Annotated in this window: 87 protein-coding genes and 1 tRNA gene (2 of these 88 only partly in view); 28 read left to right on the top strand and 60 right to left on the bottom strand. The window is 35.2% G+C overall.

All coding sequences use genetic code 11. The features are described 5' to 3' along the window. The 4 genes from MY04_RS11870 to MY04_RS11885 all read right to left on the bottom strand — a co-directional run. On the bottom strand, nt 1–2362 hold the 5' portion of the coding sequence (locus MY04_RS11870; protein ID WP_066209955.1) for an XrtN system VIT domain-containing protein. The gene continues 257 nt to the left of window position 1, outside the view; 2362 of the gene's 2619 nt are visible here — the first part of the coding sequence; the start codon lies at nt 2360–2362; its stop codon lies beyond the left edge, outside the window. Nucleotides 2363–2401: 39 nt separating this feature from the next. Next, nucleotides 2402–3463, bottom strand: a complete 1062-nt coding sequence (gene mltG / locus MY04_RS11875) for an endolytic transglycosylase MltG (protein ID WP_066209958.1) — start codon at nt 3461–3463, stop codon at nt 2402–2404. A 43-nt stretch (nt 3464–3506) separates the two neighbouring features. Further along, on the bottom strand, nt 3507–4751 hold the full coding sequence (locus MY04_RS11880) for a M16 family metallopeptidase (protein WP_066209960.1): 1245 nt from the start codon (nt 4749–4751) through the stop codon (nt 3507–3509). 265 nt (nt 4752–5016) lie between these two features. Beyond that, nucleotides 5017–7182 carry an FG-GAP repeat domain-containing protein gene (locus tag MY04_RS11885; protein WP_158297674.1) on the bottom strand — a complete coding sequence of 722 codons (2166 nt, stop codon included), beginning with the start codon at nt 7180–7182 and terminating at the stop codon, nt 5017–5019. 801 nt (nt 7183–7983) lie between these two features. Here MY04_RS11885 and MY04_RS11890 point away from each other — a divergent pair. The 5 genes from MY04_RS11890 (at nt 7984) to eno (ending at nt 14086) form a co-directional block, all read left to right on the top strand. Then, nucleotides 7984–8547 carry a YceI family protein gene (locus tag MY04_RS11890; RefSeq protein ID WP_066209964.1) on the top strand — a complete coding sequence of 188 codons (564 nt, stop codon included), beginning with the start codon at nt 7984–7986 and terminating at the stop codon, nt 8545–8547. Nucleotides 8548–8687: 140 nt separating this feature from the next. Then, nucleotides 8688–9917: a hypothetical protein gene (locus MY04_RS11895; RefSeq protein ID WP_066209965.1), complete on the top strand. Its 1230-nt coding sequence runs from the start codon at nt 8688–8690 to the stop codon at nt 9915–9917. A 406-nt stretch (nt 9918–10323) separates the two neighbouring features. Then, the gene (locus MY04_RS11900; RefSeq protein ID WP_066209967.1) at nt 10324–11796 is read left to right on the top strand and encodes an aldehyde dehydrogenase family protein; all 1473 of its coding nucleotides are present in this window, start codon (nt 10324–10326) and stop codon (nt 11794–11796) included. Between the two features lie 3 nt (nt 11797–11799). Beyond that, the gene (locus MY04_RS11905) at nt 11800–12801 is read left to right on the top strand and encodes a phosphotransferase family protein (protein WP_066209970.1); all 1002 of its coding nucleotides are present in this window, start codon (nt 11800–11802) and stop codon (nt 12799–12801) included. Then, a complete protein-coding gene (gene eno / locus MY04_RS11910; RefSeq protein WP_066209972.1) occupies nt 12791–14086 on the top strand; it encodes a phosphopyruvate hydratase in 1296 nt (431 codons plus the stop codon). The genes MY04_RS11905 and eno overlap by 11 nt, the downstream gene beginning before the upstream one ends. 54 nt (nt 14087–14140) lie before the next feature. On the opposite strand, the gene MY04_RS11915 is transcribed toward eno, so the two are convergent. Next, complete coding sequence (locus tag MY04_RS11915; protein ID WP_236941069.1) at nt 14141–14986, bottom strand: Rpn family recombination-promoting nuclease/putative transposase; 846 nt, start codon at nt 14984–14986, stop codon at nt 14141–14143. Between the two features lie 301 nt (nt 14987–15287). Here MY04_RS11915 and MY04_RS11920 point away from each other — a divergent pair, with 301 nt between their 5' ends. Next, the gene (locus tag MY04_RS11920) at nt 15288–16541 is read left to right on the top strand and encodes a bile acid:sodium symporter family protein (protein WP_236941070.1); all 1254 of its coding nucleotides are present in this window, start codon (nt 15288–15290) and stop codon (nt 16539–16541) included. 128 nt (nt 16542–16669) lie between these two features. On the opposite strand, the gene MY04_RS11925 is transcribed toward MY04_RS11920, so the two are convergent. The 9 genes from MY04_RS11925 to MY04_RS11965 all read right to left on the bottom strand — a co-directional run bounded on the left by MY04_RS11925 (nt 16670) and on the right by MY04_RS11965 (nt 25686). Next, nucleotides 16670–17170 (bottom strand): lysozyme inhibitor LprI family protein, encoded by a 501-nt coding sequence (locus tag MY04_RS11925; RefSeq protein WP_066209976.1) that lies wholly within the window; start codon nt 17168–17170, stop codon nt 16670–16672. A 54-nt stretch (nt 17171–17224) separates the two neighbouring features. After that, nucleotides 17225–18040, bottom strand: a complete 816-nt coding sequence (thiD, locus tag MY04_RS11930; protein ID WP_066209979.1) for a bifunctional hydroxymethylpyrimidine kinase/phosphomethylpyrimidine kinase — start codon at nt 18038–18040, stop codon at nt 17225–17227. After that, on the bottom strand, nt 18028–18681 hold the full coding sequence (tenA, locus tag MY04_RS11935; RefSeq protein WP_066209980.1) for a thiaminase II: 654 nt from the start codon (nt 18679–18681) through the stop codon (nt 18028–18030). Before tenA ends, thiD begins: the two co-directional genes overlap by 13 nt. Before the next feature lie 107 nt (nt 18682–18788). Further along, nucleotides 18789–19622: a hypothetical protein gene (locus tag MY04_RS11940; RefSeq protein WP_066209981.1), complete on the bottom strand. Its 834-nt coding sequence runs from the start codon at nt 19620–19622 to the stop codon at nt 18789–18791. A gap of 221 nt (nt 19623–19843) precedes the next feature. Then, on the bottom strand, nt 19844–20983 hold the full coding sequence (locus MY04_RS11945; RefSeq protein WP_066209983.1) for a CaiB/BaiF CoA transferase family protein: 1140 nt from the start codon (nt 20981–20983) through the stop codon (nt 19844–19846). Nucleotides 20984–20985: 2 nt separating this feature from the next. After that, nucleotides 20986–22128: a CaiB/BaiF CoA transferase family protein gene (locus MY04_RS11950; RefSeq protein WP_066209985.1), complete on the bottom strand. Its 1143-nt coding sequence runs from the start codon at nt 22126–22128 to the stop codon at nt 20986–20988. Nucleotides 22129–22152: 24 nt separating this feature from the next. Further along, the gene (locus MY04_RS11955; RefSeq protein ID WP_066209987.1) at nt 22153–23301 is read right to left on the bottom strand and encodes an extracellular solute-binding protein; all 1149 of its coding nucleotides are present in this window, start codon (nt 23299–23301) and stop codon (nt 22153–22155) included. Between the two features lie 120 nt (nt 23302–23421). Further along, nucleotides 23422–24885, bottom strand: a complete 1464-nt coding sequence (aldA, locus tag MY04_RS11960) for an aldehyde dehydrogenase (protein WP_066209989.1) — start codon at nt 24883–24885, stop codon at nt 23422–23424. 9 nt (nt 24886–24894) lie between these two features. Further along, nucleotides 24895–25686 (bottom strand): enoyl-CoA hydratase/isomerase family protein, encoded by a 792-nt coding sequence (locus MY04_RS11965; protein WP_066209992.1) that lies wholly within the window; start codon nt 25684–25686, stop codon nt 24895–24897. Nucleotides 25687–26332: 646 nt separating this feature from the next. On the opposite strand from MY04_RS11965, the gene MY04_RS11970 reads away from it, so the two are divergent. Next, complete coding sequence (locus MY04_RS11970; protein ID WP_066209993.1) at nt 26333–27520, top strand: DUF6786 family protein; 1188 nt, start codon at nt 26333–26335, stop codon at nt 27518–27520. Here the strand turns inward: MY04_RS11970 and MY04_RS11975 are convergent. The 9 genes from MY04_RS11975 to MY04_RS12015 form a co-directional block, all read right to left on the bottom strand. Next, on the bottom strand, nt 27517–28359 hold the full coding sequence (locus MY04_RS11975) for a hypothetical protein (RefSeq protein ID WP_158297675.1): 843 nt from the start codon (nt 28357–28359) through the stop codon (nt 27517–27519). The two genes, MY04_RS11970 and MY04_RS11975, sit on opposite strands and share 4 nt — an antisense overlap. Nucleotides 28360–28505: 146 nt before the next feature. Continuing rightward, the gene (locus tag MY04_RS11980; protein WP_066209998.1) at nt 28506–28817 is read right to left on the bottom strand and encodes an FtsB family cell division protein; all 312 of its coding nucleotides are present in this window, start codon (nt 28815–28817) and stop codon (nt 28506–28508) included. Nucleotides 28818–28827: 10 nt separating this feature from the next. Further along, nucleotides 28828–30672 (bottom strand): M1 family metallopeptidase, encoded by a 1845-nt coding sequence (locus MY04_RS11985; RefSeq protein ID WP_066210000.1) that lies wholly within the window; start codon nt 30670–30672, stop codon nt 28828–28830. A gap of 140 nt (nt 30673–30812) precedes the next feature. Then, nucleotides 30813–31202 (bottom strand): hypothetical protein, encoded by a 390-nt coding sequence (locus MY04_RS11990; RefSeq protein ID WP_066210001.1) that lies wholly within the window; start codon nt 31200–31202, stop codon nt 30813–30815. 304 nt (nt 31203–31506) lie between these two features. Next, entirely contained in the window at nt 31507–31893 is a 387-nt protein-coding gene (locus MY04_RS11995) for a GtrA family protein (protein WP_066210002.1), read from the bottom strand. Nucleotides 31894–32068: 175 nt separating this feature from the next. Further along, nucleotides 32069–33883 carry a DEAD/DEAH box helicase gene (locus tag MY04_RS12000; RefSeq protein WP_066210003.1) on the bottom strand — a complete coding sequence of 605 codons (1815 nt, stop codon included), beginning with the start codon at nt 33881–33883 and terminating at the stop codon, nt 32069–32071. Between the two features lie 421 nt (nt 33884–34304). After that, nucleotides 34305–34631 carry a hypothetical protein gene (locus MY04_RS12005; protein ID WP_158297676.1) on the bottom strand — a complete coding sequence of 109 codons (327 nt, stop codon included), beginning with the start codon at nt 34629–34631 and terminating at the stop codon, nt 34305–34307. A 182-nt stretch (nt 34632–34813) separates the two neighbouring features. Continuing rightward, nucleotides 34814–35386, bottom strand: a complete 573-nt coding sequence (locus MY04_RS12010) for a hypothetical protein (protein WP_066210005.1) — start codon at nt 35384–35386, stop codon at nt 34814–34816. A 17-nt stretch (nt 35387–35403) separates the two neighbouring features. Continuing rightward, entirely contained in the window at nt 35404–36948 is a 1545-nt protein-coding gene (locus tag MY04_RS12015; RefSeq protein WP_066210006.1) for a S8 family serine peptidase, read from the bottom strand. Between the two features lie 138 nt (nt 36949–37086). Between MY04_RS12015 and MY04_RS12020 the strand changes: the two genes are divergently transcribed. Further along, nucleotides 37087–38379, top strand: coding sequence for an aminopeptidase P family protein (locus MY04_RS12020; protein WP_066210007.1), 1293 nt, complete (start codon nt 37087–37089; stop codon nt 38377–38379). 110 nt (nt 38380–38489) lie between these two features. Here MY04_RS12020 and tnpA read toward each other — a convergent pair whose 3' ends face one another. From tnpA to MY04_RS12050, 6 genes are all read right to left on the bottom strand, one after another. After that, nucleotides 38490–38906, bottom strand: a complete 417-nt coding sequence (tnpA, locus tag MY04_RS12025; RefSeq protein WP_066210008.1) for an IS200/IS605 family transposase — start codon at nt 38904–38906, stop codon at nt 38490–38492. A gap of 159 nt (nt 38907–39065) precedes the next feature. Beyond that, complete coding sequence (locus MY04_RS12030) at nt 39066–39812, bottom strand: class I SAM-dependent methyltransferase (protein ID WP_066210009.1); 747 nt, start codon at nt 39810–39812, stop codon at nt 39066–39068. A 114-nt stretch (nt 39813–39926) separates the two neighbouring features. Next, on the bottom strand, nt 39927–40187 hold the full coding sequence (locus tag MY04_RS12035) for a NifU family protein (RefSeq protein WP_066210010.1): 261 nt from the start codon (nt 40185–40187) through the stop codon (nt 39927–39929). A 31-nt stretch (nt 40188–40218) separates the two neighbouring features. Further along, nucleotides 40219–41322, bottom strand: a complete 1104-nt coding sequence (locus MY04_RS12040; protein ID WP_066210011.1) for an Mrp/NBP35 family ATP-binding protein — start codon at nt 41320–41322, stop codon at nt 40219–40221. 212 nt (nt 41323–41534) lie between these two features. Beyond that, nucleotides 41535–43439: a helix-turn-helix domain-containing protein gene (locus MY04_RS12045; RefSeq protein WP_084005858.1), complete on the bottom strand. Its 1905-nt coding sequence runs from the start codon at nt 43437–43439 to the stop codon at nt 41535–41537. 199 nt (nt 43440–43638) lie between these two features. Then, nucleotides 43639–49653: a starch-binding protein gene (locus MY04_RS12050; protein ID WP_158297677.1), complete on the bottom strand. Its 6015-nt coding sequence runs from the start codon at nt 49651–49653 to the stop codon at nt 43639–43641. Nucleotides 49654–49911: 258 nt separating this feature from the next. On the opposite strand from MY04_RS12050, the gene MY04_RS12055 reads away from it, so the two are divergent. Continuing rightward, a complete protein-coding gene (locus MY04_RS12055) occupies nt 49912–50772 on the top strand; it encodes an NAD(P)H-binding protein (protein ID WP_084005859.1) in 861 nt (286 codons plus the stop codon). Nucleotides 50773–51005: 233 nt separating this feature from the next. Here MY04_RS12055 and MY04_RS12060 read toward each other — a convergent pair whose 3' ends face one another. Further along, nucleotides 51006–51878 carry a fructosamine kinase family protein gene (locus MY04_RS12060; RefSeq protein ID WP_066210015.1) on the bottom strand — a complete coding sequence of 291 codons (873 nt, stop codon included), beginning with the start codon at nt 51876–51878 and terminating at the stop codon, nt 51006–51008. A 99-nt stretch (nt 51879–51977) separates the two neighbouring features. On the opposite strand from MY04_RS12060, the gene MY04_RS12065 reads away from it, so the two are divergent. Then, entirely contained in the window at nt 51978–52733 is a 756-nt protein-coding gene (locus MY04_RS12065) for a porin family protein (RefSeq protein WP_084005860.1), read from the top strand. A gap of 47 nt (nt 52734–52780) precedes the next feature. On the opposite strand, the gene MY04_RS12070 is transcribed toward MY04_RS12065, so the two are convergent. The 4 genes from MY04_RS12070 to yidD all read right to left on the bottom strand — a co-directional run bounded on the left by MY04_RS12070 (nt 52781) and on the right by yidD (nt 56242). Beyond that, on the bottom strand, nt 52781–54100 hold the full coding sequence (locus MY04_RS12070) for a tetratricopeptide repeat protein (protein ID WP_066210017.1): 1320 nt from the start codon (nt 54098–54100) through the stop codon (nt 52781–52783). 208 nt (nt 54101–54308) lie between these two features. Next, entirely contained in the window at nt 54309–54788 is a 480-nt protein-coding gene (locus MY04_RS12075) for a sugar 3,4-ketoisomerase (RefSeq protein WP_158297678.1), read from the bottom strand. 23 nt (nt 54789–54811) lie between these two features. Further along, the gene (locus tag MY04_RS12080) at nt 54812–55918 is read right to left on the bottom strand and encodes a C1 family peptidase (RefSeq protein WP_066210019.1); all 1107 of its coding nucleotides are present in this window, start codon (nt 55916–55918) and stop codon (nt 54812–54814) included. Between the two features lie 102 nt (nt 55919–56020). Continuing rightward, nucleotides 56021–56242: a membrane protein insertion efficiency factor YidD gene (gene yidD / locus MY04_RS12085; RefSeq protein WP_066210020.1), complete on the bottom strand. Its 222-nt coding sequence runs from the start codon at nt 56240–56242 to the stop codon at nt 56021–56023. Between the two features lie 175 nt (nt 56243–56417). On the opposite strand from yidD, the gene sucD reads away from it, so the two are divergent. Beyond that, nucleotides 56418–57296 (top strand): succinate--CoA ligase subunit alpha, encoded by an 879-nt coding sequence (gene sucD / locus MY04_RS12090; protein ID WP_066210021.1) that lies wholly within the window; start codon nt 56418–56420, stop codon nt 57294–57296. 71 nt (nt 57297–57367) lie between these two features. Here sucD and MY04_RS12095 read toward each other — a convergent pair whose 3' ends face one another. After that, entirely contained in the window at nt 57368–58042 is a 675-nt protein-coding gene (locus MY04_RS12095; RefSeq protein ID WP_158297679.1) for an OmpA family protein, read from the bottom strand. Between the two features lie 244 nt (nt 58043–58286). Between MY04_RS12095 and MY04_RS12100 the strand changes: the two genes are divergently transcribed. The 3 genes from MY04_RS12100 (at nt 58287) to ccsA (MY04_RS12110) (ending at nt 63400) form a co-directional block, all read left to right on the top strand. Further along, entirely contained in the window at nt 58287–59276 is a 990-nt protein-coding gene (locus MY04_RS12100; protein ID WP_066210023.1) for an OmpA family protein, read from the top strand. A gap of 43 nt (nt 59277–59319) precedes the next feature. Then, nucleotides 59320–60495 (top strand): LysM peptidoglycan-binding domain-containing protein, encoded by a 1176-nt coding sequence (locus MY04_RS12105; RefSeq protein ID WP_066210024.1) that lies wholly within the window; start codon nt 59320–59322, stop codon nt 60493–60495. Nucleotides 60496–60811: 316 nt separating this feature from the next. Beyond that, nucleotides 60812–63400, top strand: a complete 2589-nt coding sequence (gene ccsA / locus MY04_RS12110; RefSeq protein WP_066210025.1) for a cytochrome c biogenesis protein CcsA — start codon at nt 60812–60814, stop codon at nt 63398–63400. Between the two features lie 70 nt (nt 63401–63470). On the opposite strand, the gene MY04_RS12115 is transcribed toward ccsA (MY04_RS12110), so the two are convergent. Beyond that, nucleotides 63471–64445 carry a hypothetical protein gene (locus MY04_RS12115; protein ID WP_158297680.1) on the bottom strand — a complete coding sequence of 325 codons (975 nt, stop codon included), beginning with the start codon at nt 64443–64445 and terminating at the stop codon, nt 63471–63473. Nucleotides 64446–64762: 317 nt separating this feature from the next. Between MY04_RS12115 and MY04_RS12120 the strand changes: the two genes are divergently transcribed. From MY04_RS12120 to MY04_RS12135, 4 genes are read left to right on the top strand one after another with little or no spacing between them, the layout of a single operon-like run. Continuing rightward, the gene (locus MY04_RS12120; protein WP_066210027.1) at nt 64763–65437 is read left to right on the top strand and encodes a heme exporter protein CcmB; all 675 of its coding nucleotides are present in this window, start codon (nt 64763–64765) and stop codon (nt 65435–65437) included. Nucleotides 65438–65455: 18 nt separating this feature from the next. After that, entirely contained in the window at nt 65456–66121 is a 666-nt protein-coding gene (gene ccsA / locus MY04_RS12125; protein ID WP_066210028.1) for a cytochrome c biogenesis protein CcsA, read from the top strand. 10 nt (nt 66122–66131) lie between these two features. Then, nucleotides 66132–66383 (top strand): CcmD family protein, encoded by a 252-nt coding sequence (locus MY04_RS12130; protein ID WP_044221421.1) that lies wholly within the window; start codon nt 66132–66134, stop codon nt 66381–66383. 6 nt (nt 66384–66389) lie between these two features. Beyond that, entirely contained in the window at nt 66390–66803 is a 414-nt protein-coding gene (locus MY04_RS12135; RefSeq protein ID WP_066210029.1) for a cytochrome c maturation protein CcmE domain-containing protein, read from the top strand. A 223-nt stretch (nt 66804–67026) separates the two neighbouring features. On the opposite strand, the gene MY04_RS12140 is transcribed toward MY04_RS12135, so the two are convergent. The 3 genes from MY04_RS12140 to MY04_RS12150 all read right to left on the bottom strand — a co-directional run bounded on the left by MY04_RS12140 (nt 67027) and on the right by MY04_RS12150 (nt 68837). Continuing rightward, on the bottom strand, nt 67027–67776 hold the full coding sequence (locus MY04_RS12140) for a cytidylate kinase-like family protein (RefSeq protein WP_066210030.1): 750 nt from the start codon (nt 67774–67776) through the stop codon (nt 67027–67029). A gap of 83 nt (nt 67777–67859) precedes the next feature. Further along, the gene (locus MY04_RS12145; RefSeq protein ID WP_066210031.1) at nt 67860–68198 is read right to left on the bottom strand and encodes a hypothetical protein; all 339 of its coding nucleotides are present in this window, start codon (nt 68196–68198) and stop codon (nt 67860–67862) included. 15 nt (nt 68199–68213) lie between these two features. After that, nucleotides 68214–68837, bottom strand: coding sequence for a peroxiredoxin-like family protein (locus MY04_RS12150; RefSeq protein ID WP_066210032.1), 624 nt, complete (start codon nt 68835–68837; stop codon nt 68214–68216). A 144-nt stretch (nt 68838–68981) separates the two neighbouring features. Here MY04_RS12150 and MY04_RS12155 point away from each other — a divergent pair, with 144 nt between their 5' ends. Beyond that, nucleotides 68982–70127 carry a DUF4421 family protein gene (locus MY04_RS12155; RefSeq protein WP_066210033.1) on the top strand — a complete coding sequence of 382 codons (1146 nt, stop codon included), beginning with the start codon at nt 68982–68984 and terminating at the stop codon, nt 70125–70127. A 54-nt stretch (nt 70128–70181) separates the two neighbouring features. On the opposite strand, the gene MY04_RS12160 is transcribed toward MY04_RS12155, so the two are convergent. Beyond that, nucleotides 70182–71453 carry a Glu/Leu/Phe/Val family dehydrogenase gene (locus tag MY04_RS12160; RefSeq protein ID WP_066210034.1) on the bottom strand — a complete coding sequence of 424 codons (1272 nt, stop codon included), beginning with the start codon at nt 71451–71453 and terminating at the stop codon, nt 70182–70184. A gap of 118 nt (nt 71454–71571) precedes the next feature. Then, nucleotides 71572–73212, bottom strand: coding sequence for a hypothetical protein (locus MY04_RS12165; RefSeq protein WP_066210035.1), 1641 nt, complete (start codon nt 73210–73212; stop codon nt 71572–71574). Nucleotides 73213–73478: 266 nt separating this feature from the next. On the opposite strand from MY04_RS12165, the gene pbpC reads away from it, so the two are divergent. From pbpC to MY04_RS12200, 7 genes are all read left to right on the top strand, one after another. After that, entirely contained in the window at nt 73479–75725 is a 2247-nt protein-coding gene (pbpC, locus tag MY04_RS12170; protein ID WP_158297681.1) for a penicillin-binding protein 1C, read from the top strand. Nucleotides 75726–75779: 54 nt separating this feature from the next. Continuing rightward, complete coding sequence (locus MY04_RS12175; protein WP_066210037.1) at nt 75780–77612, top strand: cation:proton antiporter; 1833 nt, start codon at nt 75780–75782, stop codon at nt 77610–77612. Nucleotides 77613–77718: 106 nt separating this feature from the next. Next, nucleotides 77719–78450 carry a type III pantothenate kinase gene (locus MY04_RS12180; RefSeq protein WP_066210038.1) on the top strand — a complete coding sequence of 244 codons (732 nt, stop codon included), beginning with the start codon at nt 77719–77721 and terminating at the stop codon, nt 78448–78450. After that, nucleotides 78434–79729, top strand: coding sequence for a hypothetical protein (locus MY04_RS12185; RefSeq protein WP_066210039.1), 1296 nt, complete (start codon nt 78434–78436; stop codon nt 79727–79729). Before MY04_RS12180 ends, MY04_RS12185 begins: the two co-directional genes overlap by 17 nt. Nucleotides 79730–79746: 17 nt before the next feature. Continuing rightward, nucleotides 79747–81402: a tetratricopeptide repeat protein gene (locus tag MY04_RS12190; RefSeq protein WP_066210040.1), complete on the top strand. Its 1656-nt coding sequence runs from the start codon at nt 79747–79749 to the stop codon at nt 81400–81402. 68 nt (nt 81403–81470) lie between these two features. Then, nucleotides 81471–82613 carry an alpha/beta hydrolase-fold protein gene (locus MY04_RS12195; RefSeq protein WP_066210041.1) on the top strand — a complete coding sequence of 381 codons (1143 nt, stop codon included), beginning with the start codon at nt 81471–81473 and terminating at the stop codon, nt 82611–82613. 135 nt (nt 82614–82748) lie between these two features. Then, on the top strand, nt 82749–83435 hold the full coding sequence (locus MY04_RS12200) for a hypothetical protein (RefSeq protein ID WP_066210042.1): 687 nt from the start codon (nt 82749–82751) through the stop codon (nt 83433–83435). Between the two features lie 289 nt (nt 83436–83724). Here MY04_RS12200 and MY04_RS12205 read toward each other — a convergent pair whose 3' ends face one another. From MY04_RS12205 to MY04_RS12235, 7 genes are all read right to left on the bottom strand, one after another. Continuing rightward, nucleotides 83725–85071, bottom strand: a complete 1347-nt coding sequence (locus MY04_RS12205) for a quinol:cytochrome C oxidoreductase (RefSeq protein WP_066210043.1) — start codon at nt 85069–85071, stop codon at nt 83725–83727. Between the two features lie 36 nt (nt 85072–85107). Continuing rightward, on the bottom strand, nt 85108–85785 hold the full coding sequence (locus MY04_RS12210; protein ID WP_066213244.1) for a c-type cytochrome: 678 nt from the start codon (nt 85783–85785) through the stop codon (nt 85108–85110). 47 nt (nt 85786–85832) lie between these two features. After that, nucleotides 85833–86447: a DUF3341 domain-containing protein gene (locus MY04_RS12215; protein ID WP_066213247.1), complete on the bottom strand. Its 615-nt coding sequence runs from the start codon at nt 86445–86447 to the stop codon at nt 85833–85835. A gap of 13 nt (nt 86448–86460) precedes the next feature. Then, on the bottom strand, nt 86461–87888 hold the full coding sequence (nrfD, locus tag MY04_RS12220; RefSeq protein ID WP_066210044.1) for an NrfD/PsrC family molybdoenzyme membrane anchor subunit: 1428 nt from the start codon (nt 87886–87888) through the stop codon (nt 86461–86463). Nucleotides 87889–87956: 68 nt separating this feature from the next. Next, nucleotides 87957–91175 (bottom strand): TAT-variant-translocated molybdopterin oxidoreductase, encoded by a 3219-nt coding sequence (locus MY04_RS12225; protein ID WP_066210045.1) that lies wholly within the window; start codon nt 91173–91175, stop codon nt 87957–87959. 60 nt (nt 91176–91235) lie between these two features. Then, a complete protein-coding gene (locus tag MY04_RS12230) occupies nt 91236–92489 on the bottom strand; it encodes a c-type cytochrome (protein ID WP_066210046.1) in 1254 nt (417 codons plus the stop codon). Nucleotides 92490–93012: 523 nt separating this feature from the next. Beyond that, a tRNA-Cys gene (locus MY04_RS12235) sits at nt 93013–93083 on the bottom strand. Nucleotides 93084–93285: 202 nt separating this feature from the next. Between MY04_RS12235 and MY04_RS12240 the strand changes: the two genes are divergently transcribed. Continuing rightward, the gene (locus MY04_RS12240; protein WP_066210047.1) at nt 93286–93804 is read left to right on the top strand and encodes an acyl-CoA thioesterase; all 519 of its coding nucleotides are present in this window, start codon (nt 93286–93288) and stop codon (nt 93802–93804) included. A 366-nt stretch (nt 93805–94170) separates the two neighbouring features. Here the strand turns inward: MY04_RS12240 and pheS are convergent, their stop codons facing one another. From pheS to MY04_RS12275, 7 genes are all read right to left on the bottom strand, one after another. Next, nucleotides 94171–95190, bottom strand: a complete 1020-nt coding sequence (gene pheS, locus MY04_RS12245; protein WP_066210048.1) for a phenylalanine--tRNA ligase subunit alpha — start codon at nt 95188–95190, stop codon at nt 94171–94173. Between the two features lie 231 nt (nt 95191–95421). Further along, nucleotides 95422–95883, bottom strand: a complete 462-nt coding sequence (locus MY04_RS12250; protein WP_066210049.1) for an FKBP-type peptidyl-prolyl cis-trans isomerase — start codon at nt 95881–95883, stop codon at nt 95422–95424. Nucleotides 95884–96014: 131 nt separating this feature from the next. Further along, nucleotides 96015–96269 (bottom strand): hypothetical protein, encoded by a 255-nt coding sequence (locus tag MY04_RS12255; RefSeq protein ID WP_066210050.1) that lies wholly within the window; start codon nt 96267–96269, stop codon nt 96015–96017. 20 nt (nt 96270–96289) lie between these two features. Continuing rightward, a complete protein-coding gene (locus MY04_RS12260) occupies nt 96290–97477 on the bottom strand; it encodes a class I SAM-dependent methyltransferase (RefSeq protein ID WP_066210051.1) in 1188 nt (395 codons plus the stop codon). Nucleotides 97478–97487: 10 nt separating this feature from the next. After that, nucleotides 97488–98564, bottom strand: a complete 1077-nt coding sequence (gene buk, locus MY04_RS12265) for a butyrate kinase (RefSeq protein WP_066210052.1) — start codon at nt 98562–98564, stop codon at nt 97488–97490. 3 nt (nt 98565–98567) lie between these two features. Then, nucleotides 98568–99476 carry a bifunctional enoyl-CoA hydratase/phosphate acetyltransferase gene (locus MY04_RS12270; protein ID WP_066210053.1) on the bottom strand — a complete coding sequence of 303 codons (909 nt, stop codon included), beginning with the start codon at nt 99474–99476 and terminating at the stop codon, nt 98568–98570. Nucleotides 99477–99617: 141 nt separating this feature from the next. Continuing rightward, complete coding sequence (locus MY04_RS12275; protein WP_066210054.1) at nt 99618–99977, bottom strand: hypothetical protein; 360 nt, start codon at nt 99975–99977, stop codon at nt 99618–99620. A 163-nt stretch (nt 99978–100140) separates the two neighbouring features. On the opposite strand from MY04_RS12275, the gene MY04_RS12280 reads away from it, so the two are divergent. Continuing rightward, the gene (locus MY04_RS12280) at nt 100141–100989 is read left to right on the top strand and encodes an Rpn family recombination-promoting nuclease/putative transposase (RefSeq protein WP_066210055.1); all 849 of its coding nucleotides are present in this window, start codon (nt 100141–100143) and stop codon (nt 100987–100989) included. 44 nt (nt 100990–101033) lie between these two features. Here the strand turns inward: MY04_RS12280 and MY04_RS12285 are convergent, their stop codons facing one another. From MY04_RS12285 to MY04_RS12305, 5 genes are all read right to left on the bottom strand, one after another. Then, complete coding sequence (locus MY04_RS12285; RefSeq protein WP_158297682.1) at nt 101034–106778, bottom strand: fibronectin type III domain-containing protein; 5745 nt, start codon at nt 106776–106778, stop codon at nt 101034–101036. A 497-nt stretch (nt 106779–107275) separates the two neighbouring features. Continuing rightward, a complete protein-coding gene (locus MY04_RS12290; protein WP_066210057.1) occupies nt 107276–111715 on the bottom strand; it encodes a T9SS type A sorting domain-containing protein in 4440 nt (1479 codons plus the stop codon). Nucleotides 111716–111950: 235 nt separating this feature from the next. Further along, nucleotides 111951–113063 carry a TlpA disulfide reductase family protein gene (locus MY04_RS12295; RefSeq protein WP_066210058.1) on the bottom strand — a complete coding sequence of 371 codons (1113 nt, stop codon included), beginning with the start codon at nt 113061–113063 and terminating at the stop codon, nt 111951–111953. Nucleotides 113064–113112: 49 nt separating this feature from the next. After that, nucleotides 113113–114573 carry an Asp-tRNA(Asn)/Glu-tRNA(Gln) amidotransferase subunit GatB gene (gene gatB, locus MY04_RS12300; RefSeq protein ID WP_066213250.1) on the bottom strand — a complete coding sequence of 487 codons (1461 nt, stop codon included), beginning with the start codon at nt 114571–114573 and terminating at the stop codon, nt 113113–113115. A 175-nt stretch (nt 114574–114748) separates the two neighbouring features. After that, nucleotides 114749–115343 carry the 3' portion of a rhomboid family protein gene (locus tag MY04_RS12305; protein WP_066210059.1) on the bottom strand. The gene runs 317 nt beyond the window's last position, so the window shows 595 of its 912 coding nt (coding positions 318–912); its start codon lies beyond the right edge, outside the window — the gene reads right to left on this strand; the stop codon is at nt 114749–114751.

Raw genomic sequence — 115343 nt, forward strand, 5'->3', positions numbered from 1 at the left:
AACTGACTTTATCATTATTAAACTGACTCCTTCCCAACTTTTGCATAACTTGTCCATAAGTAAATAATCGCATTAGATGATCAGGTGCATCGCTAATGTTTTTCTCACTTTTACTTTTTAGAATGGCTATTTCTGATTTTGGTAAGCTTGTTACTGTTTCATCCATTGGATACTTTAAAAAGTTTTCTTTTCGTACTAATCCATCCAACTGATTTAAGTCCATTTTCTGAAGGTTCACCACTTGATATTCTTGTAAAGTTTTTAGGTAAGGTGATAAAGTAGTATTCAGGTGAACTACATTCAAACTCTTTTTCATCAATTGATAATTCTGTATTGAAAGTCTTCTAAACTCACTTCCCTCTAAATCTGAAAAATTAGGAGAAATAGCTGTTGATTTAGATACAATCAAGGCATTCTTATCAATCAGTTTGAAAAAAGGAAACAGTGAGAAATTACGTTTTGATAGCTCTTTGAATAGCTCGTCTTTATTTTCAGTATCAAGAGAAATAAATTGATGATGATAAACAAAGACCTCTTTATCTCTAAACGTCTTTAATAAATGATCAAATTCTTCTTTCGACCAACTTTTATTAATATCTAAATAAATTTGATCTGGATTAAAGGCAAATTCTTCTTTTTGCACTTCCAACATTTCATAGGCAAATCCATCAAAAGAAAAAGTGTTTGATGATACCTTGGGAGCTAAGCAACCTATCTCAAAATAGGGTTTTATACTTCCTTTATAATGAAATGTCTGACCTTCACTTTCATCAAAGAATGATGGAATATCTAAACTTTTAATTGGTCTATCTGAAATAAATCTAACTGTTGTTTCTTCGTCTGTTTCAACAAAAGCAGGACCATCAAAATAAACACTCTCTAAGTGTAACTTTTCCTTTTCTTTTCTTAAAGGTGTGGTTACACCTATTTTAAAAATTCTGTCTTTAGCAGCAGTACAAGGGAATACGGTGACTGTAAGTACATTTCCTTCTTGCCAATGCATTAATGCAGGATCTCTCATCTCCACACCAACAATTTCTACATAAGCAGAATCAGCTTTCGATTTGGTTGTTAATCTAGACTTTTCTTCTTTTCCATTTATCCAAAGAGATAATGATGTGGCAACACTCCCTTCTGGTAAATAAAATGAATAAGCTGCCTCTTGCTCAATAAAAGAATATTTATTTTGATTTTTTATGGTGATTTCTTTTTCAGTATACGCAAGTCGATATTCTGGGTAAACCTCGATAGTATTTTTTACTTTATGTGTAATTAAATCTTGGTCAGACCATAGTTTTCGTTGAGCAATATGACGTTTATCGTACATTGATTTTAGTATACGCACTCTATCCTGTCCATTTATTTCATCACTTGGGTACAACATCATTGCTATAGCCACTAATGGGTTGTGTTCTCTTTTGAAGTTTAGTCTATTTCTATTGTTGAAGCTAAAAAATTCGAAGATGACATTATCGTATTTATAATTGCCTATCAATACTTTTTTACCCATCTCACTCACTGATAAATATTCGCTCAATACCACCCAATCAGGTAATATTTTTTCTTTTTGTTCTTCTACTTTTTGATAAGTGTCCAAATAGTCATTGTGGGTATCACTCCAACTAAAAAGAAAAATAAATAGGAATATAAGTGGAGTAATAATACCTAAAATAAAGGTCCGAATTTCAGTTTTGTTTTTTTCAGTTTTAGATAAGTTCTTAAATACATCAATCCATATCAGCAGAGGTACAAAAATGTGAAAAGTCAATCCCAAAAACATCAAACCAACTATTCCAATGAATAAATCTGGTAAAAGAAAAAGTGCGAAATAAGAAATGAGAACTACTCCAGATCCTAATAAATAAAATAATAGATATCTTAAATATTTAGATAAATAATCGACATAACAAATACCTACATATGCTATATAAAAAGTGCACAAATAGACGTAAACCCATGATGTAAAAGAAGAAAATAATGGAATAACATTATTCATGGAGAAACATGAAATCGAGAACATTGTCAAGACTAAAATGATGTATTCTCTTTTTATCAACCAAGGCTTAAAGAAGGGTTTATTCTGAAATAGTATTATTAAAAAATAGACTACCGCAATAATATAATTAGTAAAAGAAAAGATGGATTCGTCATCTTGTATACCTCGTTGGTACATCTTTAAACCCGATAAATACAATAAAATGAGCATCAATGGAACTATGAAAAATAGCCCAAGCTTAAATAGTTTGCTTTTAGTTACGTGAGCAGTCATGTTATAAAATTTGATACAATAGTTTAGTTGAAGCAGTAAGTTATTAAATACATTTTTAATGATGAAAATTTTTGTACGAAAAAAAGGGAACATCAAATGCTCCCTTTCTTCTCCTAATATATCAAATAGTGTTTACTTGTACACTCTCGCCTTGTTTAAGGCTCTTTGATATTTAGCCGCATAAATATTATGCTCTCTTAATGTCTTCGAAAAATGATGGTATCCAGAGAAATCATCCGATGCTACCATGTACATGTATCTGTGCTTTTCTGCATTCAATACCGCATTTAAAGCTTGTGTAGATGGGATTCTAATTGGTCCCGGAGGTAAACCTGAATACTTATAAGTATTGTAAGGTGAATCTACTTCTAGGTGCTTATTCAACACTCTTTTTACATCAGTAAACTCTGCCACTATTCCTTCTTCAACGCAACCAAAAACTACAGTCGGATCTGATTGTAATGCCCATCCTTTATTTAGACGGTTTACATACAAACCAGCTACTTTTGGCATCTCGTCTACCTTAATGGTTTCCGATTCTACAATAGAAGCTAAAACAGTTACTTGGTAAGGAGTTAAGCCTAATTTCTCTGCTTTTTGTTTTCTAGAATCGTTCCAGAAGTTATCGTACTCCTTTTTCATTCTTGTCACCAAACCTTTTGCAGATAAGGTCCAATATACTTCGTAGGTATTAGGGATGAAGATGGCTTTTACCGTCATACTATCCAATCCTAAGGAGTTTAATAACTCTTTATCATGAATGGCATCTAAAACTTCGTTTGGAGTAATTTCTAAACGAGGTGTTATTCTTTGTGCTACGTCTTCTAATGTTCTTGCATTATTGAACGTGATTTTTGTAGGTGACTGTGCTCCCGATCTTAAATAGCGAACTGCTTCGATATTGGTCATACCTGGCTGTAAAACATACAAACCTGGCTTCACATTCTCGTTATATTTTAGCGCCTTACTTACAAATCTAAAAGGAACCAACTCAGAAATGATATCATACTTTTGTAAAGTGTCTGATACATTTTGAATTGTTGCTCCATGAGGGATTCTTATAACAGCAGGCTGTGCATTTTTCCCCGGAAGAATATTTTTAGTATAAAAAACTTGGTAGAAGTAAACGATTAAGCTAATCGATAAAACTGATATACCAATAAATAAAAAAACGCGTAAGTTCTTCTTTACCATTGTGTTTAAATTTGCCTCAAAATTATTGAATCGGTTCTTGAGGTTAAAGTTTATGTTCAGGACGGTAAATCAACGTAGATAAACGGTCTTTTGCAAACATTTCGTTCGCAACTTCAAGTAAATCTTCCGAAGTGATATCCCTAATTTGTTGGAAAACCTCTTCTAAGGTTTCGAATTTTTCTTTATCCAAAAGGGCTTTCCCCATACCTAACATAATCGAAAGATTCGATTCTCCAGACATGGCTATTTGTCCCATAATTTGTTGTTTGGCTGCACGTAATTGCTGAACACCTAACTTCTTATCTCTTAATTTTGCCAATTCTCTATCCACAAGTTTTATACACTTGTTCAAGCTTTTTTCTTCTGTAGCAAAATAAATACTAAACTGACCGCTATCTAAAAAGGCTGAAGATCCTGCAGTAATATCATAGACATAACCGTATTTTTCTCTAATACCTAGGTTCAATCTAGAGTTCATGGCTGGACCACCTAGTAGGTTGGTCAATAAGAAGAATGACATGCGTTTTTGGTGATGCAACTCGTAAGCATCCGATCCCATCATAACATGACATTGAGTAATAGGCTTTTTTCTTTCGACATGAATTGGTGTATAACCTGTGAAAGGAATTCTGCTTCTTTCTACTCTGCGTTCAGGAATGTGTGAAAAATACTTTTCACCTAATGCCACTACTTTTTCAAAATCAAGATTAGAAACAGATGCAAAAACTACTTCATGCGTATCCACATTCTGATTGATAAAATCAAAGAAATCTTGTTGTTGGAAACTGTTGACACTGTCTATAGTTCCTAATATATTTCTTCCTAGCGGATGATTTGGGAAAATCATTTCATCAAATTCATCACCAATCGCATCAGTTGGATCATCTCTGTAAAGAGACATTTCTTCCAGAATAACAGAACGTTCTTTATCAATTTCCTTTACAGGGAAACTCGAATTGAACGTTAAGTCTGATAATATATCTACTGATTTCTCGAAGTGTTCTACCAAAGTAGAAGCATAGAAATTGATTTTTTCCTTTGAAGTATAGGCATTCAACTCACCTCCAACGGCGTCAATACTATTTAATATATGATAGGCTTTTCTTTTATTAGTACCTTTAAATGCCATATGTTCCCAAAAGTGTGCGATACCTTGTTGCTCCAAAGTTTCGTCTCTACTTCCGACATTTAACACTACCCCGCAATGTGCTAGTTTAGTACTTTTTACCTGTCTATGTATTATTCTTATACCGTTCTCTAAACGATGTATCTGAAATCTTTTATCCATGAGTTGTAATCCCCTCCAAATGAACACGCTACAATAAACGAATTCACCAAAATTTAATTAGCTCGCAAAATTAATCAATCTGTTTGAAGAATTATGAATAAAGTCCTGTTTTTTAGTGAACAATATTTATTTATATAAAAATACCATACCGTATAAATATCTCTACTTATAGGTATGGTAAACATCACGAGTATGATGCCTTGAAATACTATAAACACACAACAACCTAGGAAACTTTAGCTTCCTCTAGTAAATTTTCTTTTTCTTAATTGATTTTTGTTGTCCCTCTACTTCCTACTACAATTACTTCGTTGGCCGATTTATGGTTTAGTTCTTCTACTTCTCCGTTTCTCCATCGAACAATTACTTTCGTAGGAATTTCATTTCTTAAACCAAAATGAACTGTATTCAACAAACTTTGAGAATGTATTTCTCCTGCTGAAGCTACTCTTCTTTTATATTTTGTAGTAGCAGTATAAATTTCGACTACTGCTGACATTGGGTCTACGTTGTCTTTTGGACTGTACCCTACGCGTACTTGTAAATAGTTATTGCTATTTGCAGTAGTGTTTTTATACAAATACCATTTACCATAATTATCACTACCACTCAATAAATCTACTTTGCCGTCTAAATTATAATCAAATGCTTGGCCCATATCACCGTGACCTTTGTCGTTTATGTCCACTGCTTTATGAGATGTGGTGACATCAAAACTTCCTTTTCCATTATTCAGTAATAACCAATCGGTTACTCTAGATTTTAAAAATCCGAATCGGTAAACAAATAAATCTTGATAACCATTGTTATTGAAATCACCTACCGTGACTCCTTGGTGACTTCCACCTTTTGGTAAATTGTACTTTTGGGTAACATCCATAAATTTACCGCCTTGATTTTCAAGCAAAATATCCTGAACATTTCTGTTTTGTGGATCCCAAGTAGAAGTAACATTAGAAACACCATCTACAGAAATTCTGACATCCCAATAAATGTTCTTATTTCTCACCCATTCCATTTTCCATTTTCCATTCCCTACATAACCAAAGTACCAACCATTGGCAGAACGATCATCCGGCCATCCTTCTGCCATTTTTTGGTCGATTGTTAACTTGTCATTCTCATCAAGAGAAGGAATCGTATGCAATTGTTTGCCTAAGTGAATGGGGAAACCGTCATCATAAAGACGGTACCAAAGGAAAATACCAGAGATTGTAATGTCACCTTCTGCTTCAAATTCGAGGGCAGTTATTGCTTTATTACCTTCATCTCTAATATCCAACCTGTTGGTAAGCGGGTTAAAATCATAAGACTTGTTAGCGGTTTGATAATAGGTTTTTCCTCGAGCTAAATAGAGGTCTAATAAACCATCATTATCGAGATCTATATCAGTAGCACCTGTCACGAAATCTAAACCTTGAACATGTTGGGGAAGCCATTTTTCACTTTGATCTGTAAATGTAAAATCACCTTTACCAATCCATATCGAAAGGGGTTCAAAAAGAACTAAATCTTCAATATTGTCATTGTTTAGATCTGTCACTAAAATTCTTTCGGCATCTGCACTTTCTATTCCCTCACTTCTTATATGAGTAAAAGTACCGTCGCCATTATTTTTATAAAGGATATGTCTTAATCCATCAGAAGTATTTAGTCCTTCAGCATTGATAAATATCAAATCTAAATCGCCATCCTTATCCAAATCAATCCAACGAACAGATCGTCCTCTAGATCCTAATGTTATCCCTGCTTCTTTAGTAACTACAGTAAAATGATCTCCATCGTTCCTCAATAAATGAGGTGGTTGAGGGTTGGTTCCGTTACCGCCTCCTTGAGAAATAAGAATATCCAAATCACCATCATTATCATAGTCACCTAACGCTGATCCATGAATATCCCATCTTCTTAATTCTTCTGTGTGTTGTGTTACGGTACCATCTCCATTATTCCAAAATAGTTTTGCAGGGACTTTATCATGATTATTCAATACAAAATCATAATACCCGTTGTTATTGACGTCTCCTATTGATGGGCCACCATATTTCCAAGTTGTTTCTGTTTTAAACCCTGAGGATTCTGAAACATCATCAAAAGAAGGTATTTGAGCATCGCTTTCACGTAAAGCAATTTGATTCATTAGAATCTCACTTCCTTGATTATAGAACTTTAAAGTTTTAGCACCTGTTGTTTTAAAGTCAACTAACACATTAAATAGATGATTCCCCTGATGAGGTATATCGAGATTATCTACTAAAACAATAGTATCTGATTTAATGGTAAGGTTAGTATAATTCCCTAAGCAATGAACATCAAGCATTAGGGTTTTTACAGGAGATGATAAAACTTCTACTTTTACCTCTTCTGTTGTAAGCCCTACTCGAATCGATTGGTTTAATATCTGATTTGTTGAAGTTATACACCCAAAAAACACCAGACATAAAAAAATTATATGTAAGATACTTCGTCTAGTCATAATATGTCATTCCATTTCTACTGCAAGAAGATGTATCAGGAGGGAAATTAAAAAAAACGCTACTAGACAATAAATTGACAAGGACAATAAAAAGTGATAATCTTAATGCCTATAACATGATTTTAGATAGACAAAAACAGATATGTATGTGCAAATTATCTTTTCATAGAGAATTTTTCTCTAGAAGAATTTGATAAAACTTTTTGATTAGATTTTGAATATAATGTTAATGCTAAAAGTTTTTTAGGTCCATAAATTCAAAAACAGCTATCGTTTAATTGTTAATTCATGACATATATCAGTTTTTTAAATTAAAAGACAAAACAATCTATTTTTCAATTAACAATTAATTAAGTAACATTCATCATCTTTGTAAATTTCATAATCAATCAACGAAAATTTACCATATAATTAATTTTATATCAATATTTTATAAATAATCAAAAAACATAAAAATACCTTTTAATCTTTAAATGAATAATCATTCACAAATGAAGGTTTTTTCAATTAAGAATGTTAAACAAAAAATTGATTTCATACTCAAATAGGCGATTTAATGACTTGTATCACTAAAATATATTGATCATCACAACCTTCTTTAGATGATTAAGAAACGGCGTTGCGTTTGTTAGATTTTGTTTACAATAAAAGTATTTGATTTCAATTTTTAGTGTCAATCTTTGAATCACAAACAAAACACAAAAAGATATTTAAATCTGTTTTAAGATAAACTTATAAACCTAAACGTATCAATTATCCATGAAAGGGTTATCCACTATAATTACGCTAAACTTCGTTTTGTTCATTTCGTTATTCGTAAATGCTCAAGACCAAAAAAAACTATCAAACGATAGTAAAGTTACAATCGAAGGTACATCTTCTTTACACGATTGGCATTCAGATGTAAAACAAGTTTCTGGATCTGCTCAATTAGCCACTGATGGTAATAAAGTTACATCCATCGATCAATTAGATCTTACTTTTGTAGTAAAAAGTATTGAGTCTGGAAAAAGTGCAATGAACAAAAATATCTTCAAAGCATTAAAAGAAGATAAAAATCCTAATATCACTTTTAAATCCACTTCTGCTACTGTAGATGCTAACGGTGTAGTTACTGCTAAAGGTAACTTGACAATTGCAGGTGCTACTAAAGAAGTAACATTAACTGCAAACTCTGCAGTGAATGGTTCTAAAGTGACTTTCGAAGGAAAAACTACATTTAACATGACAGAATATTCTGTAGAACCTCCAACAGCAATGTTTGGTACAATTACTACAGGCGACGAAGTAACTATCGTTTATTCTGCAGTATTTGGTGGTTAATCCTCCCCATATTTCGCATAAACTTTTGCAACAGCAAAATTTCTATTCATAAATTTTTCTTTGGAGTTTTTATCTGAAATTATCCTCTTGATAAAAGTACTCCCAACAAAATACAACCTATTTTAAAATAGCAACAAACAATGAAAAAAGTTTTATTATCTATCGTAGCTGCATTGTTCGCAATGTCTGCTTTCGCTCAAGCACCGGTTAAAGTTACTGAAGCGGATACTACAAAAAGAGTTCAAATCGGTGGTGGTTTAAACCTAATCTACCAAGGTCTTAACCAAACTGGCGTTTACCAAAACTTCGGTGATGAAACAACTCCTAATATCCAAGAAGCACAAGTTACAGATTGGTTCCGTCTTCCTGCTGGTGACTTAGACATGAGAGTAAGAATCGCTGATGGTGTTAACTTACATACTTCTGTATGGTTAGCTTCTCACCACCACACTGATACATACTTCGGTTTTGGTTACTTAGAAGTTCAAAAATTTGATGTTTTAGGTCTTGGTTCAGGTGCAACTGATTTCTTAAACAACCACTTGATGATTAAAGCTGGTATTGGTAACTCAATGTTCTCTACAAACCAATACTACAGAACTACCAACGCAAACGCGAAAAACAACCCGTTCATCTCAAACACTTTGATTGATGACTTCGGTACTGCGTTATTCGGTGAGGCTTACTTCTTCGCTAACGACAAAGAATCATTCTTAATGTTCGGTCTTCATGACTTCGCTTCTAAGTTTGGTAACTCAGTAGTTCCTCAAGGACAAGACAAAGGTAGACTTCCAAGATTATCATTAGTTGGTAACAAAGTAATCAACTTTAACGAAGACACTAAATTAGCTCTTCAAGCTGGTTATGTTACAGCTTTAGAAGATGGTACTTCTTCTCAACAGTTCAAAAACAACAGAGCAGGTTCTGAATTAGCTCAAATCTTCAACCAAGGTGACTTCGGTGGTGATATGGGTCTTCAACAAAGAAATGAGAACAACTTCTCAATTGACGGTACTTTCAACTGGAAAGCTTTACAAGCTAGAGCTTCTTTCCAATACTTAACTGGTGAGCACAGCCTTAACAGAACTTGGATCGAAGGTGATGTTACTCAATTCACTTTTGACTTAACTTACGACATCTCATCTAAAGTTTACTTAGCTGGTCGTTTCAACTCAGTTGGTTCTAAATTAGAAGTAGAAAACGGTGAGAAATACGAAGGTCAAAAAATCGAAATCGGCGCTGGTTACGAAATGACTAAAGGTATCTTGATGAAAGCTTCTTATTTCAACCAAGACATGACTAACGACTTCGTTGGTATCGAAAATGGTAACGTAAACGGTTTATTAGTAGGTCTTAACCTTTACTTCTAATCCAACGCTTTCTAAAAAGCTATATATATAAAGAAGAGGTGATCTCAATTTAATTTGAGGTCACCTTTTTTGTTTTAGGCTAACTCCTTACTAATAGTCCATGTAACGAGGGGTTGCACCACCTCTATTTCGTTAAATTAACATGCCCTCTTAGTTCCTTAGTTCAAAATACGAGCGTTAACTTAGCCAACTCCTAACTCCTAACTCCTAACTCCTAATTTAAACTCATCGTCCCTACCTCTTACTTTTTACTTCTTACTTCTTCACCTCTTCCCCCTTACTTCTCCCCTAGATTTGGAAATATAGTACACAAATCAGATAATAAAGCATTTAACCTCCCCGACTCCTCTAGCCTAATTTTGTATCAAGAAATCAAACACGAATTATTACTTAACCTAACTCACTTATGAACCAATTAACGAATAAAGTAAAGGCTTTTTTATCTCAAGATCCGATTCCATCATTTATCAATGGACAATGGAAAAAAAGCGAATTTGATCAAGCATCAGCTATAGAAAATCCTGCAAACAAGGAGGTACTCACTAAAGTTGCCCAAGGTAGTGTTGCCGATGTCGAAGATGCCATCGATGCAGCAGATGCTGCATTTCTTCAATGGAAAAACTACTCTCCAAAACAGCGTGCTAAAATTCTAAATCGTTTTGCTGATTTATGTGAACGCGATGCTGAGGAACTGGCACAACTCGAAGCGCTTGATGTAGGGAAAGCCATCAATAATGCCAGAGGATTTGATGTTCCTTTCGGAATCGAATGTATACGATATTTCTCTAATCTAATTCTTGAAAAAGATTTTGAAAAGAACTTAGAAATCGAAGGTATCAATGGCAAACAAGTACGTATTCCTTATGGTGTTGTAGGGTTTATCTTCCCTTGGAACTTCCCACTAACACTTTGTATGTGGGGAATCGGGCCAGCATTGGCTGCAGGCAATACAGTAGTTATTAAACCTGCTGAAATTACACCTTTGAGTACGCTATACCTTGGTATATTAGCACAAGAAGCAGGTATTCCAGAAGGTGTTATCAACATTGTTCCGGGTAGAGGATCTGTAGTTGGAGAGACCATTACTACCCATCCGAAAGTGAAATGTGTATCCTTTACTGGGTCATCTTCAGTTGGTAAACATATTGGTCAGAATTGCGGAATGAACCTAAAACCTGCGAAGTTAGAACTTGGCGGTAAAGGTGGTGCAATCGTATTTAATGATGCAGATATTGATCATGCTGCTGAAGGTCTAGCAGGTGCAATTACTCTAAATACGGGTCAGGTTTGCTGTACGGCAACACGCTGGATTGTACAAGAAGATGTTGCTGATGAATTTGTGGAAAAAGTGAAGGCACAGCTTCAAAAAACAGTCATTAAAGCAGGGATGATGGAAGAAAGTGAAATGGGACCTGTGGTAAGTAAAAAGCAACAAGACAGTATCATCGATTACATTCAGAAGGGTATAAAAGAAGGAGCTAAACTTATCCTCGGAAGCGATCAATTGATGGAAAGCGAGGGATATTATGTTCCACCAACATTATTGATGGGCAAAGAAGACAATATCTGTTATAAAGAAGAAATCTTCGGACCTGTAGCTTACATCACTACTTTCAAAACGGAAGAAGATGCCATCCGTCAAGTAAACAGTTTGGACTATGGTTTAGCCAATAGCGTTTGGACAAAATCACCCGAAAAGGCACAAAGAGTGGCTCTAGAAATGGTATCGGGCAACAGTTGGGTGAATGCTCACAACGTCTTTGCTTATGGTTTACCTTACGGTGGAGTAAACGGAAGTGGAAACGGTGGAGGTGTAAACAGCATCGAAACGTTATTCGACTATACTAGAGGATTAACTATTGCAGAACCTATCGCATAAGTTATGGATCAAAATGAATTAATAAAGTATCTCCGAACCCAAGGAATAATAAATACCAATGCAGTCGAGATCACCCCACTTAATGGTGGGGTCTCTTGCGAAATTCTTCTAGTTGATGATGGTCAGCATCGTTTAGTTGTCAAGCGAGCGCTGAAGAAACTAAAAGTCAAAGAAGATTGGTTTGCTGATATTGGTAGAAACGTTACGGAACAGGAGTACCTAAAATACGTCGGCAGCCTACTACCTGATGCTGTCCCAAAAATCATTTACCAAGATAAAAAACATCACTTTTTCTGTATGGAAATGATTGAAGGTGATTTTGAAAACTGGAAAAAAGAACTGCTCGCCGGAACATGTAATGATGCCTATGCAAGAGAAGCAGGTCATATTCTAGGTATTATTCACAACACCTCATTTGATAATGAAGCGTTGGCAAAACAGTTTGATACAACTCAGAATTTCTTTGAGCTTAGACTCGATCCTTATTTATTAAGTACTGCTAAAAAACATCCTAAAATTGCTCATTACTTTAATGAGGAAGCATTACGTTTAAGTAAAACTCAGAAGTGTCTTGTTCATGGCGATTTCAGTCCTAAGAACATCATGATTTCACCCCATCGATTAGTGGTTTTAGATTGTGAAGTCGCTTGGTTTGGAGACCCCGTATTCGATCTTGCTTTCTTGATCAATCACTTTACGCTCAAAGGACTCTTGATGCCTGAAAAATCACATCAATTCATGCATTTGGCGACACAGTTTTTTACTGCCTATAAGGAAAAAGCCACTTCATTTCCTGTGGATCACTTGGAACAACAAACCATTCATCTTCTTTTATTATTGATGTTAGCAAGAGTGGATGGAAAATCGCCTGTTGAATATCTAAATACAGATCAACAGGAAATAATACGATCATTTGTTTATGAAACTCTTCCTAAGGAGATCAAAAAATTAGACGAGTTTATATCACTTTGGAACAAAACAACGCAACTAAAATATGAATATTAAACACATAGATGCCTATCAGATATACGACTCTAGAGGGTATCCAACTCTAGAAGTAGAAGTCACTTTAGAAGATGGAACAACTGGGCGTGGATTGGTGCCTTCGGGGGCATCAACTGGACAGTTCGAAGCTTGGGAGTTGAGAGATGGTGAAAATTCAAAATTCAGAGGTAAATCAGTTTATAAAGCCATTGAAAATGTTCGAGGAGAAATCGCCAATGCTATTATCGGTCAGTCGGTCTTCGAACAAGAAGCAATCGATCAGAAAATGATTGCATTAGATGGCACTCCAAACAAATCGAGATTAGGAGCCAATGCCATTTTAGGTACATCAATGGCTGTGGCTTATGCAGCTGCTAAAGCGAAAAACATTCCTCTTTTTGAGTATTTAGGTAGTGGAAAAGGCTATCTGATTCCACTTAACGAAATTCAAATTTTAGGAGGTGGGGCACACGCCGATTGGGCAACTGATATTCAGGATTTCTTGGTCATTGCTGTTGGTGCAAAAACATACGAAGAAACCCTTGAAATGACGCACAATATCTATCACGCTGCTGGTGAGGTGATGAAGGAAAAAGGGAAATGTGTAGGTATTGCTGATGAAGGTGGCTGGTGGCCAGATTACATCGATAATGAAGAACCATTTGAGGTGTTTATGGAAGCCATCAAAAGAGCAGGTTACGAGGCAGGAAGAGACGTTGCCATATCACTAGATATAGCCGCAAGTGATTTGTTCGATGGAGAAAACTATCACTTACAATTAGAAGATAGAAAACTCACTCCTGACGAATTCTACGTTATGATAAAGCTTTGGTGTGAAAAGTATCCGATTGTATCTATTGAAGATCCTTTCGCGGATACCGAGTTCGATTATTGGAAAAAATTCACCGATGAATTCGGAGATCGTGTACAGATTATTGGTGACGATTTATTCACAACAAACATCAAACGTATAAAAGAAGGAATCGACAAAGGTTTGGCCAATTCGGTACTTATCAAGTTGAATCAAATTGGTTCGGTTTCCGAGACGCTTAAAGCGATTGAACTGACGCAAAATGCAGGTTGGCTTCCGGTAGTTTCGGCTCGATCTGGTGAAACGGAAGATGCATTCATATCTCATCTTGCTGTTGCCACCAATGCCGGTCAGCTAAAAGTGGGTTCTTTTGCAAGAAGTGAACGCATGGTAAAATGGAACGAGAATCTTAGAATCCAGCGTAAACTTGGTGATAAAGCTGAGTTTATTGGTGGTAAGATTTATGATAGAATTTTTGCTAAAGAAACGGTTTAAAAGTAAGAAGTAAAAGGTAAGAGGTTCGGGTACTTTTTGTGCTCGGACCTTTTTTTATAAAGCCTCAATCTCTGCTTTTGTCAATCCAGTTGTTTCAATGATTATTTCAATTGGTATATTTTTACTCTTCAAACCTTTAGCTATATCTAGAACTTTTTCCTTTTTTGCTCTATCTTCTGCATCTACCTTCAAAGTTAATATGCGACTTGCTTCGTTTCTTAGATCTTTTAAATGTTGGGAATAACTCTTTTGTTCTTCCTCAGGTAAAATATCTACTCGCCAAAGTTCCCTTGCTTGAGAAAGACCTTTTGCAGTAAAATCGTCCTTAATTTCATTATTTTTTAAATAATAAATCCATTGATCTAATGTATCTTTTGCTACATTATCAAACTGATTTACTTTTATCACAAAATATTCAGGGAATATTTGAGAAGGTTCTAGTTTTCCTCCCAACATTTCAGTTTGTTTAGCAGATAACATCAGTTTATCAGAATTGTGTATACCAATAAAATCGGTTTTCCCATGATATACATAATCATTACCTTGACCAAGATCAAAGTAAACAATATTTATTGAATAAACTTTCTTAATATTTTGATAAGGTTCACCAACCGAAATATATTCCGAAATTGCCTTTGATGTACCGTAAGACATTCTATGAAAATAGTCATATTCATTCTGGTTTTGAATTTCAATAATGACTAACTCTTCTTTTGAGTTCTTCACTAAAATGTCTACTCGGTTATATTTATCAGTAGCGAATTGTTGATTACTCTCACTTTCTAAAACATCTTGAATTTGAACGTCTTCTTTTAAAAGTTCAGACAAAAAGCCTTCAAGTACAGAAAAGTCTGCCTTATTTCTTAAAAGCCTTTTTATAGCCCAGTCAAATCGTATCAAATTCCTGTTATTTATTTTTCTGCAAAAATACTAAATTAAATCTTTTATTTCGAATTACTTACAAGATATAATTTCTCTCCACTTCCCCGATTCTGCATAATCTTTTATGACTACATTTCTCTTATTTAATAAATCAGTCATATACTTTTTTAGAATTAGAAAATCAACAACTTTTCCGATGAATCCAAAGAGAGTGGTATAATTAAAAAAAACAAAAACATCACCTAAAATCAAAATTGGTCAACCAAAATACCAAAAACTTAATTATATTTACACTACTACTTCAACAACACTTTTTGAAATGAATAAATACTTTACTGCAACTTCAATTTTATCTATAGCAGGAGCAATTCTGTTATACTCATTTACCGAATTTATAGATCAAGCAGCACTATTATTAATAGTTGGCATCGCAATAATGGCCATAGGCACTAAGCAATCTAAACGTTTTGGAGGCTTTTCATTTTCACTTTGGATATTAAGTGGAGTGATTGCCGCGTTGGCATATCCTCAGTATTTTACTAATATTGGCGAGTTCAATACAAAAAGATTAATCGTTCCTTTAATTCAAATTATCATGTTTGGAATGGGGTCTCAGATGAGTTTGAAAGACTTTTCTGGTGTTTTGAAAATGCCTAAAGGTGTGATCATTGGAGTGGTTTGTCAGTTTACAATAATGCCCATCGTTGGGTTCTCTTTAGCTTATCTATTTCAATTTCCACCTGAAGTAGCAGCAGGAATTATTCTTATTGGGGCATCACCAAGTGGATTAGCATCTAATGTGATGGCCTTCATTTCTAAAGCAAATCTTGCTTTATCAGTCACTTTAACGGCATTTGCTACATTATTATCTCCTATCATGACTCCTCTGATGATGAAAATTTTCGCTTCAGAAATGGTTGTGATCGATTTCGTCGATATGATGGCTGATATTTTCAATATGGTTATTTTGCCTATCTGTGCCGGACTTATCTTCAACCTCATCGCTTTTGATCATAAAGATTTTAAATCAAAGATGTATCAATTAATCGCCTATATCGGAATTGTCTTATTGAAGGTTTTCCTCAATACTTTCCATTCTGATCATCAGCTTCACGATTTTCTATACGGTACACTTTTAGATACCCTCATTTTTGTGATTGCTCCCATCCTACTTGCTCTTGTTTTTGTTAGAATTTGGGGAGAAAGAAAGGACATTATCAATAATGCCCTTACCAATGTTTCTTTGATCGGAATAGCTGTCATTATTGTCGTTATCATCGCTGCAGGAAGGGAACATCTAATGAATGTCGGTTTCTTCTTAATTCTCGCATGTTTCCTACACAACACTCTTGGATATGTGCTTGGTTACTCAATGTGTAAACTTCTCCGTTTAAACGAAAAAGATTGTCGTACTATCGCTTTCGAAGTCGGTATGCAAAACGGTGGATTGGCTTCTGGTCTAGCACATCAAATGGGAAAATTGGCAACGCTTGGTTTGGCTCCAGCGGTATTTGGGTCGATTATGAATATTACGGGTTCGACGTTGGCTTCTTGGTGGAAGGATAGGGAGTAGGTAGTAGGTAGTAGGTAGTAGGTAGCAGGTAGCAGGTAGCAGGTAGCAGGTAGCAGGTAGCAGGTAGCAAAATTAACGCTCGTTTTTAAAATGTTACATTATATAAGTATACAAATCCTGTTTAATATTCACTCTATTTCATAAGTAAACAATTTTTCTAAAAGTTGAATCCTCTCTTGGGTATCAATTATTCTTTGTTTATTCATTTCTAACACTTCAATAGTACCTCCTGAATATTTTTTAGACAATATCAGAGCATTTAACTCCCTCTGAAGCATCCAGTTTTTCTGAGATTCAATTATCGATAGCTTATAACTTTTAAGTTCATTGTACTCAATTTTATTTTCATAATGAGAAACTATGTCTGATTGATGATCTAATTTCACCATCAACTCATTGTATACCTTATTCATTAAACTATCATAATATTCGAACTCTTTGAGGGAACAAATATTCATTTCTAATTGTGATCCATTGTAACAATCAATTCTTTCATTAATTTTTTGAAATTGATTTTTTGATTCAATACTCTTGCTACTTGAATTACTGTCTTCATTTGTTTCTTCAATTTGCGTACAAGAGATTGTGATGAAGAATAGAAAGATGAGTTGTTTAAAAAGTTTAGTCATAGTTTATAAATTTGCCCTTGAGACACCACATCCCAAAGGCAAATTATTCGTTTTTTATTTCAATCCAAAATGATTAATCGGCCCATTCCCTCTTCCTAAGGCTTTATCTTTTCCTTTGGCAATCGACTGATTAACATATTGACAAGCTTTCCTTACCGCTTCTTCTAGTTGATCTCCCTTTCCTAAAAAAGTAGCGATACTCGACGATAAACTACAACCTGTTCCGTGAGTATTGTTCGTATCTATTCGAGGATTTTTGATAACGAAAAGTTGGTCGGTTTTATACTCATACAATATGTCTAACATATCGTTGGTCGTTGGATCTAAATGACCTCCTTTTAAAACTACCGAAGTTTTAAACTGAGTGCCAATTTCTCTAGCTGTTGCCTCACAATTGTCTTTATCAATGGCATGACCTACTAATATTTCTGCCTCTTTTCTATTTGGAGTGATCACTGTGGCTTTTGGCAAAAATTGCTTCAGGCAATCTATGGCTTCTTCGGTAATCAATTTATCACCTGAGGTAGCGACCATCACCGGATCAAGTACTATGTTTTTAGCCTTGTATATAGATAATTTTGATGCAATCGTATTGATCACTTCACAAGAATGGAGCATTCCGATTTTTATGGCATCAAACTCAATATCACTAAATACCGCTTCCAATTGTTTTTCGAGATGATCCACAGGAATTGCATGAATATCGGTTACGCCTTGTGTATTTTGAGCAGTTGTTGCCGTAATCACACTTGCGGCATAGGCACCGCAAGCGGATATACTTTTAATGTCCGCTTGAATTCCTGCACATCCGCCAGAATCACTTCCTGCTATGGTTAATACCGTCTGATAAGGTGTTTTTATATTTTCCATGCTTCTTTATTATAGGCGCTATCCCAAAACATCCACTCTAACTTCGATGCCTTTTCAAAAGCTTCATTCATTTTCTCTAATCTTTCTTGTGATGCATTACTTGCATACTTATTCGTAATATCAATGGCCTTTTTTACTGAATTTGCAAACGCTTCACCACCATAGGTATTGATCCAATCCTGATACGGATTATCTCCCTTATTACTCTGATTGGCCAATATATAATCTCCCACATCTTTGTAAATAGTAAAACAAGGAAGCACTGCTGCCAACCCTTCTTCTACCGATTTGGTATGCACTATACGCGACAAATAACTAATGTATAACTCACAAGTAACGGAAGCCTCTTTCGTCGTTTCTTGATCTTTTAAAAAATTCTGATGCAAAGCATCTTCTACATTAATAATTCCTGTTGCAGATTCTAAAAAGAACTGAGTTTCGTTTTCGTCATCACACTTTATACCTACTTGAGCCAAAATCTTTTTGTACTCAGATAAATAAATAGTGTCCTGATTGATATAAAAATAGAATACTTCTTTTGGAAGTGTCCCTGCCATTAATTCTTTTATAAATGAATGATTCTTGATTTCTTCTAAGATAGAATCCGTTTTGCTACTGATTTCTTCGTACCAATTAGACATATGAAGTTTATTTAGTAATAACAATGTTTAGCTGTGCCTACCGACTATTTGATAGCACACTTTCTGATAACTAATTCGGATGTAATTTAGTTTTTGTGATTCAAAAATCATTGATTTTCTTTTGATAGATGCTTTCTCCGATTTATATCTCCAATTAATTGAGGTAAATAATGATCATTCAGCCAATAATTGAAGATCTGAAAATATGCCCCTAAAGCAATAACAACTGGGATGAGCCAATCTTGATTGATTAAATAAATAGGGTAAAAAATTAATGACAACAACAATTCAAGAAGTAACTTCTTTTTTATCTTCCTTTCAATTTCTTTTACCTCATTTTGATGTTCGTATTCTTTCAGATAAATAGAAATTTTGTATTTGTAACGCCACGTTTCGAACAGCTCCATAAGTAATACAAAAGAGATCGTTGAAATAATAAATTCTTCTGTTTTACTCACCAAATAAATATAAATTAGGGTAATCAATAAAGTTATTAATCCAGGTAAAAGTTCAGCTTTGTACCAATACTTTTCTCTGGAACTTCCAAACGCAGACTGATCCCACCAACCTTCTAGTCTACTTATATCAAAACCAACATCTCCTAGCTCATTGAACAAACGATTCGAATGTTTATATTTTCTATTATGATGAAGTCCCTTTCCTAATTCATACTTTAATTCGTTTAATTCATTACTCTGAATCAAATGCTTTTCAACTTTTAAATAACCAACCTTATACAAATAATAAACTGCAGAGTATTGCTCCCTATCATTTAATGATTTTGCAAACTGATATATCACATCAGTAGCCACTTCCCAATCACTCTCTGAATTATTTATTCTTTCTAAAACTCTCGAATGATTATGTTCCCAATAATTCACTATTTGTGCATCGGTTTTTAAGGATTGTAAGTCTGCTTTTACTTTCTTCAGTTTGCTCATTTTTAAGTTTTGTATGTTGTTCAATTCTTTAATTGATTCCTAAAAATAAACATTTGATCTTTAAATCAGATAAAAGCTTTCCATACACATATAGAATTTTGTTCATTCCTACTCTAGAACATCTTTTTGATATACTGAATAAAAAAATCTCTAGGATCTAATAATGATACTCTAGAGATTTTTAAAATATAAATGAAAGTTAGATGAATATATCAATCAACTTATAAAAACTCATCTTCAATTTTATCTGTATCTTCTCCCAATGCAGGAGACCCTTTTTCTGATGTCAACAGTCGACCATCAATTTTGATAGGGCACCTTGTAGTCTGATACTTGTAACCATCCGACATTTTTACGGTTTGAAGCATTTGTAATACCTTGAAACCATCATGTTCAAATAGCCTTTCCCAATCCATCACATCGGCACACCAAATATCTGCAGGTTCTAAAATGGAAAGCCAATGTTCTGTTGTTTCTGTTTTGAGATGATCGGCCAATGTTTGTTTGATCTTATCTCTTTGATCGTACCACGAACTCACTTCCTGATACACCAACAAATCAAAGCATTGTAACAATTCTCCTAGCTGAGGGATGGCTCCCATCGCCAAAGCCAAATATCCATCGGCTGTTTGATAAATACCGTAAGGTGCACCTAAATACGCATGGGCATTATTACTTTCAGTTCTTTGAGTAGGTTGTCCTCCATCATGGTAATAAGTGGTGACAGTTTCGAATTGAAGATCCAACATCGATTCCAACATATTCACAGAAACTTTACAGCCCTTTCCACTTTTTCCTTTTTGAACCAACCCTGCCAAAATCCCTTGTGCTAAATGTCCGCCGGATAACATATCTGCCATGGCTAACCCTAATGGAACAGGCCCTTTATTCGCATTACCGCTTAACATTGTCACCCCCGATAATGCTTGTACTAACAGATCTTGTCCAGGTTTCTTTTTCCATGGACCTTCCTTTCCATATCCAGAAATTTCTCCATAAATAATGGATGGATTAAGAACTTTTACAGCATCATAATCCAAGCCTAAACGCTTAATTACACCTGGCCTGAAGTTATGCACCAATACATCTGCCTTGGTAATTAATTTTAAGATTTTCTTCTTATCAGAATAGTTTTTTAAATCTGCACAAAAGCTCTCTTTATTTCTATTGATAGCCCTAAAAATAGAAGATTCCCCATTCATGTTAAGATTCGATACATACATCGATCGACAAGAATCTCCTATTTTTGGTCTTTCTATTTTGATCACTCTCGCTCCTAAATCAGCTAATTTAAGCGTGCAACAAGGCCCCGATAAATACTGACTAAGATCGATCACTAATATATCTTGTAGTGGCTTCATGGCTATAAATTAAATTCTTTAGAAATTTGATCGGTATGCTCTCCAACTCTTGGTGCTCCTTTCCTCGAAAATAGTTTCTGATCATCCACTTGAATTGGACATCTTGTCGTGTGTACTTTCTCTCCATTCGTTAAAGTTAGTACCTGATCGAAGTTTAATAGTTGATATCCTTCGTGATTGATCAGTTGCTCATAATCGAAAACTTCTGCACACCATATCCCTTCGTTTTCTAATTTTTCAATCCAAAATTTAGACTCTTCGCCTAACAAAAAGTCTCTGATGATGTTCATGATTAGATTACGTTCAGTAAACCAATCTTCTTGATTTTCGAATCGTAAAAGCGGTTTACAACCCAACGCTTTACCCAAATCAATTAAGGATCCCATGGCTAAAACTATGTACCCATCGTATGTTTTATACACTCCATATGGAGCACTTAAATACGCATGGGCATTGCCTTTATTTGCCCTTACAGGCATGTCTTTTCCACCGTTTAAATAAGTAGTAATTACTTCAAACTGAAAATCTAACATCGATTCCAATAAGCTGACTTCTACCAAAGCTCCTTTTCCTGAGTTTCCTCTTCTTACCAAAGCAGCTAAAATTCCTTGGGTAAGATGTGTGCCACAAAAGATATCGGCTACCGCTAAACCCATTGGTGTAGGGGCATCATCTTTATCTCCTGTAAGGTGAGTCAAACCAGAAACACTTTGGGCTAATAGATCTTGTCCAGGCTTTTTTACCCAAGGTCCAATGGTTCCATAGCCCGTCACAGAAGCATAAATCAATTTTGAGTTTAGTTCTTTGACGGTTTTGTAGTCCAATCCAATTTTTTCCATCACACCAGGACGGAAATTGTGTGTCATCACATCGGCTTGTTGGATTAATTTCTTTACTTTTTCTAAGTCGTCAGCATCTTTTAAATTTGCTGCATAAGATTCTTTATTGCGGTTAACAGTATGGAAAACCAAGCTACTGTTATCTACAAAAAGATTCTTAATTGCAATTTGTCGGCCTCCTTCCCCATGTTTAGGTCGCTCAATTTTTATCACTCGAGCTCCTAAATCTGCAAGTTTTAAACCTGCTGATGGACCTGCCATAAACTGACAGAATTCCAATACTAAAATTCCCTCTAATGGAAGCATGTCGTAATTAAAGTTATGAGTGTTCTAATCGTTTGTGACACATAATGATTCTTCGTAGATATCATTTAAGTGTTGTAGCAATTTTACTTCGTCACCACCATGCATCATGTATTCACGAATAGGTGCTCCCGCACGATCTTGGAAATACATATGTCCATGGTATCGAGGACGTAAAAATGCTCTATCTAAAGCTGGTAATGTTGCTGTAAAAAACTGATCTGTTTGTTGATTAGTGTAGTCATCTTCCCACGCAGCGCGATGTCCGGGTTGCCCTCCATTATCAAAGAAAATACCTTTTTGATTTTCTGGACAGGCAGCAAATTCAGCAAACTTACTTGCCCATTCAGATTCTTTACATTTTGAAGAAATCGCTAAACCTGTTCCCCCCAAAGTAGATATCAATTTCTGGCCATCGATATCGACCATATCATGAAACTTGAGGTGCTTTCGTGCATATCCTCTTCTTGAATAATTGGTATATCCATAAGCAAAAGGAGAATACACATAATCGTCTGTTTGTGTCATCGCCTCGTACACTTTAATAGGATTCCAATCGTAACTTTCCTCTTTGATATGCTCTCCCAATGCTCTTAACATTTTAAGAGCTTGCAGTCCTACCTTTTCTGATATCACTTGCTCTTTTGATGTACAAACATCTTCTCCTAAAGTAGAGCAAATCATATAGAAACTCATCAAGGTATCTTGTGGAATACCCGGTATTGCTACTTTTCCAGTTTTTGATAACTCCACAAGATCATCCCATGTTTGAGGAAACTTCAATCCTTCTTTTTCAAATAAATCGGGACGACTTGCAGCAACTGGAGTGGCAGCATCTATTGCCAATGCCCATTGCTGATTATCGTAGCTGTAACTTTCGTGAGATCGACCTACACTATTGTGTTCTTGATCCTTTAAAAAAGCTTCCGAAAGTAATGTATTTAAGGGTTGAATCACTTTTGTTCGAGCAGCAAAACCTGCCCAAGGATGATCGATAATTAAGAAGTCAAATCGCTCGGCTAATTGATCAATAGGTTCGTCGGCGAAAGCTTGTAACGATCGTTTTTCCCATTGGATATCTACTTCTGGGTAGAGTTCCGAAAATCGTTGTGCACAGGCTACAATAGAGGTGAATCCTCTAGAGTGATTCCATGTGATGCCTTTTAATTGTATCATTGTTTGCTGTTTTTTGTTGATATCAATAAGTTTTTACTTTCCTATCCCACGATTGAAATCGTGGGTTTTTGAAAGATGATTTTGATGATACTAAAGTATCATCAAAATTAGGTTGGGGGATTATTCGTAGTTCATGTAGATGGCTCGCTTTTGGAGATATTGTTCGATACCATAGATGCCATCTTCTCCTCCGATTCCACTTGTTTTATGTCCAGAGTGGAAACCTTGTATGTAGCCTACAATACCTTTGTTGATGAAGATGGTTCCAACCTGAAACTCATTGATCGATTTCATTATCGTTTTATGGTTTTGAGTAAACAAATAAGCTGATAATCCTTCTTCTCTATCATTTAATAAAGATTTTGCTTCTTCATATCCCGATACTTTCATGATTGGAAGTACAGGTCCAAACAATTCATTCCTTAGAGTCGCATCATCACTTTTCACATTGGTCAAGATAGTCGGCTCATACCAGTTTCCTTCTTCAAAATACTTCCCTTCTGGTCGTTTCCCTCCTAGTACCAATTCGGCTCCTTGGGAGATATTTTCCATCACTAAATCATGTACTCTTGATAAACCTTTAGTGCTTACATTTGGTCCCATATTTACCTGAGTCATTGGATCTCCCACCGTTATTTGTTTCGTACGTTCAATGACTTTCTCTGTAAATTCATCGGCTATTTTTTCATGAACGAAAAGCATTTCGTTACAAATACATACTTGTCCACAATTGGCATATCGTGCCACTACTGCAGCTTCTACGGCTTTATCAATTTCGGCATCATCCATCACAATAAATGGAGCCTTTCCTCCTAATTCCAATACAAGACCTGCTACATTTTGAGAAGCTGTTTTATAGATCGCTTGCCCTGCTCTTGTGCTTCCCGTCATGGAAACGAGTTTGGTAATTGGACTTTCGATAAGTTGAGTACCTACGGTATGTCCCCAACCCATCACCATACTAATTACCCCTTTAGGTAAACCTGCCTCATGAACCAAACGACAAAACTCTGATGCTGTAATTGGTGTTAACTCAGAAGGCTTTATCACCATCGTATTTCCAGTAATTAAAGCTGGACCAATTTTTCTACCAATGAGTGCTAACGGATAATTAAATGCCATTAAACCGACAGTCACTCCATAAGGTACTTTATGAATACTGAGTTGTTCGTTGGCCATATCAGATGGAAAAATACTTCCTTCTATCCTTCTACCTGCTTCGGCTGAGTAATTGATATATCGGATGGTATCATCTACTTCTCCATACGCTTCTGCCAATGTTTTCCCTTGTTCCATCACCAATAAACGAGCAAAATGATCTCTTTCCTCGTTTAACTTTTCAGTAATTGCATATAAGTAATTTGCTCTATCGTTTGCTGGCAACATTTGCCAAGCAAATTGTGCTTTATCTGCACTTTCTAATGCCAATTGCACTTCCGTTTCCGTACTGCAATACACTCTTGCAAATACCTGATTATTGGCTGGGTTTTCTACATCTATATACTCTCCTTTTGAAGTTTCTACCCACTCTCCATTGATGTAACATGGGTATACTTTAATGTCTTGTGTTGTTGTCGTGTTCATATTGTTGCCTTATCTAAAATTTGGTTCTCTCTTTTCTACGAAAGCTAAATTTCCTTCTTTCGCATCTTCTGTGTCATATAGTTGATCGACCAGTTGGCTTTCTAATTTCAACCCTTCTTCCATTGAAAGTTCTAATCCTTTATACACACTTTCTTTTGAGGCCGTAATCGCCATAGAAGGACCTTTTGATAATTTTTCAGCAAATACAATCACCTCATTTTCAAAGGTTTCTTGTGTATACAAGTGATTGACTAAACCTACCCTTAATGCTTCTTCAGGCTGAACAGGATCTCCAGTAACCAACATTTCTAAGGCTTTACTCTTACCGATTAATCGAATTAGTCTCTGTGATCCTCCATTACCAGGCATTAATCCAAGTTTTATTTCGGGTAGACCTAACAGGTAATTTCCTTCTTTTGCTAAACGTAAATCGCAGGCCATCGCTAATTCCAATCCACCTCCTAAAGCATGTCCATTAATAGCCGCAATTGTTACCTTTTTGCTCTCCGAAATAAGTTTGGCCGATAGTTTTGCATGATCCACCATCAACTTATTTTCTTCTGTTGTGTTCGACTGAAAAACTTTGACATCAGCCCCTGCACAGAAAAATTTGTCCAAAGCACTTTTTATCACAATCACTTTTACTTCTGAATTTTGCTCTGCCTCTTTTAAACAAGAAATGAGCTGTTTCATAAAGTGGATATCATAACAATTTGCTTTCGGTCTATTGATTAAAATATAACCAACTCGATTGATGATCTGAAGTGTAATAAAATAGTTATTGATCGTCGTAATATTCATTTCAAAGTATGTTTTATTCAATTCGAATATCTACGTTCTTAGGAGTAACATCAAGTATTTTAGACCATGAAAACGACTTGTCTATAATATGTCTATATCTACCTAGAGTGTGACTCTTACCTCCTTCTTTTCAACAACTATAGACATCGTAATTTTTCTGATTTGCTTCAATTAATAACATCCCATACACTAATGAATAAATTACTTGTTTTAATCACTAGAAAATCAACACTTTAAATGAGATTGTCTATATAAAATCTAGAATGATAGATCAATTTTATATCAGATTATGAAAAAGGCTTGTCAATTATTTATACTGATATTTTAAATTTCAAATCAATTTTTAAGGTATTCTGTAATAATTCTATTGTCAACTTGATATTGATATTATGAAGTGAACGATTCTGCCTTTTTTCTATCCCAAATCCGTATCACTTTATCATATTCTAATTTATATAAGCTCTTCAATTGAAAAAAAACAGCTTGATAAAATACAGTACAAATGAGACAAGAACACATACTAAATTTCAGATTACTATACTTACAATTTATAAACACACATGAATAGTACGTATTTTATCACTAGTAAACGACTATATGTTTCCTAGTATTTTATTAGATTTACAGAAACATTAAAGCAAACGAAATGAACAAACTAATTCTACCTTCTCTATTATTCACTTTACTTTTTAGTTGTCAGTCACCTCAAAAAGAATTTACTTCTTTTCAGGATGATGTAGATTTTCTTCGTCAATATGTGGATGACCTTACAGTCCTCAAACGAGGAGAGGCTTTAATGGCGGTATCACCTTCTTGGCAAGGAAGAGTGTTTACTACTTCTTTAGATGGCGAAAACGGAAGAAGTTTAGGGTATTATAATCAGAAGCTGTTTAAAGCAGGAAAAGCAGATCAGCAACTATCAAAAGCCGGTGGGGAATCGAGGATGTGGTTTGGTCCTGAGGTGGGCGATTTTTCAATTTTCTTTCCTCCCAATGTAGAACAGGTTGGAGAAAATATGAAAGTAAGTGCTGATCTAGATACGCTAAAATTCAATACTGATGAAACGTCGAATAAGCAAGTGGTCGCATCAAATGATATGGTGATAGAAAATGCTTACGGAACGAGCTTTACTATTCATGCTTCAAGAAGTATCGAACTATTTGATGTTAAAACCATAGAGAAAAACTTAGGGATTCAACTTCAAAATGGTAATAAAAAATCAGTTGGGTTTGAAACGAATACCATCATCAAAAATACAGGAAGTACAACATGGAGTAAGGATACTGGTTTACTTCCAATATGGATATTGGGCTGTTTTCATCCTTCCGAAAATCAATGGGCAATTGTACCGACAAATTCTACCGAACTAGATACTGTTACAAATTATTTCACCGATCAGACCGGTCGTGTAATGATAAAAAAAGGTGTGGCTTTTTATAAGGTGGATGCGGGTTATCTAAATAAAATGGGATTACCTCAAAAGCATATCCGACCAATTATGGGGAGCTATTCACCCGAAATGAATTTATTGAACATTGTCGTTTATTCTTTTGACTCAGATCCTAACCTACTTTATGTGAATTCTGAATGGGGAAAGGAAAACAACTACGATGGTGATGTGATGAATATTTTCAACGGAGAAATCAATTTACCATTGGATCGCGACTGGCCTTTCTACGAATTTGAATCATTCTCTGCAGCCAAAGAGTTACAACCTGGAGAAGAACTTCAGCATAAACAGTCTGTATATCATTTCGAAGGCTCAAAAGAAGAGTTAAACCCTATAGCAGAACAATTATTAGGAGTAAGCTTATTTGATGCACCTTTTAATTAATTATCAGAAAATGGATATTGATTACCGTCTTTGTACTGACGCCTTTCGAGCATAATATTCAATTGTTTTGCAAACATATTGATATCTCTGATATCAAAAACAGCAAGTTTAATATCGATTGACTCTAGCATTCCATCATGGAAATACTCTATCGTTAATTCCATGGTTTCTGTATTTATTGAATACGCTTTTGCATCATTCCAATCGATAATTCTCTTACTTGGATAACTAATATAAATCCATCTTTCGTTGATGGTTAGACCTATTTCGTTTTTAACTACTGGTCGAAGCACCTTAAAGTGATTTCCATAAAACAAGGCAATCAATAATAGTATACATCCTAAAACCCAAGTATCGAGCGATAACATATAGCTACCAACAAATAAAAGAAAGCATCTTACTATAAATTCTACATAAATACTTTTCTTATTGAATTTGTAGCTTAATGAATCTCCTGTCGATAAGTCTATTTTTATTTTTTCGATTTGTTCGTATTCGGCACTTTCCTTCTCAAACTTTTTTAATTCTTCTGTTAATCGCTTGTTTCTAAACTCTAGGAAACCTCTATTGGACCAAGTCAAATATCTTAATTTTGCCTGTTCATTTAGATAAAAACTATTTTCTACCCCAACATATTTAAAGGCCCAAAGTTTCCATCTAGGAGTAGACATTGCCCAATACAACCAAGCACTAATAATCCCAAAAACAAGACTCAAGAAAAAGTAAATGACGCTATTTGATAAATGTACTATAAGGGTAGGCATCACCAAGACTAGAATTAATACCGGAAGATTAATCACTAACTGACCTATCAATATAGCTTTATTTACTTTAGACATTTTAGATGTATACCGTTTGAAGTGCTTTAGATCTCTTAATTTAAAAAGAAAGCCAGCATTGTAAAACAATACTGGCTTAAATTGGTGATTCGCGGTCATGAATGAACCACCAACATATTATTAAACGAATTTTTTCGTTCGTTTGTTTAATCTTCGGTTTCTTTAATCACGTAAACATCTTCACCTTTTTTGTGTAATAGATATTTCTCTCTTGCAAACTTCTCTAATGCTTCATTATTAGATTTCAATTCCCTCATTTTAGACTCTAATTCTACGATTTCATCTTTGTAGTAGAGTTCCTGATTTTTTAAATCTTGCTCTTTGTTTTTTTGAGCATGACGCTTGAAGAAATTATCGTTATCAAAAAATATCATCCATACCAAGAAGACTACACCTGTTAGAATGTAGAAATTCTTAAAATACTTTACCCAAGGATTATTTGATGATGTTATCGCCATTTTTATCAAATTATAAACCTGCTCCTTTTTCTATGACATAATTGACCTCGAAAGTATTATTACTTCGATCGACATCTGCCACTTTCATTGAAGGATCAATTTCAACTTTCTTCAATTTAATACCTTTTGTTGGAACTGCAATGGTATACACTGGGTGAGTCCATGGCCAATCTTCTAATTGCACCCAATTCCCTTCTATTTCTTTTTCTTTGGCACCCCTCATAATACGAAGCGGCATATAATATGTCGTCTGATCACCATTATCAAAAGTAACTTGAACTTCCATAGGCATTGGCATTTTACCAATTCTTTCCAGAGTAACATAAGTTGTATCTCCTTCAACGAAAGTATTTTTCACGCCATAATCAATTGTTTTGGTCGTATAAGTAAAATACTCTTTGTACCACTGAAGTTGCATACCCGATTCTTTTTCCATTACTCGAATGAAGTCGTGTACATTAGGATGTTTGAACTTCCATTCTTCATAATATCTTTTGAATGCCTTATCAAATGTTTTTTGTCCCATAATGTAACTTAACTGATGTAAGTACACGGCACCTTTAGAATACGCTGCAATTGAATAAGCAGAGTTTAGTTCAAAGTGATCTGCATGCGTCATCAAAGGCTCTTCGATGCCACGTTTCACCACATAGAAATAAGAATTATAAGAGCTAGCGTGAGCGTTTTCTTTACCGTTCACATATCTTTCGATCTCATTACCGATGTAACTATTAAAACCTTCATCCATCCAAGCATATAGGCTTTCGTTGGATGCTAACACAAATTGGAACCAACTGTGTAACATTTCATGAATAGTTACACCCACTAAGCTATTTAGATTTCTTTTACCCGTGATTAAAGTAAGCATTCCGTACTCCATTCCACCGTCGCCACCTTGGACTACATTGTAAACTTTGTATGGATATTTCCCCACTCTTTCGTTAGTATATTCAATGGCTTTAATTAAGTAATCTGGTAATTTCTCCCAGTTCTCATCAATACCTTGATTCTTTTTCCAGAAGAAATGTAACTCAGGTCCATTCTCCATAGGAACAATTTTGTGATTGTAATCTGGATCTGCTGCGAATGTAAAATCGTGTACTTTTGGGGCTTTGAAATGCCAAGTCAATTTTCCATTCTTAGGTTTTCCTTTTTTGAATCCGCCGTATCCATGACCTACTTCTTCAGCGTTTTGGATATAGCCTGTAGAAGCTACAACGTATTTAGCATCTAAAGTTAACTTCACATCAAAATTACCCCAAACACCATAGAATTCACGTCCTACATATGGATCTGGATGCCATCCTTCATAATCGTATTCTGCTAATTTAGGATACCACTGTGCCATTGAGTAGGCCACTCCTTCTTTGTTATCACGTCCATTACGACGAATTTGAATAGGTACCTGACCATCAAACTGCATATTGAATTTCACCTTAGATTTTGGTAAAATTGGCTTTGATAGTTCTACTTCCAGTATAGTACCAACTGTTTTATATTTTAGAGGCTTTCCGTTTTGTTTTAGTGAATTCACTTTTAGGTAACCGATCTCATCAGGAGTTAGTTTAGAGATACGATCTCTTACTCTTGGATCTGGATCATCGATTGTACGCGATCTCACATCCATCATACTACCTGGCTGGAAGGCATTCATGTATAAGTGATAATATACATGCGTAAGCGTATCTGGTGAATTATTAAAATACTCTAGTTCTTGAGTACCCGAATACTTATGTGTATCCACATCAAGATCTACATTCATTTTGTAGTTTGCCTGTTGCTGCCAACGATCGGCTTGTCCATAAACAACGAAACTAAAAATGCATCCAATAACGGTTAAAAAAAATTGTCTCATGGAAGAAAGTTCCTCTTTAATACTTCTTATCTGATTTTGCAATCGCAAAGTACGAAAGAATTTAATTATTATGAGAATTGGTGTGGGTTTCGGGGTGTATTTGATAGAATAATAAGAATTTATTTAGAAATTTTACAATCTTATTCTGACAGTAAAATCTCTAATTCCTCAATTTTTTGTTGTCTTGCCATAGAAAAAGTCATTATATCTACTTTTTCCAATTTCTTCAAAATTTCTAATGACGCTATCAAAAACTTTTGGTCGGATTCAATTTTCCCCTTCATCATCAAAGTATCTGCTAATAGTTCGATCTCATTATACCTTAATTTGGTAGATAAATCCAATACCTTCAACTCAATTTCTTTCGCATCATCTTCTGGATCAATCTTCACTATTTCAGTCAAATATTTCTCTAAAGATTCTAAGATATCTTCTCTGTACTTCACCCAGTCCATTCCTGTGAATCGAAGCATCATTTTCTCTAAATCTTTGATCAACCTTTTGATATAATCTCTTTTATCTTGTAACATGGGATTTGAGGAGGGTTATGATGTGAAAAATTATTTTGGAGAACGATTCTCTTTAATTGAAAATAGAATTTAATTTAGAGTTAAAAGTGAAGAATGAAAAGTGAAAAACGTGAAATGTTGCTCTAACGCTCGTTTTAATATTTTGGGTAGACACTGGCGCAAATGTTAAGCGCAGCGACATTTGTGCCCATAAACGTTAGAGGTCTCCCGACCTCGTTTTATTTTGTACATAGGAAGTATTAGGTAACATTTAAAACCGCTCTTCACTATTCCCTCTTCACTTGAAAAGCCCTAAACTTTTCATCTATTTGAAGGTAAATATTAAGTTAGCAAAGAAATTCCATACTACTACCACCCCAATCGAAATCACTTTTGCTACATAGAAATTCATTTTTACTTTTTCATGGAGTATCCAGATAATAGCATTGGAGAACAGTAAACCGACTACAGATACACCGAAGAATTTGAGGTACTCGACCCCTATTTGGTCCGTATGACTTTCGAAAGTCCAAATTCTGTTTAGAACATAATTAGAGGTAGCAGCACAGATAAATCCCAAACTATTTGCTAAATATTTGTGTCCTTTCATTACCTCTTTAACTAGGTATGTCACACCAAAATCAACAAACAAGCCGGAAAAACCTACTACTCCAAACTTTAAAAATTTCCAAAATAAAACTTCCCAGTTCATCTATCCTCTTTAATCAGTCAACTTCAATTTCTACGCAAATGTAAATATAGAGAAAGATTGTGTGCTATAGCCCCTAATTGATGATTTTTTAATTCATCAGTTACATTTACGAAATCTATATAAAAACAAAAACGCTCTTCCTTTCGAAAGAGCGTTTCTATATTTTGCATCAAGCTTAGTTGCTTGGTCTTCTTCTTCTACGGTCACCACCACCGCCACTACGACGATCGCGATCTCCACCACCACGGTTTCCACCGCCTCTGTAGCCACCGCCTCTACGGTCACCACCACGGTCTCCTCCGCCACCGAATGGTCTACGACGACGGTCTCCTCCGCCACCGCCTCTGCGGCCACCACGATCAGGAGCATTAGATACTTCAACATCAATTTTTCTTCCGTTGAAATCTAATTTACCCATTCCTTTAGTTACTTCATCCTCACGTCCTTCTTTTAATTCGAAGAAAGAGAAGTTTTGTTTCAAGTCGATACGTCCAATTTCGATACGCTCTCCTCTAACACCTTTGTTGATTAGGTCGATCAAATCTTTTGGTCTTACCTCATCACGCTTACCAAGGTTAATAAAGAAACGAGTGAAACCACTTTCTGCATTTCTTCTATTATTGTTCTCCCCTCTTTCTTTCTTATTACTGTTATCTCTACGATCTGGTACATTAAGATCTCTTGCACCTCTGTAATAATCTAAGAAACGGTTAAACTCAAGAGCAACAAATCTGTTGATGATTTCTTCTCTGCTTAAGTCTTCTAATTTCTCGTAAACTTTAGGAAGGTATTGTTCGATTTCATCCTCTTCCATCTCCACATCGTGAATTCTATCTACCAAGTGGAACAACTGACGCTCACAAATTTGAGGGCCTGTTGGCACTGGATCCATGATAAAGCTTTGCTTAAGCACTCTTTCGATGGCTCTAAGTCTATGCTTTTCTCTCATGTGGATGATAGCGATAGAAACACCTTCTTTACCTGCTCTACCTGTACGGCCTGAACGGTGATTGTATGTTTCGATATCGTCTGGAAGATTGTAGTTAATTACATGAGATAAATCGTTTACGTCCAAACCACGAGCGGCAACGTCTGTTGCTACTAGAATTTGAAGTGAACGTTGACGGAATTTACCCATCACGTAATCACGCTGAGCTTGAGATAAGTCACCGTGTAAGGCATCTGCGTTGTAACCGTCGATCATCAATTTCTCGGCTACATCTTTAGTTTCCTGTCTTGTTCTACAGAAAACGATACCATAAATATTAGGATTGTAATCTACTACACGTTTTAATGCTTCGTATCTATCGTTTGCACGAACCATGTAGCAGTAATGCTTTACATTTTTGTTACCAGTGTTCTTAGTACCTACAGTCACCTCTAAAGGTTCTGTCATGTAGTTAGAAGCAATTCTTGCCACTTCTCTTGGCATTGTTGCTGAGAATAACCAAACGTTTTTCTCTTCTGGTGTATTTTCCAAAATTGAATCCAATTCATCTTTGAATCCCATTTTCAACATTTCATCTGCCTCATCAAGAACAACAGTTTCCACTTGCGTGATATCTGCTTTACCTCTTTTTAAGACGTCGTCCATTCTACCTGGAGTGGCTACAATTACGTGAGCACCTCTTTTGATTTGACGGATTTGTTGGTCGATAGGAGCACCACCATATACTGCTACTACTTTAAGACCTGGGATTTTTTTGGAAAAGTTTTCTAAGTCTCTTGCAATTTGTAATCCTAGCTCTCTTACAGGACACAATACAAGTGCTTGAGTTCTTTTATCTGAAACATCTACTCGATGTAAAAGTGGTAAACCGAAAGCTGCTGTTTTACCTGTTCCTGTTTGTGCCAATCCCACTAAATCAGTGTCTTCTGTTAATAGAGTTGGAATAACTTCTCCTTGGATTGGTGTTGGTTCTTCGAAACCAAGTTCAGAAACTGCATCTAACAGCTCTTGCTTAAGCCCTAATTCGCTAAATTTTGCCATGTTTTGTTTTTTAGAGCGCTTACCCCTCTTACAAAGTGATAGAACAGCGGACAGCTGCTCTTTATAATGAGATGAGGATAAAAGCGCCAACTTACTTTTTTTACGGAAATGCAAAGGTAACTCTTTTATTATTTGTTTTACCTCATTACTTCACAATCATTTGTTATTCAGCGAAATTATTGGCTAAATTTCTGATTATTAACAAAAAAAGTACGCTTTTCTATGGTTCTTTTTTAATCAGACAGACATTTATTTAATAAAATTGTAAAGTGTTATTTATACGTATTATAGAATTGATTACCAGTTTTTAAAGTTGTTAAAGAAATTACGAATTAAATAGTCATACAACTTATAAGCGTATTTTAAATAAAAAATGCAGCTCAATAATTTTTGAACTGCATCCTTTTAAATCTTAATATTATTATTTCCTAGCGTTACTATCACAACCCCATGATAATTCAGTATCGGAGTCAATAGTAATAGTTTCTGAAGGAGAACGTGTATCGTAAGAATCTTTCCAGTAGTATTTATAGGTTCCTTCTTCTACTCTAATTGTTGTTATAGAGTAGGAACCCATTGTTGCGACCTCCTCCCCATCAAGGTAAAAGTATATTGTAGTACCATCGTCCCAGCAAGTTTCAAGAGTCAACTTATACTCAGGGTTAAGGGATTCATCTTCAAGATCAAGACATCCCGTCATTAATAATGGTAATAGTAAAAAAAGGGAGAACTTTAATATGTTTTGCATAATAAAAAAATAGTTAAAAATACGATGACCAGCTTGATCATATATATAAAAAATATAGTCTGTTCGTTCACCTAACTAAGTCACAAAGAATGTTCTTTAGAGTAAGTTTTAATCTTAGACATACATTACATATATCTACATTAGTTTTTTGATTCTCAGCATCAATGTCATTAAGTTAAGAATTAATTTCTAGAAACGAATGCTTCTATATTATAATTTTTTTGTCCCAAAATAACCACATCTTGATTACCTTGTATAGAATATTGATTTAAAAATCCATCGTTACTGTAAGTCAGTTTACCTACTTTCTCTTTCTTAAAAAGTATATTCTTACTCTTAATCAAAAACTGTATAGACGTTGTTATCCCTTGATCGTTTTGAGTAATTTCTAGCCACTTAACCTCATTTTTATCAGATTGAGAGGTGTATTTTATTTTGATATCCTGTCCTTCTTTTGTCTCTACTTTTTTATAACTATCCTTAAAGATCGGGCGATTAATATCTGCATCATTGAAAACTTCTAATTCCGAATCCCAATTAATATCACTAACAGAAATTTCAGAAGCCTTTCCATCATAATTCACTTTCTTCTTGACAATAACTTCTGTTTGATCCATATCCTTCACTGTTTTCTGAATCAAAGCATTGATATCGTAATTGTATAATTGATGATTTTCTTCCTCTGAAGTTATCACATCACATGAAAAAATGATTGAGGCTAGAAAATAAAAGGTGATGTATTTTAATGATTTCATGAATTAATAATATAGAACTACCAAATGATTTCGATATGACGTTTTCCAGTCCAAACGGTTGTTGAACTTTCATTATTCAATCGTTTTATCTTGAATTTTTCTTTTTCCAAATATACAACTTCCTGTTTTATCACGACAAAATCATTTTTTTTATGAAAAGCGACAGCCATACTATGTTCTCCATCTTGGGCATCAATTTTTAATCGCTTTTCCCCTTTAGCATCAATTATTGTGGACGAAGACTTTACTTCTCCTCCTTTTAAAATACTCATGGCTTTTTGAGCATCAGGCACTCCATAACCTGTATAATTATTTCCATAAGGATAAAAAGTAGAAGACTTTATGATAATGTCCTTTAATTCCTGACCGGTTAAAGAGGGATCCATCTCCCATAAACAAGCGGCTAAACCAGTAATTACCGGAGCAGAGAAAGAAGTACCAAAAAGAGAATAACACGTTACTTCTGGTTTTACATAATTAATGTAGGTTGGTCCAATACTGCTATACCCTGCTTTCTTTCCACTTTTTGTATTTGCACCAACACTTAGAACACTTTTCGCATCTGCAGGTGCACTTACTATCCTCCATCGCTCATTATCGCCTTCATTTCCTGCTGATACAATTATTAATGCTCCTTTTTTTGAAGCTATTTCAGCGGCCAAGGTGACCATACTGGTCTTCCCATCCATTTCATCTTTTTTGTAATTATCTTTTGATGAATCAAAGCCAATAGAATAACCCAGGGAACTATTAATTAATTTTATATCTAAAGAATCCACCATCCACTCTAAAGCGGCAATCCAATTTTCCTCATCAGTTTTATTTTCTTTATCACCATGATCGGACCTCGCTAGATAAAATTCACTTTTATGAGCTAAACCATAACGCATATTTTCATGATTACCCGCTATCATTCTTAACACTGTAGTACCATGGGAATCACTACCGGTTAGCTTCTCATTAAAGAATGAAGTTTCGGATCTATCATCAATAAAAAAATCTTTATACCCTTTGATCTGATTGTTTTGAAACAACCCTTTGAGATAATCGTTCTTTTGTGCATTCCAAAATCCGGCATCAATTACTCCAATGCGTATATTTTGTCCATGTACCCCATTATCTACCAATTCCTTGGTATTTAATTGATGGATCACATAAGCAGATTGCTGTTTATCATTTTCACAAGAAAGCCATTGACAGGTACCTAGTTCCAAGTCTGCCCTTACTGTTTTTATATCTTGAATAAAAGCTGAGTTCTCGAGTAATTCTCTATCACTTTTATCAGATAATTCGATGGTAACGGCATTTAACCAATTGGACACTGTCTGAGGTTCAAACCCCATCAACTTTAATTGATTTAGATACTCATTACATACTTTTTGGTTAAAAAAATCTAAAGGTGAATTTTCACATTTATCGTGAAAAACCACCCACACTCTTTCCTTATTAGAAGAAAAAGATGGATAACTAACTACAAAACAAGCCAATAGTGAAAGTAGAAGTATGTGATTTTTGGCCGTAGTGTAATTTTTTTTCAATTGTTTTGCTAGTCTTATCGTCATGTAGTTTTGAAAAATCAACGGAAGAAGTAAATTCGAATTGGGAGTAAGAATGAATACCTATTATTTTGGATAAAATGGCATCAATTCCTACTCATCGAGTAAGATACTTAAATAATTTATATAAACACATCAATTCTAATGAGATACGAGAAAATCGATCAAAACTTATTCATTGAAAACCGTAAACGTTTTGTTGAACGTTTACAACCTAATGCAGTAGCCGTTTTCAATTCTAACGATATCATGCCAACAAGTGCTGATGGAACAATGCCCTTCATCCAACATACAGACATTTTTTGGATGAGTGGTATAGACCAAGAAAAAAGTATCTTGGTGATCAATCCAGATGCTAAAGATCCAGCACATAAAGAGATTTTATTCCTTATCGAAACTAACGATGAAATTGCTATTTGGGAAGGTGCAAAACTTACCAAAGAACAAGCAACTGAGGTTTCAGGAATAGAAACTGTTTATTGGTTATCAGAATTCAATAATGTATTCAAAAGCCTTGTTTTCGATAGCGAATATATCTATTTAAACACCAACGAACACCTAAGAGCAGACACCACTGTTCAGACTCCAGATGACCGTTTTATTGAGGAATGTAAAAGAAACTTCCCTCTTCATAAATTAGAGCGTCTATCTCCAATTATGCACGACCTCAGAACCGTAAAATCTAAGTACGAGACTGATGTGATGCAAAAGGCATGTAATATTACAGAAAAAGGTTTTAGAAGAGTGTTAGACTTTGTAAAACCTGGTGTTAAAGAATACGAAATCGAAGCAGAAATCACACATGAGTTCGTTCGTAACGGTTCTAGAAGACATGCTTACACTCCAATTATTGCTTCTGGGTTTAACGCTTGTGTCTTACACTATATTGATAATGACCAAGTATGTCAGGATGGCGATTTATTATTGATGGACTTTGGCTGTGAATACGGTAATTATGCATCTGACTTAACTCGTACTATCCCTGTTAACGGTAAGTTTACGGAACGTCAGGCTGCAGTATATTCAGCTGTACTTAGAGTACACAAAGCAGCAGCAAAAATGCTCGTTCCTGGCAATAACTTGATGGATTACCATGTTGAAGTGGGTAAACTTATGACTGAAGAATTGATTGGTTTAGGTTTAATCACTCAAGAAGATGTAGATAACGAAGATCCAAAATGGCCTGCATACAAAAAGTATTTCATGCACGGTACTTCTCACCATATCGGTGTTGATGTTCACGATTACGGACATCGTTACAAGACTTTCGAGGCAGGTATGGTATTTACTGTAGAGCCCGGTATTTATATCAGAGAAGAAAATATGGGTATCAGAATCGAAAACGATTTTGTGATCCAAGAATCTGGTGAGCCTTTCGACTTGATGAAAAATATTCCTATCGAGATTGAGGAGATTGAGGCGATTATGCAGAAATAGGCGTTTATCCCTAACTTCATAAATCAGCATGTATCTAGAGCCCATGATTGAAATCATGGGTTGATACAAATGCACACCTAGTCCGACTGAAGTCGGGCTAGGTGTTTTTTTTATCTTACTTTTTGGAGATTTCTGAAGAGTTTTAGTTCATCATCTATTTTTAAGGAGTCGTGTTTTTCCCATTGTTCCTCTATATACTTACGAACTTTACTAACCATAAAAGGACTTACTGATGCAGCATAATAACCAACATTCCAAGTGATGTTTTCATCATTAAAATAATGAGAACTACTTCCTTTTAGCATTTTCACAATTTTAGACAGACTTAAAGTAGATGGTATCACAATTAAACAATGTAAATGATCTTTGTAACCATTGATACGATCTATTTTAAAACCTTCTCGAAAACTAACTTGTAATAAATGAGGAATTAGTCGGTTTTCTAAAAAATCTTTTGATAGAATCGCTTCCTTTCTTTTTGTAGTCCATACGATATGAACCCAATTTTGGCTGTTTGAATGAGACATAATAAGTTAGAATGTTAAGCAAAAAATTTCAATTCACTGAATTTAAAGAAAAAATAAAAAACACCTAGCTCGACTTTAGTCGTGCTAGGTGTATACTTCATCAACCCATGATTTCAATCATGGGACTTAAGAGCAGGTAGGTAGCCAGTTAAGACAAGCTTATAAAACTCTCTTCGCCACATAAAACCCATAACTATACTCTTCCTTGTGCTTCATGTACAAATCTATTTCAGCTTGAGTCTCTGCTACAATTAACTTAGCATCCTCACTGTGATTATGCTTCTCTAGGAAGGTTGGAAAACTATTGATTAGTGGCTTATAATATTCCTCTATCCAACTATTTTGATCCAAGTAAAAATATCCCACAGGAGAGTAACCATTATCTTCCAATATTTTGATTTTTTCCCCTGCCGTTCCGACTTCAGGATAAGCTTCATTCCAATAATCATTTATTTCTTTAGATCGCTCCCCAGTAGTCCATGTTATTTCACTAACACATAGATAACCACCTTTTTTAAGATACTTTTTCCATTGCTTTATGCCTTCCGTAAAACCCATATTATAGATAGCACCTTCAGACCAAAGTATATCAAATGAATCTTCTTCTAATGGAAGTTCTGTCATTGAAGCTTCAAGTGTTTCAATATTATTTAAACCTGCTTTTTCAGCATTGTTTTTCAGGATATCTAAAAACTGAGAAAAAAGGTCTACAGCGGTAATTTTTGCATTTAATTTCTTCCCTAAACAGATCGTTGATGCACCTGTACCACATCCAATATCTGCCACTTTTAAGTTTTCTTTTTGAGCGATGTCCACAAAAGATAATGCTTTTAATGTTTCAGCATCCGACCCCGGTCCTTGTCTATATTCGTTGATGTGTAAATCAACTAGTAATTCAAAGTTCATATGTATTTTTGATTGATTTAAGCTATAAAATAAAAAACACCTAGCCCATTAGTTTGAGTTAGGTGTTTTTAGGATATGATATTATCCTATCAATTAGAAATATCGAATAGAAAATTAATTATTTCCTTCGAACTCTTCCATGTTGATAGCTTCCACTTTTTTCACTTCTGGAACAGCATTAATAATTGCTTGTTCAATTCCAGCCTTAAGTGTCATTGCAGACATTGGACAAGATCCACATGCTCCAAGTAATTCAACTTTGGCAATTCCATCCTCTGTCACGTCAACAATTTTGGCGTTTCCTCCATCTGCTTCTAAATAAGGACGGATTGTATCCAACGCCTCTTCTACTCTTGCAATTAATGTCTGACTCATATTTTTATTCCCCTAAAGGTTAATTTCTTATTTATTCCCAAGTCTTTATTTCGACTCTATCTGTTTCTGGCAATTCAGCATTTCTGATCGCAATATTTCTTGCTAACTCTTCTGCGATTGTCATAAAAGCTTCTCCCGCAGGATTGTTCGCTTCCATAACAACAGGAACACCGTCATCGCCACCTTCTCTTACACTTTGTACTAAAGGTACTTCACCTAAGAAAGGCACTTCATATCTTCTAGCAAAAGTTTTACCACCGTCTTGACCAAACAGATAATACTTATTAGCAGGTAGTTCGGCAGGTGTAAAGTAAGCCATATTTTCTACAACCCCCAAAATTGGAACGTTAACATCCTTAGATGCAAACATTTTGTATCCTCTAACCGCATCAGCTAAAGCTACTTTTTGTGGAGTAGTTACGATTACTGCTCCAGTTACCTTTGCTGTTTGAACTAAAGATAAATGGATATCTCCTGTTCCTGGAGGTAAATCAATTAGTAAGTAATCTAAATCTCCCCAATCCGTATCCATAAAGAATTGTCTGATGGCAGATGATGCCATTGGACCTCTCCAAACTACTGCATTATCTGGAGGCGTTAAGAATCCGATAGAAAGTAATTTTACTCCGTATTTTTCAATAGGAATAATCACATTCTTACCATTTCTTACCACCACACCTGGCTGAGCGTTTTCACAGTTAAACATGGTAGGAATAGATGGACCGTAAATATCGGCATCCATTACACCTACTTTTGCTCCAGTTTCTGCTAATGCTAAAGCTAAGTTTGCGGTTACAGTAGATTTACCCACACCACCTTTACCAGATGAAATAGCAATTACGTTTTTCACTCCCGGTAAAACAGGACCTTTTTGCTGAATTGAAGTCACCTCAGCAGTCATATTTACCGTAATTTCAAGATCTTCAGAAACATCTCTTTTAATTGCATCCTCACAACGTTGTCTAATCAACTCTTTAAGAGGACATGCAGGTGTTGTTAAAACAACAGTAAAAGAAACTTTATTGCCATCTACCTCAACATCTCGAATCATGTTTAAGGTAACCAAGTCTTTTTTTAAATCGGGCTCTTCTACTGTAGAAAGGGCCTTTAATATATTTTCTGGAGTGAAACTCATGATGTTTGTCTATTCCATTTATGTTGAAAAGCAAAATTAATACAAAAGCTAAATTAATCCTTATCTTTATTTGGATTAATTTTGAATTTGTATCTGTTTAAACAACAATTAACCAAAATAGTTGCTGTTTTGGCTTAATTTCTTGTGTAACAAAAAACACCTACCTTAAACCAATGTCAAAGTAAGTGTTTTTTTATTGAATATTTGATGAACTACATCAACTGTTTTTTCTGATTAAAATACTGTGTTGGGGTTTGACCCGTTTCTTTTTTAAATGCTCTATTGAAGGCTGTTTTAGAATTAAATCCAACATTATAAGCGTGTCCAAGATAAGTTAACTCCTGTCTCTGATCGGATAATACTTCTTTGATAAATGCCTCTACTCTGTAAGCATTGACAAAATCATAAAAGTTCTTGTTATATCCTTCGTTGATCACTTTAGATAAATCGTGTGTATTGGTCTCTAATGCTTTAGCCAATTCAGGCAAAGTCAATCTAGGGTTGGTGAATAAGAATTGTGATTTCATCATCTCCCCTAGTTTATCTTTAATGAGTAACAGTTCTTTCGACAACCCTTCAGAAGGTTCCTCTGAGCTCCCAATATTCACTTCCGATATCATTTCCTCTTCTGGAATTTTGTGAGTAGATTTTAATTCTGATACTCTCAATATTTCTGGTTGGTTCATGGCATAGTATCCCATCATGAAAGATACACATGCAATAATAAACCACATCACATCTACCAAAAACTCAATTAATGGGAGTGATTCAAAATCAAAAATAAATCCTGCTCCTCCTCCAATGTATAAAACAGCCCAAATGACTAAGCAAACCATATAAACGGTTAATACAACATTGAGGTAGTTTAAATTTCTATCTTCTGATAATAATGCTGCACTTTCCTCTTCCTGACTTTTTAATATTGCTCTACATCTCCACCAATAATAAGCAGAGAATAGTAATCCAATCCCCCCTACTGTTTGATAAAACCACGCATATTTAAAATTGATGACCGAATCGATAAATGCATCTTTAGGCATCGCTATCATAGGTGTGTAAATTAAAAGTTGGATCATAAAAGGAGCCAATCTTTTAAAATAATCCTTTGCATCTATACTCTCTTTGATCGTCAAAGATTTGATGTATAAATAGAATAAAGGACCGTACAAGAAAAGTAACATTTCTGGGAACAAGTACAGCTTAGGTGCTGCATTAAAAATATCTCTGTAGAATGTCCCTACTCTACATATAATTGCAATTGAGGTTAATAAAATGAGGGTAATTAATACTACATTGGCCTTTCTGTTATTTTCTTGAATACCAAAAATAGAAAGGATCAATAATAAACCCTGAAATGCTCCTAAAAGAAGTAAGAACATATATGGGGTCATCGTATTTCCCGATAAATCTTCCCATGAATTGACCTTAATTTCTGTTTTCCATCCATCAACATCAATATCGTATTTTCTATTGTGGATAGCTCTACCGTTGTCTCTACCTTCAACAGACTCCCAACTTCCTCTTGTTATTTTATATTGAAATTTCTTCAATCCAAGAGGTAAAGATAAATAGTACTTACCATCCGGGTGTTTAGACATCTTACTTTCAGGGTCTCTAGGATTCCAATTATTAAAATCACCTGCAATAAAAAGAGTGGCATCATAAGGCGTTTCATCTGGAGTTTCATTCACGATGATTTTCACCCTATTTAAATATTTTTTTGCCATGTCTTGCCATGACATAATCACTACATCAATTTGTTCAGGACCTTTTGGGTCATACCACCTGTTCTGTTTTATTTCCCCAATATCATTTCCTTCTACTTGCAACCAAGTCCCTCTTGTAAACTTATATTGAAATGGTTTATCTCTTTTAGGAAGAGTAATAAAAAACTCTCCTTGACTATTCTTTTTTAGTTGGAAGTTCTCATCTCTTGGATTCCAATTATTATAAGAAGTCACTAAAAATATTTCGGTTTCCTTTGGTGTGTAATCTGGTAGATGTTTTATCGTAATTGTTATATGATCTGATGAATAAGCAGATACCCCAAAAATCAATAATAAAGTGGACAGAAATATTGTTCTTTTTGTCGTACCAAAGCTGGTAAAAATGCTCATGTGAGTAGTGATAGTAATTAAAAATTAAGTGTAGACAGTAATAAATCGTTCATACTTGTATAGTATAAATCGTGTAGATATAAAAAGTATCTAATTTTAACTCAATTTTATCTAATATTCAAGAAATAAGAATAAAATTATGATTTCGATGTATGAAAAAGAGTGTACAACGAAAACATTGTACACTCTTGTAAATCAATTAGTTTTTATAAATTTTCCGAATCATTACTTCATCATCAATTTGTACTTTTAGAATATACATACCTGTGGATAGGTTTTGTGCATTCATTTCAATTTTCTGATTTCCGTATAATAATTCTCTTTGTTCAGAGTACTGAAGTCTACCATTTAGATCGTACAAACTAAATTGTGCTCTCATTTGATTATCAGCAGTAAGTTGAACTGTAAATTTATGCTGAACCATAGTTGGATATACCGATAAATCGATTCTCTCTTCTAGATTGATTAACCTAGTTCCACTTGATTCTGGATTGGAATCATACCAAACACCATCTTTATACCACCCCTCTCTATCTCTAGACATATCGGATGTTTGTTCTCCACTTCCATTATGGAAAAGTAGATTCGATGAGCTTGCTCCTTCTATAATATAAGAATACCATCCATTTCCTTCATTCTCCATCAACTCTCCTGGCCAAGCTGAAGCACTCCCATTAGAAGCATTCCAATAGTGAATTCTAGTACTATTTCCCCAAGGGCTCTTGAAATGTACGGTTAAGCCTGTTGGTTGAGGAGGTTTAGCATCGTACCATACTCCGTTTTTATACCAACCTTCTTTATCTCTAGTTAAGTCAGGAGATTTATATCCTGCATTGTTATGAAATAATAGGTTTATGGAAGTTACACTTGATGGGAATTCATAATAATACCACCCAGCATCTTCACCGGTTGCCTCCATTAGGCTTACTCCAGGCCAACTTGTACTTGGGTAAGATCCTGCAGGAGATGCCCCCCAATAATGAATTAGTGGATTACTTACTCCTTGGAAATAAACCCTGAAACCTGCTGTTACTTCTACAACTGTATACGCTTCCATTGCGACATCGCTCACATTACCAGCTTCGTCTTTTGCAAAAGCTTTTACTGTATATGACCCAGGTGTATTCAGTTCAATATTTACTGTTCCCGAGCCACTTAATGATGACTCTGTTGGAGTAGAACCATCCATTGTGTAATATATAGTAGGAGAAGCAGTCTTATTATCAGTAGCAGTAATTGTTACTGTTCCTGATCCTTGGAACTCAGTAGCAGGGGTCAAACCTAAAGTTGGTTTAATTGTATCTGGACCAATTTCAATCCATTGCCCATTTTCATAACCCATACCCTCGTTTCCACAAGTAGTAAGATCTCCTGTTTGACCTCCACCTCCATTAGAGAAGATGACATTCGAACAAGTACCTCCAGTAACCATGATTTTTTTCCAACCTGAGCCAATTTCTGAAGCATCTTCCATGGCAACTCCAGGCCAAGAAACTGGGTTTTCGATCGTTATCACTCCATTTTCTTGTACTTCCCAATAATAAGCATGAGAATAACCTTTTGCATAAATCACAAATGTTGCTTCATCTTTGAAAGTATATGTAGCTGTTACTTCATCAGATACTCCAGCTTCATTTTTTGCAATTGCACGAACAATTACTATATCCCCATCTTGACCACTCACTACAAACCCTCCGCTGTATGGAGTACTTGTCGTATCAGCAGCTGTACCATCTGTTGTATAATAAATCACACCATCAAATGTAGCTGTCATGCTCACATTTAAATCGCCTATAGGGTAATTTCCTGTGCTAGGGTTAATGCTAACTGTTGGACCTTGTTCACCTGGACATTCGCCAGGACATTGACTATACCATTGTCCGTCTTTGTACCAACTATCTTTCGTGACAGTGTAATCTTCTAACTGTTCTCCACCATTGTTATTTACTACTACACCAACTGATAATGCCTCTACAGCAACATGATACCATTCTCCACTCACTAAATTCATTTTTTGCCCCGGCCAAACAGTATCTTCGGTAATACCAGTAGGAGTAGCATCAAACAAATGAATATAGGGAGAACCCCAAGTACTTGGTCTGTAAACCCAGATATTAATGGGATCTATAGCGCCGACTTGGTACTTCTCTTCCCCCGTTGACATGATTCCATTTGCATTTATAGCAACCACTTTTACAGTAGTAGTTGTTGTCACTGTAAAACTAGTATCTTGAGCCGATAATTTTGTCCAGTTCAAGTAATTGTCCTTCGTTTCATTTGCATCTTTAGTAAGATACACCACAGGGTTAGGATCTTCTTTATCTGTTACTGTGATAGTCACTGCTACACTATTTGGATCATACACACCTGCAGTCATAGAAATTTTAGGAGAGATGATTGGTTGGTAATTAATATCTTCTAGCAAGATGATACCTTCACTATCTGCAGTGAATGAAACGCTTCCATTTTCGACTATATCCATCGCTCCAGTGTAACGATCGATAATCGTATCCCCGTCTGCAAAGTGACCATTTACATCAAATGATACTTGTCCATTTGCACCTATCGCTACAATAACTTTGTCATAAATTTCTTTATCATCGTTATTATATTCACGAACAAAAGTATATGGAGCATCACCTATTTTTTGATGAGAACCTGCACCTACTGATGGGTGATCTCTACGGAAAGTACCTAACTTCTTCCAAACATCATGTTGTGTTTGATTAAAGTTACCCCAGTTCATGTCTGAACGTGTGTTTTGTTCAGCATCACTCCATCCACCTTCTGGACGGCCTGATTCGTCACCATAGAAAATCTGAATACCACCTGGTAATAATAAGAAACCAGGACCTGCAGCTTGTAAACTGTTTCTATCAAATAATGGTACTACATCATGAGAAGAAAGATAACTTAAAGAGTTCCAAGAAGGATCATCATTGATAGTTGCATATTCGGAGAATAAAGATTCTAAAGAAGAAGCATCTCTGCTAGCAACCCTGGTATCGTTCTTTAATCCAAAATTAATTACTGAATTAAACTGACCTACTGAGTGATATTCTGATTTGTTTTTACCATGACCCCAAACTTCAGCTGTCATCCAGAATTCCTCATCGTCCATCGCTTTGTCCGGGTTTTCTTCTTTCCAATCTTTTAATGCTTGGATAGCATATTGCTTTAATCTAGCCCAACGATCTAGCTCAACATGCTTAGCCGTATCCACTCTAAAACCATCAATACCATATTTTCTTACCCAGTCTGTCAACCAGAAAATCATGTAGTTTGATACCACTCTTGGTAAACCTGTTTGACTAAAGAAGGCATCTAATTCTGCTTTTTTCTGATCATAAGTTCCTTCTTGCGTCCACTTATTAACTAAGATGGCTGGAATACCTACAGGAGCGATATCTTCTGTTTTTAAATCAGGAAGGAAACCTACACAGTTATCAATTCCACCGCCTGATGAACAGCCATCGTAGCCATCAATATCTGGGTGACGCATCCACTCTGGTCCCCAATAATTTGACAACCAAGTTCCACCACTGTTATAATCAATAAACTTCTCGTGGTATGAATGCCATGATTCTCCACCTGCTGGCTGCCATGTTTTCCATGCTGGATCTAAACTACCGTAGTTGTATTGCTCCATATCGTGCATTGTCACATAACCTGTATGATTCATTACTACATCGACAACCACACGAATTCCTCTACTATGGGCTTCATCAATAAATTCAACGAAGTCGTTTTCAGTACCCATATTTTGATCAATTTCTGTCCAGTCCATTGCATAGTAACCATGGTAACCATAGTGTCTAAATGAACCATCAGAAGACCCTCCTACCCATCCGTGCATTTGCTCAACAGGAGAAGTAATCCAGATGGCATTTACACCAATAGACTCAAAGTAACCTTCACGAAGCTTAGCTGTCATACCTTTTAAGTCACCACCATGGAATTCTCCAGCCGATGAGTCGTCTGTATAAGGCTGACCATTACCATTTGTTCCTCTACCATATGCATTATTATTTGATGGATCGCCATCAAAGAAACGGTCCGTCATTGTAAAGTAGACTGTTGCGTTATCCCAAGTAAAATCTGATTTTTTAGCTGGTTTATCAGGAATAATGACAGATGTATCTTCATCAACTAATAATGTATAAGTTTCTGATTTCACCTCAGAAGATGATCCATTTAGATAAGCAATTGCAGAAATTGTTGTTGTCTCTGTAATTGAAAATGGATTGGAATATACATTCGAACTATTAGAAGGAGTTGATCCATTTGTAGTATAATATATACTCGATCCGGCTGTCCCATTTAAAGAAACAGTCATTTCATTTTCAAAAGTGGTTGATACAGGTGTGATCGAAACCATAACAACAGTGGTATCTTCATCTGGACAATCGATAGTACACTCGTTTGTTACTACCCCCTCTTTGTACCAAGAAGAACCTGATATAAGAATGTCTTCATCTTGATTACCATTGAAATCATGGAATACAAAGTTTGAACTTTCAGTTCCAGCCAAGCTAATCATGTACCAGTTGTCTGTACCCTCTACTTTGGTCATCACTTTACCTGGCCATTCTGAGTCTTCTACAACTCCCGAAGGTATTGCACTCCAATGATGTGCATATAATGTTCCCCATCCTGCAGGTTTATGTACATACACCTTCATTTCAGGAAGTTCTTCACCTACATAATAAGTTCTTTCGTCTCTACCTGAGTTTCCAGAACTATCAAATGATTTAGCAATTACAGTTCTTGTTGCAGTTAGAACAATTGGGTTATTATCACTGTAAACTGAAGATGACGTAGTTGGTTCTGTACCATCTAGAGTATAGTAAATAGGCAGTGCACCATCACGGTCATCATCAGATGAAATCGTTACAGTAATAGGATCAAATGATTGCATCACATCTGGACTAATACTCACAATTGGTTCTTGGTCAATATCTTGTTTGCTCCAAATCGAATAGTTTAAACCATCAGATTGTAAGATCCATCCATTACCTGAAGGAGACCATGAGGTGTTACCTAATCGTACAGCTACACTATTATCAATAATTGCAGCATATCCATTTCCATCGGATTGCTGAATGTTTACAGTACTATTGTTATGAATACCATTGGCTTTTCTTATCGCTACCATTTTCGAGATATCATCGTAAAGACCATAATCGAAAAGGTGAGAATAGAATACCATAGGACTACCTGCGTGAGTTAAAATATAAGCATACCCTTGAAGAACTTGTGAGTTAGTTGATGGATCATTTGGAAATGATGTTCCAGGGTGATCACCTTGTCTCACAGGCTCTGTATCGTGGTTTTCTAAGAAAGTGACAGAGTTTTGTGGCCAAACACCTGCAACACCTGGCATTTTACCTCCATTGTTTAGAGCACCATAATTACCATTTACAGCTTCATGTAATGCAAACTTTAAGGGGAAGTCAAATGCCGTGGATGTTTGTTGAGTACCATCCATCCAATTGACTATTGCCTGAGTATCGCTCGTCCAGTTTTCTCCGATAGAAATGTATGGAGAAGTAGCGTTGTTATATTCGGCAAAGTACTCAGCACCAAAACCATGTACAAAGTCATATCTCCAACCTGCATATCCCACATCATTAATCAACCAATTCATCCAGTCTTTAATCGCTTGACGCGTTTCAAAATCTCTGTGGTTGATATCACGAGCTGCACTGTAAGGAGTACCCGTATCAAAGTCTCCACAACCATCTCCTGGGAATTGTTGGTTTACCTCATCATCAGAAGTGATAGCTTGACAACCTAAAGCCGGTTCGCAGAAATCCGCCCAGCTAGTACAGCCTACTCTATGGTTGATGACAATGTCTGCAATAGACACGACCCCTTCTTGATTTAATGCTGCAATTAAATCTCTTAGTTCTTGTTCAGTTCCATAGTTAGATTTTAGATCGTACCATTTTCTAGGTAGGTACCCAGCTCTATCTCCAGCATCCGAAGAAGGAGGTAACCATACTCCATCGATACTTGCAGATTTAATAGCTGGAACTTTAGTTTGGAGGTTTAACCACCAATCCATTTTTGTCGCATCTGCAGACTCCCAATGGAAACCCTGAAGATACACTTCGGTTCCGTCGGCTTGTTGTGCATAGACATTTTGTGCACTATTAAGCCCAAAAAGAACCACTCCGAAATAGAGGAGTAATTTAGTTAGTGTTTTTTTCATTTTCATTTCATTTTAAAAATTGAAGAGAGCACTCTTCGCAAATAGTTGTGAGTTAAAAGTAAGGGAGAGAATTTGAAGAATCGCACCACCATTTTTTTTTGATGTTCGGGATAAAGAGAAACGTACCACCATGTAAAACGGTACCTAAAAACACTCGATTTTATAGATATAATGCAACATTTATAAGAAAGAGGTTGTACTTGATGGTATCAATTAATAACTTGTTTTGAATAATAATTATAGACCAAACAGACTATTATGAAATTCTCTGAGATTAAAAAAGTAAGTGTTATTGGTGCTGGATGGCTTGGATTTCCTTTAGTGGAAAAACTGTTGGAAAAGGGCTATCAAGTAAAAGCCAGTACAACTACTGAATCTAAAATCTTAAAGCTACGTGAAATGGGAGTTAAAGCTTACAACCTAAACTTTTCTCCAACTATAGCAGATATAGATCAATTAAATGATCTATTAGATACTGATGCTGTAGTTATTTGTATCCCTCCAAGGTTCAGACAACATCAATTACAAACGTATCATGCGGAACAAATAAAGGTAATTAAAGATGCTATTGAGGATCTACCTGTTAATAAAGTGATTTACACTAGTTCAACAGGGATTTATGAGAATTCCAATAAAGAGATAAATGAAAACTCACCAACATCTACTTCACCTAAAGCAAAATCAATTTTATTGGCAGAAGAAGTATTAAGAATTAATACGGATTTGGATGCTACAATACTAAGACTTGGTGGATTAATGGGATATGACCGTATTCCTGCCAAATATGTAGACGGTAAAAAGGATTTAAACTATGGAGACATCCCTGTAAATTATGTTTTTAGAGACGATGTTATTCGTGCCATTTTACATATTCTTGATTTAAACGATCACAATGCATGGAATAAGGTGTTTAACTTAGTGGCACCTGAACATCCTCCTAAACGTCTTGTTTACGAATCAACAGCTAAGTTCGGAGAGTACATTTTACCCACATACATTAATCCAGAAACACCGCCTGCATTCAAGATTATTAATAGCGATAAAATTACATCTAAAATTGGCTTTGAATTCTTATTCCCTAATCCATTGGAATTTGAATACGAATCATTTTCAGTATAAAATAAAAGAAACTTACCTTAAAAAAGTAAGTTTCTCTCCCCTTAACAATTAAACCAAATAATCCTTAAATATCCTTTTTTCCTTTCTTCGATAAGAAGCATAACATCGGTGGTCATCCCTAGATGCTTTTTAATTAAGCATACTTAAAAGTACATTAGAATTTATTTACATTTGATTTATTTCGGTTAAGTAATATATTTTTTCGATAAAGCATTGATTTACATCGATGAATATCAGATTTCCTCTAACTTATTCAATACCCCCTCAATTTCAGATAGATAGCTCTTACCAAATAGGTTCAAATGTACCAATAATGGATACAAATTATAGAAAGGAATTCTTTCCTTTATACCTTCTTCCCAAGGATAAGTTTCATTATAGGCATTAAAGAAAGCGTCATCAAAACCTCCGAAAAGAGTAGTGAATGCTAATTCTGCTTCCCGATGTCCGTAATACACAGCAGGATCAATTAAACATGGTTCGCCTAAAGCACCAACCATGGTATTTCCACTCCACAAATCACCATGAAGAAGGGCGGGAGATTCTTTAGGAAAGTAGTTTTCTAATTTTTCTTTTATCAAATAGATTTTATCTAAGTGATGTTGCTTTAAAAAACCATTTTGAACAGACATTTCGTATTGTGGCACGATTCTCTGATTCACAAAAAAGTCAATCCATTTTTCTTCTTTATTATTCAGTTGAGGTAACCTACCAATATAATTATGATAATTTAAACCGAATTCAGGTTGCGTCACCTTATGCATCTCTGCTAGATAATTCCCCATCTTTTCCCAATAATCATGCGATGAACGACTACTGTTAATGTGTTCCATAATTAAATAAACACCATGTTCGAACTCGCCAATACCTATAACTTTTGGAACGGTAAAGTCCGAATTATCGCGAATAAGGTTTAACCCTTTACGCTCTACATCAAAAAAGTGTGTCTTTAACTTAGCATTATGCTTAATAAAAAAGTTACCTTTGTTGGTGGATAATTTGATGGATTCGTTAATACAACCACCAGTGATATTATTAGTTTCTAGTAACTGAATATCATTTCCTAGGTGTTTTTTAAGTATTTCTTGATAAAAAGCTTCTGACATTGAGAGAATCAATAATTAATTATAATTGAATTCGTTGAATTTTGACGAATATAATCATTTGATAATTATCTTTACCAATTGAAAATTGAATTTATATATATGCATCACATATATCGAAATATAATATGTTCTTTCTTTTTACTGCTATTATCACATCAGTTGGTAGAAGCACAAAAGAATTTATTGGACCCTCCTAGAATAGCTGTTGGACTAAAAGGTGGGTATTATTCTTCTGCAGTGGGTTTTACCACAGAACCCATAAGTCAGAGTCCTGTATTAGCTCCAACTTATGGTTTTCTATTTAAATACAATGCCGAAAAATTCTTCGGTCTTCAGGTAGAACTAAATCACATTACTGCAGGTTGGGGAGAGTTTAATCAAGAGGATTTTACAGAGACAGTATACGAAAGAAAACTCAACTATATATCTCTTCCAATGTTGACCAACATTTATTTAGGTAAAAAGAACTTTCAGTTTGTCATATTAGTTGGGCCACAATTTGATTATATGATTGGAGAATCCAAGGAGGTAATAACTACTCTTGACAACCAACGGTATGATTATTACGATAGAGCAGCGAATCCATTTGTAGTTTCAATAGCCGGAGGTGCAGGGGTTAATATTCTCACCAAGTATGGACATTTTCAGATTGAGGGTCGCTTTTCTGCAAGTATGACTGATGTATTAAAAGCAGATAGTAGGTCATCCACCAATCGTTCGGTATCTACAATTGGAGGTCTAACCTTCTCTTATATTTTACCTATTAGTGGTTGGAAGGCAAAACCTTCAGATGATAATACAAATGAAGCCCCTTCAAAAAGTAATGATAATTGGGAGATAAGAAATGACCAATAAAAAAATCCCACAGTTTGGAAACTGTGGGATTTTTTTATTTCTGATATTTACATGGTGTCTTTTTTGGTATCCAAATAACTGAGAACATCATCTGCTGCTATTTTGAATGTCTTATCCAACTTTGCACTTTTAAATGCATTGGTCGACACATCGTAATCTTTTTCTTTTAATGCTGCAATTCCTAGTGTAAAATAATACTTCGATTTCGTTTTCACATCTAAACCGTTATATTTTACCAGTTCCTGCAATACTTTTATTGACTCATCTAATTTATGCAACTTAAATAGTGCTACCGCCTTGGTATATTTTACATGATAATTGTACTCATCATAATATAAAGCAGAGTCACAAGAAGCTATTGCATCATGAAGCATAAGAGACGAAAGTTGCCAAGAAGCGATTTCTTCAAAGATTTTTGATTTTTGATATTTTTCATCAATCTTCTGAACCATTATTTCTGCCTTATCAATTTGTTCTGACTTATCTGAAGTCACCTTGGCTATCTTGATCTGTAACTCATGTGCTTTCACATTAGAGTTATCTTGTTTTAAAGCATCAAATAAAAGATCACTTGATTTATCAAAATCATATATCTGATAATAACATACGGCAATCCAATATTTATACTCAGGAGTAAGTTTAGCCACTAACTTTTTATAGGACCCATAATTCGCCTTATCAATTATAGAATTTAATAGAGTATATTCTTCTAGATTGTAATAAGCATAGCCTAATTCGTAATAAAATCTTGCTGAATTTTTACTATCCTGAGGAACATAAGACAATGCCTTTTTAATATCTCTAACCGCATGTTCATATTCTTGTTCCATATTATACAGTTTACCAGAATAATAAAGAGCAATATAATTACTATCTGATATCGCTACAACATCATTAATATGCGGTCGGATCTTATTGTATTGTTTTTCTTTGAAAAGAATCATGATAATTTGATTCTTTGCATTTATTCTCTGACTCTTATTACTATTTGATAAATACTTAAACGATTGATCAAAGTAATATACCGCCTGTTCATAATAATCTTTACGCATGTAAAGACGTGCCAATTGATAATTCATAAAACCGTTTTCAGGAAACTGTTTTAATCCTTGTTCAAAAGTATCAATTGCATTATTGAACTGCTTCATTGTCACCTGACACTTCGCCTTCATCAAGTAATATTTCTCTTGGGTAGAATCATAGCGTATAGCTAATGCGTACTCATCAATTGCTTCTAAGTACTTGTTTGCTTTTCTATTATTTTCTGCCAAAACGAAATATGCAGCTGCACGATCAGCTTGTGCGTACACCTGACTAAAAACTTGAAGAGCAAGAATCGGCAACAATAATTTTAGTAGTGACCTCATCTTATTTTTACAACGTAGTTCTGAGTTTCTTTTAAACTAAAAAACAATGAATTACCCACTTGATATTCAAATAAATACCCTTTTTGAATTAAGAATAGAAGTTTGTATTTCAAAGTTTTAAAAAAAATCACCTAGCAACGTGTTAAAACAGAACTAAGTGATTTTTAACTTGTTAAAACAAACAAGTTCAAATTTTATTCCAAATCTATTACTCGTTATAAAATTTCTCATCCGAGTAGTCCCTTTGCAACCAATTTACCATATCGGTTTCATAGTCGTTAGGATCATACTCTGTAGAAGCTATTGTAACGGTAACAGCATTTTTATTAAAATATAAGGTTCTCCAAGTATTAGGGGGCAAATACAGACCCTGACAAGGATTATCAAGGATAAATACCTTTCTTTTCATGTCATCAAGAACAACCTCTACCTCCACTGTACCCGTAACTGCTACAATTACTTCTTCTGTTTCTTTATGAGCATGATTACCTCGAACAGTATCTTTTGTTCCGCCGTTCGTCCAAAATACTCTTTTTATAGGAAAAGGTATTTGTTTATTTTCAGATACAGGAGTTAAAAAACCCATTGTATGAGAACCGTGTTCCTCAATTTCTATAATGCGAGGCTTTTTATTTACCCATCTTTTCTTATTCAATGTCATGTTGTTTTCCTCTCTTATTCTATACACACCAATCTATTTTTGACATGAAATTAGATTAAACCTATTTTCTTTTTGATATCAGATGGAATAGCATCCTTATGAACCATAATTGAAACGGTCTTAAGTTTTACATATCCTTCTGACATATATAAATAACCTCCGAAATCATTTGATTCAGCACCCCATGAATTTTTAGTAACATAATAAAGTGCTCCGTCTTTATCTTTCACAATGCCAACGATATGCATCAAGTGATCGTCTGTGGTTGAATAATTATCAAAAGTTGTTTGTCGTAATGAAGACGTTACTTCAATTTCCTTACCATCTTTCTCTTCAATAGTTGCTTTTCCATTTTTATGAGAAAATGATTTTTCAGAAACATCTCCATCCCATGTTAATGAATAGCCTTTATTTAAAGCATTATTCATTACCTCTTGCAAATCAGATAAAGGAAGATTGTAATAGATACCATCAGACCAATTATCTGGAATTTCTAGTACACATGGAGCATATGTTTTATATGCATCATAAGAAGTTAACTCGACATAATCATCAGGATTAAAATCCAAGTTAGAAGCAAATTTTTGAGGTGTGTAAGATTTGCCCTCAAATTCAAATTCGACTGGAGTTCCGCCCATATATACGTCCAAAATTGCATTAAAAGCATCATCCCACTTATCTGAAATTGTTCTTGATGTTGACAACGTTTTCAAAACACTCTCCATCACACCGAATAATTCTTGATGATCATAAGGTCCTTTACTACCATTTTTCCCATCATACACAGCATTAGGAACAAAACCTTTCTCACGAATAATGTTCATTACATCGTGGGCAAGTCCACCTTCTCCAAACTGAGCTTTACCGTGTTTTCTTATATATTTTTTTGCTTTTAAAGGGTATGTATTTCTCACAAAATACATTTCAGAAAGGTCAAACTCTCCTTTTCCCTTACGCATTAATTCAGATTCAATAAAAGAGGTTGTTGAAAAACTCCAACATGTACCTGTTCTACCCTGACTCTTTACAGGAGTTGTTTTTACCTGATTAACCACTTTAAGTTGAGTACCATCTACGATAGTTTCTTGTCCGAATACTGTTAGTGTAGAAGCTCCGGCAAGCAGTACAGAAGCTAGTATTTTTTTGATGGATAACATCTATATATAATTATATTTTAACGAGGATTAATTATATGTCATAATCGAATGCCTAAATGTACAAAAACGAAATGTTAATATCTAATTATATATTAAATTATGTTAAGGCACTGGATCGTATCCACTACCGCCCCAAGGATGACAACTTTTTATTCTTTTGAAAGCTAATTTTCCGCCTTTTATCGGACCGTATTTCTTTAAAGCTTGCACAGTGTACTCAGAACAAGTAGGTGAGTATCTACAAGAAGATGGTGTATAAGGCGAAATAAGCACTTGATAACCTCTAACGAGCAGCACCATTATTTTTGAAATAAACTTTCCCATATTCGCATATTCGGGTATAAAATGTTTGAAAAATCGTTTTTTCACATATATAGCGTTAAAACAATGACAATTTACCAATAAAAAAGATGATCTTTATTTATTATAATCATCAAATTGTATAAATTGCATCCAAATAAGTAATATTAATATTTACTAACAAATAACCAACACAACCATGAGTGTATTGGTCAATAAAGACTCAAAAGTAATTGTTCAAGGATTCACTGGATCTGAGGGCAGTTTTCACGCCGAGCAAATGATTGCTTACGGCACAAATGTAGTTGGAGGTGTAACTCCAGGTAAAGGTGGTCAAACTCATCTTGACAGACCAGTTTTTAACACAGTTGCTGACGCCGTAGAGCAAGCAGGAGCGAACGTATCTATTATTTTTGTTCCTCCAGCATTTGCTGCAGATGCTATTATGGAAGCTGCAGACGCAGGTATCAAAGTAATTATTGCAATTACTGAAGGTATTCCAGTAGCTGACATGGTTAAGGCAAAAGATTACATTAAAGGCAAAGACGTTACTCTTATCGGACCAAACTGTCCAGGTGTTATTACTCCAGGAGAGGCAAAGGTAGGTATTATGCCAGGTTTCATTTTCAAACCAGGTAAAGTAGGTATCGTTTCTAAGTCGGGTACTCTTACGTACGAAGCTGCAGATCAAATTGTAAAAGCAGGTTACGGAGTATCTACTGCAATTGGTATTGGTGGTGACCCAATTATTGGTACATCAACTAAAGAAGCAGTAAAATTATTAATGGCAGATCCAGATACTGAAGCTATCGTAATGATTGGTGAAATTGGAGGTAACTACGAAGCGGAAGCTTCAAAGTGGATCCAAGAACAAGGTAACCCTAAACCAGTTGTTGGTTTTATTGCTGGCCAAACTGCACCGAAAGGTAGAAGAATGGGTCACGCAGGTGCCATTGTTGGTGGTGAAGATGATACTGCAGAAGCTAAAATGCGTATTATGGAAGAGTGTGGAATCGCTGTTTCAAAATCACCGGCTGATATCGGAGAGACTTTAGCTAAATTATTAGTTAATGCATAATTGGAATTTATTCCAAGCCATAAAAAAAGACCTTGATTCAATTCAAGGTCTTTTTTTATAATAATGTTTTTTTAGGATTGCTTAAGTACGATTTCAACTCTTCTATTTTCTAAGTGTCTTTCTCCAGAGCATCGTATACCATCAATACAATCGTTTACAATCTCTTCTTCCCCTACTCCTTCTGCTGTAATTCTAGTTGATGATATATTCTTCGATACCAAAATCTCTTTTAAATAGTCTGCTCGGCTTTGAGTAATTTCTTTATTGTAATCATTGGCTCCTCTAGCGTCTGAGTGAACTCTTATAATCACATTTATTTTATGATTTTTTGATAACAACTCATATAAAAAATCAATATGCTGCTCCCCGTCTTCTAAGATTGCTGAATTGTTCACTTCAAAATGTAAATCTGATAATGTATAAGGAATATCACATTTCACCTCTTTTATATTAAAGGATACCTCTATAATATTACTTTCTAAATCACCTTCGGTAGAGATTGTATGTTCTTCTTGATCAAAATATAAATCCTTAGTACCGTATATTTTATAATTTGCTTCGCCTTCCAGGGTTAATACAAACTGACCATTCTGATCGGTATATATTGTTGTCTTGGCACCACTTTTGATATTTTTTATGCATACTTTTACACCTTCAATAGTATTTCCTTTTTCACTATCCAAGTAAATACCTTTGAGAGTATATTCCTTTTTTGAATTGGCGATAACATTTTGGGTTAGTATCACCAACAGCAGGAGAAAGCATAACTTTGTTAAGATTTGAGTATATCGCATAATGCACCTATCAATAAAGAGAGATAATTACTTATTAGAGTAAGTTTCAAATATACAAACTTAAAACGAATGTTAACGGAATTATGTTGTGTAAAACATTGATTTTTCTTACCTAGAAAGAAAAAAAATTATTATCGGTCAAGTTAAGATCAATCTAGCAACAACAGAAACAAACCCTTTATCTCAAAAAAATTAAATGACTAAAAATAGCATCTTACAATATTTTTTATTCTTTTTCGTAATTAGTCTTACGTCATTCACTGTTTCCGCGAAGGAAAATATTGTATTAATTGGTACTGTTTGCAATTTAAAAAACAAACCAATTAAAGATGTTAAGGTCCTTGCATTCAAGATAATTAATCTTTCCTCATCATCCAAAAAAGTACTTGTTTCATCTATTCAGGCAACTACTGACAACGAAGGAAAGTTTTCCCTTGAATTGAGTAATAACGAAAATTTTGAAATATACTTTTCTAAGGAAAAAATGAAGAGTGTTCAAGGTTCTATTCAGATTTTATCTTCCAAAATGAAAGGCGGTCAGAAAATAAGTATCCGCCATACAATGGATAAAAATGAAGAGTTTGCTAAGATTAAAATCAATAGCCCCAAATACACTGATGTTGAAAATACTTATCAAATAGAATCAAAAAGCGAGGACGTTTCTTTTATTCTTAAACACAAGGGCAGTGAATTCATTATTCCGATTCACAATTATGACACATATAGTCTATCAGTAACCAATCCTAATTATTTACACTCATATGATACAGTGGTTGAAATAAATGATCAAAAAACATATGAATTAGATTTAAACTTTAAAGAAGAAAAAGTCCATAAATTCGACATATACCCTTTTGAAGTAAACACAGATATTATCTCCTCTTCTGCTATAGAAGAACTCAACTCCGTTATTTCTACTTTAAAGAAAAGACCTCAGTTATCAGTAGAAATAAGTTGTCATACAGACTCTCGTGGTGATGATGATTTTAATTTATCATTATCAAAAAAACAGGCAAAATCCATACTTTTATATTTTATTTCTCAAGGAATTTCAAGAAAAAGAGTTGTTACAGACGGTTTTGGTGAAAACTTATTGATCAATGAGTGTAAGAATAATGTAAAATGTTCTAACTTAAAACATCTTGAAAATAGAAGAGTAGAGTATAGGTTTAAAAAAATGGATTGATCATTCAAACTACATGTATCAATTCAAGTTGTAGAGAATAAACATGACCGTAAAGACTAAACAAAAATATACTTTTGGATATTCATCATCTGATGTTCATTCCACACATTTTTGGCTAAACGAATTAAGTTCTGATAGTTTATTTTTAGGTGGAGGACTTTTAGAGAGTGCAGATGAACAAACAAAAACAACCTTAAATAAATCTTTTAAAGAAAATAAAAAACCTCAACTTGCATTACATGAAGCAAGTAAAGTTGTAAAAAATTTTGGGTGTAACGACTATGTACTTGTCTATCTTAAAGATAGACGTTTGTGGCATACTCGCAATGGTAATATTCGTTTATTTGTCTATCGCGATGGTCGTTTTCTATCTCCTCCGCATACTAAAAACCCAGCAGTCGCTACTCCTTTTTTATTAAATGAAGACGATCAGTTAGTGGTCTGTAATGCTTCTTTATTATTTGAGACGGCTCCAAAATCATTAAAAGATATATTCTCTTCTTCCCTACCTCAAGAATCTGCAGAAGGGTTAATTCAACAAACTAAAGAAGACTTGTCTTTTGTAGGTATTCTTCCTTGTGAGTTTTTGAGAGACAATGCTCCATCAAGAAATAGAGAAAAAGCACTTCAGGAGGTATTTCCATTCGAAAAAGAGGCGGATGAAGCCCTTAGAAACCCAAATCAGAAGAAAAATCAGATCTATAATTTTGTAGGTTTCGTTTTATTTACTCTGTTGATCATCTTTATGTATCAGCAGAATAAATCTAATTGGGAAAGTCAAATACAGGAAAAAGATGATGAAATTGCAAACATCAAAAAGGAAAATACTAAATCTGAAAAGACCATAGAAGCTTTCCAACGTTATCAAACACAACATATTCAATCAATAGCTAATCGTGATTTTGATGTTTTCGACAACGAACGCTATCGAATGTACGCTTTGTTTAGAGATGCTAGAAAAAAATTCAAACGAGAAGAAATCGCTGAAAAGTTTAATATCTATAATCCCTTGGCTATTGAAGCAAAAGTAGTAATGGACGAAAATTGGTTTATTGTTCCTGTTAAGGGGACTCACTTAGTTCAAAAGGGAGAAACATTGAAAAAAATTGCTCAAATGTATTATGATAACGAGCAAGAAGGTATTAAGTTGATTCAAGAATTTAACCCACAAGTTGTTGAAGGTCATTCTGTTTTTTTACCTTTTGAAAATGAGCTATAAACATCGCCTATCCCTCAAAACCTAATTGATTAACAATAAGCATTAACTTAAAGAATGATAAATGAAGTTCTATCTTAGAAGAACTATCAAAAATTTATACTCCTAATTTATTTTAAATACTACAATCCTCTTAAATTTGTGAATCAATTGGATAGTAATAATACTGTGCATGAAAAATTATTTTTCAATCCACTCAGGTTATTAAACAATATCACTTTTTTTAAATTAATAATGGAGAGAGTCAGCTTGTATATTAAGGAAGAAACTACTTGACTTTTTTACAACATCATTCCATTAAAGATCAAACAACAAATCAATGATTCACGCTTTCATTGGCAATTTTGGGCATTTCATGATTATTGTAGCTTTTGTTACTGCAATATTATCTGCAATAGCCTATAGATTTACCGCAACAGAAAATAACATCGAGGAAAAACAACGATGGAAAAAATTAGCAAGAGCTACATTTATAATCCATGGCATAGCTGTTTTTTCAACGGTATGTACTCTCTTCTTTATGATATTCAATCATTATTATGAATACCATTATGTATGGAGTCACTCTTCTAATAATTTACCGGCTTATTACATTGTTTCTAGTTTCTGGGAAGGACAAGAAGGTAGCTTTTTAGTTTGGACGTTTTGGCATGTTCTAATTGCCTTGTTCATTATCAAAAAGTCTGGAGAGTGGGAGTACAATGTCATGTTTGTTGTGGCTGCAGTTCAAGCTTTCCTTATGTCGATGATTTTAGGTGTGACAGTGTTTGGAGCTAAAATTGGTTCTTCACCATTTATTCTTCTGAGAGACGCAATCGAGGCACCTGTATTTGCTACAAATCCTAATTTTATACCTGAAGACGGTACTGGTCTAAATCCTTTACTTCAGAATATTTGGATGGTCATTCACCCTCCTACTCTATTTATGGGATTTGCTTTAACTTTGATTCCTTTCGCATTTGTAATTGCCGCTTTATTTCAAAAAGATTACCAAGGATGGGTAAAACCAAGTATGGGATGGGTAGTTACGGCTATCTCCGTGTTAGGTATTGGTATTATGATGGGGGCTTACTGGGCCTATGAAACACTAAACTTTGGTGGTTATTGGAACTGGGACCCTGTTGAAAATGCAGTGTATGTTCCATGGTTAATTCTTGTTGCAGGTCTACACTTAATGATCATTCAGCACAAAAGTTTCGCTGCTTTAAAAGCAGGAATGGGACTTATTCTAGGTGCTTTTATTTTGATATTATATTCTACATTCTTAACACGATCAGGGGTATTGGGCGAAGGTTCTGTACACTCGTTTACAGACTTAGGATTATCAGGTCAGTTATTACTTTACTTGGTATTCTTCACTATTTTAGCAATTCTTTTGTTTGTAGCCCGCATGAAAGACATGCCTTCTGATAAAAAAGAGGCCTCTACATACAGTGCTGAATTTTGGATATTTATTGGAGCTACTGTTTTAGCATTAATGAGTTTCCAAGTATTGGTACCAACTTCTTACCCTGCCTTTAATGCTTTAGTAGCTAATTTTGGTATTTCATCAAACTTGGCTCCTCCTGCAGATGCTGTAGCTTTTTATACTAAATTTCAGTTGTGGTTTGCTATTGCTTTGGCCTTAATTTCTGGTACTGCCCAATTCTTCTTTTGGAAGAGATTGGATAAGAAAAATGTATTCAGCACGTTAACTACTCCATATATCATTACCTTAATTATTACTGCAGTTTTAATTTTAATGGGTAATGTGCATCAGCCAACTTACATCATTTTACTTACAGCGGCCATTTTTAGTTTAGTAGCTAATACCATCGTAATTGTTCAATTTACGAAATTGAAAATCTCTATTTCTGGTGGTGCTGTAACACATATTGGTGTGGCTTTAATGCTTGTAGGTATTCTTGCTTCTTCTGGTTTCGAAGATGTCATCTCTTTAAATATGAGTGGTAAAATCTACAATAGTGAATTCCCTGAAGAAATGAACAAGGAGAATGTATTGTTGTTCAGAGGCCACCCAAAACGTATGGGACAATATCACCTAACATACAAAGGACCAAGATTAACTTCTCGCGATATACCAGGGTATTTCAATAAGGAATCTGTAAAACAAAAAGCCAATGACCCGTATCATGCAGTTGTTTTAGAAGATATCATTCAAGATGGAGAAACTGTTGCGGAAATTGGAGATGAAATTCAGATTTATAATGAAAATATTTACTACGAAATCGAATACATCAGCGATAAGGGTAAATCATTCTCATTGTTCCCAAGAGTTCAAGACAACGAAGCTATGGGTCCAATTCCATCTCCAGATATTAAGTCATTCTGGAATAAAGATATGTATACTCACATTACGAATCTTGCAGTAAGCGATGATGAAGTGGAGTGGAGTAAACAAGATCCTCTTAAAATAGCTATTGGTGATACCGTATTCTTGAATGATTATGTTGTTGTTTTTGATGGGGTGAAACCACTTGAAAAAGCTCCTGGCTATCATATCAAAGAAGATGATTATGCACTTCAAGCCAACCTTAGAGTTTTACTTGGAGCTAATAACAATATCGATTTGAAGCCGTCTTATGTACTTACTCAAGTAAAGAGAATGAGTATAGATGGGCTAGTAAATGATTATGAGGCAGGTTTAATTGCTGCGACTAATAGAGAGTTAGGATTAAGAATTACTTTAAAAGAGATTCTTCCTAAAGAAAAAACATTCGTCTTTGAAGCAGAAACAGCTCAAAAAGACTGGGTGATTATGAAAGCAGTTGAAAAGCCTTTCATCAGTATCTTATGGATTGGTACTATTCTTTTGGGTGTCGGAACAGGTATTTCTGCTAGTCGACGTTTTAAAGAGAGTAAAAACAAAACCACAAAGAAAGAAACTAAAGAAGAAGTAATGGTTTAATCTTCTCTTTATATTGATATAAAAAAGGTGGATGATTTTAGAATCATCCACCTTTTTTAGCTTTATATTTTTACCAGTCTTCCTCTTCTTCCTTCACAGCAGCATCCTTTTTCTTCTTTTTCTCTTTGGCATTTTGCTCAAAAGGATCTGTTTCTAGACTTTGCTGATTATTACTATTACCAAATATCTTCTTCTTCTCAATTAAATTTCCGAGAGAATCGTACTGAGGTAGTTTGGCAAGAGAATCCGTTTCATATTTCTCCACATTGGCTTTATGAATGCTATCCAATTCGCTTTTGGGAATCATATAATGTTTCGGTTTCCATATCTCATACCATTTCCTTTTTACTAAGTACATAGAATCTGGAACTATAAAATACCCCATGCGCATAGAGTCTTCCTTAGCTACCAAATCACCATACTTCTGAAGATAAACATATCCATCGTACATTGTTGGAGGAAGAGAATCATTCGTTACAACATCTACATCATCACTATCTTGATCTGGTAATTCTTTAGCAACCATTGAATCATCATAACCTGGGCCACCTCCAAACAATAAATTCTCAAGGGAATCGCCAGAGTTCACCAAATAGATACTATCCTCTGCAATGAAATCTATTGTAGAATCTTCTTCAATTTTTTCAGGCATAGGATTTATTGTGCTTCCGATGATATAATTTGGCTTATTACCTGCCTGATGTTTCTTATCTTGATTAAAGTACTTTCCGTAAAGTCCACCTCTAGGGGCAAGCAAACCGGTCCACTCTTTTTCTCTTGATGCGTAAATTTCTTCTTCTTTTGCTGTAGAATCGTCGATAAAGTAACCTACATAAGAAACAGTACCTTTTATTTCCATTGTAGAATCTTCCCCTAATGGTAAAAAGTAGTCTGAGTCTGGATCAGGAGTTTTAGCTACATAATATAAACTATTTGGATCATCTTTTTGATAGAATACAGAGATATATGCTGGGCACACTTTCGGTACACAGGCCTGTAAAACCATACAAAAAATAATACTTATATAAACTAAAGTTTGTTTCATAAACTATTTTTTCTCCTCATTTACTCAAGTTTTCATCAAAGAAATTGAGGAGATATCTATGTAGTAAAATATTCACACTTACCTTTGAAATTGTTTTTGAGACAAGAGGTAAAGTATATATCAAATGATAAATATATAGGATATGTATAAAAGTACATATAGGATGCCAAAAAAAATTACAAATCTATCGAATTGGATGTATCATTGATTTTTTGGTAATTTGCATCGAGAATTTTAAAGATTCATTTAAATTTTACTGTTTAAAAAGTGAAAATAAATGCTTTGACTCTTTACATCTCGATGTATAAACACTAGATATGAATTCAATTTTTTCTGAAATAGGAATCCTTCTAAAAAAAGATGCAACTTTAGAATGGAGAGAGAAAACAAACTTAAATGGACTTCTTTTATTTACTATAAGTACAGTATTTGTCTGTTACTTAAGTTTTAATCAAAAAAGCACGGCTTTATCTCCTATTACATGGAACACCCTTTTTTGGATCATCCAATTATTTGCTGCCTTAAATGGTGCCAGTAATAGCTTTACTAAAGAATCGAAAGGCAGGCATTTTTATTATTATCAAATGATTAGTCCACAAGCGATCATCTTGTCAAAAATTATTTATAATGCTTTTCTGATGATGCTTATTTCATTTATTGGACTTGGTGTTTATTCACTTGTTCTTGGCAACCCTATTCAAGACTTTGGATTATTCGCATTTGTGGTCTTTTTAGGTGGATTCGGGTTTTCATCTTCCCTTACTTTAGTGGCGGGTATTGCTTCTAAAGCACAAGGAAATAGCACCCTTATGGCTGTACTTGGATTACCTGCTATTCTACCTATGATATTAATGCTCATTAAATTATCTAAAAATGCCATAGATGGAATAGCAAGAAGTCAGAGTATGGACGAAATACTTGTTATATTTGCCATCGATATAATAATAGTAACAGTATCTTTTCTACTTTTCCCTTATTTGTGGAGAAGTTAAACAATAATAAACAAAATAATGAAAGGCGCTTGGTGGAAAATCACCGCTGTGATTTTACTTTTTTACACGCTTGTAGGGGGACTTTTACTTAGTGTTCCTCGTTTAGACATTTTAAATGAAACGATCAGAAACCTATACTACCATGTTCCGATGTGGTTTGGGATGATTTTAGTCCTATTAGGTGCAATGATTTATTCTATTAAATATCTAAGATCTAACAATCTTCATGATGATTTATGGGCTTCTGAATTAACCAATACAGGTATTCTGTTTGGTATTCTTGGTATCGTTACCGGAATGATATGGGCTGCATTTACATGGGGAGAACCTTGGAGTAATGACCCTAAACAAAATGCTGCCGCTGTAGGTTTACTTTTTTACTTTGCCTACCTAATTCTTAGAGGCTCATTTAAAGATGATGATCAAAAAGCGAAAATTAGTGCTATTTATAACATTTTTGCCTTTGCTGTATTCATACCTCTTATCTTTGTATTACCTAGGTTAACAAGTTCTTTGCATCCTGGTAATGGAGGCAACCCTGGTTTCGATCAATATAAATCAGATAGTAATTTAAGACTTGTATTCTACCCTGCAATTATCGGATGGACACTCTTAGGTGTTTGGTTTACTCAATTAAGGGTAAGAATGAAAAAAGCAGAGGATAAAATTTTAGATATCGATTAATAAAAGAACAATGAAAAAGTTCATCAACACTATATTATTAAGTATTTTTTCTTTGACATTTGTAAGTGCTCAAGAGAAAATTCAGATTACGGAAAAAGATTATTCTAATTTTGGTGTAGAGATGGCAGATGCCCTACATGCGAATGGAAAAATCTATGTTGTAGTAGCTGTAGTTGCTGCTATTTGGGTAGGATTTATGGTTTACTTATTCTTAACTGACCGTAAAATCACCCAATTAGAAAAAATGATTAACGATAAATAAAACACTATGAAAAGGTCACATATATTCGGACTGATCATTATTGCCATAATGATTAGTATTTTAGTCGTTACTGCAGGAGATGCTAGTCAGTATGTAGATTTTACAACTGCTCAAGAAATAGCTGCTGATGGTAACGAAAATAAAGTTCATGTTATCGGTGAGCTTCAAAAAGATAAATCAGGTAATGTAATCGGCATTCAATACGACCCTATGAAAGATGCTAATTACCTTGCTTTCAACCTTGTTGATGAACAAAATGTAATGAGAAGAGTAGTTTGTTATTCTCCTCCTGCATCAATGAAAGATTTCGAAAAATCTGAAAAAGTGGTGGTTATTGGTCGTACAAAGAACGAACAAGAATTCCTTGCTTCTGAAATTTTAATGAAGTGTCCTTCTAAATACGAAGAGAAGCAATTGTAAGACATCAACTATTTGATATACACAGAAAGGCAACTTAGATATAATCTAAGTTGCCTTTTTTTTTACAAACTTTATTTTTCCCAATTCAAAAGTTTGTAAGAAGAATGTTGATTAGTTCTGTTGTCTTTGCGATCTATTCTTTGGTTGTGTTGTTTCACCTGAGTTCGTCTAACTCAGTAATTTTAGCTAAGTCGTTGCCATACTCGATATGTAAAGTTTTCTCTTAGTGTACAACTTTCATTTTCTTCTTTGCATCAATCTCTCTTTTAATATCTTTTACTTTAGCACTTGTAAAAGACATGAGATAATCTGCAAGTGTATTATCGTCTAATCTCGATCTATCAATAACAGAGGTATATGTATCGGGCTTTCCTTTTTTAATATGTTCAAGGAAATCATTTCTTAATTTAGCATTTTTGAGCATTTTCATTTTAGCATCTTGATAACTCAAACCATGGTTATCCATTATTTGTGCGATTCTAAACTGAAAAGTACTATTGATTTTTATACGTAAAGCATTTTGTAGTTCACTTGCGAAATATTCAGCACCTCGTCCTAAAATAACGACATTACCTCTATCGAAATAGGCATTAAGTACTGTTTCTAAAGCTTTATCTAGATGCCCATCTAATTTATTATAGTCAGGACTAAAGGAATGAATAATCTGCTCAACTAAGCCTTTCTTTTCTTGAGGAACATACTCTTCGATGGCTTTGTAGTCTAAGGAAAGCTCTTGGGATAAATCACGAATGACACTTGTATCAATAAGTATCCATTTCTTATTGAGAAGCTCGAAACCAATCTTTTCTTGATTGAGCTTATTGACTAACATTTGTCCTACTTTTCTTACAGCTGAACCGTATTCACGAGAAATAGTAACAATAACGCCTTTACGCTTTTGGGTAGCATTGCTGGAGCCGGCAAAATCCAACTCCAGTTTTCTGAGGAATTGATCTAATATATTGGTTTTCATGACAGTAAAATTAGTGATGTGTTATTTATTAATAGTAATTTACACACTTATAAAGATTTTTTAACTGACCATGATCACCAAAACTAAGTGATCTTATTTAAAATATACTGACCTAACTCTTCTTCTGATGTATAAATCTCTACCATCAAAGGATTAATTAAACCATTTACCATTGGAGGCACAGCTTCTTCTATTTCTGGATTTTCGTCTTTAATAAACTGCTCCTTGTAACGTTCTATCAATTCTTGTTGTTTTTGATAAGCACCTGCAAGCTTTGCATAGCTAAAGCCTGCTCTTTTAAGGTAAATCAATCTTGAGTCATTGATCTCGCCTTTTTTTAGTCCCATCAAAAAGCTTCCTAAATCTTCAGATATAAAACTTCTTCCTCCTAATTGTTTTTCTTCTTCGTCTAACTGTTTCATATTTAAATCAAATAATTATTCGCTTCCCATTGTTTCAGCAGCCGTTACTAATAACGATGAGCTGATTCTTTTCTTAAAGTTAGGATTAATATATTCAAAACTAATTTCTCCATTCGTCTTTACAAAAAATACAGCAGGAACAGGTAACATATTATGTTTTTCTCCGGTAGTTGTGACAATGTCCATTCCCATATTGGAGAACTTTTTAAACATTTTATCATCTAATTCGAAAGCTAAACCAAATTTCTTTGAGGCCTTCATATCACTATCTGATAATAGCATATAGTTCATCATGTGTTTGTCATAAGTTAGCGATAAATGGTCTGGTGTATCTGGCGAAATAGCCACAATTTGATAACCAATGCTTACTAAATAATCAGAAATTTCTCCTAATCCAGAAAGTTGTCTATTACAATAGGGACACCATCCTCCTCTATAAAAAATTAAGACTGTGGGTTTCTTTTTGATTAGTTTTTTCAGATCGACAGGGTTACTATCAACATCTCTTAAAGTAACTTCAGGAACATATTCACCAATTAATAAAGGAGAGATATCGTTTGCACTTTTAGGTACACTTTGTGAAAAGGCCGATAATAAAGACACTATAAAGATTGATAGAGTTAAGATAAAGTGTTTCATAGTTTGAAGTGATTAGTAATTAATTATGAGTTATAAAATACATGACAAGATAGAAAAAACTATTCTATTTTTTTTATTAAAAGTTGTATTGAAGTAACTTAGAACAGCAACAGAGATCAATTGCTCTGTTTTTAATTTAAATAAATGCCTCGACATCATCAACATTTTCTTTGGATTCTATTTTTCTGCCTATTTCAAAAAACAGTCATTGCTCAAAATACTGCTGATTCGTCGTATATAGATCATTCTTATATCAGACATATCAATGATAAAGTGAGTATCAGTACCTACTTCTCCAATTCTAAGCTTAATCTTTTATTTAATAACTATCCTCCTAAAACATGGTTCGATGATAACGGAATTGTTAGAAGAGAACGTCCTAAAGATATTTTATATACACCGAACAATAGTTACCTTATTGGTTTAGGTTTTGCCTTTGGTAACCTTGGTGTAAGAGCAAGTATTCAAACTCCATATTCCCAATATGATGAAGGAGTATATGGAAAATCTAGTGTTTTCCGTTTACGTGCTGATGGTTTTATCAAAAAATGGTATTTAGATGCTGAATATTACAGATATTCTGGCTTTATAGATAGTTCTATTCGTGTATATGACAGCCTTCAAACGGAGCCTTCTCCATTAATTCGAGACGACATCATTACTCGATCTATCAATTTACATGCGGTAAGGTTTACAAATAATCGATTCAGCTACAAGGCCGTCTTTAAACAGAAAAAGATTCAATTGAGAAGTGCCTTTACAACTTATTACAAAATCAGATATCGTTCAGAAAATTATTCAGGATTAACTCCCTTTTTACCTCCTCTTGCTAGAAATCCAGAATCACAATATGGTTCTATGACGAAACTTCGTATGAATGACCTAACTGTTATTGGTGGGGTGGCAGGTGTTCTAGTATATAAAGGTTTTTATATAGGAACAATGCTTGGAGTGGGAGTTGGTGGACAACATCAAGGTTTTACATTAGATAGCGGAAGTGACACTCAATTTTCATTTTTACCTGCTTTAGACTTTAAAGCTTCAGCAGGTTATAATCATGAAAGATTGTTTATTACTCTTCAGACCAATACAGAAGTTACCTATTCGGCATTACCTCATGCTTTAGATCAAGAATTCTTAGCCATTAGTTATTTTACCAGTTTTGAAGTGAACTGTGGTTATCGTTTTAATATGGGACCTAAATTAAATAAAACTGTGAAATGGGTAAATGATTTGATCAATCAGACAGCTCATATGATTTTTACAGGAGGTAAAAAATCAACAAAATAAAAAAAGGATAATAAACTATATTGCCTATTATCCTTTCATATCATTTGATATAAACTAGAAACTTCCTCTTAGTTTATAGGTATCCGCTACTTTTGTAATGGCCACCATATAAGATGCTATCCTTAGAGATACATTGTGTTTTTCAGCGATTTTAAACACTTTCTCAAAAGCTTCTTTCATAATTCTATCGCTTCTTCTATTTACTCTATCTCGTGTCCATTTGTATCCCAAACGGTTTTGAACCCATTCGAAATAAGAAACAGTAACACCTCCAGCATTGGCAAGAATGTCTGGAACCACAACGATACCTTTATCATGGAGTGCTTTGTCTGCCTTTGCTCCTGTTGGTCCGTTTGCACCTTCAACAATCAACTTTGCTTTTATTTTATCTGCATTCTTCGTGTTAATCACATCCTCTTTTGCAGCAGGAACAAGTACATCTACATCTAACTCTAAAAGAGCTTCGTTAGAAATCTTTTCTCCTCCAGTAAACCCTTCCAGTGTTTTGTAGGTTTCTCTATATTCACTTGCTTCTCTAAGGTCAATCCCATCAGGATTATAAAAAGCACCAGTGTGATCACTAATTGCCGTAATTTTAAGTCCTTTTTGAGCAAGTAGTTTTGCAGCATTAGAGCCTACATTACCAAAACCTTGTACAGCAACAGTTGCATCGTTTGGAGAGATTTTCATTTTTCTTAAAGCCTCCATTGCTGAAACCATTACCCCTCTTCCAGTAGCTTCTACTCTACCCAAAGAACCACCTAATACTAAAGGTTTACCTGTAACAACGGCTTGAACGGTTTTACCTTGAGCTTTAGAATATTCATCCATAATCCAAGCCATTTCTTGAGGGCCCGTTCCCATATCTGGAGCAGGAATATCGATATCTGGACCGAAAATCTCGTACATTTTTACAGTATAAGCTCTCGTTAGACGTTCTAATTCTCCACTAGACATTTTGGATGGATCACATTTTATTCCACCCTTCGCACCGCCATAAGGAATATCTACAACGGCACATTTCCATGTCATCCACGCAGCCAAGGCCTTCACCTCATCTAGGTTTACATCCATGTCGTAACGGATTCCACCTTTCGACGGACCAAGCGTGTTCGAATGAATTACTCGGTAACCTTCAAATACTTTTTTATGGCCATCGTCCATAACAATTGGTAATGATACAATAACTTGCTTGGCAGGACTTTTTAAAACTTCATAAGTTTCTAGATCGAGACCAAGTTTTTCAGCAGCAATATTAAATCGCTCCATCATAGACTCAAACGGATTTTCTTTATCCGTTATTGGAGCTGGTTCAATATATCCCATATGTTTAAGTGTGTGTGTTTATATATGTGTAATTTTTACATTTATAATTGCAATTAGCAAAAAATAGTTGCACATAAACAAACAAAACGTAAAAATTTATCAGTAGTTGTTTTTAAAATTATTCGGAAAGTACTCTATTACTGTAAGATAAGCAGGTTAAAAAGAAGTAATTTTCTTTCTCTTTTTGGTTGTACAATGTTTTTACTGTTTTAGTACCTGTAAAAATAAAATGATTACTGTACCAATGTTGTACTCCTCCACTCGTAAACTTTTTCACTTCTTTCCCTGGAGAATAATCTTGAAGAGATACCACTTTTAGATTATTAGTATATTTTAATCTATCAGAGATTTTATAAAAAAAGTTATCTCTATTTACATGAAGAAAGGCCACCTTTCTATTGTCTGCATAAGCTGTTACTGACTCAATTGGCATTTCTGTTTTTAAATTTCTTGTTACATAAGTATTGTCCCATTTTAACTCACCTGTTTCGTAATCAAATCCACAAGCAAACGAACGATTAAAATTACATTCTATTGGAAATGGAAGATGATCTTTCATCTTTTCATCCAAAAGATTCATGGGAATAAACTCTCCTTTACGGCGAATCATATTCTCGTAGTTCTGTACAAATGATGTATAAGTTGGGACTTCAGCCTTTGAATAAAATCCATCGCTCAAATATTTTGCTTGATCATTAAAAGGATAAATAAAAGTGACATCATTCACCACAAACACCACTTGATTATTCATAAACTGTAACCTATTAGGCATGATCTCTAAACGCAAAGGAGTGATCTTATCTTTTTCTCTTCTTTTATGAAACTTTGCTTCACTCTTTTCTTTTTGCTTTTCATCAAGATGACTATAGAAATTTTTGAAGAAAGAAAAGTCGTAAAACTTAGGATGCATTCTGTACCCATTTTTTGAAATGATCATTGAATAGATACCTTGAGTTTCATCCGATAAATTCCCTAAACCATATGTTCCCAACATCACAAGTTGCCCTTTACTATTGTGATAAGGCCTAAAGGTTTGATAATTATAATCTCTTTGTAATTCTTCAAAATATTGTTTGTCGATTAATCCATCCATGCTATAGTCCAAAATATATAAACCTCTGTGTATACTTGTCATCTGAGCTTTTACTACTACAGTAAGCATATCACTTTTGGGGTCAAACTCCATACAATACAAACCACCTTTTATTTGATGTACAGACGGTAAAATATTTCTTTTATCTGAATCTAAATCCCAACGAGTTACAATTGGTCTATTTTCTGCGTGACCTCCGAAGAAACACACATTGTTATGAGCTTCGAAATAGTCGACTGTCATTTTTTCTACATTTTTGTAATAGAAAACTTTATGAGCACCATCCTCTAATCGAATTCTCAATACTTGATAATTGTTTTTATTTGCTTGCATTAAAAAATAAGCAAATTCATCATCATATGTATTTAGCTTGAAATCACCATAATGATTTAAAGAAATGTCTTTGGTCCATTTCTTTTGAAATGATGACTTCACATAGGTCATTTGGATTTCGGATATTACATTACTTTTTTCACCAGCATATCGATTTCTTAGGACAAGTAAACCTTTATCTCCCATTTGACTTATTTGGTAAGCCCCGTCATATTCATGCATCATTGGAAACTTTAACGTATGTTCCTCGAAAGTTTGGGCATGAACAGAAGGTATTAAAATCAATAAAATTAAGTTTAATAAAATTGGGAATATATTGATAATGCGTTTCATAGGTTTTGATAGTAATGAGGTATGAAATCAAGTAGTATTGGGTGTTTAGAAATTGTGTATTTTTACATAAGCGATATAGCTGTGTTTATTTTTTTTACAACAATTTCTATTTGTTGAAACAATATTTTGGGTATTGTTAAAGTTCACTTATGACAAAAATCAATTTAAACTTTTATTATATTATATCTAAATTTAAAAAGATCAATATCAACAAGTTAGCTAGAAAACTTTTTATAACTTTAAGCTTTCTTTGTATTGTACAATTCATGAGTTGGGGTATTATTCATTTTTTATTCCCCTACCCTGAAAAGGTCAAATATGGTAAAGTTATATTATCCAAAAACAATGAGGTGATAGGTGCTACGTTAAATACTTCAGATAAATGGTGTTTATATAGTTCTCTGGAAGATGTTGATCCTTTTTTTATTAAAGCTATAACTCAGAAAGAAGACAAATGGTTTTATTACCATTTTGGTATTAATCCTATTTCAGTATTTAGAGCTGTTTTCTACAATTTAACTTCACAAAAACGAGTTTCAGGAGCATCTACGATTACAATGCAAGTCGTCCGTTTATTAGAACCTAAAGAAAGGACGTACCTCAATAAACTAAAAGAGGTATTTAGAGCTTATCAATTAGAATGTACATATAGTAAAGATGAAATCCTTGAAATGTATATTAACAGTATTCCCTTTGGAGGAAATATTGAGGGTATAAAAGCAGCAACTGTACTTTATCTCCAAAAAAATCCAAATGCTTTAAGTACAGCAGAGTCTTCAATGTTATCAATCATACCTAATCGACCTACCTCATTAAGTATTCAGCATCAAAAAGAGTTTTTGAAGAGCGAAAGAGATAAATGGATTGTAAGGTATTATGAGGAAGGGATAATCTCTGATGATGAAAAATATTCTGCTCTTCTAGAACCTCTTCATATTAAGAGAGAAAATATGCCGAGAACTACTCCACATCTAAATAGAAGGTTAATTAATAAGTACCCTCTAGATAAAGTGATAAAAACAAACATAGATGTGGGCAAACAGATTAAAGCTGAAAAAATTATATCTAAATATTCTAGAAGACAAAGTGGCTTAGGTATTTACAATGCTGCAGCTTTAATTATAGATAATAAAACAAATAATGTTATTGCTTACATCGGTTCTCAAGACTACGATGATGATCAAAATGCGGGGCAAATTGATGGAAATTTAGCATTAAGGTCACCTGGATCAACATTAAAACCACTTATCTATGCCCTAGGGTTTGATAGAGGTATACTTACTCCCAAGCTTCAAATTTTAGATGTCCGACACGATTTTGGTTCTTACAGTCCTGTGAATTATGATGAACAATTTCGTGGAGAAGTTACAGTTACAGAAGCGTTAAAGCAATCACTTAATATTCCTGCAGTCTCTATTTTAGAGAAAATCGGTACGCCGGCACTAATCAATAGTTTAAAAAATGCTGGTTTTAATACCATTAAAAGACAAGAAAAACGTTTAGGTTTATCACTTGCTTTGGGTGGATGTGGAGTAAATTTAACCGAACTAACAGGATTGTACGCTGCATTTGCTCAAGAAGGGTCTTACACTCCTTTACATTTTACTTCAGCTGAAATTGATTCTTCCAAGCATCAAATAGTCACCCCTGAAAGTGCTTATATGATCTATGAAATATTGAGTCAGTTAAAACGACCTGATTTCCCGAATAATTATCAAAATAGCTTTCATGCCCCTCCTATCGCATGGAAGACAGGAACATCCTATGGTCGAAGAGACGCATGGAGTGTAGGGTACAATAAAGAATATACAGTTGGAGTATGGTGTGGTAATTTTAATAATATTGGTGTTCCCGGATTAACGGGAGCAGAAACGGCGACTCCTTTACTGTTCTCATTATTCCAATCACTTTACACGGGAAATAATATTTCGAAATGGGAATACGATATACCCGAACACATTTTTGAAAGAGAGGTTTGTGCTACATCGGGAAAAGTACCAAATATCTTTTGTGACCATTTAGTAAGCGATACTTTTATTCCAGGTGTTTCTCATACTGAAAAGTGTACTCACCTAAAAAATTATTTCGTATCAACAGATTCTAGCTTTTATTATTGTCATGACTGTCTTCCAAAAGAAGGTGGCTATATCAAAAAACAATATGCTAATCCATCCGTTGAATTGATGACATTTTATTTAGAAAACAATCTACCATTTAATGCTCCACCTCAGCACAATCCTAAATGCAGGACATCAATTACTGGGGTTGCTCCTCAAATTATTTCTCCTGTAGAAGGTAGAGAATATATTATTACTGATAAAAGTACAGAGCTAGAAATGAAAGCTCATTTAAGTCCGGATGTCGCTTACACCTATTGGTATGTAAACGATCATTTTATTAAAAAAATAGAGAGAGGACAGTCACTTTTCCATCAGTTTAAATTCGGACAAAATAAAATATCATGTACAGATGATAAGGGAAGAAACGCTGAGATTTATATATTTGTTAAATAGTTAGTGGTTAATTCCCCTACTCAAAAACATAGTTTCTTACTTCAAACAATTAGAATGATAGAACTTGCCTCTTTAATCGGGCTTGGTTTTTTTGCACAATGGCTCGGGTGGAAAATTAAAGTTCCTGCCATCCTTCCTTTAATTTTAATAGGATTGTTGGTTGGTCCTTTTTCTACTTTTTTCACTCCCGATGGACATAAATTTATCGATGGAGATAAAATTTTCCATGGTGAATTACTTTTTGATGTTGTTAATCTATCTGTTGGGTTAATATTGTTTGAAGGTGGTTTAACTTTAAAATTAAAAGAGACAAAAAACCTTGGAAATGTAATTTGGAGATTGCTCATTTTTGGAACCATAATCACCTTAATAGGTGGAGCAATTGCTACACATTACATCATGGGCTTTAGCTATAGAATAGCTTTATTATTTGGAGGGTTAATTATTGTCTCCGGACCAACAGTTGTAGGTCCTATGCTTAGAAACATAAAGCCTAATATCAGAATAAATACTATTCTTAAATGGGAAGGTATTCTTATAGATCCAATTGGTGCCTTGACTGCAATTTTAATATTTGACTTCATTCTTTCAGGACATAGCAACGAGTTATTTACCTTTTTTGCCCTAAAAGGATTCTTGTTATTAACCTTATCAGGATTACTTACTGGTGGATTAGCGGCCTTCATCACTATAAGAATGCTGAAAAATAAAGCACTTCTACCCGATCACTTAAAAAACACTGTTATCCTCGGAGCCGTAATTGGCACATTTGGTTTTTCAGATGTCTTACATGCGGAGTCGGGATTGTTAGCGGTAACTATTTACGGTATGATTATCGGAAACTCCAAGATTGCTAACTTAAAATCCCTTATGCATTTCAAAGAAGATGTTACTTTAATTTTAATCTCCTTCTTATTTGTGATGCTTTCCTCTAGGATGGATATAAATGATCTCATGGCTCTTGCCAACTGGAAGAGTGTTTTACTATTTATAGTGATTATTTATATTATCCGACCACTTGTTGTTCTGTGTAGCACAATAGGAACTAGTTTAAAATGGAAAGAAAGAATATTTATTTCTTATATCTCTCCTAGAGGGATCGTTGCTGCTGGTGTTGCTTCCTTGTTTACTTTAAAACTTACTTCAGGACAAGCACCTATTACAGAAATTCAGGTAGAAGAAGCAAAAATGTTGCTTCCTTTAACTTTCATGATCATTATTGGTACGGTGGTAATACAAGGCTTAACAGCAAAACCACTTGCCAAAGCCTTAAAAGTATTAAGAGAAGAGCCTAACGGTATTTTATTCCTTGGTGCTAGTGAGGTAGGTTTATTCATTGCTAAAATTCTTCATCGATTTGATATTCCTGTTTTGATGTCTGATACATCAGAACATAATATTAGAAATGCTAAAAGGAACGGCATTCCAACTTACGAAGGAAGTATTCTATCTGAAGGAGCTTTAGAAGAAGTAGATTTCTCTAGATATGGACAGTTGTTTTCTACAACATCAAATAATGAAATCAACATACTTGGAAATAGAACTGTTTCTTCTGAACTGGGCATGAATAAAGTGTTCAGATTGGCTTCGAAATTAGAAGTAGAAACAAACGCACTTCAAAAACCTCAGCACCTATTATTTCAAGGGAAATATGATTTTATAGCCCTCTCTAATCTTATAAGGCGTAAACATATTATAAAGATTGTTAAATCAAGTCAGTATTATGATAAAGAGGAATCCTTTCAATTGTTATCGACATATGATTTACCAATATTTATAATTCATTCTAACCAAAGAGTAACTCCTGTAACCGATTCTTTAAACGAAATAAACGAGGATGATCAAATAGTGTATTTGGAGTTTAAAGATGTGAAAAAACAGAGTTAAGGTTAATTTAAGTGAAATAATTTTGAATAATTTCGCTAGCAAAGTATATATGCAATTGGGCTGTATATCCAACTAATTATCAATTAGATAGATATAAATAATAAAAATGTTCAGAAGGGTATCCATCGACGTAGGAAATAGCTTAATGAAAGTTGGCTTTTTTCAAGACAACGAATTAATCAACGTTCGTGTCTTTGAAGATAGCGTTAAACTTATTCATGCATTAGTTGATTTCTCATGCGAATGGATTGGGTTAGCAAGCGTTGGAAATTTAGAACCATCCTTACTTAATCGCCTTAAAGAACAGTTCAATGTTTTGGAAATTTCTTCCTCTACGAATTTACCATTTGATAATCAATATGGTACTCCTCTGACTTTAGGAGTAGATCGAATTGCTGCTGTAGCCGCAGCCAGAGAGTTATTTCCAAATCAAACTTGTTTGGTCGTAGATATAGGCACCTGTGTTACTTACGACCTTATAACTGCAGATAATGTGTATCTAGGTGGAGGTATCTCCCCTGGTGTTCAATTAAGATTAAAAGCCATGAATGCTTTTACTGCAAATTTACCTCTTATAGAAGAGTTGGATTTAGACCAAAAATTAATAGGTGATTCTACAAAATCATGTATGATGTCTGGTGCGGTAAATGGCCTTTTAGCAGAAATCGAAGGGACAATTCAACAATATCAAAGAAAATTTGATGGAATTAATACATTGTTGTGTGGTGGGATGGCAAATACTTTTGAATCTAAATTAAATTCAAGCATCTTTGCTGACCGAAATCTGGTTCTCAAAGGAATCGATAGTATTCTGAGATTACATGTACAAACAAATTAATAATATCATTATAAGCTGCCTGTTATTGATCACTTTTGGATCTACAGTTTATGCGCAGCAAGGAAACGCTCCTTTTACAGCTTTAGGAGTGGGTAACCCTGTACCTTCTACATCTGCTAGAAACCAAGGTATGGGTTATACAGGTGTAGGTTTAGCAAGTTATGGTCATTCAAACCTGTTAAACCCGGCTACTTTAACTTATAATAATCTTACTTTATTCGAAGCGGGTATGTATGCAGAACAAAGAGATTTGTTCTCAGACAGTCAGACGCAGCAAGATTATGGTGGGGGACTTAGTTATATGACTTTCGCATTCCCAGTAAGTAGAAAATGGACTATGGGTGTTGGTTTTAAACCTTACAGTGTTGTAAGCTATAAGTTTTACCAAACAGATACTTTATATGCACCTGTTAATGGTTCACAAATACCTACAGGGTTTTATGGCATTCAAAACGAAGGAAAAGGTGGTATTAACCAAGTGTACTTCAGTAATGGATTTAAAGTAAGCAAATGGCTTTCTGTAGGTCTTGAATTAGCCTATAATGTTGGTGTAATTGAGAAGGTGACAAAAACTGAGCTTTTAAACAATACTTCTGACTTTATTTCTGGTAGAGGTGTTCGTTTAAATTATAGAGGTTTGATGTATAAACCTGGTATATATATATCAAAGCATTTTGGGCCTAAAGACAAAGGAAGCCGAATCAACTTTGGTGGTACTTACACATTCCAACAACAAATTGGAGTAAAACGTTTAGAAGATATTCAAACAAGATCAACATCTGATTTGATCTTGAATAGAGATACAATCATTGTGGATGATTCTCAATACGCAACATTCCCAACCGAATTAGCGTTAGGATTCAGTTATGAAATTGTAGGTAAAATGGCAATTGCTGTGGACTACACAAAACAAAGCTGGTCTGAATTTGAAGACTACAATGGTACAAAAGGACTTTATGACGCATTTAGATTGGGCGTAGGTATTGAATATACACCTGATTATTTTTCAGCATCGAGTTACTGGAAGCGTTTAACTTGGAGAGGTGGATTTAGATATGGAGAAACCCCGTACCAAGTTTATGATGAAAAAATTAAAGAGTATGTTGTGACCGCCGGGGTGGAGTTCCCAATGGGATTCTCGTCTTTGGCAGTTTCAGGAGAGTATGGGTGGATGAGGTCAGACATTCAACAAGCCTCCTCTTTTGAAGATCGTCACTACAGATTAAACATAGGTGTTACAATCAATGATCGCTGGTTCGTAAGGCGTCGAATCAACTAATCAATCGAATTTCAAGTATGAATAAGTTAGCAACTTTTCTATTAGGTTTCTTGTTAGTAGCAAGTTTTGCTCAAGCACAAGAAGAAGCAGCCGAGTCTAAAGACAACGGTTTAACAGAGCAAGAAGCTGCCGATGGTAGCGTTAAAAAAGGATGTGACAGCAGAGGATACTGTTGGGGTGAAAATGTTGAAGAGGCAAAGTCGAAATATACTTTCTTCTCTGATAACATGAAAGCAAAGAATTACGGTAAAGAAACAATTGATGCGTTCAATTACCTTTACACAAACACACCATATATCCACAAAAACCTTTATATCTACGGATTAAAATTATACAAAGGTTTAGTGTCAACTGAATCAAAGAAAAAAGATGCAGCTGATAAGGCTCTTCTTACTTCTTACGAAGATAGAGTTTTAGAACTTTATGACAACAGAGGTAGATACTTTGGTGAGGCTGATAATTGGGAATCTGAAAAAGCGAAATACGTTTACAAATACCACAAAGATCGTCCTGATTTCAACGATAAGTTACCAGAGTACTATGCTTTCTACAATAAAGTAGCTAAAAGAGATTTTGATAAAACAGATGATGCGAACATGTCATCTTATGTTGCTATCGTAGCGAAATTACACGTAGCTTATAAGAAAGCAGTTCAAGGTTTCTCTAAAGACCCTGAAACTAAAAAGCAAAAGTCTGCTATCTTAACAGCAAACTCTGTAATTGCTAACGAAGGTGGTCAATATACTGATGCTCAAATCAAAGAGTACACAGCTAAAAAAGCTGCTGCTGAGAAAAAACTTGTTGAATTAGAAGCTTCTTTTGAAACTAACGATCCTGAATTCAAAAAATACAAGTCTTATGACGAAGATTGGTTGATGGATGAGTACGATTTCATTTCTGAAATCTCAGAAAAAAGCTTAGAAAGAGCTGAAAAAGCAAAAGACGAAAGAGATATCAAATCTTGGACTCGTATCCAAACTATGGCTGATAAATATATCATGGGTATGCTAAATATCGATTGTGACTTTATCAACGAGAAATTAGGTCCAAAATTCAAAGCGGCTCCAGAAGATTTAGGTGTTGCTAAGAAAATCTTTGGTTACTCTATCCGTAAAAAATGTACTGACGGTCCTTTATTCTTAGATGCTGCACTTGTAGTATACAATAACGACCCTCAAGCTGCAATGGCAAACGTTATCGCAGGTCAATACATTAAGAGAGACGATGTAGACAAAGCTATCGAGTGGAAAAACAAAGCTATCGAATTATATGCTGAGGATCCATCAAAACAAGCTGAGACATCTATCGATATTGCTAAATTATACAGCAAAAAAGGTTTAAAAGCACAAGCTCGTTCTCAAGCTTTCAAAGCTGTTGAGTATGATGCTAACATCGCTCCTGAAGCTTACACTTTTGTAGGTGACTTGTACATGACTTCATTCAAACAATGTTTTGATTCTTCTGAAGATAACGTACACGAGAAAGCTTGTTACTTAGCTGCGTACGATATGTACAATAAAGCAGGTAACTCTGCTAAAGCTGCTCAAGCTCGTAAGCAATTCCCTACTAAAACTGATGTATTTACATTAGCTGCTAAGGGTTACAAAGAAGGTGCTTCTATCGACGTTGGATGTTGGATCGGTGGTAAAACTACTATCCGTCTTCGTCCATAATGATATAAACATATTATATTAGCCTCATACATTTGTATGGGGCTTTTTTTTACATCAAACTTTTTGAAATGAAATACTTACTCTATCTATTCTTGTTCCTTTTAAGCTTGACATCATGTGATTCCACATCAAACTCTCCGGAGGTTACTTGGAAAATCACTTTAAACCAACGTGTTGAAAAAGATATTTTTATTACAGGAAATCAGCAAAAATTGGGTAATTGGGATCCCTCAGCTATTCAGTTGAGCAAAATTGATAGTCAACATTATACTTTCTCCTCGTCCTTTGATGTTAACGATTTAGTAGAATATAAATTCACTCAAGGTGATTGGAAATTTCAAGCGGCTGATGAAGATGGTAACGAATGGGGTAACTTAGAATTTATGATGCCTGATAAAGATACAACCATAGAAATAAGCATCAATAACTGGACAGATGGAAGTAACTTGATACCAAAAGGACAGATTACCGGAAATGTAGAGTATTTCAAAGACTTCAAGATAAAAGGTTTAGAGGATAGAGATATCATTGTCTGGCTCCCTCCTTCTTATTCATCAAATTCTAAGCAACGATTTCCTGTTTTATATATGCATGATGGTCAAAACATCATTGACCCAAAAACAAGTTCATTTGGTGTAGATTGGCAAGTGGATGAAACAGTGGATCAATTAAGTAAAGCAAACCTACTTCAAGAAATGATTATTGTTGGTGTCTATTGTACAAAAGACCGAAATGATGATTATGGAGTGACAGAGAAAGGAAAAATTTATCGTAAGGCATTTGCTACCGATATCAAGAAATTAATTGATACGAATTACAGAACATTACCAGAAAAAGAGCACACGCTTGTAGCGGGATCTTCTATGGGAGGTTTAGTAAGCTTTATGATCGCATGGGAGCATCCTGATGTTTATGCAGGAGCAATATGCATGTCCCCTGCATTTAAGTACGAAGAATTCGATTATATTGACCTTATTAAAAAAGACAAGAAAAGAGAAGTCATCTTTTATATTGATAATGGAGGAAAAGGTGTAGATGTAATTCTTCAACCTGGAGTAGATAAAATGATATCGCATTTAAAGTCTATTGGTTACACTTCAGGTAAAGATTTATTCTTAGTGATAGACAAAAATGCCAAACATTCTGAAGGAGATTGGGCCAAGAGATTTCCTGATGCCATTAAGTTATTTTTCGGAAAAAAAGATATTTAATGTTAAACATCTAAAAAATAGAAAGTTAGTAGAATCTACTTTTGTAATTTTACGTATAATTTATTAGACTATAGTCTCAATTTAGCAAGACTATTAATTAAAGCATTATCACAAACTAAAATTCTACTGAACTATATGAATAAAAGTACGCTACGATTTATTACTTTTCTTCTTTTTATAGGCACTTCTCTTTCTTCCTTCGGTCAACAATTTGTTAGCTTAGAAAAAGAACTATTCCAAAAAGAAGAACAGCTAAAAGTACTTCTAATTAAGTTTGAAGAAGATTCAGCATATCTTCAAACTATGATCGATCGTTTGGATCGTCAAAAAATCAGATTGATACATGAAAGAGATTCAATAAGTCAGCTGAAAGATGACTTAATGCCTCATACAAAAGCTTTCGGTATTGTCAAAAAAGATATTTCAATTACAAGCAAGACAGATCAGAAAGATTACTATTTCAATAAAGGTGAAAAACTTGCTTTGATTGATCATAGCCGACATACTTATTCTTTCATCACAGAGAATGATGTAAAGTTAACCATCAACAAAAAGTTTATTAAACCTGCTGATGGAAGAAGAAACACAATGTATGCGATTGCATTCTACCATAACAGAGTAGAAGATTACGATAACTTCGTAGCCACTCTTCCAACAGAATCATGGTATGCATTTGATCTTGAAAGAAAAGAAAAAGAAAGATCTGAACTTCAAAATGAATACACTGACTTAGTCAATGAAATCTCGATGCTTAAATTTGAGATCAAACAATTGAAGAAAAAGATCGTTCAAAAAAATAATGGTAAGAAAGTGGAAGTTTAATTTCTTAGCTTACTACATAAGAGAGTCTATCAAAAGTGATTTTGATAGACTTTTTTTTTGCTCTACCCTTTATTATATGGTTTAAATATCCCTCACGTTACTCCTTCTGTAAATATATACATTGGACAATGCCTATGAGTTATATATCAACACATCAATATTCTGGAGGGTTTTACAATATCTTTGGATTAAGCTTGGGCTTAAGATTTAACGGATAAATCGGAAGAATAAAAAAAAGCCTCAGATCGAATCAACGACCTGAGGCTTTGTATTTTCAAGTGCTCACCTGTTAAGTGTGGTGATTCACTGATTCTTCTAACATTGGATGATTCTGAGGAATCAAACCGCCTTTGCTTAAACCTGAGAAGTACAAGTATAAGAAGATCGATAAGAAGATCATACCAGAACCAATCTCTGTTAAACCAAATCCTCCGTTCTCTTTCAATGTACCTGGGATGATTAAGATAGCATACTCTAAGAAGTGACCGAAAATTACTACTACAGCAACAATTTTCATCATCATCGTCTTACGTTTTGCATCTCTTGTCATCAATACAAAGAATGGGAAGATAAAGTTTGTAATTAGGATAGTGAAGAATAAAGGAGCATAAGTTGCGCTTCTCAAACGATCTACAAAATAGATTGTTTCTTCTGGAATGTTCGCGTAGTAAATCAATAAGAATTGAGAGAACCACAAGTAAGACCAGAAAATTGAGAAACCGAATAAGAATTTACCTAAATCGTGTAGGTGATTCTCATTTACCGCTTTCAAATATCCCATTTCTTGAAGGATGATAACAAACAATGACATGAAAGCCACTGCAGTTACTAACCAACCTGCAAGTAAATACCATCCGAATAAAGTAGAGTACCAGTGCGTATCGATTGACATTACCCAGTCCCATGAAGTTACTGATTCAGAAATACCAAAGAAGATCAAGAAAGCTACTGAAATACGTTGAGCTTTTCTGAAATACTTAGTAGTACCTGACATATCTGCATCTTCTGCTTTAGTGATTTTGTTCAATACAAAACCGAAGAAGGTCCATACACAAATGAATAGTACCAATCTAAATAAGAAGAAAGGAGTATTCAAGAAATCTACTTTACCTGCAATAATTGCATCATAGTGTGAAGAATTAGGATCCGCAATTCCATCATGAGTCCAGTGGAAGATCGTATGAGAACCAACTAAGAAAGTTAGTAATAATACAATACCACCAACAGGGATAAAGTGACGGAAGTTCAACATTACTCTTTTGATCAATACAGGCCAACCTGAGTTCGCTACATATTGAAGTGCAAAGAAGAAGAATCCTAACAATGCCACTCCTGTGAAGAACACACCGTTCAACCAGAAATCGACAATAATACGCTGCCACCAGTGGTATTCTGCATGATGCTCTCCACCGTGAGCGTCTCCGTGAGCGTCTCCTGAGTGTGCCGAAGCTACCTCAGTTGCGTGCTCTACAGCTGCGTGATGATCATCGTGACCACCACCCATCATCAAGAAGATCGTACCCAACACGAACAGTACCACACCGATACCGCCGATGAGCAACACGTTCTTCTTCAGTTTACCTCCGAAAGTAAACTGCTCTTGGATATTCTTTAGATCTACATCTACGTGTGCCATATTCTATAAAATATAGTTTAGACCGTTGGGACGATCTTAGTTACCTTGAAGTTTTCTAACATATTTCACCACAGCCCAACGCTCTTCAGGGTTCAACTGTGATTTGTGTGGCCACATACGTCCTTTACCGTGAGTGATCACGAAGAAGATATGACCGTCTGTTGCGTTCTTGATTGCTTTACCTTTCAAGTTTGCAACACCACCGTATTTCTGACCTACTTTACCTTTACCGTCACCTTTTTCACCGTGACATGGCATACAGTAAGCAGTAAACAAGTGCTGACCTTGAGCAACCACTTCTGGAGTTGCCTCCAATGGGTTTTTCAAGTTTTCTGCAGCCCACTCTGCTTGATCAGCAGGAATGTCCATATAGTATAGTAATTCCTGATCTGGTTTCGCAGCAGCTTCCTTCGTTACAGCAGTGAAGTTTTGACGCTTCACAGTACCTGCAACTGGCTCCTTAACGTTAATTACTCTGTCTTTTTTACCAGCAGAATAATAATCGTTGTACGGGTTAGAGTTGATAAAGTCCTCGTAGTAGAATTCTTCAAGGAAACCACCTCTAATGCCGTCATACGTGAATTGAGAAAGCGGCTCGTAAGGTACAGTGTGGTACATTTGAGGAGCATATTCAAGACCAGTGAATTCACCGTCACCTTGAATCTTACATCCCGTCATTGCCAACGCTGCTGCACCAATTGCGATTGCTTTCATTACAACTTTATTGCCTCGCATGTTTGCGTAATTTAAATCGTGATTAATTATCCTTTTAACTCTCTAGCAGAATCTGTTACACCGTTCGTAAACAAATCAGCCACATAATCGAAGAAATTACCTTTCTTCTCTTTTTCTGTGAAGCTTTTGTTGTTTACCTCCTCAGCACCAGACTCTGAAAGTAACGCTTTAATCTCCTCCTCTGAAATCTTATTATTAGCAAGATCAATTGCCATAATGTGCTTATCATCAGACTGACGGCGGTCGAAAATTTGAGGAACCTTGTGAGGTTTCAAATCTTGAGATACGAAGAACGATCCTGCCATACCGAAAGCAGAGAATAAAACTGTTAATTCGAAAGTGATCGGCACAAAGTCAGGAATTGCAATAAATCCTTTACCACCGATAATCATTGGCCACTCAAAGCCCATGATCCATGATTGAAGTAAAATCGCACAAGTAGTACCAAGAGCACCAAATCCAAATGCCGCTTTTGGCATCCATGAGCGTTTATACCCCAAAGCATCTTCCAAGAAGTGAACTGGATACGGAGTAAATACCTCATAGATATTTACACCTTTCTTTCTTAAAGCTTTAACCGCTTTAATCATGATATCCTCATCACCGAATACGCCTACTAAATAATTTGTGTTTTTTTCCATCTCTAATTCTTTTTTATAGATCAACTGGAACTCTATCCGCCTCAGGAACTACCTCGTTAGAGATGGTACGACGAGACTGGTACACTTTAGTATCAGAACTTTTCAGTACTGATTTCACTTCTGCCATGTTTACTACTGGGAAGTACTTCGCAAATGCTAAGAACAATGTGAAGAACAATCCGAAAGTAAATACGTAACACATTACATCATAAATCGTTGGTGAGAAATACACCCACGAAGATGGAAGGAAGTCACGGTGAAGCGAAGTAACGATAATTACAAAACGCTCGAACCACATACCAATGTTTACTACAATTGAGATGAAGAAAATAAATGGAATGCTTGTTCTTAGTTTTTTGAAGTAGAATACTTGAGGAGAGATTACGTTACAACCCATCATCGACCAGTATGCCCACCAGTATTGGCCAGTCATACGGTTAACGAAAGCGTATTGCTCGTATTCTACACCTGAGTACCAAGCGATCACGAATTCAGTGATATATGCGATACCTACTACAGAACCAGTAATTGTAACTACTAGTGACATCATTTCGATGTGCTCCATAGTAATGTAGTCTTCTAATTTGTAAAGCTTACGAGTTACCAACATCAACGTTAATACCATGGCGAATCCTGAGAAGATCGCACCTGCAACGAAGTATGGAGGGAAGATTGTCGTATGCCATCCTGGAATTACTGATGTTGCAAAGTCCATTGATACAATTGTGTGTACTGAAAGTACTAGAGGTGTTGATAAACCTGCTAAAATCAATGAAACTGCTTCATAGTGCATCCAAGTTTTCGCTGAACCATTAAAGCCCATTGAAAGTGCACCGTAGATCAAACGTGGAATTGGTTTGATTGCACGGTCACGGATAGTTGCAAAGTCAGGAATTAGACCAATAAACCAGAATACTAATGATACTGAGAAATACGTTGAGATCGCGAATACGTCCCAAAGTAGAGGTGAGTTAAAGTTCACCCAAAGAGAACCATAAGTGTTTGGTAATGGCAATGCCCAAATACCACCAATCCAAGGACGACCCATGTGTACTACTGGCCAGATAGCGGCACAGATTACGGCAAAGATAGTCATCGCTTCTGCTGCACGGTTAATTGAAGTTCTCCATTTTTGACGGAATAACAACAATACCGCTGAGATTAGTGTACCTGCGTGACCGATACCTACCCACCATACGAAGTTGGTAATATCCCACGCCCATTGAACTGTCTTGTTAAGACCCCATCGACCGATACCAGACCAAAGCATTTCTCCAAGAAAAGCTCCACCTGCTAGAAGTAGAACAAGCGAGAGGCCCATTCCTGCAAACCATCCCATCGATGGATTACCTTCTACTGGTCGACAGACATCTTCTGTTATGTCCTTGTATGTTTTACCACCAGTTACCAGTGGTTCACGGACTTTCGATACAATCTGCATTTTATCTTATGTAGAGTATGAATACTTAACTTAAATTGAGTCCTAAGTAATGTACATTACTTAGTTTACTATGAGTGTGCCTCCTCCTTGTTTCTTACTTTAGCTAAGTAATAAACGTTAGGACGAGTGTTGATTTCATCCAACACATTGTAAGCACGTTCCTTCAATTCGCCTTCAAGAAGTTGACGAACTTCAGATTCAGGGTTGTTCAAGTCACCAAACTTGATTGCTCCTGAAGCACATGCTGACGCACAAGCTGTAGATACATCAGAGTCAACCAATTCACGGCCTTCTCTCTTAGCATTCAACTTACCTGCTTGCGTTCTCTGAACACACATAGAACATTTCTCCATCACACCACGAGAACGAACAGTAACATCTGGGTTCAATACCATCTTACCAAGATCGTTGTTCATGTGATAGTCAAACTCATTATTGTTGTGGTATTTGAACCAGTTGAAACGACGTACTTTGTAAGGACAGTTGTTCGCACAGTATTTTGTACCGATACATCTGTTGTAAGTCATTTGGTTCAAACCTTCCGATGAGTGAGAAGTTGCAGCTACTGGACATACAGTCTCACAAGGAGCATTGTTACAGTGCTGACACATCATTGGTTGGAATACTACTTCTGGGTTACGTGCTGAACGCTCCATTTTCGCATAATCCGTCATTGATGCATTTTCTTCTTCAGTAAACTCCTCTTCAGGACGTTGGCTATAGTAACGGTCCAAACGCAACCAGTGCATTTCACGACGGTTGATTACTTCTTGCTTACCTACGATTGGCACGTTGTTCTCGATATGACATGCAGTCACACAAGCAGAACAACCATCACAAGAGTTCAAGTCGATTGCTAAGCCCCAGTGGTGACCTGGATATTCGTGAACATCAGCTTTGATTCCTGTTACAGAGTTCCAAAGTAATGCCGCTCCTGGCTTAGATTCTGTTACTTTATGCTCATCCTTTTGATAACCATCAGAATTAATATCCCAAGCAGAAATATCAGTTGGTTTCTCTTTACCTTGGTAAGTAGAGATCATCACCTCATGACGAGCTGCTGCAGGGTTCTTAACGTATTGAGCAAGTGTTGTTTCTTGAATAATAGAATGACGGCTCATGATTGTTTCGTGCGTCTGCGTCTGAGCAACATGTTCTTTCGTACCTGTTGCTACTACAGAAACACCTGAAGTAATCACATAGCTTGTCAAATCTTTTGCAGACAACAATGACATTGCATTGAAACCTGCCGCTTCTTTAGCGATTTTACCCAAGTCATCTTGACCATAACCTAGAGGAACTGCGATAACACCTTTTGCTAAACCAGGTTGCATGATTACTGGAAGTTCAAATTCGCCAGCCTTAGTAGTCACTTTAAGTACTTCTTTCTCTGTTTCGAATTCTTTGTGAACACCCAACTCTCTAGCAGCATCTGGAGCGATAGCTACATAGTTACCCCAAGTTACTTTAGTAATCGGGTCTGGAGTTTCTTGGATATATGGGTTATTGGCTAAAGCACCATATCCCAATACTGATGATGGGTAAGCAACAAATTCCCAATCTGCAGTTGTCTTGTATTTAGCTGCTACTGCCGCACCTGCTGATGCTGCATCAAATTCAGCGAAATAGTTAACAGCGTCTGCACCTTGATCAAATACTGACTTATAACCACCAACGTTTTTCGTTTCGAAGATACCATTATGAAGAGATCTTACCCAGAAAGACTGAGCTACAGCTTCAGAAGACTGAAGAGCAAAAAGATCTGTTTTCCAGAATGACTTCACCAACTCATCATAAGAAGCATCGATACTAGCCCATGCTAAGAATGAATCTTGTGCTTGACGAGTATTGAAAATCTTGTTGATTGTTGGTTGAGCAATACTGAAGTATCCTCTTTTGTATTCAGCATCGTTCCAAGCTTCCAAATAATGTGTATCAGGAGCGTTGAATCCACATGCTTTTGCAGTAGCATCAAGACGGTCACTTGTCGATACAGAAAGTTTTGCTTTCTTGATACCTGCTGCGATTTCTTTACCTCTAGCGTAATCGTAAACTGGGTTACAGTTATAGAAAATCACCGCTCCATATTGACCACCTTTTAAGGCATCAACAAAAGCGTTCATCTGTACATCTGAACCTTGACGAGTATATAAAGGAGTGTTTAAATCGATAGTGTTGCCATAGTTTTGAAGCATTTGGTTGATACCATTCACCAACAATTGAACATTCACATCGTTGATTCCTGATACTACCAATGATTTACCTTTGGCGTTTAATAAAGCTTTAGCAGCTCTAGCAATGTTAGCATCCTTAATAGCACCTTTTACAGTTGCATTTCCAGTTGCTTTTGCAATTGCGTTATATAAAGCAGCTACTGCTACACCTTCTTGAGAAGGTTTTAGAGGAGAACGGTAATCAGCCGCCGCACCAGTAAGTGTCAACATTGTCTCGAAAGAGAACAATTGAGACATCTTCTTCTTATTTGGTCCTACTTTTCTAGTAGTAGCAAATTCTGTAGAGAAGATACCAGGAGCTACCCAGTTACCAAGGAAGTCAGCATTGAAACTTACTACAACATCTGCTTTATCAAATGCGTATGAAGGCACTGCTGCTTTTCCAAATTGTTTTTTGTTTGCCTCGATGATAGCAGAATTGTTATCCTGATCGTAAGTAACTACGTCAGCATTATATTTTTCTGCAAATTGGTTAAGGACTTTCTTCGTTGATGGTGAAACAACGGTATTCGTAACTACGGCTACTTTACCTGCTGAATTTAATCCTTTGATGATCTCAGCATCTGCCTTCTTCCAAGTAGTTGTTACACCACCTTTTGAAGGATCTTTAGCTCTAGACTCATCATACAATCCCATGATTGAAGCATTCGCACGAGCAGTAACTGCACCGTTTGAATATTTAGAGAATGTGTTACCCTCGATAAAGATAGGTCTACCTTCTCTAGTCTTCACTACTACTGGCATTGCATCAGAACCATTGAAGAATGTAGAAGCGTAATAGTTTGCTACACCCGGATCAACGTTCTCAGGTTTGTTTAGGTAAGGAATAGCCTTCTTGACTGGTGCTTCACAAGCAGCTAAAGAAACTGCCGCTACAGAGAAGCCCATCACTTTCAAGAAGTCACGTCTGTTGCTTTTGAATTCCCCTTCTGAGTTATCACCATAAGCATCTTTAATTGGTAGATGCTCCGGGAATTCTTTATCAGCATATTTTACGAATTCAGGGTCATTGGTTAATTGCTCAACGCCCTTCCAATATTCTTTCTTTGCCATTTCTCTATTGTAGAAAATCAGTTGAAAGCTTAGTGAACAAAAGGTTCAAAAAGCGACAAATTAATAGTGACATTTAGCACACTCTAAACCTCCGATGTCTTTTACTTTCATCGGCTCTTTAGAAGTAGCTTCGTGCATTTCTACCATTTTGTCATAATACGCATTACCTTTTGCGTTTACGTCTGTCTGACGGTGACAATCAATACACCATCCCATTGTCAACAATGAATGTTGTTGAACGACCTCCATTTTTTCAATCTCACCGTGACATGTTTGGCATTCTACGCCACCCACTTTTACGTGTTGAGAGTGATTGAAATACGCTAAATCTGGCAAGTTGTGAACTCTCACCCATTGGATTGGCTGATCATTCTCAATAGCTGCATAGATTTTTTGGATTTCAGGAGAATTCTGACGGATACTGTTGTGACAGTTCATACAGATGTTCGCCGAAGGAATGTTGGCATTCTTCGATTTTTCTACACCTGTGTGACAGTACTTACAATCAATCTCGTAGTAACCTGCGTGAAGTTTGTGTGAGAAATTGATTGGCTGTTCTGGAGCGTAACCTTGCTGAACACCAACTGCGAATAAAGAATCGATTGTTACTTTAGCAACAATCATCACAAACGCAAAAGAGGCTAAACCAACAAATACTTGGCTTTTGAAAATTGCAGCTAGGCTGAATTTCTCATTAATGTACGCTTCATCTTCAGCTTCAAGTCCTTTTTGTTGTCTAAGGTATTGAGTTAGTACATTAGCAAGAATGACTAAAACAATCAAAACAATACCCAATAAAACAAGTAGTCCAATAATCACCCCTACAAGTAGGTTAGAAGAAACTACCATACCTTGAGGCGTTCCCGCCTCTGCACCTGTGGATGCCGCCGCTGCTTCAGCTGCTGGTTTAGCTGGACCTTTTATCGTTGCATCTTTCACATATGCTAAAACCTGTAAGATCTCCTCATCTGTAAGATCTTGGTTAGGCATAATGGTAGGTTTGAACTCTTCGTAAAGTGCTACCGCGTAAGCATCGCCACTCTCGATTGTTTTGCCTGGATGTTTGATAAATTTAGTCAGCCATTTGACATCACGACGCTCATATACATTTTTAAGCGCCGGTGCGATACCTTTTTCGTGTATTTGGTGACAAGACGAACAGTTCCCATCGAAAAGTTCAGCCCCCGCCGAGATTGCTGCTTCATCAGTAGGGATGCCATCACCCTGCCCAAACACCATCGTGCTTGCTAAGAGCAACCCGCAAACTACTGCTAATGTAGAACGCAACCTTAATACACTTCTGCCGATACTCATACCATTGAAGTTTTTATACAAAAAAATTAGATGAAATATGCAATTGTACATTCGGTTGCAAAGCTAATACGGGGGACTTTTAAATCAAACTTAGCAACAAAAGTCGCTTTAATACGTAAAACACAATATTTTACACTTAAATTATTTATTTACAGACATTTACACCCCTAAAAGTCCAATATATCCTTATTTAGAATCATTACAAATTACAATTTTTAATGACATTTGACATCTTTTTAGGAATAATGAAGATCAGCAAAAAATGTAAACACTCTTAAATTTTCTTAATAAGCCCCAATAACAAGTGATAGTGTAGGTAATTTATTAAACGAATACTTATTCACTTCTTTTCAGTAACATGATTGATTACTGAAAAATTTGTTTAAACAGAGGTTTAAATAGTCTTATTGATGTAAAAGAATCCTAATATCAAATCATGGTTTTGATAATACACACGGAGAATTAAATCATGGTTTTTGGGTATAAAAAAAGGCCAAATCAATGTATTGATTTGACCTTTTAGAGGTGCCAGGCGGATTCGAACCGCCGTACGCGGTTTTGCAGACCGATGCCTAGCCACTCGGCCATGGCACCCTTTACCTTGTAAGACGATGCAAAAGTAATACATCAATTTTAATCTCCCAAACGAATATTCAAAAAAAAGAGTAAATAAAATTTAAGAATCTGTTAGACAAATGGATAATATAGAATGTTTGCTGCAAGTTATCTGATCAGAGATGTTAGATATGCTTTCTTTCCTTATCTTTGATCAACATAAACATACTTTAAACATAAAATGACACTAGAAAAAGCACCTAAAGAATCCTATGTAGTATCTACCGAGATGGTACTTCCCAATGATACTAACCCTTTAAACAATCTAATGGGTGGACACTTGTTACATTTGATGGATGTCGTAGCTGCCATATCTGCTCAAAAGCATTCCAATAGAATTGTAGTTACCGCATCTGTTGATAATGTCTCTTTCAAACACTCCCCAAAGCTAGGTGATGTAATCACTTTAGAAGCACACGTAACGAGAGCCTTCAATTCTTCTATGGAAGTGTTTATTCGTGTTTGGAGTGAGAATATCCCCAATGGTACAAAGGTAGAAACCAATCAAGCTTTCTTTACTTTCGTGGCCGTGGATCAAACAGGAAGACCTATTACTGTCCCTAAGATCAAACCAGAAACCAATATTGAAAAGAAACTATATGAGGAAGCATTACAAAGAAGAGAGGTAAGGTTGATGATGGCGGGGAGGATGAAGCCGAAGGATGCTACTTCTTTGCATTCGATATTTGATAAAAAGTAGTAGGTAGTAGGTAGCAGGTAGCAGGTAGCAGGTAGCAGGTGCTAAGTTAACGCTCGTTTTTTTGGGGTTCGCTCCTCATTACGTGGGCACGAGTTCGGAAACTCGCGCTAGATATAATTATTGCCTTATTTTACACTCGATTTTTGGGGTTCGCTCCTCATTACGTGGGCACGAGTTCGAAAACTCGCGCTAGTTTTATATAGATGCGGTGAAAATACTTTTTAAAAACTTGTATACCCTACCTACGAACCATTCAACATTTCACGTTTTTCATTCTTCATTTTTAACTTTTAATTTCCTTAAGACGGCAAAAAGGTCACTTTCCGAAAAAAGCGACCTTTTTTATTTCATCTAATGTATTTCTTTCTATAGTGATGAGAACTGACGTAAGAATCTTAAATCATTTTCTGTGAATAATCTAAGGTCGTTGATTCTGTATTTCAACATTGTCATACGCTCAATACCCATACCGAAGGCAAAACCTGTGTATTCTTCTGGATCGATACCTGATGCTTTTAATACATTAGGGTCTACCATACCACAACCACCGATTTCTACCCATCCAGTGTACTTACAGATATTACATCCTTTGCCACCACATACAGTACAGCTAACGTCTAATTCAGCTGAAGGTTCTGTGAATGGGAAATAAGATGGTCTTAATCTAATTTTAGTATTTGGACCGAAGAATTCTTTGGCGAAGTAATACAATGTATCTTTAAGATCTTTAAATGATACATTTTTATCGATATATAAACCTTCTACCTGGTGGAAGATACAGTGTGCACGAGCTGAGATCGTCTCGTTTCTGTATACTCTACCTGGCGATAATGTTCTTATTGGAGGCTTTTGATTTTCCATCACACGTACTTGTACTGATGATGTATGCGTACGTAAAGCGATATCAGGATCTTTTTCTAAGAAGAAGGTATCCTGCATTTCTCTCGCTGGGTGATTTGGAGGGAAATTCAAAGCAGAGAAGTTGTGCCAATCGTCTTCGATTTCTGGACCTTCAGAAATATTGAAACCAACACGCTCGAAGATTCTAGAGATTTCCTCACGAACTTTAGTAATTGGGTGAACAGTACCCATTTCGTTAGGAACGTTTGGCAACGTCAAATCATGGTGATTGATATCCGATGCTTGTGCATCTTCTAAAGCATCTTGAAGTTCCTGAAATTTTTCTTGAGCAGCATTTTTTAAAGCATTCACTGTTTGTCCAAAAGTCTTACGTTCTTCTGGTGCTACTTCTTTCATTTTCGAAAATAAGTCAGCAATAATACCTTTTCTACCAACAACACCTACACGGAAATTTTCTAAATCTTCTTTAGTTGCCGCAGTTGCTTTTTCTATTTGTTCTTCAATTTTTTTTATCTGCTCAAGCATAATTTCTAAAAATATATTGAATGGGACTTCCCCTTTTAAATCTTAATCTGTTACATAGAAAGATCACCTTTCTATTTTTCAATTTGCAAAGATAAAAACTTTATTCACCTATAACACGAGTAAAGTCATAAAAACCAAATAATAATGATTTGTTATGATGTTCCTTAACAAAAAACGCTTCAATCTTGCATAGATTGAAGCGTTTAAGTGAGTTTTTACTCTTATAAATAATTAGCAGTTGCAGTTACCGTCTTCACAGCTATCTTCACATACTTCTACTAATTCGATATCGAAGTTCAAGTCTTTACCAGCCATTGGAGAGTTAGCGTCAACTTTGATGATCTCTTCAGTTAACTCAACTACTGTTGCAGGGATTGGACCTTGAGGGCTTTGAAGACCGATTTGGTCACCTACGTTAGGTTTCATATCTGCAGGAACATCTGATCTTTTGAATTCGATGATCAAATCTTCACGAGCAGGACCATAAGCCTCGTCGCAAGGGATGTTTACAGTTTTCTTGTCACCTACGTTCATACCTTCAACTGCTTTGTCGAAACCAGGGATCATTTGACCAGCACCAACAGTGAAAGCGATTGGCTCGTTTCTGTCGTATGAAGAATCAAATTTGCTACCGTCGTTTAAAGTACCAGTGTAGTGAACTTTAACTTTATTTCCCTTTTGTGCTACTGACATTTCTCTATTTATTTGAATGTTAGAGCGTACTACCGCTCAAAATGAGTTGCAAAATTACAAAGATGTTGAGGGTTTACAAGTATTTGTTAGGAAATAATGAGGATTGACAAGATACTTTTGAAGTATTTTACTTATTTCTTCTTTTTGAAGACAATCATTACTCCATCTGTGTAGCTAAAACCCCATCCGCCAGTACCGACGTTAGACGAACTTGCTGATGATAAAGGAGTAATACTAACTAATTTAAATCCTTTTTTCTCATGCTCTTCCAAACATTTGTTGACCATCTCAGCCGTATCGTCACCATGTATTTTTACTGATCTTAAACGATCTGATGTAGTTCTTCTAGACTCTTTTTTTGTCTTTAAATATACTGTTTTAAACATGTCGAATTGTTAGTTAAATTTTATGATGTTTTCTCACACTTGAGCAATACCTTATCGTTGTTAAACAGAGTAGTTGCAAAAAGGAAATCATTTCCTCCATCTTTTAACTTCAGCTTTTTCTTTAATTGATCTACCGTTTGAGGAAAATTTCGAACAGATAAATTCGCTTTCAATGAGGGTAAATGCTTCTGCAAAACTTTCTTTTGCACTTGTAAAGTATCCACAATCTTAAATTTTCTTCCAGGGAAATCGCCTATCAGTTTATCTGAAGTATAGAGATGCGTATTCAGGTGTATTTTTTTTAACCCAAATTGGTTTGCAATAGATTTGAAAGCACCACCTTTCATTACCGCCGCATTAGGTTCGTATAAATATTCGTACAATTCACTTGCCAATTCTACCTCTGTGTACTCTTCATTTTCTAAAATAAAAGAAAAGGAAGTATCATTTCCATTGGATTTAAGATCGACACAAGTAATTTCTGTATTGACTTTTTCTTGTTGATGATCGATATAAAAAAGAATCTCTTTACACTCTCCATCCACTGCTATTACCCAAACCTTAGACACATTATCCAACTGTCGTAAAGACTGCTTGATGTCCAACATTGGGGAAAGTTTTATCAACACACTTTTTGATTTCTCTTTTAAAAGCGCTTGATGTTCAATAAGATTAGGCTCACAATCTGAGATCATCACCACTTTTTTATTGTGTTCATCTCGACGTGCAGGATCTACATAGATGACATCAAATTGTTGGTTGCTTTGCTGAAGCCACTCTAGGCTATCGCCTTGGATTACTTCAACATTGTTACGACCAAGTGATGCAAAATTCTGAGCACTAATTTCACTCAAATCTTTTTGCCTTTCAGCATACATCACTTTTTTAAAAACAAAAGAAAAAGCCCAATCGTCTACACCCATTCCTCCTGTAAGGTCAATCATCGATTCACCTTCTACCAAAGACGACTTGTATTTGGCTGCTTTTTCGGAAGAACTTTGTTCTAACGGGACTTTCTCTGGAAATATCACCTCTGCATTCTCGTACCAAGTCGGTAATTTCTTCTTGACTTTCTGACGTGAGGCAATTTGATGTGCCGCCACCTTACCATCTACCTCAGGGAATTTCTGAGCTTTAAAAGCAATATCAGCAGGATTTTCATCCAAATGATCTTGTATAAATTGCTTAGTGATAGTATCGATGATCATGCTATGTTTATTAAAATTCTGTATATCCGTATTCTTTAGGGGTGATTTTATTGTTGATCACCTGATTAGCGTTTAAGGCTAATGCCCACATTTCATCTTCTCCAGGGAAGATTTCTACATCAGCAATATGATTCACATATTCCGTGATTTTACCTGTGAACCATTTTCCATAAGCCATTCCGCCCGTCAAAATTACGGCATCTACTTTATTCTGTAAAGGAACGACCATACTATTTATCGATTTAGCGATTTGATATATCATCGCTTCCATCACTTTCAACTCCGCTTCTGAACCTGCTTGAGCTGCTTCTTCCACAGCTTTGGCATCAATAGTATTTAGGTAAGCTGACATACCGCCTTTACCTACGACCATTGAAATCATTTCTTGTTGAGTGTATGCTCCGCTAAATGCCGCACGAATAATATCTCCCACAGGAAGCGATCCGCTTCTTTCTGGTGAAAATGGACCATCGCCATCGAGTGCTTGATTTACATCGACCACTTTTCCTTTAAGGTGAGCTCCAACAGAAACACCTCCACCCATATGAGTGATGATTAAGTTTAAGTCTTCGTACTTCTTCCCTATTTTCTCTGCATATGTTCTCGCTACTGCTTTTTGATTTAAAGCGTGAAAGACAGATACGCGAGGAAATTTAGGGTGTCCCGACATGCGGGCAATATCAGATAGTTCGTCTACAACCACAGGATCGGCAATATATGCGTTGACTTTAGCTTCTGAAGCTATATCAAATGCTATTTTTGCTGCCCAGTTGCTTGCATGTTTTCTTGGAGTTTCCTTTAAATCGTGAAGTAGGTTCTCATCCACCAAATACACTCCCGATTCAATAGGTTTAGATAATCCGCCTCTTGCCATCACGATAGCAAGAGAGGAAATATCAATTTTTTCTTCCTTCAGAAATTCAACTACTTTTTCCTTACGGAACTTTAGTTGCTCTTCTTCGGTTTGAAACTGCTGAAGTTCCTCTATGGAATGTCTCAGCGTTTTCACTTTATATTCTTCTTCTCCTTGGTACAAAGCCACTTTTGTGGATGTTGAGCCAGGGTTGATAGCTAATATATATTGCATAAATTAAAATTCGATGGATGCTGCAGCTAAACGGATGGAGTTTAATTTCGTCTCCATAGAATCAGCTCTTGATGTTAAGACGATGGGAGCCTTTGCCCCTAAAATGATAGAGGCTACTTTGGCACTAGCAAAGAAAACGAATGCTTTGTAAAGTACGTTACCTGCTTCGATATCCGGCACCAATAATAGATCGGCATTACCGGCAACTGATCCTTTAATGCCTTTATGAGAAGATGATTCTTGTGAAATGGCATTATCGAAAGCTAAAGGACCATCGATTTCGCAATTTCTGATTTGTCCTCTGTTGGCCATAATCGTTAATAAAGCGGCATCCAAAGTGGCTGGCATTTTTTCGTTCACCATTTCTACTGCCGCTAAAGCAGCTACTTTAGGTTTCTCGATTCCCAACTTTCTCATGAAATCAATGGCATTATTAAGAATGGCAATTTTAGTATCCAAATCTGGAGCGATGTTCATGGCCACATCTGTTAATGCTAGAGGTTTATGGTAGGCTGGCAAATCGAATAATGCGATGTGAGAGATACATCTACTTTTCTTTAATCCCCAATCTTTATTTAGGACACCACGCATTAATTCTGCAGTGGAGATATGTCCTTTCATTAGGAAATCCGCTTTTCCATTGTGAATAAGAGAAACGGCAGTTTTCACCATGTCTTTGTATTCTATCTCGTGTATGATTTCAACATCATCACCAAAGGCATAACCTAATTCATCGCACATATTTTTAATATCGTGCTTGTTGCCGACCAAAACAGGTTCGATAATATCTTCTTTATAAGATCTATATACCGCCTCTAAAGCGTGATCGTCCGCAGCTGCACATAGTACTAAACGTCTTTTTGTGGTCTGATTATTTAATATCTCCGTAAGTTCAGATATGCTTTTTAACATGGTATTATGGTTAGTAAAAAAAGGTGTCCTCATGATCAAAAAGTATCTAAATAAAATAACATGAAATACAATGCTATCTATTTGAATACTATTTTGGATGAGTTTTAGTGTTTATATGTGTGCAAAAGTAATGATTTTTCCCTATAAAGGAATGATTTCAAGGACAGAAAACGATTTCTCAAATTCCATTACTTTCACTTGAACACTTTGTCCAACTTCAGCATTTAATTCACCTCTGAATCGAGCAGACAGTTTTGTTCCTACTTTTGGATAACGTGTCACTCCCGGACCACAGCCTACCAAAGACTTCACCATAAAAATGGCTCCCGTGCCTTCAATAGTCAAAAGTTCACCATAGAATACACAAGCACCTGGAGTTACTCTTAGTTCGTTATTATCTCCGGTCACCTGACTTTTATCATCTCCTCCAACAATTTGTACATAATTGGAAGTTCTACAACCTATTGTTAATAGAAAAAGTGCCGCTAAAATAAATCTCATTTTTTTCATGTGGCGAAGGTAAAGAGAAAAGAGGGAAGAATTAAAAATTATAGAATTAAGAAAGCTGAAATGTTTAAGGGTAGAGTTATTATTTATTCATAATTAAGTGTTTATAGATTTTTTTTAGAGATAAATACATAACTTTGTTTCAAATACACACAAAATGAATAACAGAAACTTAATACGATTCGACTGGGCAATAAAAAGACTTTTAAGAAACAAAGCCGATTTTTCAGTTCTTGAAGGTTTTTTATCAGAACTTCTCAAAGAAGATGTAATCATTCAGAATATCCTGGAAAGTGAAAGTAATCAAAGATTAGACTCTGATAAATACAACAGAGTTGACATTTTGGTTAAAAACTCCGTAGGTGAATTGGTAATAATAGAGCTTCAAAATCAGAATGAATATGATTATTTCCATAGAATGAATTATGGAACTGCAAAAGTCATATCTGAATATATTTCTGTTGGTGAACCTTATCAAAATATTAAGAAAGTGTATTCAATCAATATTGTGTATTTTGATTTAGGGCAAGGAAATGATTATGTATATCATGGAAAAACTGATTTCATTGGTATTCATAAAGCTGATAAACTTTTATTATCTGCTAAGCAAACTGAACTTCTTGGGGGTAAAATTGAGCCCTATCAAATATTCCCTGAATATTATGTAATTAAGGTAAATCAATTTGATGATGTAGCAAAAGACTCTCTTGATCAATGGATCTATTACTTAAAAAACAACGATATCAAAGAGGAATTTAATGCTAAAGGGATTTCTAAAGCCAGAGAACTATGGAGAGTCGATACTTTACCGGAAGAAGAAAAAAAGAATTATTCACAACATTTAAAAGATCTAAGAAACGAAGCAAGCAGAATGTTAACACTAAAAGTTGACGCCGAAGATCGTGTGAGATTAGAAATGGCAAAAGAAATGAAAAATGATGGTGTTCCTATTGAACAGATTATGAAATACACCAACTTATCAAAAAAGGATATTGATAACTTATAAAAAACCTGAGCTCGAAAATTAAATTTACAAACTCAGGTTTCACACTATTCTTTCACTATCATCTGATGATTACTCTTCTCCTCATCAAATACTTTTAGGATATACTGACCTGTAAACAAATGCTCTAGATTGAGAGTAATTAATCGGTTTTCAAATTCTTGATGATACACTTTCTGACCATCAACAGTGAAAACAGCAATACTTACTTTTGGATTCCAGCTATTTTCTAGTTCAACAGTAAATTGACCGGTACTTGGGTTAGGATACAATCTAATTGGTTGATTTAAATTAGAAAGTAAATTATTGACATCTGTAGTTTTTGAGTACAGAAAATGTTCGCTATCTACCGATTCTCCACTTGAATTAAATGCCTTAACCCAATAATGATAATCGCCTTCATCTAAAACAGAATAATCTTTAAAAATCTGCTCATTCATATCTACCTGTCCTATCATCAAAGTATCTGTGGAATTAACACGAGAACGATAAATTCTAAATCCATGCTCGTTCGATGAGACATCTTTCCAAGTCACTTTATGATGATCCAATATATCCAAAACTTTAACTGTATTAGGAGGAATAATATCATCTTCTGTTTGATCAAACATTAAATACATACACTCTACCTCAGGTGAATATCCCATAGAGTTAAAGGCGATCAATAGATATTTGTATTCTTCACCATCGGCTACTGAATTATCGTAATATTTGGTGGTGTTCGCGGGTAATTCTACCAATTGATTTACCGTTCCAGAATTTCTTTCGGCTCTATAAATCTGATAACCGTGCTCGTTGTCAGAACGATCTTCCCACATTAACATCAAACCATCATTTTCTTTTACTACTCTAAAATTTTCAGCAATAATTGGTAATGAAATGTTCTCTTCTGTTTTGATATATGCTGATTGAGTTATGCCGGCAACACCCTCATTAAACTCGGTAACATAATAGTAATATTTCTCTCCAGATAAGATGGTGTTATCAAAAATTTCTTTGGTGGAGTTTTCAACAGAAACTATATGTACTGAATCTTCTGAGCCTACTAATTTTCTATAAACTTTATATTCATCTCCATCCTCATTTAAATCCTCCCATTCTACCGTGACTACCCCATGTGTATATTCAGTTACCTCTAAAGAAGTTAATCCTTTTGGAGATTGAGGATGAGTATTTACAGCTTTTATTGATGATGGATAATATTCACCTGAATAGGTAGCCGCAACATAATATTCATAATTTATATTAGCGTATACATTTTCATCGACGAACTGACTAGTGGAGGATGGTAGAGATTCAATTCTAACAAAACTACCATTGCCACTTCGCCTAAAGATGCAATAACTTGATTCAAGATTAGACAAATCATCCCACTTCAAATATATTTTATTATCGGAGTGCAATAGTTCAAAATTATCGGGAGCATGAATTCCTAATTGAGCTTGGGCGATATCAGATAGCTGTTCTCCTAAATGATTATAACTCGCTACTTTGTACTCATAGGTCATTCCTTCATCTATATTTACGTCAAGAAATTCTTGATGATTATAAGTCAAATCTGCAATTTTTTCAAACTCCTCTGATAACGCATCTTTACGATAAACATAAAAACCTAATTCATTCGAAATATCATCCTCCCATGTCAATTGAACCGAAGAAGTCCCATTAGCCACACCGTTCAAACTAGAAGGAGCTTTTGGAGCACTATCATCTGATAAGGTATATAAAAATAATTGAGGGATACTTTGAAGGGTGCCACCAAGTAAACCATTGATGGCTGAGAGCTTAAAATAATAGGTCGCGTTTGGAATTAATTGTTCCAAAGTAATCATCGATTGATTAACATCTGTAGTAATCGCATGAGTGAAATTTACTCCTCCATCAACAGAATATTCTAATAAGAAGCCCGTTTCTAATGCCGAATTATCTTTCCATTGTATTTGTAATGAATTAACTGATAATTGATCAATATGAATATTCGTAGGTTGCTCCAATAATGAATAGGTAGATGTATACGTATATGTAGACATCCCTGCCCCGTTAACAGCTGCCACTCTGAAATAGTATTTCAAAGACCCAAAAGGAATATTATCCAATAAATAATTGGAGGTGTTTCTACTCACTTCTGCAATTGGTACATAGCCGTGATACTCGTTTAATGAGTACTCTATAGTAAAAAATTCTTCATCGTTCGATTGATCTTCCCATTGCAAGTAAAAACCATTCTGTTCTTTCTCTACTTTCAACAGATGGACTGGATTAGGTATAGATGTAATTCTTGCTGTAGCTATCGGAGATTGGGTAGCGATTCCATTCGATGTAAATGCTCTTACTTTATAGTAATACGTTACTCCTTGGGTCTTCTTTGCTTGATCTTCAAAACTTAAATTATCTTTCTCTACATTCCCTATGGCTATATATGATCCATCGGGAGATATCGATCTTTCTATGGTATATCCAGATACTTCTTGATTGGACTGCCAAGTAAGTAAAACATTGGTATGACCGTCCACTTTTGCTGTTAAGTTCTCTACTTGTGATGGAGGATTTCCTCCTTCTGATCTACCAAATACCTCGAAAGCTAAATCATAATCTCTATAATTTAATTCGGATCTTGGTGTCCATTCTGTAAACCCGTTTCTAAATAAATCGCCAGAATCCAATAAATGAAATTCTTTACCATTTTGACTTCCATTACCAGTTCCTCTCCAGTAATACGATCCTCCATTTCTGTAGGACATCACAGGAGCGACAGTTAACCAATAACGGCCTTCCTCTAGTTCAAGCGTTTCAGGAAAATTATAAGTAAGATACGTCCTATCCATATATTGAATGGGTACATCTCCTGAATTGTATATCTGATTTAAAGACGGCTTTCCATTATCATCTTCCCAAATAATAATTCGATATATCTCTTCTCTGCTACTATTAGCATGATATACTTTTACTCCAGTAATATTCCAATTGATATTTTCATCAACATAAAAATCATCGGCTAAATAAATAGGAACTCCAAAATCTGTAAAAAACTGACTTCTATACGTTCGACCAGAATTCTCTGACTGTGCATAAAGCAAAGGGGAAATTAATTTTACAGTTACATTAATGTCCATAGTGGTGCTCAAAGAACCATCTGATGCAGTTAATGATACTGTTGTTTGTCCAAAAGAATTTTGATCAGGTTGTATATATAAGTATTCATCATCAAATGATGCTTTGACAATAGATGAATCTCCTACAGAAAATGTATACGATAAGATATCAGCTTCAGAATCTTCAAATAGATCACTTACTAAAAATGCTATTTTCTGATCACCTGCATACATGATTAAATCATCTATTTGATTCAATACAATTGGAGGCGTATTCGTTGTTCCATAATAAGAAGTAAACAAACCATTTGAATGTGTGCCTATGGCTACAAAACCATCTTCTCTTGTTTTGATCATTCCTACTACTGCATCACCGATCTCGTTCTGTGCCTGCTGTGACCATTGAGTATTTTCAGACAATGAGGTTGCATGGAAAAGGCCAATACTTGTTCCAGCAAAGTAAGACGTTTCTTGTCCATCGGGCTGATGAAAAGCAAACCATCTTACCGAAGGACCGGCACCACTTCCATCTTCGTTTTCTTCTAAATTACCCGTGATGTGTGCCCAAGTATTTCCAGCGTCTTTCGATTCAAAAATACTTTGTGTTTGATAATTTGATAATACAATAACCACATGCTCATCATCTATAGGGTTGACAGCAATACATGAAATAAATCCGGTGGGTAATCCTTTATCAGTTGAAATAGTATTTACAGTAGCACTCGCATTTGTTGGGTTATCTATTCTGTAAACCACTCCTGCACTTGTACCGTAATACAAACGATGGTTTCCTTCTGTAGAAACATCCAAAGCCGTGATAGTTCCTGAAGCAGCAACATTTGTATACTTCGCCCACCCCGTTCTAGTCCCATTAAATGTGTATCCGGAGTTGATGTTATCCAATTCAGTATTGACCCATAGAGTTCGTCCAGAGGGATAATACATAATATTTTCATCTACATGATCGATCAGAAAGGGATTGACAAACATTTGTCCTGAAGCATCTCTTGGATGAATTCCGTCATAATCTGTTGGATTCCTTGGATCCTCTCCTTTGAATCGTAGAATCTTTCCGTATTGCGTACTTGTGTAACGCATTGGTTCATCAGAAACGATATGTACAAAACATCCATCTCCTCCTCCATATTCTTCAATCCAATCAGAAGTAACATCAGAAGATTTACTGTACCACTTGCCATTGTCCTGGAAACCGGCCAATAATTGAGTATCAAAATAGTTTTTCTCTGCTATAGCGATTGCATAACTTTGAGTGGTGTAATATCCATTATTAATAAACTCCCAATCGACTACATCAGCCATAATATTTGAGGTCTTACTTAACCCTCCATCATGTGCAGAAATTACATGATTACTATTCGATGGTAAAAATACCAAGTCGTGATTATCTGGATGGTGATTTTTATACAAGCTCACATTATTAACCGTAGAATAACCTCCAATCCATTTTGTTTCTGTAGTAGTTCTAAAGGCATTGTTTGATCGATATACATTTGTGCTTCCTAGAAAAACAACGTTTTCGTCATCAGGTTTATATTTGATAAACTGATTGTAAGATCCTTGGGACATATTGCCTACGTAACCACCAAATTGAGGTAAATTGGATGTCAAATTTCTCCAATAATTATTATCAGCAGTATATTCAAAGAGCATATGATTACTGACTCCTTTATTGGGAAAATGAACGAAGAACATCACTTTATTGGGGTTGGAAGGGGAGATATCGATGACTACTCTTTGAAAACCGAAATTCTTTAATGGGTCAGGTGTAATATTAATCCAACTCTTTCCCATATCATTTGATGAAAAAATACCATAGTTAGCTATTGTTGCATATACTTCATTGTTGGGACCGACAATCACTTCAGAAAATGAGTTTCTATCTTCTCCTAATACTAGTTCCCAGCTTACTCCTCCATCTCGAGAAATTGAAATTCCTTCAGCATGTGCTGCATATAAATTTCCCTCAAGATCCATTGCTAATTTATTGACAAACTGAAAATGACCTTCACTTTCGGTTGGATCGGATTCTGTTTCTTCGATTGGAGCCCATGTTACACCATTATCGTAAGATTTAAAAATACCGTTTCCTCTATAAGTAGCTCCTCCTCCGGAAGCTGAATTTCCATAGACTTCACCAGCACCATAATACCAAATATTAGAATAAGCAGAACGAGGATCTTGAACTATACAAGTAATGCCTTGTCGGTCTGTAGAAGAAGTCACTTTCACCCAAGATTCCCCAGCATTTATCGACCGCCACAATCCACCAGCCACACCACCAGCAAAAATGATTTTCTCATTATTTCTATCCAATGCCAGTGCCCTTGTTCTACCTCCGACATTATAAGGTCCCCTTTGTTGCCAAGGAGAGTGAATTGGTTGAATAATCCTTTTATTCTCATTTTTAGCTTTTAGTGCATTGCCAAAAATATGCTCCAATTCAGTAATATTTCCAGGAATCTCGTGGGTAATAGGATTTTCCGTCATCAACTTTTCATGAGCCAATCTTGCCGCAGGATCATCTTTTTGCCTCTTAAATTTAGAATAAGGCATTACTTCTTGGGCATCAGAACTTAGGATAGGTTTTGATTGATTTTGAGCAGATACGGTAGTAGTCAGTATACACATTAGGAAGACAAAAATTTGTCTCCACAAAGTGTAGTTATAAGTAGCGTTCATGGGTATTAGGTCTAACGGTCCTCTGCAAGTAATGAGCATCTAAGCCCATTACTATACATATTGAGGGTCACTAAATGAGTTAATAAAAGTAGCTTTAAGAAAATAGGTGCTTTAAGCTTTCAAAATTAGGTATTATCAATATACCAAACTCCTTAGGGAAAAAATAGTGATTAGTTCAAGTCCTTGATATTCTGAAATGATAAACTTGGATAAGTGATATTTTTAGAACTAATAAACTACGGGGGATTAGTATAAATAACTCAGGAGTTTTTGAAGTAAGAGGTTAGAATTAAAAAGTAAGAAGTAAAAGGTAAGAGGTAAGGTGAGAAAGCTAGCGAGGTGGCCTTGGCCCCTCGAGGACTATCGGTTTACGACGATGCTAGTAGGTAGTGATATGTAAAATGTTAGATGTACGATGTTAGATATGGAATGTAAAAAACCTCACCAAACACTATTACTTGATGAGGTTTCAATTTATAAATTGATGATATCTAAGATTATTTCTTCACTACCTTCTGAGTATAATTACCATATTGATTCACCATATGAATAAAGTACATTCCTTCTGGTAAGTTTTCCATATCTAACTTAATTTTTGATGAAGATGAATGTCCTTTCTCTATTTGTTTGCCACTCATGTCTAATAATTGATAGGACAATGACTGTGAGGTGGGGTTATAAATCATTGTAAAATTAGATAGATGAGATGGATAGACCGACAATTTCAATAGATCATCTGATAAGCTATTGACATCTTCGTCATCTTGTTCGTCTTGATAATCGCTGATAATAGTTTCTGTTGGCAGGGTGACTTCTACTGCTACAGATTTACCACTTTCATCGTTTGCAAGAATAATGATATCAAGATCTGCGATGGCATCCATTAATCTTGTACCGGCAGGGACTTTTGATGGATCTACGGTGAATGTCAAAGTCTCTGGATCGAATATCACCCACTCCGGCAATTCGCTACCGTCTGCAAGCATTGCTTGATAAGTAACAGTGCCTTCTAATTCAGCGAATAAAGTAGAATCCACTTCAACATTCACTGTTCCATCATCTTGAGTAACTGTTTCTATTTGCTCTTCTTCTACCTGAATGGTTTCTTCAAATTTATAGACGGCACTTATAATGTTATCCTCCACAGTTAAGAAATGAGATCGGTTGTTACTTTGATCTTGAGCTAGAAAAACCTCTTCTACACCATCGACCAACACCTTGTAATAAATCATGGCACTAGGGAGGTCCATACTTGTTGTATAAACAGAAGTTTGATCTACTCTTTGTAACTCAACGGCACTTGCCCATCCATTAAAGCTACCTAAAATTTCTACTTTGCCTGTATTTGGATCAAATTGCTGAGTGATGATTCCAGGATTCATATTTACCGTCCAAGTGGCCGTTATCTTTTCGACAGGCTCTTCATCATTAAACCAATGCAATTGAACTTGCTGTCCGCCTCTCACTGTAAAGGTTCTAGAATTCTCTTCCTCTACTTTTGATAAGGAATCTCCATTGGAATTGATGTAATAGAAATAATATTGATAGTCACCTAAAGTGTCTAAAAGGTAAAGTGATGTTTCGTAATTACCATCTTCATTTACTACTAAAGGTCGATCTACATAACTACTATCCACCATCAATTTGATGAATACTTCTTGACTGCCTGCATCAAAATTTCCTTGGGTTACTTGTTCTGACATATTTACCGATAACACCACTTCTGGATTCGGTATAAATTTATTATCGAAGAAATCGTAAAGAGAAACATCTTCATTAGGACCAAGTGTAAATATTCTGTTTGGTCCACTATCGTGCATTCCTACATCCCATGAAGAGTTGATTCTATATTTATATTCATAATCGCCGACTAATAATTCTGTCGAATAGGAATACACCCCATCTAAATCATCATCACTTAAGAATAGTGTATCGTAATTCCCCCAATTATTTAGACTTCCAACTACCTCCACATAATCTGATAAAGGATCAAATTTTTCTTCTAAAATGAAGACCCTCATATCCACGTTAAAAGTGACGACACTGGTTTGATACAATTCATCGTTAAAGGTAAAACCTCGATTAGGGTTTCCTGAAGATACTATCAATGTTCTAACTGTATCTTCTACCATAAGAATTGAGTCCGTCTGACTGTCTACTATAATGAAATTGAAATCTAAAATCGATCCTTCAGGTTGTCTAAAACTCCAGCTGAAATATTGGTCATCTACTTTCATCATAGGATAAATTATAGTGGAGGTATCTGACTCGAAGTATTGAATTTTTACCAAGTTTTCGTCGGGTATAAAGTTCCCAAAGTCTATTTGATGACTAATGTCCATCACCACTGTAGTAAGAGGATCTGCTGTGAGTTTATTATCAAATACATCGGAAACAATCACTACATTATCACCTGTATTCACAAAAGTCCTCAACTCTAATTCTTCAATATCTCCATCCTGTTTACGAATGATATATTTGTATTCATTTCCTGCACTCAGAATATTCGTTAAGTCTTTACTATACATTCCATTTCCCATGTTAAACATTGTTTCCTCATAGAAAGAATGGTTTTCAGTAAAGTTGGAGTACAATATCACTTGATCTGCATTTGGATCAAATTTTCCTTCTTCTATATAAACACTAAGATCTACAGTAAAACTAACAGTGTACATAGGTTCATTTACAGGGAAGAAAGGTCCAATATCATCCGTCTTATCTGATCCATATAGATTTTTCATTAGAAAGTTAATGCCGTAATTACTGATGATGGAATCCTCAACATTAAAAAGTGTTGTCGGAGTAAATGTATAAGAATAAACTCCTTCACTTTCTTTCGTCATCTTTGCCGATGGATCTGAAAAACCAAAATCTGTTTGGAGCAAAGGAGCATAAACTGAATCAGATGTTTCTATCCAAGTCCAAATGTAGGCACTATCCATATGTTGAATATTACCTTCATTTCTTAAATCCAGAATCATTTTAATTTGTTGGTTTGGCTGCCAATATTGAGGTTGAAAAGTGACAGGTGGTGTTTCATATGACTCAACAAATTCATAAGAATAAGATCCATCAGAAAAGTCGACAGTTATTCCATAAATACCTGCTTCATCAACATCCATTGGAATACTGTTATTGTATTTATGGGTGATTACATTGTTTATCGTATCGTAAGCGATAAATGATTGGGTTTGATCTAGTATAGAAAAACCACTATTTCCAACATCAAAAAATTGTTCTAAATAATACTGAGAAGGTCCTACTCTTTGCATTTCAACCGCTCTATCTGATCTAAAACCATTGGCATCTGACATCATGAAATATCCGGCACGTTCAATTCTCCAATCAAAAGCCACATCATCTCCTAAATAATGTTCCCATTTGATATATACCGTTTCTCCTTGTGCTAAAGGTTGTACTACTAATCCTCTCGCTGCATTAAAAGAAATGGTATCGTTACAATCCCAATAAAGGGAAACATCTTCTGCCATGTACTCGGCATTCGATAATCTATTTGAGGATTCTTTGATATAATAATCGCCATCTTCTGGAGCGGTAAATACAAACCACTGTGCTGTACTTTCAACTACATTATCTCCTAATTGAGAAGGTAATGCTGTCTCACAACTATTCTGAGGTGTTGGAATAGCCGACCAAGCGAAAATATCATCTACGAAGAATACGTTGTCCACACTACTTTGAAGATCGACAGTTCTGATCTTAAGTGAGTCTTGTTGATCTATTTCTCTAAATTTCGTTCCGCCTTTTAAGAAGAATGTAAACTGATTTTTCGTTGCTGTGAGAGGTAATTCAACTTCGTAATAATTACTATCTACATTATAAATTAGATGTTTATCCGGCCAATTAAATCGCCAACCTTCGTAATCTCCCGCTACATATATTTTCGTATCTGATGGAGTATTGGCAGGAATATTTCTAACAATAATTTTTGGTAAAGGGGCGATATTAAAGTTAAAATCAAATGCTTGAATATTACTTTGAGCATCAGAAACCATCCACTGAACTTTTAGTGTATCGAAAGGTTGAAGTTCTACAGCGCCACCAATATCGTATCCATAAGTATCCAATTTCAAGGTGTTATTGACAAACAATCTCAAATTTTTATTGATAGAGTAATCATCTGTTTTTATATCAACTATTTCTTGTCCACTACTTACATACTGATAAAATGAGGGTTGATCATAGGTAGAATAAGTACTTGATGAATCCACTAACAATGGATTATCAAAAGAGTAACCTGAAGGTACAAAATTCCAATCCTCTATAATTATTTCCCATTCTGTAGAATCAGTAAAAGATACATAATACGTACTTTCGGAACCGTTACTTTCTAAGGCTTTATACGCCGGATTATTATCAATAAATACATTGAAATCTAAGCCAATGGTTCCATCAGGCAATAGTAATTCATAATAAACACCTGATGTATCCAAAAAGAATTGTCCATAAGATGTTGGGTTATTTAAGTAGGCAGGTGCGTTAGCCGTTAATATCGCATTCTGAGGAGTATTAGGTGGTAAATTATCCACTCTGATTCTCACTTTAGGAGCAATAATTCCAGCAGAAGCTGTATTCACTAATGAATAAGTATTCTGAGTAAAATCGACGGTGATGTCATAGGTACCTTGAGTAACTTGAATATTTAAACCGTTCGGAACTAATACTCCAGAAGGAAAGGTGTCTCCTCCCCAATTGATATCCCAGGTTGTATCTGCCCTGAACTTTAATTCTCCATCCAAAAGAGGGACATCAGAAAGTGTCCAAATGGAACTGTTTGCAGGGTTTACGCTAAGAAAAGTGTCGAAGTCCCAACTTCCGCTTGTCGCTGTGCCGATGATACCGACGGCAGAATATTGAGCATAAGAATAGTAGCTACTACTTAGCAGTAGCAGTATGAGTAATAGTCTATTTTTCATACTGAGAGTTTTAGGTAAAGATTCTAATAATAGTTTGTAGAGCGAAACAAGAAAAAATCTTACTCAAACACAAAAATTATATCTGATAATCAATCAAATATAAATTCAATACAACTATATATTAGTTTTTTATAGTTCATCTATAAGCAGTTAATCGTTAAGTCCTTATAATTTCCCCAACAAAAAAAGGTTAACCATCGAAATGATTAACCTTCCTTTTTAGACTATGTATAACTTAATCTAACAACTCTGCTAATTTCTTTTCTAAAGCATCGCCTCTTAAGTTCTTCGCAATAATTTTTCCTTCTTTATCTAATAATAAAGTGAATGGAATAGTCTGTACACCATAAGCTTCAGCCGCTACATTTTCAGTATCGTGTACTTGTAACCAAGTAATACCATCCTTCTTAATCGCTTCTTTCCACTTATCTGTTTGCTGATCTAAAGAGATACCATACACTTCAAAACCTTTGCTTTTATACTTGTTATAAGCTTTTAAAACATTAGGGTTCTCCATTCTACAAGGCATACACCACGATGCCCAAAAATCGACCATTACATATTTTCCTTTTAAAGAAGATAGCGCGATAGATTTACCATCTACATCTTTTAAGTTAATGTCTGTAGCCAACTGACCAACAGAAGTTTTCTTTAATGTCATGTACACATTGTACACTTCATCCACCAATTCATCATTGGGAAAACGTTCGTTTAGACGCTCAACTGAAGCGATAATTTCATTCAAATGTTTTTCTTTATTCTGAATGTAATTTAAGACGATTAAGGTAATGTAAGCACCATCAATTTCTTTTAGAGATTGATATAGCTTTGCTTCTCTTTTGTCTTGTAATTCCTTTAATTTCTTAACTACAGCCTCTTTCGCCTTATCATTATCAGCAGTTACATATTCTTGATTTAAAAGACTTTCTTGATTGACAAAATCATCAAATTGAACTTTCAATTTATGAAGAAGTTCATTTTCCTTGGAACCATGTACTTCTAAACCATGAGTAGAATTTTTAACGGTCAAGTCTTGTCCTTCAATTACAAGAATATCTTCTAAAGTATTACCGATGTTTAATGTATAAAGTCCAACCTGATTAACAGTGTACTTTAAATTGAAAACACCTCCTTTTTCGACTACAGAAGTAGCAACATCTTTCTTTCCTGTTTTCTCGAAAGCAAAAAGGGTTACTTTATCACCTTCCTTAGCAGTTTCGATAGTACCAGAAATTGTTACCTCTGCAGGAAAGTTAGCGGCTGATTCCTGTGAATTTGTAGAAGATTTGTCACAGCTGATTATAAAAAGTGCTGCGATAAAAATTAAAATATGTTGTATCGTTTTCACGTGATCTACGTATTTACTAGTTTATATATATTGCAATATACACAGAAACTTATTTTTCCAAGGCTTCACGCAACAATTGATTTGTTTTTTGAGGATCAGCTTTTCCTTTTGCCATCTTCATTACCTCTCCCATAAACAGGCCTAACAAGTTCTTTTTCCCTTTCTTATAAGCTGCTGCTTTATCTGGGAATTTAGCAATTGCTTCTTCAATTAGAGGTAACAAGAAGTCATCTCCTCCGTCTTGAATAAGGTCTAACGATTTTGCTAAATCCTCCACAGATCCTTTATACCCTTTCAACATTTCTTTGATAAGCGTTTGAGATGCCGCCGCAAAACTCACTTTCTTATCATCGACTAATTGAATGATGTCCGCTATCTCTTGTGGAGTACTTTTTAATACATCGAAATCAATTCCTGCATCGTTGGTAATCGACTTCAGAGGTCCCATCATCCAATTTGATGCTGCCTTATAATTCTTAGTTGCACCACAAAGCTGTTCAAAATACAATGCAGAAGCTTTCGACTCTGTCAATAAACGTGCATCGTATTCTGGTAATTTATATTCTTTGGTAAACTTCTCAACCAATTCTGCTGGCAAAGCAGGCATTGTCGATTTAATTTCTTCTACCCACTCAGGCTTCACGATCATCGGAGGTAGATCTGGACAAGGGAAATAACGATAATCGTTTAGTGTTTCCTTTGTACGCATTCCATACGTTTTACCATTATCTACATTGAACGTTCTTGTTTCAGAAATAATCGGTTCTCCATCCTCAATCAATTTGATCTGACGCTTCATTTCATAATCAATTGCTCTTTGGATATTACGCATAGAGTTCATGTTCTTGATCTCGCATTTTTCTCCAAGAGTGGTTGATCCTTTTAAACGTACAGAAACGTTTGCATCACAACGAAGGGAACCTTCTTCCATGTTACCATCGGCAACACCAAGGTAACGTACAATTTTTCTGATTTCGCCAACAAAAGCAGCAGCTACAGCAGAATCGTGAATACAAGGTTCGGTCACGATTTCCATCAAAGGTACTCCGGCTCTGTTAAGATCGACCAAAGTATCTGGGCTTCCATCAAGGTGAGTTGATTTACCCGCATCTTCTTCCATGTGGATTCTATTCAAGATCACTTTAAATGGCTGACCATCTTTGGTGACTACATCTAAGTGACCACCAACCACTATTGGTGTTTTATCTTGAGTTGTCTGATACCCTTTCGGAAGATCGGGATAAAAATAATTTTTACGGTCGAAGAATTGATATTCAGAAATCTTTCCATTGACTGCCAATCCCATTTTTATCGATGATTCGATTACACCCTTATTTACTTTCGGAAGTGTACCCGGCAAGGCAAGTGTAATCGCACTGATGTTGACGTTAGGATCTTCTCCAAAAGTAGTTGGATCAGAAGCAAAGATTTTACTGTTTGTTGTTAGTTGTGAGTGAACCTCAAGCCCCACTACCAATTCATATTTATCTATTATTGATTGATCGACCATGTCAGTAAGTTTTTTATATAAATCTTTCCCCATCCTGATAACCTGATATAAGGGAAAGAGTAATCTCTAATTTTTGAAATATTTTCAACAAAAAAAGCTATTCCTTTACAAAAGAAATAACTTTTTATGAATTTTATTACAATATCAATAAAATAATTGAGATTTCACTAACATTTTAATGTTTTCGTTGACTTGCTTTGAATAAGATCTGCTTTTCTTCTTGAGTTAATCCTTCATATCCTTTGTCAGATATCTTATCCAAGATCTCATCTACTCTAGATTGTGTAGGTTGATCTGTATTTTCTTTACCTGCTTTAGTTTTCGATTTCGACTTTTTATCTCTACGATAAACCACTTTTAAATTCTTCTTTGGTGATAAAAGATTATCAAAAAAGTTTTCGATAGCGTAAAATGGCTTGCCCAAATCTGTCCCCTTTTGAAGCATTTTCACATAAGCAAAACCCATGATAACTCCACCTAAATGGGCCAATTCACCTCCGGCATTACTTCCTGTAATTCCAATTAAAGAAAGGAAAATATACACAGCAGCTAACCATTTGATTTTTACCGGTCCAATGAACAATAGATTTATTCTGTAATCGGGAGCAATAGTTGCTGCACCTACTACGATGGCAAATACACTAGCAGAAGCTCCTACTAATTGTACATTAGCCCCCTGATAATAAGGCACCAAATTGTAAATCAATAAGTAGAAAATACCACCGGAAAGACCTCCTAAAATATATAATATTACCGCTTTTTTATCGCCA

The sequence above is a fragment of the Flammeovirga sp. MY04 genome (assembly GCF_001682195.2).
Taxonomy (GTDB): domain Bacteria; phylum Bacteroidota; class Bacteroidia; order Cytophagales; family Flammeovirgaceae; genus Flammeovirga; species Flammeovirga yaeyamensis.

Bases quoted from the DNA above. Each gene is read 5' to 3' on its own strand.
- MY04_RS12255 (WP_066210050.1), bottom strand. From the start codon at position 96,269: ATGTTTAAAACAGTATATTTAAAGACAAAAAAAGAGTCTAGAAGAACT.
- MY04_RS12280 (WP_066210055.1), top strand. From the start codon at position 100,141: ATGAATAACAGAAACTTAATACGATTCGACTGGGCAATAAAAAGACTT.
- MY04_RS11995 (WP_066210002.1), bottom strand. From the start codon at position 31,893: ATGAACTGGGAAGTTTTATTTTGGAAATTTTTAAAGTTTGGAGTAGTA.
- MY04_RS11950 (WP_066209985.1), bottom strand. From the start codon at position 22,128: ATGCTTCCATTAGAGGGAATTTTAGTATTGGAATTCTGTCAGTTTATG.
- MY04_RS12270 (WP_066210053.1), bottom strand. From the start codon at position 99,476: ATGTTAAAAAGCATATCTGAACTTACGGAGATATTAAATAATCAGACC.
- MY04_RS12080 (WP_066210019.1), bottom strand. From the start codon at position 55,918: ATGTTATCCATCAAAAAAATACTAGCTTCTGTACTGCTTGCCGGAGCT.
- MY04_RS12150 (WP_066210032.1), bottom strand. From the start codon at position 68,837: ATGAAACACTTTATCTTAACTCTATCAATCTTTATAGTGTCTTTATTA.
- MY04_RS12250 (WP_066210049.1), bottom strand. From the start codon at position 95,883: ATGTCAGTAGCACAAAAGGGAAATAAAGTTAAAGTTCACTACACTGGT.
- MY04_RS12205 (WP_066210043.1), bottom strand. From the start codon at position 85,071: ATGGCACACGTAGATGTAGATCTAAAGAATATCCAAGAGCAGTTTACT.
- MY04_RS12190 (WP_066210040.1), top strand. From the start codon at position 79,747: ATGAATAAGTTAGCAACTTTTCTATTAGGTTTCTTGTTAGTAGCAAGT.
- MY04_RS11955 (WP_066209987.1), bottom strand. From the start codon at position 23,301: ATGATACAATTAAAAGGCATCACATGGAATCACTCTAGAGGATTCACC.
- MY04_RS11940 (WP_066209981.1), bottom strand. From the start codon at position 19,622: ATGAGCAAACTGAAGAAAGTAAAAGCAGACTTACAATCCTTAAAAACC.
- MY04_RS12070 (WP_066210017.1), bottom strand. From the start codon at position 54,100: ATGAGGTCACTACTAAAATTATTGTTGCCGATTCTTGCTCTTCAAGTT.
- MY04_RS12130 (WP_044221421.1), top strand. From the start codon at position 66,132: ATGAAAAAGTTCATCAACACTATATTATTAAGTATTTTTTCTTTGACA.
- MY04_RS12260 (WP_066210051.1), bottom strand. From the start codon at position 97,477: ATGATCATCGATACTATCACTAAGCAATTTATACAAGATCATTTGGAT.
- MY04_RS12100 (WP_066210023.1), top strand. From the start codon at position 58,287: ATGACTAAAAATAGCATCTTACAATATTTTTTATTCTTTTTCGTAATT.
- aldA (WP_066209989.1), bottom strand. From the start codon at position 24,885: ATGAACACGACAACAACACAAGACATTAAAGTATACCCATGTTACATC.
- MY04_RS12055 (WP_084005859.1), top strand. From the start codon at position 49,912: ATGAAATTCTCTGAGATTAAAAAAGTAAGTGTTATTGGTGCTGGATGG.
- MY04_RS12065 (WP_084005860.1), top strand. From the start codon at position 51,978: ATGCATCACATATATCGAAATATAATATGTTCTTTCTTTTTACTGCTA.
- MY04_RS11920 (WP_236941070.1), top strand. From the start codon at position 15,288: ATGAATAAATACTTTACTGCAACTTCAATTTTATCTATAGCAGGAGCA.
- MY04_RS12195 (WP_066210041.1), top strand. From the start codon at position 81,471: ATGAAATACTTACTCTATCTATTCTTGTTCCTTTTAAGCTTGACATCA.
- MY04_RS12225 (WP_066210045.1), bottom strand. From the start codon at position 91,175: ATGGCAAAGAAAGAATATTGGAAGGGCGTTGAGCAATTAACCAATGAC.
- MY04_RS12175 (WP_066210037.1), top strand. From the start codon at position 75,780: ATGATAGAACTTGCCTCTTTAATCGGGCTTGGTTTTTTTGCACAATGG.
- MY04_RS12120 (WP_066210027.1), top strand. From the start codon at position 64,763: ATGAATTCAATTTTTTCTGAAATAGGAATCCTTCTAAAAAAAGATGCA.
- MY04_RS12210 (WP_066213244.1), bottom strand. From the start codon at position 85,785: ATGAAAGCAATCGCAATTGGTGCAGCAGCGTTGGCAATGACGGGATGT.
- MY04_RS11895 (WP_066209965.1), top strand. From the start codon at position 8,688: ATGAAAAAAGTTTTATTATCTATCGTAGCTGCATTGTTCGCAATGTCT.
- ccsA (WP_066210025.1), top strand. From the start codon at position 60,812: ATGATTCACGCTTTCATTGGCAATTTTGGGCATTTCATGATTATTGTA.
- MY04_RS12285 (WP_158297682.1), bottom strand. From the start codon at position 106,778: ATGAACGCTACTTATAACTACACTTTGTGGAGACAAATTTTTGTCTTC.
- MY04_RS12000 (WP_066210003.1), bottom strand. From the start codon at position 33,883: ATGGCAAAATTTAGCGAATTAGGGCTTAAGCAAGAGCTGTTAGATGCA.
- MY04_RS12290 (WP_066210057.1), bottom strand. From the start codon at position 111,715: ATGAAAAATAGACTATTACTCATACTGCTACTGCTAAGTAGTAGCTAC.
- MY04_RS12135 (WP_066210029.1), top strand. From the start codon at position 66,390: ATGAAAAGGTCACATATATTCGGACTGATCATTATTGCCATAATGATT.
- MY04_RS12045 (WP_084005858.1), bottom strand. From the start codon at position 43,439: ATGAGCATTTTTACCAGCTTTGGTACGACAAAAAGAACAATATTTCTG.
- sucD (WP_066210021.1), top strand. From the start codon at position 56,418: ATGAGTGTATTGGTCAATAAAGACTCAAAAGTAATTGTTCAAGGATTC.
- MY04_RS12200 (WP_066210042.1), top strand. From the start codon at position 82,749: ATGAATAAAAGTACGCTACGATTTATTACTTTTCTTCTTTTTATAGGC.
- tnpA (WP_066210008.1), bottom strand. From the start codon at position 38,906: ATGTCTCATTCAAACAGCCAAAATTGGGTTCATATCGTATGGACTACA.
- MY04_RS12140 (WP_066210030.1), bottom strand. From the start codon at position 67,776: ATGAAAACCAATATATTAGATCAATTCCTCAGAAAACTGGAGTTGGAT.
- buk (WP_066210052.1), bottom strand. From the start codon at position 98,564: ATGCAATATATATTAGCTATCAACCCTGGCTCAACATCCACAAAAGTG.
- MY04_RS12015 (WP_066210006.1), bottom strand. From the start codon at position 36,948: ATGACGATAAGACTAGCAAAACAATTGAAAAAAAATTACACTACGGCC.
- yidD (WP_066210020.1), bottom strand. From the start codon at position 56,242: ATGGGAAAGTTTATTTCAAAAATAATGGTGCTGCTCGTTAGAGGTTAT.
- MY04_RS12115 (WP_158297680.1), bottom strand. From the start codon at position 64,445: ATGAAACAAACTTTAGTTTATATAAGTATTATTTTTTGTATGGTTTTA.
- MY04_RS12180 (WP_066210038.1), top strand. From the start codon at position 77,719: ATGTTCAGAAGGGTATCCATCGACGTAGGAAATAGCTTAATGAAAGTT.
- MY04_RS12275 (WP_066210054.1), bottom strand. From the start codon at position 99,977: ATGAGATTTATTTTAGCGGCACTTTTTCTATTAACAATAGGTTGTAGA.
- MY04_RS11980 (WP_066209998.1), bottom strand. From the start codon at position 28,817: ATGGCGATAACATCATCAAATAATCCTTGGGTAAAGTATTTTAAGAAT.
- MY04_RS12105 (WP_066210024.1), top strand. From the start codon at position 59,320: ATGACCGTAAAGACTAAACAAAAATATACTTTTGGATATTCATCATCT.
- MY04_RS11990 (WP_066210001.1), bottom strand. From the start codon at position 31,202: ATGTTACAAGATAAAAGAGATTATATCAAAAGGTTGATCAAAGATTTA.
- MY04_RS11890 (WP_066209964.1), top strand. From the start codon at position 7,984: ATGAAAGGGTTATCCACTATAATTACGCTAAACTTCGTTTTGTTCATT.
- MY04_RS11975 (WP_158297675.1), bottom strand. From the start codon at position 28,359: ATGTCTAAAGTAAATAAAGCTATATTGATAGGTCAGTTAGTGATTAAT.
- nrfD (WP_066210044.1), bottom strand. From the start codon at position 87,888: ATGCAGATTGTATCGAAAGTCCGTGAACCACTGGTAACTGGTGGTAAA.
- MY04_RS12035 (WP_066210010.1), bottom strand. From the start codon at position 40,187: ATGAGTCAGACATTAATTGCAAGAGTAGAAGAGGCGTTGGATACAATC.
- MY04_RS12240 (WP_066210047.1), top strand. From the start codon at position 93,286: ATGACACTAGAAAAAGCACCTAAAGAATCCTATGTAGTATCTACCGAG.
- MY04_RS12060 (WP_066210015.1), bottom strand. From the start codon at position 51,878: ATGTCAGAAGCTTTTTATCAAGAAATACTTAAAAAACACCTAGGAAAT.
- MY04_RS11880 (WP_066209960.1), bottom strand. From the start codon at position 4,751: ATGGATAAAAGATTTCAGATACATCGTTTAGAGAACGGTATAAGAATA.
- MY04_RS11970 (WP_066209993.1), top strand. From the start codon at position 26,333: ATGAACAAACTAATTCTACCTTCTCTATTATTCACTTTACTTTTTAGT.
- MY04_RS12230 (WP_066210046.1), bottom strand. From the start codon at position 92,489: ATGAGTATCGGCAGAAGTGTATTAAGGTTGCGTTCTACATTAGCAGTA.
- MY04_RS12040 (WP_066210011.1), bottom strand. From the start codon at position 41,322: ATGAGTTTCACTCCAGAAAATATATTAAAGGCCCTTTCTACAGTAGAA.
- gatB (WP_066213250.1), bottom strand. From the start codon at position 114,573: ATGGTCGATCAATCAATAATAGATAAATATGAATTGGTAGTGGGGCTT.
- MY04_RS12165 (WP_066210035.1), bottom strand. From the start codon at position 73,212: ATGAAACGCATTATCAATATATTCCCAATTTTATTAAACTTAATTTTA.
- mltG (WP_066209958.1), bottom strand. From the start codon at position 3,463: ATGGTAAAGAAGAACTTACGCGTTTTTTTATTTATTGGTATATCAGTT.
- pbpC (WP_158297681.1), top strand. From the start codon at position 73,479: ATGAGTTGGGGTATTATTCATTTTTTATTCCCCTACCCTGAAAAGGTC.
- MY04_RS11945 (WP_066209983.1), bottom strand. From the start codon at position 20,983: ATGAAGCCACTACAAGATATATTAGTGATCGATCTTAGTCAGTATTTA.
- MY04_RS12050 (WP_158297677.1), bottom strand. From the start codon at position 49,653: ATGAAAAAAACACTAACTAAATTACTCCTCTATTTCGGAGTGGTTCTT.
- MY04_RS11905 (WP_066209970.1), top strand. From the start codon at position 11,800: ATGGATCAAAATGAATTAATAAAGTATCTCCGAACCCAAGGAATAATA.
- MY04_RS12010 (WP_066210005.1), bottom strand. From the start codon at position 35,386: ATGAAATCATTAAAATACATCACCTTTTATTTTCTAGCCTCAATCATT.
- MY04_RS12030 (WP_066210009.1), bottom strand. From the start codon at position 39,812: ATGAACTTTGAATTACTAGTTGATTTACACATCAACGAATATAGACAA.
- MY04_RS11965 (WP_066209992.1), bottom strand. From the start codon at position 25,686: ATGAATATTACGACGATCAATAACTATTTTATTACACTTCAGATCATC.
- MY04_RS12215 (WP_066213247.1), bottom strand. From the start codon at position 86,447: ATGGAAAAAAACACAAATTATTTAGTAGGCGTATTCGGTGATGAGGAT.
- MY04_RS12160 (WP_066210034.1), bottom strand. From the start codon at position 71,453: ATGGGATATATTGAACCAGCTCCAATAACGGATAAAGAAAATCCGTTT.
- MY04_RS12020 (WP_066210007.1), top strand. From the start codon at position 37,087: ATGAGATACGAGAAAATCGATCAAAACTTATTCATTGAAAACCGTAAA.
- MY04_RS11985 (WP_066210000.1), bottom strand. From the start codon at position 30,672: ATGAGACAATTTTTTTTAACCGTTATTGGATGCATTTTTAGTTTCGTT.
- MY04_RS12005 (WP_158297676.1), bottom strand. From the start codon at position 34,631: ATGCAAAACATATTAAAGTTCTCCCTTTTTTTACTATTACCATTATTA.
- ccsA (WP_066210028.1), top strand. From the start codon at position 65,456: ATGAAAGGCGCTTGGTGGAAAATCACCGCTGTGATTTTACTTTTTTAC.
- pheS (WP_066210048.1), bottom strand. From the start codon at position 95,190: ATGCTTGAGCAGATAAAAAAAATTGAAGAACAAATAGAAAAAGCAACT.
- tenA (WP_066209980.1), bottom strand. From the start codon at position 18,681: ATGTCTAATTGGTACGAAGAAATCAGTAGCAAAACGGATTCTATCTTA.
- MY04_RS12145 (WP_066210031.1), bottom strand. From the start codon at position 68,198: ATGAAACAGTTAGACGAAGAAGAAAAACAATTAGGAGGAAGAAGTTTT.
- thiD (WP_066209979.1), bottom strand. From the start codon at position 18,040: ATGGAAAATATAAAAACACCTTATCAGACGGTATTAACCATAGCAGGA.
- MY04_RS11900 (WP_066209967.1), top strand. From the start codon at position 10,324: ATGAACCAATTAACGAATAAAGTAAAGGCTTTTTTATCTCAAGATCCG.
- eno (WP_066209972.1), top strand. From the start codon at position 12,791: ATGAATATTAAACACATAGATGCCTATCAGATATACGACTCTAGAGGG.
- MY04_RS12185 (WP_066210039.1), top strand. From the start codon at position 78,434: ATGTACAAACAAATTAATAATATCATTATAAGCTGCCTGTTATTGATC.
- MY04_RS12155 (WP_066210033.1), top strand. From the start codon at position 68,982: ATGCCTCGACATCATCAACATTTTCTTTGGATTCTATTTTTCTGCCTA.
- MY04_RS11925 (WP_066209976.1), bottom strand. From the start codon at position 17,170: ATGACTAAACTTTTTAAACAACTCATCTTTCTATTCTTCATCACAATC.